We start from the raw sequence: 83,571 nt of genomic DNA on the forward strand, positions 1-83,571 counted from the left end.
CCGGTGAACTTGACGGTCACGCTCTTGCCGGCGAAGGAGGAGAGGTCCAGGGTGCGCTTCACGTAGCCGGCGGCGGCGTTGACGTTGGAGTACGTCGCCAGCGTGGTGCCGTTGGCCTGGACGGTCAGCTTGTCGTACGCGGTGGAGCCGGTCTCCGCGGTGTCGATGTGCAGCCAGAAGGTGAGGCTGGCGGACTTGCAGCCGGCCGGCACCGAGACGGTCTGCGACAGGGTGTCGGTGTGGGCGCTGCCGTAGCCGTCCAGCCAGGCCTTCCAGCTGCCCGAGTGGGCCGCCTGCGAGGAGCTGTTGTCGACCACGCCGCTGGAGGTGGTCCACGGGGCGGCGGTGCCGGTCTCGAAGCCGCCGTTGCCGACCAGCTGGGCCGCGGTGCAGCCGCCGGTGGGCGGGGTGGTGGAGCCGCCGCCGAGCAGGGCGGTGGTCAGGCCGTCGGCGATCGGGGTGCCCCAGCCGGTGACCTGGTCGTAGCCCGTACCGGCCGGGAAGTCCTGGTTGGAGCCGCTGGTCACGTCGTGGAAGGCGCCGGAGTAGTTGCTGCTGTTCGCGACCGCGTACAGCTTCGGGTTCGCCTCGCCCAGGACCGGCTGGCCGGCCGCCTTGGCCTTCTGGTTGAACTGGGCCGCGTAGCCGGCCCACAGCGGCGCCGCCGCGCTGGTGCCGCCGTAGACCTGCCAGGAGCCGGCCGTGTAGATCGCGAAGCCGCTCGCCGGGTCGGCGTTGGAGGAGACGTCCGGGACGGTGCGCATGGTGCCGCTGCCGGTGCCGGTGCCGGTCTGCCAGGTCGGCTTGCCGAACACGGTGGAGACGCCGCCGCCGGCGCTGCTCCAGGCGCTCTCCGAGGAGTACGAGGTGCCGGACACCTGGAGGTTGGTGCCGCCGACGCCGGTCTGGTGCGGGCTGGACGCCGGGAAGTCGACCGCCTTGACCGACGAGCCGCTGGTGGAGCGGGTGCAGTCGCGGGAGCCGTCGTCACCGGAGGCGGAGAAGATCGAGATGCCCTGGGCGGCGGCCTGCTTGAAGGCGTTGTCCACGGCCGTCATCGAGGCGGCGGTGGTGTCCGGCTCGCAGGAGCCCCACGAGATCGAGATGACCGAGACCTGGTTGTCGGCCACGATCTTGTTGGCCATGTCGATCTCGCCCTGGTCGCTGTTGGGCGCCTCGTAGACCAGCTGGGTCGCCTTCGGCGCCGCGCCGCGGACGATCTCGCTGTCCAGCTCGACCTCGCCCTGGCCCCCGCCGGGGGCGGAGTCGTAGTTGGCGCCGTCCACCGAGACCGTGGAGACGGCCGGGCCGGACAGGCCGTACTGCGAGTCGTAGGTGGTCAGGTTGGAGGACGAGTAGCCGTCGAACTCCCAGAGGGCGACCGTCGTGCCGGTGCCGTCGGCGCCGGTCTTGTTCAGGTTGTAGGCGCCGTCGTACTGCGACGGGCCGAAGCCGCTCGGGGTCGAGGAGGCCGTGTGCGGGGTGACCGAGTTCGGCTTGGCCAGGCGGTTCTTGCGGACCGCGTGGTTGTCCAGGCCGCTCACGCCCTGGACCACGTCGGCCAGGTCGGCCGGGACGGAGGCGGCGGCGTCGTTGGCGAAGAAGGCGCGCTGCAGCTGCGGGTCGACGTAGGAGCTCTCGTGGGTGCCGAAGGCCTGCGAGATCTGCGCGTTGGTGCCGTGGGCGCTGACCACCTGGCGGTTGGCGCTCACCTCGGTGACGGTCAGGCCCTGGGCGGCCAGGTAGGTCTTGACCTGGTCGACGGCGGCCTGGGTCGGCCCGAACCGGGCGGTGAACTGCTCCGGCGTCAGGTACTTGCCGAACTCGGGGGTGCCGGGGGTGGCGACCGCGGCGAGGAAGCGGTCGAGGGCGGCGGTGTCACGCAGCTTCAGGCTGACGGCCACCGAGATCTGCTGCTCGGCCGGGACGTCGCCCTTCTTCTCCGAGTGGGCCACCGCCGGGTTGACGGTGTTCGGGAGCGCGACACGGGGAGCGGGGGCGGCCTGCGCGGTGGAGACACCGAGCGAGACGGCGGTCAGCGGCAGCACGGCTATCGCCGCGGCGAGGGCAAGGGAGCGGGGGCGCAACGGATCCTCCTCTGGCCGGCTGTGGGGGCCGGCAAGGGGCCAGAGCGTTCCGGAGTCGAAAACGCTGGCTAGAACATGACAGAACCAGTGCGCAAAGTGGCTCATGGTCAAGCAATTCGTTGCTAAAAAACAGTCAACTGTGGACACCCGGAATGCGGGGATTCCATACAGTGAATAGCCCGGATTCCGGAACCGGCCCCTACCGGTGGGGGGCGGAAGGGACGGACGTGGAACCGGGTGGAGCCGCGCGGGAAGCATGACCGGCGTGGGCCGAACGGCGACGCGCGGGAATCGGGCGCGGGCGGCGCGGAACTATGTGAACGGCACGGCCCGGCGGCTGCTCTGACGGCTGCCCCGACGGTGGACCGGAAGGGGCTGAGGGCGGGCCGGGAGGGCCTGGCGGGTCCGACGGTGGGCCTGGCGGGTGCGCGGGGAGGCCGCGCACCCGCCGGCGGGGGTCAGGGGGTGCCGAGCCAGGCGGTCAGGGCGGTGCGGAGCTCGCCCTGGCCGGGGTCGACGGCGCCCCAGGCGGCGTAGCCGTCCGGGCGGATCAGCAGGACGGTGTCGCGCAGCTTGCCGTGCGGGTCGGCCGGGGCGGCGGTGACCATGCGGTCCGCCCAGGGTTCGGCGGCGGCCAGTTCGTCGTTGCTGACCAGGACGAACTTCCCCTCGCGCAGCGCCTCGTAGAGCCGCTCGGGGGCGGCCGGGGCGCCCTCGACGGGCTTGCGCAGCGCCGTCAGCCGCAGGTCCGGGACGCGCTTGCCGACCTGCGGGTGGGCGTCCTTCGGGGCCGGGTAGGAGATGTCGATGCCGGAGACCATCCGGGCGCCGCGCTCGGTGACCGGGTCGAGGTGGCCGCCGAGCGTGGTGAGCGCCCCGCGCAGGGCGCGGGTGGGGGCGGACTCGGCGAGGGCGAGCCGGATCAGCGCGCCGGAGGTGCGCAGCACCGTCCGGCCGACCGGGTGCCGTTCGCCCTGGTAGGTGTCGAGCAGGGCGTCGGTGGCGTGGCCCCGGAGGGCGGCGGCGAGCTTCCAGGACAGGTTGGCGGCGTCCTGGAGGCCGGTGTTCATGCCCTGGCCGCCGGCCGGGGAGTGGCAGTGCGCGGCGTCGCCGGCCAGGAAGACCCGGCCGGAGCGGTAGTTGGGGGCCTGACGCTCGTCGCTGTGGAAGGTGGAGCTCCAGCGGACGTCGTGCAGGCCGTAGTCCTCGCCGAGGGTGGTCCGGGCGATGGCGGCGAGGCGCTCCGGCGAGGGGGTGGTGCCGTCGGGCTGCCGCTCCTTGCGGTCCCAGGCGATCAGCCGGTACCAGCCGTCGCCGAAGGGGGCGAGGAAGGAGAAGCCGGTCTCGTTGGCGCCGACGGTGATGGTGTCGGCGGGCTCGCGCTCCAGCCGGACGTCGGCGAGCATCACGGAGTCGACCACGGACTCGCCGGGGAACGGGATGCCGAGCAGGTCGCGCACGGTGGAGCGGACGCCGTCGGTGCCGACCGCGTACCGGGCGGTGAAGGCGTTCCCGTCGCGGGTCTCCAGGGTGACGCCCTCGGCGTCCTGGCGCAGGGCGGTGACCTCGGCACCGCGCAGGATGGTCGCGCCGGCCTGCTCGGCGCGGTCCTGGAGCAGCCGTTCGACGTGGTACTGCGGCGTGATCAGGACGAACGGGAAGCGGGTGGGCAGCGAGCTCAGGTCGATGCCGAAGCGGTCGAACATCCTCAGGCCGGTGACCGGGCGGCCGGTGGCGATGAGGTCGTCGGCGAGGCCGCGGGCGTCCAGGAGCTCCAGAGTGCGGGCGTGCACGGCGAAGGCCCGGGTCAGGTTGGACTCGGCGCCGCGCTTCTCCAAGACGGTGACGCCGACCCCGGCCGCGGCGAGGTCGCCGGCCAGTAGCAGTCCGGTCGGTCCGGCACCGACGATCAGGATGTCGGTGGCGGTCGTCGGCTTCGCGGTCATGTGTCAGCTCCCGGTGTTCGGAGGGCGGTTGGACGCCGTGTCCGGCGTTCTCCCAGACTCCATCATCCCGGGCCCGCGGGGAGCTGTGAACCGCCGGGCCCCGGCGGTGGGTGACCGCCGGGGCCCGGAGCGGATCGGACGGGGCCGGGACGGCGCTCAGCCGTGCCGGCGGACCTCCACGGTGCGGAACCGGTTGGCGACGAACGCGCCGTCGCAGTAGGCCGAGTTGGCGGCCGGGTTGGCGCCGGTGCCGTGCAGGTCGGAGAAGGCGGCGGTCTGGTTAGGGTAGACGCCGCCGGTCAGGTTGAGCGAGAGCGAGACGCCGGCGTCGAGCGCGGCCGCCACCAGCAGGCCCTCCACCTCGGGCGAGGTGGTGTAGCCGGAGGCCGTCATGGCGCCCTTGTCGCGGACCGTGGTGCGCAGCAGCTCGACGGCGGCGGGGGTGGACTCGACGGCGACGGCGAAGGAGACCGGGCCGAAGCACTCGGTGCGGAAGACCGCGCGGTCGTCCGGCTTGTCGGCGTCCAGCTTGACCAGCGCGGGGGTGCGGACGGTCGCGCCGGGGAAGTCCGGCGAGGTCACCGCGCGCGGGGCGAGGGCGAGCTCGCCGTACTCGCCGCCGGCCGCGGCGGCCGAGCGCTGCAGCACGCCCGGGTTGACCACGGCGCCGAGGATGGCGGCGGCGCGGGCGTCGTCGGAGAGCAGGCCGTCGATGGCGGCGGCGAGGTCGGCGACGACCTGGTCGTAGGATTTGTCGCCCTGGTCGGTGGCGATGCCGCCGCGCGGGATCAGCAGGTTCTGCGGGGTGGTGCACATCTGGCCGCTGTAGAGCGAGAGGGCGAAGGCCAGGTTGCCGAGCATGCCCTTGTAGTCGTCGGTGGAGTCGATGACGACCGCGTTGACGCCGGCCTTCTCGGTGTACACCTCGGCCTGCTTGGCGTGCTCCTCCAGCCAGTCGCCGAAGGCGGTGGAGCCGGTGTAGTCGATCAGCCGGATCTCGGGGCGGACGGCGAGGGTCTGGGCGACGGTGCCGCCCTCGTGCTCGACGGCCAGGCAGACCAGGTTGGGGTCGTAGCCGGCCTCGGCGAGCACCTCGCGGGCGGTCCGGACGGTCAGCGCGAGCGGCAGCACGGCGCGCGGGTGCGGCTTGACCAGCACCGGGTTGCCGGTGGCCAGCGAGGCGAACAGGCCGGGGTAGCCGTTCCAGGTGGGGAAGGTGTTGCAGCCGACCAGCAGCGCGAGGCCGCGCGGGACGACGGTGAACTCCTTGGTCATCACCAGCGGTTCGCGCTTGCCCTGGGGCTTGGTCCAGCCGGCCCGGCGGGGCAGCCGGGTCTGCTCGGCGTAGGCGTAGGTGACCGCCTCCAGGCCGCGGTCCTGGGCGTGCGGGCCGCCGGCCTGGAAGGCCATGCCGTAGGCCTGGCCGGTGGTGTGCATGACGGCCTGGCCGAACTCGTGGGAGCGGGCGTTGATCCGGTGCAGGATCTCCAGGCAGACGGCGGCGCGCTCCAGCGGGGTGGCGGCGGCCCAGCCGGGCCGGGCGGCGCTCAGCGCGGCGATCAGCGCGTCCGGCTCGGCGTGCGGGTAGCCGATGCCCAGCTCGATGCCGTACGGGGAGGCCTCGCCGCCGACCAGGTCGCCGTCGGCGGGGTGGCCGTCGAGGGTGAACGGCTGGCCGAGCAGGGCGTCGAAGGCGGCCTTGCCGTCCGCCGGGCCGCTCTCGCCGTACGCCTTCGGGAACTCGGGGTAGGGCGACCAGTAGTCGCGCTTGGCGGCGGCGTCGAGGGCGGCGTCCAGGGTGGCCTGGTGGCGCTCGACCAGTTCGCCGACGAGGGGGTGGGTGACCGCTGCGGACATCTGTGCGCTCCTCAGGAGGGAGGACGGGACACGTCACAGGGTAACCGAACGATCGGTCGGCTCACGAGGGTGCGGGGGGCGGAATCCGGGAGGACGCGCGGGGCGGTGGCCGGAAAGCGCGCGGGGGCGCGTCCGTGGCGGACGCGCCCCCGGGGGGCCGGTGCGGGGCAGGGTCTACGGCACGCCCAGCTCGAAGATGACGTACCCCGCGTACCAGCCGGAGGCGACCGCGCCGAAACCCAGCACCGCGGCCAGCACCGGCCAGCTGAGCTTGCGCATCGCCACCGCGAGCGCGATCAGCAGCGGGAACGCCGGCAGCAGGTAGCGCGAGACGTTGCCGAAGATGCCGAGGCTCCCCAGCACCGAGACGATCGTGGCCAGCGTGTAGGCGGTCAGCACCAGCGGCGGGCGCAGCCGGATCAGCAGCACGATCAGCACCGGCAGGGTGAGCACGATCAGGGTGGCGAAGAGGTCCGGCACCGGGAACGCGAACGGGTAGTCGTTGCGGCCGAGCAGCACGCCGCGGATCGCGTGCCAGGTGCCCTGGCCCCAGTCGAAGTAGTGCAGCCAGGCGTCGTGCTGGAGCCGGAAGTAGCCGCCCCACTCGCCCATCCGCCAGCCCACCCAGGCCACGTAGCCGAGCAGGCCGACCGGGGCCAGCAGCATCGCGGTCAGCGGGCGCAGGACGCCGCTCTCGCGCCGGTACAGCTCCACCAGCGCGGCCAGGCCGACCGCGCCTATCAGCGCCGCGGCGGTCGGCCGGTTGAGCCCGGTGACCAGGGTGATCACCCCGGCGGCGACCCACTGCTTGGTCATCACGCAGTAGCAGGCCCAGGCGGCCAGTGCGACGAAGGTGGAGTCCGAGTAGACCGCCCACTCGGCGCCCGAGCCCGGGGCGATCGCCCAGATCCCGGCCGCGATCACGCCCGCCCTGGGGCCGGCCATCCGGTCCACCACGGCGTAGATCCCGGCGGCGGCGAACAGCGAGGCCACCACCGACACCAGCATCCCGGCGCCGTACAGGCCGAGGCCGGTGACGTCCGAGGTCATCCGCATCAGGCCCGGGTAGAGCGGGAAGAACGCGGCGGAGTTCTGCTCGACGGAGAAGCCGACCGGGCCGTTGGGGATCGTGACCAGCGCCGGGTGGTAGCCGAACTGGGCCACCTGCTGGTACCACCAGCCGTCCCAGGTGGCCAGCACGTCCCAGGGGTTGGCGCCGCCGCCGAACCGGGCCGGCTTCTTGAGGTAGTCGCCGGAGAAGGAGAGCAGCTTCATGAAGACGGTGAAGCCGATCAGTTTCAGCACCGCGTAGCACCACACCGCCGGCCCGAACCGGACCACCAGGGCGCGGGCGCCTTCCCGCCAGCCGCCGCCGGGCACGCCCTCCGGATCATCGCTGCGCTGCTCGGGCACGTCGGAGGCGACGGCCGGTATTGCGTTCATTCGGACTGGACCCCACCCTGCTGGACGTGGACGATCGTCCGCCGAGTCTAGGGCCTGCGCATCGGGGCCTGGTGTGGACCAGTGCGCTGCCGCGGACCCGACCGGACCCGATCGCGTACGGCGCGGGGCGGCCGGGGATACTCGGAGGATGGCCGATCACAGCACGCGTACCGCCTACACCGTGGAGTCACTGCTCGCGGTGACCGTCGACGTGTTCAACGAGCGCGGCTACGACGGCACCTCGATGGAGGACCTGTCCCGGGCGGCCGGGATCTCCAAGTCGTCCATCTACCACCACGTCCGCGGCAAGGAGGAGCTGCTGCGGCTGGCCGTCGGGCGGGCGCTGGACGGGCTGTTCGCGATCCTGGCCGAGCCGGCGGCGGTGCGGGGCCCGGCGGTGGAGCGGCTGGAGCACGTGGTGCGCCGCACCGCCGAGGTGCTGCTCGCGGAACTGCCGTACGTGACGCTGCTGCTGCGGGTGCGCGGGAACACGGTGACCGAGCAGTGGGCGCTGGAGCGGCGCCGGGAGTTCGACCACCAGGTCGCCGAGCTGCTGCGGGCGGCGGTCGCGGACGGTGCGCTGCGCGCGGACGTCGAGCCGCGGCTGGCCACCCGGCTGCTGTTCGGGATGATCAACTCGATCGTGGAGTGGTACCGGCCGGGCCTCAAGGGCACCGACGGCGTCGCGGACGCGGTCGTCCACCTGGCCTTCGACGGGCTGCGCGCGCGGTAGCCGCCGCCGGCCGGTGGCCGGGTGGTCAGTCCGGGGGGACCTGGTCGGTCTCCTCGAAGATCAGCATGGTCCGGGTGCCGAGCACCTGGGGGATGGACTGGATGCTGCCCAGCACCAGCTCCCGCAGCGCGTGGTTGTCCGCGGTGTGCACCAGCAGCAGGACGTCGAAGTCTCCGCCGACCAGGGCGATGTGGGCGACCCCGGGGAGCTCCAGCAGCTGCTCCCGGACCGTGCGCCAGGAGTTCTGGACGATCTTCAGGGTGATGTACGCGGACGCGCCCTGACCTGCCCGTTCGTGGTCGACGCGGGCGGTGAAGCCGCGAATGATGCCGTCCTCGACCATCCTGGATATCCGGGCGTAGGCGTTCGCCCGGGACACGTGCACCCGCTCGGCCACCGAGCGGATCGAGGCGCGGCCGTCCTGCTGCAGCAGCCGCAGGATCGAACGGTCGACCCGGTCGAGTCTGGACATCTGTTCAGCCGACATGACCCCCCACCCTCGCCGATTGGACGCACTGCCACCAGTCGACCGCCGCTCAGGCCGAATGTCCACCACCTTGTCACGCTTCTGGTCAAGATGAACAGACGACCGAACAATCGGTAGGGAGCCCCCGCCACCCCAGGAGGTGCCCCGAGATGACCGTTCTCGACCACAGACACCACACGGCGGTGCCCGGCTGGACCCCCGGGGCCACCGCCCCGCGGACCGACCCGGCCCCCCTGCTCCCGGACGCCTCACCGGTCCGGGTGCTCGGCACCCCCGCGCTGGAGAAGTACGACCCCGCACTGCTGCGCGAGCTGTACCGCCGCCTGGTGGTCGGCCGCCGCTTCAACCAGCAGGCCACCACCCTGACCAAGCAGGGCCGGCTGGCCGTCTACCCGGCGTCCACCGGCCAGGAGGCCTGCCAGGTCGCCGCCGCGCTGGTGCTCGGCGAGGCCGACTGGCTGTTCCCCAGCTACCGCGACACCCTCGCGGTGGTCTCCCGGGGCGTCGACCCGCTGGAGGCGCTGACCCTGCTGCGCGGCACCGCCCACACCGGCTACGACCCGCGCGCCACCCGCACCGCCCCGCTCTGCACCCCGCTCGCCACCCAGGCCCCGCACGCCGTCGGGCTGGCGCACGCCGCCCGGCTGGCCGGCGAGCCGGTGGTCGCGCTGGCCATGCTCGGCGACGGCGGCACCAGCGAGGGCGACTTCCACGAGGCGCTGAACTTCGCCGCGGTGCTCCAGGCGCCGGTGGTCTTCCTGGTGCAGAACAACGGCTACGCGATATCCGTCCCGCTCAGCGCGCAGTCCGCCGCGCCCACCCTCGCCCACAAGGCCGTCGGCTACGGCATGCCGGGCCGGCTGGTGGACGGCAACGACGCGCCCGCCGTGCACGGCGTCCTGACCGAGGCGGTCGAGCGGGCCAGGACCGGCGGCGGCCCGACCCTGGTCGAGGCGCTCACCTACCGGGTCGAGGCGCACACCAACGCCGACGACGCCACCCGTTACCGCACCGACCCGGAGGTGGCCGCCTGGCGGGAGTACGACCCGATCCTGCTGATGGACCGCTCGCTGCGCGAACTCGGCGTCCTGGACGACGCGCTGGTGCAGTCGGCGGCCGACGAGGCGGAGGCGCTGGCGGCCCGGATGCGGGCCGAGTTCCACGCCGACCTCGAGCTGGACCCGATGGCCCTGTTCACCCATGTCTTCGCCGAGCCGACCCCGCAACTGCGGGAACAGGCCGCCCAGTTGTCCGCCGAGCTGGCCGCCGAGGCCGAGGTGCAGCACTGATGAACCAGACGGCCACACCGACCCGTACGGCGAGCATGGCGCAGGCGCTCAACGCGGCGCTGCGCGACGCCCTGCGCGAGGACCCCGCGGTGCACGTGCTCGGCGAGGACGTCGGCGCGCTCGGCGGCGTCTTCCGGATCACCGACGGGCTGACCGCCGAGTTCGGCCCCGACCGCTGCCTGGACACCCCGCTGGCCGAGGCCGGCATCCTCGGCACCGCGATCGGCATGGCGATGTACGGGCTGCGCCCGGTCGTCGAGATGCAGTTCGACGCCTTCGCCTACCCGGCGCTGGAGCAGCTGTTCTCGCACGTCGCCAAGATGCGCAACCGCACGGCCGGCCGGCTCCCGCTGCCGATCACCGTCCGCATCCCGTACGGCGGTGGCATCGGCGGGGTCGAGCACCACAGCGACGCCTCCGAGGCGTACTACGCGGCCACCCCCGGCCTGCACGTGGTCACCCCGGCGACGGTCGCCGACGCGTACGGGCTGTTGCGGGCCTCGATCGCCTCCGACGACCCGGTGGTCTTCCTGGAGCCCAAGCGGCTCTACTGGGGCAAGGACGGGTTCGACCCGGCCGCGCCGGTCGAGCCGATCGGCCGGGCCGTGCTGCGGCGGCCCGGCACCTCCGCCGTGCTGATCACCTACGGGCCCTCGCTGCCGGTCTGCCTGGAGGCGGCCGAGACGGCGAAGGCCGAGGGCTGGGACCTCGCGGTGCTGGACCTGCGCACCCTGGTGCCGTTCGACGACGAGACGGTCTGCCGGGTGGTGCGCTCGCTCGGCCGGGCCGTGGTGGTGCACGAGGCGAGCGGCTTCGGCGGCACCGGCGCGGAGATCGCGGCCCGGGTCACCGAGCGCTGCTTCCACCACCTGGCCGCGCCCGTGCTGCGGGTGACCGGCTTCGACATCCCGTACCCGCCGCCGATGCTGGAGCACCACCACCTGCCCGGGGTGGACCGGATCCTGGACGCGGTCGCCCGGTTGCAGTGGGAGGACCGAGGATGATGCCCGTCGTGCGCGAGTTCCGGCTGCCCGACCTCGGTGAGGGACTCACGGGGGCCGAGGTGGTGCGGTGGCTGGTCGAGGTCGGCGAGGTGATCGCGGTCGACCAGCCGGTGGTGGAGGTGGAGACCGCCAAGGCCGTGGTGGAGGTGCCCTGCCCGTACGGCGGGGTGGTCACCGCCCGGTACGGCGAGGAGGGCGAGGAGATCGCCGTGGGCGCGCCGCTGGTGACGGTCGCGGTGGCTCCGGCGGAAGGGGCTTCGCTGCTGGCCGAGACGGCGGCCGGGATGCTGGTCGAGGCGGCGGCGGAGGTGGAGCGGCCGCTGGTCGGGTACGGGGTCGCCGAGCCGGAGAAGGGCGGGCGGCGGCGCCGGGTGGGGGGTGCGGCTGCTGGTCCTGCTGCTGTTGCTGCTGTTGATCCGGCTCCTGTTCCCGCTGACGTTCCGGTTGTTGTTCCGGTTGTTGTTCCGGCTCCCGCGCTGGTGGTGCGGACCGTTCCGGGCGTGGTGCCGGTGATCTCGCCGCTGGTGCGGCGGCTGGCCCGGGAACAGGGGGTCGATCTGGCCGCGCTCTCCGGCAGCGGCCCCGACGGGCTGATCATGCGCGCGGACGTCGAACGGGCGGTCGCGGCGAAGACGGTGGCACCGACGGCTCCGGCACCGACGGCTCCGGCGCCGGTGGCGCGGGAGGGCGTCGTCCCGCTGCGCGGGCTGCGCAAGGCGGTGGCCGAGAAGCTCAGCCGCAGCCACCGGGAGATCCCCGCAGTGACCTGCTGGGTGGACACCGATGCCACCGAACTGATGATGCTGCGGCGGCAGTTGAATGCCGCCCCCGGCCCGAAGGTGAGCGTGCTGGCGCTGCTCGCCCGGATCTGCACGGTCGCGCTGGCCCGTTTCCCGGAGCTCAACTCCAGTATGACGGAGGACGGTTCTGGCATCATCCGACACGCGGCGGTGCACCTGGGCTTCGCCGCGCAGGGCGAGCGAGGCCTGGTCGTCCCGGTGGTGCGGGACGCCCACGCCCGCACTACCGAGCAACTCGGCCAGGAGCTGGGCCGGTTGACCGAGGCGGCGCGCGACGGCTCGCTCACCCCGGCCGAACTGACCGGCGGCACCTTCACGTTGAACAACTACGGGGTGTTCGGCGTGGACGGCTCCACCCCGATCCTGAACCACCCCGAGGCGGCGATGCTCGGGGTCGGCCGGATCGTCGCCAAACCCTGGGTGCACGAGGGGGAGTTGGCGGTGCGCGAGGTCGTGCAGCTGTCGTTCACCTTCGACCACCGGGTCTGCGACGGCGGGACGGCGGGCGGTTTCCTGCGGTTCGTCGCGGACTGCGTGGAGCGGCCGGGGACGCTGCTGCGGCAGCTCTGAGCACGACTCGGTCGCCCTGGGTGGCGCACTCCGCACCCAGGGCGACGGGGCGCGAATCGAGGGAGAGTAGCGCGTCCCGGGCCCGGGTGTCCGGGCTTCGCGTGATTTGTCGGATGAGCAGTTCGGGCGTGCCACGCTGCCTAGGCGTCAGCAGAGACAAGCCAGGTGGTGGCGCAGGGCGGCCGGAGGCGAAACGATTCTCTTGGGTACTCGAAACGTTGCGGTGAAGTCCCGCAGAACACTTCTGGTCCGCACCGGGCACGGCTCGGCGGGCGCCGCCTCCGTTCCGGGCCTGCCGGAGCTCCCGGCGGACGCGGTGGCGGACACGATGGCGCACGTGACGGCGGAGGTGACGGCGGCCGGGATGGCGGCCGGGATGGCAGCCGCGAGGGCGGCCGGGGCGGGGCCCGAACGGCCGCCGATGCCGCTGGACCCGCCGGACCTCCCGCCGCAGATCCCGGCCGAGGCGCCGACAGCCGTCCTCCCGGCGCTGCCGGCCCCGCCGGTGCGGCCGGTGCGCCCGCCGGCCGTCCCCGCGCCCAACTACCCGGAGCCGCCGGCCGAGCCGCCCGCCGTGCCGCCTGCCGCCCCCGCGTTCCGGCCGCTGTTCACCGACGCTCCCGGCCTCAACTGGGCGGGCCCCGGCGACAGTTGGACCAGGGCTTGGGCCGCGCAGGAGCCCGCCGAGGGCCGCCCGGCCCAACTGTCGGCCCCGTTGGCCGTTCCGCTGCCCGCCTCCGACCGCAGCGCCCCCGACCGCAGTGCCCCCGACCGCAGCGCCTCCCCCGTCGAACAGCCGCTCACCGTACGGGACGTCGAGCTGATCCGGGCCAGCCTGGCGGTCGTCGAGCCGGTCGCCGACCGCGCCACCGCGCACTTCTACGCGCTGATCTTCCTGCACCACCCCGAGGTCCGGGCGCTCTTCCCGGCCGCCATGGACGTCCAGCGGGACCGCCTGTTCCGCGCGCTGCTGGCCGCCGCCCGCGCCGCCGACGACCCGGCCGGCCTGCGCGTCCACCTCGGCGCGCTCGGTCGCGGCCACCGCCGGTACGGCACGCTGACCGGCCACTACGGCCCGGTCGGCGAGTGCCTGGTGCAGGCGCTGGCCAGGTACGCGGGCAGCCGGTGGGACGCCGAGACCGAGCTGGCCTGGCGCCGGGTCTACCGGCTGGTCTCCTCGATCATGATCGAGGCCGCCGAGGACGCCGCCCGCACCTCGCCGCCCTGGTGGCAGGGCGAGGTGGTCCGGCACGAGCGCCGCACCCGGGACGTCGCGGTGATCACCGTCCGGCCGGACCAGGCGTACCCGTACCGGGCCGGGCAGTACACCAGTCTGGAGACGCCCTGGTGGCCGCGGGTCTGGCGGCACTTCTCGTTCGCCTCGGCCCCCCGGCCGGACGGGCTGCTGACCTTCCACGTGAAGGCCGTCCAGGCGGGCTGGGTGAGCAACGCGCTCGTCCATCGGGCCGCTCCCGGGGACGTCCTGCGGCTGGGCCCGGCGGCCGGCACGATGACCGCCGACCACGTCGCCGGCGCGGACCTGCTCTGCCTCGGCGGCGGTACCGGCATCGCGCCGATCCGCGCGCTGGTCGAGGAGGTGGCCGAGCGCGGCACGCCGGTCGGCGCCGTCGACGTGTTCTACGGGGCCCGCCGCGCCGGCGACCTGTACGAGCTGGACGGGCTGGACGAGTTGGCTCGGCGGCTGCCGTGGCTCACGGTGCGGCCGGTGCTCTCCGGCACCGGGCCGGCCGAGGGTGCGCTGACCGGCGAACTCCCCGAGGTGGTGGGCCGGTTCGGGCCGTGGGCCGGGCGGGAGGCGTTCCTCAGCGGGCCGCCCGCGATGGTCCGCCGGGGCGTCGGGGTGCTGTTGCGCTCGGGCGTGGCGGCCGAGCGGATCCGGCACGACCTGGTGGGCGACCTCGCGGCGGGGTGATCGGGCGGCGGGGTGATCGGGTGGCCCCGGCGGGAGAGTCAGCCGGGATCGGGAGTGGCCAGCGGGTCGGCGGGTCAGCCGGTCAGCCGAGGTCCGGGGCGAGCAGCGCGCGGACGCCCTCGATGTTGGCCGCCAGGTACGCCCGCAGCCGGGGCGGGACGACGTTGACGGAGGTCACCCCCTCGCGGGTGAACGGCAGCCGGACCACCTGGTACTCGCCGTTGGGCTCGTCCACCTCGGGGCCGTGCCGCCGGCTGAGGTCCATCGAGGCGAGCCGGCAGGCGAAGAAGTGCTGCACCTTGACCCCGTGCGGGTGGAGCAGGGTGCCGTCGTCATGGTGCGTGTGGCTGATGGTGTCGACGAAGGCGGGCACCACGTCGACGATCTTGCCGCCGAGTTCCTCGTCCACCTCGCGGTGCAGCGCCTCGACCACGGTGCGGTCGCCGCGCTCGACCCCGCCGCCGGGAGTGATCCAGTACGGCTGGGGCGCGCCGGGCCGGACCCGCCGGATCAGCACGATCGAGGCCGGGCCGTACGGGTCGTCCGGGTCGAGCTCCAGCAGGATCGCCCGCGCGGTGCGCTTCACCACCGGGCGGGGCGGCGGGGTTCGGTTGTCGGGGCCCATGGCGACCTCCGGGGCTGGAGCGTTGTGCGGGAGTCTCCCGCGGGACGGTCCGGCCGAAACCCGCCCGAACCGGTGCGTCCGTTCGGGGGCGGGGAGTAACTGCGGATAGATCTTGGATAGCGAAGGTGAATCTTGAACTGATCTTCCAAATATCGGTCGATTCTGATTCTTGCCTTCGAATCGAAGGATTTTGCCGAGTGATCGGTGTAAGAGTGATTGCAGGGAGGTCATCCCTGTGCTGCAATGAGCCACTATCGGGCAGATCGGAGGGCTTCGCTCCGGATGCCCTTTCTGTGCATTGACTCGGGCTGGGGGATGGACGTGGCCATGGATCAGATCGCAGAGCCGTCCAGGACGGTCCGCACCGGGCGCGTCGCCAGGTCGCCGACGCCCACCTCGCCGCCCGGCAGCCCGCCGCCGTCCACCTCGCCGTCCACCTCGCCGGGCAAGGGTCGCGGCCCCACCCTGATCGGCTCCGTCCAACGGGCGCTGCGGCTGCTGGAGGCCGTCGGGGGATTCCGGCAGGGCGCCACCGCCAAACAACTGGCCCGCGCCGCCGGACTGCCGCTCGGCACCGCCTACCACCTGCTGCGCACCCTCACCCACGAGGGCTACCTCCGGCGCTCCGACGGCCGGTTCTTCTACGGGGAGTCGGTCAACGGCATAGGCCGGGCCGACGACCGGCAGTCCGACCGGCACGACCTGCGCACGCGGATGCAGCGGTTACGGGACGAACTCGGGGCCCCCGTCTACTTCGCGCTCTACCGGGACGGCGAGATCCACGTGGTGGACGTCGCCGACGACCCCGGCCGCCCCGCCGTCCAGCCCTGGGCCGACCTCCGCGCCACCGGCCACGCGCACGCCATCGGCCAGTGCCTGCTCGGCCAACTGTCCGAGGAGGAGCGCCGTGACCACCTCGCCCGCCACCCGCCGGTCGGGCTCACCCCCTCCACCGTCACCGGCGAGGCCGCCGTCCTGCGCCGGCTCGCCTCCCTGCGACCGACCATGCCCGTCCTGGAACGTCAGGAGTACGCGCTCGGCACCGTCTGCGCGGCCGTCCCCATCACCGTCGGGCCGATGGTCGCCACCATGGCCCTCTCACTGCCCGTCGAACAGGCCGACCGGCTGACCGTCGTCGCCGGCCAACTGCGGCGCAGCGTGGGCGCGATGGGCCCGTCGTTCGTCCTCTGACGCTCCTCGCGCCGTCACGGATCCCGTTCGTTCACCATTTGAAAAAGCACACCTTGTCCACTACGTCCCCAAACATGGACGATGGTGACCTAACACGGATTGGTTGCACAAAACCGTCAGAAAACGCCCCACACCCAGCGATTGACGATCCCGGCACCACGTCCGAAGCCCCCAGCCCTGCCCCCGCCCCCCAACCCTGCCCCCGCTCCTCACCCCACGGCCCACCCGGCCGGCCCCACGAGAGGTACTGGCGCCATGCAGCACAGCACAGTCCAGGGACACCTGGTGATGAACCTCGTGGTCTCGCACGAGCTCTCCTTCCGCATCGTGGTGGACCTGGAGTACGAGCCCGACGACCCGTACGCCGTCCGGTTCACCTTCCACCTGCCCGGCGACGAACCCGTCACCTGGGTGTTCGCGCGCGAGCTGCTGCTCGACGGCATCAGCCGGCCCTCCGGCGAGGGCGACGTGCACATCCACCCGGTCGGCGAGGAGCTCACCGAGGTCTGTATCGTGCTGCACTCCCCCGAGGGGGACGCCCTGCTGCGGGCCTCGGCACCGCCGCTGGTCGCCTTCCTGGCGCGCACCGACCGGCTGGTGCCGATGGGCCAGGAGATCACCGGGCAGGAACTCGACGCCGAGCTCGCGGACATCCTCCGGGGATGTGAGAACGCGGGGTGAGCGGTGGCCGCACCGCCGCCACCGACGAAGGGGCCCGCGCCGGGTGAACCACCCGGGCGCGGGCCCCTCTCGTGTTCGGCCTGATGCTGTCCGGCCGCCTCGTGTCCGGCCGCCTCGTGACCGGCCGGGTCGGGTTCGGTCGGGTCGGGTTCGGCCAGTCGGTGCCCGGCCACGGCGGAGGTCAGTCGTCGTCCAGGGCCAGGTGCAGCCCCCACGAGACCAGGCTGATGATCAGCGAGCCGAGCAACGCCGGCACGAAGCCCGTGACGTTGAAGTCCAGGTGCAGCTTCCCCGCGGCCCAGGAGGTCAGCCACAGCATCAGGGCGTTGATCACGAAGGTGATCAGCCCCAGGGTGAGGATGAACAGCGGGAACGAGAACAGCTTGACCAGCGGCTTGATCAGGAAGTTGACCAGGCCGAAGACCAGGGCGACGGCGACCACCGTCAGGGCCTTGTGGCCCAGGTCGGCCTTGCCGCTCGCGAGTTGGATACCGTTGACGATCCAGGCGGCGACCCAGATGGCCACCGCGTTGATCACTGTCTTGATGAGGAAACCCTTCATGACGCCCAAGCCTGGCAGGCCCCGCCGTCCTGGGGGAAGCTCTCCTCGGACATGTTGGCGCTCCCTCCGGACATCCTGGCGCCCCCGGTCCGGTGCCCGTGGTGTTGAATGCCCGTGGCCCGCACGGTGGATGGACGAAGGAGGGGAGTAGCGGTGAAGCTGTTCCGGTTGGACGAACTGGACGTCGAACGCGCGGCGAACGACGGCGCGTACCTGCGCTTCCTGCGCGAACCGCGGATGTCCGCCGGGCTCTACGCGCTCTCCCCCGGCGACACCGACCCGCAGACCGCGCACGACCAGGACGAGATCTACCAGGTGATCAGCGGTCGCGCCGAACTGACCGTCGGCGCCGAGACCGCCACGGTCGGGCGCGGCACCGTCGTCTACGTCCCGGCCGGCACCCCGCACCGCTTCCACCACGTCACCGAGGAGCTGCGGGTCCTGGTGGTGTTCTCCCCGCCCGAGGGCTGACCGCCCGCGGACCGACCGTCTAGGGTCCTGGGCATGAGCAAGAGCCTGACGGAAGAACTCTGGGCGGCCATCGAGCCGGTGTACGCCGAGATCCTCGCCCACCCCTTCATCGGTGGCCTCACCGACGGCACCCTGCCGCGTGCGGCCTTCCGCCACTTCGTCGTCCAGGACTCGCACTACCTGCGCGACTACGCCCGCGCGCTCGCCGTCTGCGCCGCCAAGGCGCCCGGCGAGGAGGACGTGCGGGCCTTCGCGGACGACGCGGTCGGCGCGCTGGCCGCGGAACAGGGCATGCACGCCGAGTTCCTGACCGCCTTCGGCGGCAGCGCCGAGCAGGCCGCCGCCGAACCGGTGCTGCCCACCACCCGGGCCTACACCAGCTACCTGCTGGCCACCGTCTACGGCGGCTCCTTCGCCGAGGCCGTCGGCGCGGTGCTGCCCTGCTACTGGATCTACGCCCGGGTCGGCGAGGCGCTGCTCGCCCAGGGCTCCCCAGACCCGCTGTACGCCAAGTGGATCGCCACCTACGGCGACGAGGCGTTCCAGTCCGTCGTCCGCCGGGTGCTGGCGCTCACCGACCGCCTCGGCGAGGAGATCTCCCCGGCCGAACGGCGCCGGGTCGTCGAGCACTTCACGACCACCTCGCGCTACGAGTGGATGTTCTGGGACGCCGCCTGGCGCGGCGAGCGCTGGCCGGTCTGACCGCTGGTCGCAGGGGGTGCGGGGCCCTTGTCGGGGGTCGTCCCCGAGGCCCGCACCCGGGTCTCCCCGGGGCCCCGGGTCGGGGTGATCTAGGGGTTCTCTCCGGGCCGACGGGCCTCGTTCCGGCACTCGTGTCCCCGTACGATCGAAGTACCGAAAGCAAGCGGGATGCGGCACCGGACGGCAGCCGACCCCACGGGGAGAGAAGGAACGGTCATGGCTGAGCTCTGGAAGTCGCTGCCCTCCTGGGTGCGGAACATCGTCATCCCGGTGCTGGTCCTGGTGCTGCTCTGGAACATCGTGGGATTCGTCTTCGGCGTCGTCGGCGCCCTGCTGAGCATCATGATCAAGGTGCTGGTCGTCGCCGGCATCGCCGCCGCCGTGGTGGTCCTGGTGAAGAAGGCCGCCAAGGGCTGAGCAACCGTCGAAGGCCCGGCCCCCCCGGACGGGGGGCCGGGCCTTCGACGTTCCTGGCGCGGGGTCCGGCCGGCCGGAGGCGTGCTGGACCTGCGGCGATCGGCTCGCTACGGTGTTGGGCGTCATGTGCAGGCAACACCGCCTGCCGACGCGGGAGCTCGGAGCACCGGGCTGAGAGGGCGCTGACCGGGACGTCGACGGACGGACCGACGGCTGCGTCGACCGCAGGAACCTGACCGGGTAATGCCGGCGTAGGGAGTATGAGGTCAGATGACCACGTTCGAAGCACAGCCGCAGCCTGCCCGCAGCACCGGGAACAGCGGCACCGGGAACAGCGGCACCGAGGCCGCCACCGCCACCGTCACCAGCGCCGGCACCGGCTACCCCACCCCGGCCTGGCGCAAGGCCTACCGCGAAGGCTCCCGGCCCGACCTGCGGGTCCCGTACCGCGAGGTGCAGCTCACCAACGGCAGGACCGTCCCGCTGTACGACACCTCCGGCCCGTACACCGACCAGGCCTACGAACCCGACGTGCGGCGCGGCCTGCCCGCCCTGCGCGACGCCTGGATCCGCCAGCGCGGCGACGTCGAGGAGTACGACGGCCGCGAGGCGCGCCCCGAGGACGACGGGATCAAGCACACCTCGCCGCGCGGCGGAAACCTGCGCAACCTGGACGCCGTCTTCCCGGGCCGCCCGCGTCGCCCGCTGCGCGGCCGCGGCGGTGCCGCCGTCACCCAACTCGCCTACGCCAAGCGGGGCGTGGTCACCCCCGAGATGGAGTTCGTGGCGCTGCGCGAGGGCCTCGCCCCCGAGTACGTGCGGGCCGAGGTGGCCCGCGGCCGGGCCGTCATCCCGGTCAACGTGAACCACCCCGAGGTGGAGCCGGCGATCATCGGCACCAACTTCCTGGTGAAGATCAACGCCAACATCGGCAACTCCGCCGTCACCTCCTCGATCGAGGAGGAGGTGGAGAAGATGACCTGGGCCACCCGTTGGGGCGCCGACACCGTCATGGACCTCTCCACCGGCCGCAACATCCACACCACCCGCGAGTGGATCCTGCGCAACTCCCCCGTGCCGATCGGCACCGTGCCGCTCTACCAGGCCCTGGAGAAGGTCGACGGCAAGGCCGAGGAGCTGAGCTGGGAGGTGTACCGGGACACCGTCATCGAGCAGTGCGAGCAGGGCGTCGACTACATGACCGTCCACGCCGGCGTCCTGCTCCGGTACGTCCCGCTGACCGCCCGCCGCAAGACCGGCATCGTCTCGCGCGGCGGCTCGATCATGGCCGCCTGGTGCCTGGCGCACCACCAGGAGAACTTCCTCTACACCAACTTCGAGGAGCTCTGCGACATCCTCGCGCGCTACGACGTCACCTTCTCGCTCGGCGACGGCCTGCGCCCCGGCTCCATCGCGGACGCCAACGACGAGGCGCAGTTCGCCGAACTGCAGACCCTCGGCGAACTCGGCCGGATCGCCCGCGAGCGCGACGTCCAGGTGATGATCGAGGGCCCGGGCCACGTCCCGATGCACAAGATCAAGGAGAACATGGATCTCCAGAAGGAGATCTGCGACGAGGCGCCGTTCTACACCCTCGGCCCGCTCACCACCGACGTCGCCCCCGGCTACGACCACATCACCTCGGGCATCGGCGCCGCGATGATCGCCTGGTGGGGCACCGCGATGCTCTGCTACGTCACGCCCAAGGAGCACCTGGGTCTGCCCAACCGCGACGACGTCAAGACCGGCGTGATCACCTACAAGATCGCCGCCCACGCCGCCGACCTCGCCAAGGGCCACCCCGGCGCCCAGGACTGGGACGACGCCCTCTCCGACGCCCGCTTCGAGTTCCGCTGGGAGGACCAGTTCAACCTGGCCCTCGACCCGGAGACCGCCCGCGCCTTCCACGACGAGACCCTCCCCGCCGAACCCGCCAAGACGGCCCACTTCTGCTCCATGTGCGGCCCGAAGTTCTGCTCGATGAAGATCAGCAAAAGCATCAATGAGAAGTTCGGCAACGGTGCGGCCTCGCCCGAGTACGACGAGGAAGCCGTCGAGGGCATGAAGGCCATGTCCGAGGAGTTCAAGGCCCAGGGCAACAAGGTCTACCTCCCGCTGGCCGACTGACGAAGGTCTGACGATGGCGCTGTCCCTTGACACCGAAGAGGCTGTCCTGGGGCAGCGTCTCCTCATCAGCCGGTAGCGTGGTGCTGGGCCATACCCCAGGAGGACAGATGAACCCTGAGCACCTCGCCCTGATCGAGGAGTTCCGCAGGTCCGCCCCGGCGAACTTCAAGATCGAGTTCTCTGGTGACATCGTCATCATGCAGGCGTCGCCCTCGGCCATCCACGAGCGGAACCTCTCCGTTGTCCGCCGACAGTTCGAGGCCCGTGCTCCGGCTGGATACCTCTCCACGGGAAACATGGACCTGACCTCTCCTCAGGTGTCGAAGCTGCGAAACCCAGACCTCACGTATCTCCCCGAAGACGCCATGACGACCACGGAGAACAGGGTTCCGGCCGAGCTGGCTCTCATCGCAGTCGAGATCGTCTCGCCGTCGAACCCGGAGAACGACTGGGTCGGCAAGCTCCGTGACTACCCGCTGATGCAGATCCCGCTCTACCTTTTGGTGGACGCCGCGCAGAAGACCGTCACGCTCTTCAGGGAGCCCGAGGCCGGTCGCTATCGGATGAGGGAAGACGCCGATTTCGGGGAGGTCATCCACATCCCCGAGCCGTTCGGCTTCACCCTCGACACCACGGTTCTGCTCCCGTACTGACGGTCTCGTCCGGTCCGGGCGGTGCGCCAGTGTGGTTGGCCAGCGTGAATGTGCTGGTTCTGGGTTGAAGCTCTGCTCGATGAAGATCAGCCAGAAGATCCGCGCCGAGCACGGTGACGGGTCCAGTGCCGTGGAGACCGAGTTCGACGCCGAGGCGCTGGCCGGGATGGCGGAGAAGTCCGCCGAGTTCGCCGCCCAGGGCAACCGGGTCTACCTCCCGCTGGCCGAATGACGTCCAGCTGCACCTCGCTGCCGCCCCGGTGAGCTTCGACGCTTGCCGGGGCGGCACCGTGTCTGCGCACGGAAGGCGGACGGCAACACACTTGTCCGGACTTCGGACGCGGGCACATCCGGCGTACTACGCTGAGCGCCGTTCCAGTCACCCTCGGTGAGGAGCTGGTATGCCGTACTCGCCGCTGCTGATCAAGCCCATGAAAGAGGCGTGATCCGGTCGGATGGAGTTCTGCATTTTGCAGCTAGTGGCGCTAGAGTGCAGATATGACGGCACTCACCATCCGAGATGTCCCGGACGACCAGATCCAGACCCTGAAGGTCCGCGCGGCCCAGGCCGGCAAGTCGCTCCAGGCATTCATGCAGGACCTGATCGCAAGAGAAACGTCCAAGCCCACGATGGCGGAGATGATGGAGCGGCTGAACCGGGAGACCACCGCTCGCGTCAGCGCCGCCGACATCGTTTCTGCCATTGACGAGGGGCGAGCCGGGCGTTGATCGTCATCGACTGCTCCGCTCTGGTTCTGGTCCTCACGGCCCACGGCTCGAACGGAGAGCTCATCCGGAGCCGTGTGGCCGAGGCGGGGGACGTCTACGCCCCCACTCTCCTGGACTACGAGATCCAGTCGGCCCTGCTCGGCATGCAGCGTGGCGGCAAGTTGACCGAGAAGGAGGTGGAAAGAGCGGTCGTCGCCTACCGGATGCTTCCCATCGCCAAACGGGAGACGCTGCCGTTCTGGGACAGGGTGAAGAAGCTGCACGCCAACCTCAGCTCCTACGATGCCCAGTACGTCGCCCTGGCGGAAGCCCTCGGTGCACCGCTGGTCACGAGCGACGCGAGGATCAAACGCAGCGGTGCGGCAAAGTGCGAGGTTGAGGTCTTCGCCGCGAGCCATCCCTGACTGACGCAACTCTTCGTAGTGGCGCGGCGTCCCGGCGTCCGGCGGGGCGGGGCGGGGCGGGTCAGGCGAGGGCGGGGGCAGGGGCGGGTTCGAGGAGGACGGTGGCGCGGTCGGCGGTGAGGATGCCGAGGATGTAGCCGTCGTCGTCGACGACGGGCCAGACCGCCATGCGCTTGACCCGCATCGCGATCGCGGCCAGGGCCAGGCCCAGGCCCGGCCAGGCGAACGGGCCGCGCTGGTGCGCCGTGGCGCTGATCGAGGTCCGCTCGCCTGGCCGGGGGTGTTCCAGGAAGGTGTGGAGCCCGGTGCGGGTGACCAGCCCCTCGCACCGGCCGTCGTGGCCGCGGACGAGCAGGTATTCGACGTGGGCGCCGCGCAGGATGTCGTTGGCCTGGTCGACGGTGCTGTCGTCGGCTATCTGGTACTCGCAGGGCTCCATCGCGTCGGCGACCGTGAGGCCGTGGCCGGTGCGTGCCGCCTGCGGGGTGTGAGTGGTCACGGTGGTCACCGCTTCCCGTCCCCGGGTGTCCGGCCGGAACGGCCCGGACGACCCTTCACCCAGAACGAAGCCGGAACGGGTACCGGGATGCGGAATGCCCTGGATGTCTTCGAGCCTACTCCCGTGACGGCAGGCCCGCCGGAGGGTGCCGCGGAGTACCGTTGGGAGACAACCGAGGACATTCCGTATACCGGTACCGGCGCTGGTGTCGCCCTGGGTCATGACAGGTCCTTGCGGACCGGACGGGCGGCTTCTGATGCTGCCGATCCCCCTCCCCGTTCCCGCCACTCCCGGGCCGTGGTCCGTGCCCGGAGTCCCGCTGCTGCCACGTCTGGTGCTGGAGCCGACGATGGCGCGGGGCGGGGTGTTCGACGGTGCCTGGTGGCCGCGTTCGAACCGGGTGCTGGCCGAACTGCCGGACCTGGTCACCGCGCTCGGCGCCCACCTGGGGCGCATCATCCGGGTGGGCCTGGACACCTCGGCCTGGGACGGCGTGCCCCGTTCCGTCGTGGTGAACGGCCTCCTGATCAGGATCAACTGGCTCACCAGCAGCAGCGCGACGATCAGCGTCACCCGCGGCTTCCAGGACCACTTCCTCCTCCTGGTCGTGCCGCCCCGCACCGACCCGGAGACGGCCTCCACGGCCATGGCGGCGGCGTCGGCGACCGGCAACCGCACCCCGGCGGCCGAACTCCTGCTGGACTGGCCGGGGTTCGGGTGTCAGGTGACGTCGTCGGGGCTGGTGAAGGCGGGGCTGGTGTAGCCGGGGGCGGTGAAGTCGGGGGCCGGGGTGGGGACGGCGCCGGGGCTGGTGAAGTCGGGTGAGGTGTAGTCGGCGGTGGGGACGGGGCCCGGGCTGGTGAAGTCGGGTGAGGTGTACCCCGGGCTGGTGAACTCGGGGGCGCCGGCGGGGACGGCGGGCAGGTGGGTGTGCAGGTAGGGGAGCAGGCCGCGGTCGCGCAGCGCGGTGCGCCATTCGCGGCGGGCGTCGGCGAGTTCGGGGTCGGTGCCGGCCGGGGCGGCGGCGCCGCCGTCGCGTATGGCGGTGAGGACGAGTCCGATGATGCCGATGGCCATCGCGGCGACTCCGGCGGCGAGGGCGACCCAGCCGGCGGTGACGAGGCTGCGGGCGAGGGTGAGGTCGGGGTTGGCGGCGCGCAGCAGGTAGCCGATGAGCAGCAGGACCAGGGCGGCGGTCCAGGCGAGGACCGGGGTGAGCACGGTGAGGACGGGGAAGAGCCCGGCGCCGCCGTTGGCGGAGCGCAGTTGGGTGAGCAGTCCGGGGGCGATGGGTTCGGCGCCCGGGGGCGGCGGGGGTGTGGTGCGCAGGGTCTCGCGCAGCCGGGTGTAGTGCGTGTACTCGGTGGCGGCCGCGGCGGCGATGGCGTCGGCGTCGCGCAGGGCGCGGACGCGCAGCTGGTCGGTGGTGAGCGCGCCGGGGGCGCGCAGGGCGGTGAGGACGGTGTGGTCGCGCAGGGCTTCGGCGAGGAGGCGCTCGTATTCCGGGCGGTCCTCGGCGAGCAGCGGCGGGGGGTTGGTCATGGGGACCCCGTTCATGCGGACCCCGGTTCGCTCCGCCCCAGGGGCCGCGGGACCCTCAGGGGCGCCGAAACGGGCGCGGAGGCGGGCCGCCGGACGGGCGGCCGGGTGTGGTGTGCCTCATGTTAGGGGCGGGCGCGGCCGTGCTGACAGTCGGTTTCCGGAATTTCGCGCCCCGGCCCGCGCGCGTGCGGTGGCCCGGGCGCCGGGAACGCCCGTTCGACCGACCCCGGTCCGCGGGCCTCAGTTGACGGGGAGTCGGGCGACGAGCAGGCGCCCTTCCATGGTGACGCCGCCGTCCATGGCCACCGCGAGGTCGTCGGCGTAGACGTAGGGGCCGGGGATGTGCGGCGGCTGGCCGTCGTCGGCGTGCACCGCGCCGGTGAGGTACGGGATGGGGCTGTGCCCGTGCACGATGCGGGTGCCGCCGTAGGTGTCGAGGAGTTCGTGGACGGCCGTCGGGCCGGCGTCGCCGCGGAAGGCGAAGCGCTTGGTGAAGCGGCGGAAGCAGTCCCACCACTCGTCGACGCCCTCGTCGGCGAGCAGGCTGTGGACGGCGTCGTTGACGTCGGGGATGGACTCGCCGTACTCCAGGTACGCGGTGGTGTCGGAGTGCAGCAGCAGGTGGCCGTCCTCCAGTGCGATGGCGGGCAGCCGGGAGAGCCAGCTGATGTGGTGGCCCTCCAGCCGGTCCAGGTCGTGCTGCTGGCCGCCGTTGAGCCGCCAGGCGGCGAGGAAGGAGGCGGTGCCGGCGGTGGACTGGACGGGTTCGTCGCCGTACCGGGCGGCGCCGAGGAAGAGCAGCTCGTGATTGCCCATCAGGGCGCGGCAGTAGCCGCCGGCGGCGGCGGCTTCGGCGGCGAGCTGCATCACGAGGTCGATGACGCCGATGCCGTCGGGGCCGCGGTCGGTGAAGTCGCCGAGGAACCAGATCCGGGAGCGGCCGGCGGACCAGTGGCCTTCGGCGTCGATCAGGCCCTGGTGGCGCAGCTCGGCGCGCAGCTCCTCCAGGTAGCCGTGCACGTCGCCGACGACGTAGAGCGGGCCGGGGGGCTCGCCGGGGCCGGGGGCGGGGTACGGGTAGCTGGGCGCGGAGGGGTCGGGCAGCGGCGGGCCGAGTTCGATGGTCGGCGGGTCGTCGCGGCCGGGGGCCTGGTGGGCGTGGTCCTGGTGGGCGGGGGACTGCTGGTCGGGCAGGGCCGGCTCGTAGCCGGGGTGGTCCTGGTGGGAACCGGCGTGGTCCTGGTGGGAGAAGAGCGGGGCGTTCTCCGGGGCGTGCACGGTGTGGTCCTGCCCGTCGGCGGGCCAGTGCTGCTCCAGGTAGCGGGCTCCGCCGTAGCCGCTGTAGGTCTCCGCTTCGTACGGCGTGCCGGGGTAGCCGGTGGCGGGCTCCGGTTCGTAGTAGGTGCCGTACGGCAGCACGTCGAGGTCCGGCTGGTGGCGGGGGCCTGAGTCGGGGTGTTCAGGCCCGGGGAAGCGGTCCTCGGGTGTCATTCGCCCATCATAGGAAGACCACTCTCCCGGCGTCGTCACCTGGTGGGTATCCAATCCTCCGGAGCGTCAGCCGGGCCGTCCCGCAAGGTCCGTTTTGTCCCGGCTCGGTATGGTCTAGACCTCGCCCGGGAGTCGGGGAGGGCTGACGGTGGTGCGCGGGCTCCGGCGCTGGGAGGACGCGCGGACGATCAGCTCGGTCGGCATCAGGGTGCCCGGTGGCGGGCCGGTGCCGGCGGTGCGGAAACGCGGCGGGAAGAGCCGGGCGATGTCGACGCCCGTCCCTGAGTCGACGCCCTCGATGGCGTCGATGAGCAGGTTGACCACGGTGGTGCCGATCCGGCGCGGCTTGAGGGAGAGCGTGGTGATCGGCGGTTCGGTGGTGGCGTAGACGTCGCTCTCGCTGCAGCAGACCAGCAGCAGGTCGTCGGGGACCCGCAGGCCGTAGCGGCGGGCGGCGGCGAGCAGGTCGGTGCCGTTGGGGTCGAACAGGCCGTAGACGGCGTCGGGCCGGTCGGGCCGGGCGAGCAGCCGGTCGGCGGCGACGGCGCCGGCGGCCGGGTCGTGCGCGGGGTAGGCCTCGTAGACCGGCTCCTGGCCGACCTTGGTGCACCAGCCGAGGTAGGCCTCGGTGGAGAGCCGGGTGTAGGTGTCGGTGCTGGTGCCGGTGAGCAGGCCGATGCGGCGGGCACCGGCCTCGGAGAGGTGGTCGAGGATGCCGAGCACGGCGGCCTCGTGGTCGTTGTCGACCCAGGCGGTGACCGGGCAGTTGCCGGGCTTGCCGTCGCTGACGACCGGGACGCCGGACCGGTACAGCTCGCTGACCAGGGGGTCCTGGTCGGGCGGGTCGATCACCACGGTGCCGTCCAGGGCGATGTTGCCCCAGACGTCGTGGCGGGAGGAGGCGGGCAGCACCACCAGCGCGTAGCCGCGGCCGAGGGCGGCGCTGGTGGCGGCCCGGGCCATCTCGGCGAAGTACGCGAACTCCGTGAAGGTGAACGGTTCTTCACCGTAGGTCGTGACGGTCAGCCCGATCAGGCCGGACCGTCCGGTGCGCAGGGTGCGGGCGGCCGCGGAGGGCCGGTAGCCGAGGCGCTCGGCGACCTCGCGCACCCGGCTGCGGGTCTCGTCGGGCAGGCGGCCCTTTCCGTTCAGCGCGTCGGAGACGGTGGTGATCGACACTCCGGCGGCTGCTGCCACATCCCGGATGCCGGCCCGCTCCAGACGCCGTGAGGTGGTGGGACGCCGACCGCTCTGGTTGGCTGCTGCTGTCATGGCGGACCGATCGTATGGCTCCTGACAAGGGTCTGTGACCGGCGCATCGGGAGCCCTCGGAGATACGTTTCTCCAAGAGTGAGCCGGGGTGCGCTCCTTCGATACCCGCACGAAACCAGCCGTCTTACCTCTGACATGTGCCAAAGGAACCCGGCAGAATGGCTGATCTGCGCCTGTCACCCGACCGGGCATCTCACCCCTACGGGTGAGCGCGGTCGGTATCGTTCAAGGCACCCGACCGGGGTGCCCCGGACGCGTTCCGAGATCCCGGGCACGGTGGCGATCCCACAGGTGGCGGGGGCGACCGCACCGGAGAACACGCGCAGAACACGCGCCGAACGCGTGCCGAACGCGCGCGGACAGCATCGAGAAGGAGTAGGACCGTGACGAGTACGTCAGCGCAGGGCCCGCGGCTGCGGCCGACCCTGGACGGCATCCCCACCTACAAGCCCGGCAAGCCGGCCGGCGCCGACGCGTACAAGCTGTCCTCCAACGAGAACCCGTACGACCCGCTGCCCGGCGTGCTGGAGGCGGCGGTCGCGGCGGCCGGCTCGCTCAACCGCTACCCCGACATGGCCGTCGGCGAGCTCAGCGAGGTGCTGGCCGAGCGCTTCGGCGTGCCCGTCGAGCACATCGCCACCGGCACCGGCTCGGTCGGCGTCGCCCAGTCGCTGATCCTCGCCACGGCGGGCCCCGGCGACGAGGTGGTCTTCGCCTGGCGCTCCTTCGAGGCGTACCCGATCATCACCCAGGTCGCCGGCGCGACCCCCGTCCCGGTGCCGATCACCGAGGCCGGCGACCACGACCTGGACGCGATGCTCGCCGCGATCACCCCGAAGACCCGGCTGGTGTTCGTCTGCAACCCCAACAACCCCACCGGCAACGTGATCCACCGCGCCGAACTGGAGCGCTTCCTGGACGCCGTCCCGTCCGACGTCCTGGTGGTCGTCGACGAGGCGTACATCGAGTTCATCCGCGACCCCGAGGTGCCCAACGGCATCGACCTCTACCGGGACCGCCCCAACGTCTGCGTGCTGCGCACCTTCTCCAAGGCGTACGGCCTCGCGGGCATGCGGGTCGGCTTCGCGATCGCGCACGAGCCGGTGGCCAACGCGCTGCGCAAGACCGCCGTCCCGTTCGGCGTCAGCCAGCTCGCCCAGAACGCCGCCGTCGCCTCGGTGCGCGCCGAGCAGGCGCTGCTGGAACGGGTGGACGCGCTGGTCGAGGAGCGCACCCGGGTGGTGGCCGGGCTGCGCGCCCAGGGCTGGGAGATCCCGGACTCGCAGGCCAACTTCGTCTGGCTGGGCCTCGGCGAGCGCTCGCAGGAGTTCGCCGTCGCGTGCGCCGAGGCCGGGGTGATCGTCCGGCCGTTCCCGGAGGGCGTCCGGATCTCGATCGGCGAGACCGAGGGCAACTCGATCTTCCTCTCGGTGGCCGAGGCGTTCCGCAAGTCGCTCTGATCCCTCCCTTCTCCGTAGGGGCGCGCCGTTCGCGGTGCGCCCCTACGGCGTTCCCGGGGGTCTGGGGCCGGTCGGCGGTGGGACCCGGGGCGCTGCCGGACGGCTGGAGATCACCGGAACTCACCGGAACTCACTGGGAGCCCGCTGGGAGTTCGGCCAACGACGGCCCACGGCACGGCCAAGGCGCCCGCGCGAACCGGGCGGTGTGACCGGAATGCCCGGATCCGCCCGGTCAGTCTTCTCCCAGCCCGCGCCCAGGGCTCCGCAAGAGCGCCCAGGAAAGCTGTCCGGCATGAAGGTGCTCCCGCGACGGCGAGGCGTCGTCCTCGTCAACTCCGCGCTCGGCGTGGCGCTCCTGGGCGGTGCCGCCCTGGTGTACGCCACAGTGAACAGCGGCACCAGTGCCGCCGCCGGCAAGACCCAGATCCGTACGGCGACCGTGGCCAAGGGAACGGTCCTGGCCACCGTGTCCGGAACCGGCACCCTGGTCTCACCGACCGACGCGGCCCAGGACTTCGCGACCGGCGGCCGGCTCACCTCGGTCAAGGTCGCGGTGGGGGACGCCGTCAAGAAGGGCCAGGTGCTCGCCACCGTCGACACCACGGCCGCCCAGCAGCAGGTGGACGCCGCCCAGGCGTCCCTCACCACGGCCAACGCCAACCTCACCAAGGCGCAGGCCGGTGTCACCACCACGACCACCCAGCCGCTGCCGGGTGCGACCTCCGGCGCCGGCGGCAACGGCGGCGGTGGTGGGGACCGCGGAGCGGGCGCGAACAGCACGCCCGCTCCGCAGACCACCACCATCACCACCACCAAGGTCGACGACGCGGCCGTCGCCCAGGCCCAGCAGCAGGTCGCCACCGCGCAGACCACCCTCGCCAACGCCCAGGCGGCGCTGACCGGCACCACCCTGACCGCCTCGGTGGACGGGACGGTCGCGTCCGTCTCGGCGAAGGTCGGCGACACCGTGGGCGGCGCGGGTTCCGGCGGCTCGTCCGGTTCGTCGGGCTCCACCGGGTCGACCGGGTCGACCGGCAAGTCGTCCACCGGCAGCACCGCCTCGGGCGGCGCGCCGAGCGGCTTCATCGTGCTGACCAACCCGACCGGGATGCAGGTCACCGCCAACTTCTCCGAACTGGACTCGCTCAAGCTCAAGAAGGGCGAGGCGGCCACCGTCACCCTGAACGCGCAGTCCGACACCAAGCTCAACGCCAGTGTCCTGTCCGTCAGTTCGCTGCCCAGCAGCGGCGGCGGCAGCGCCGGCTCGACGGCCGTCCAGTACGCCGCCACGCTCCAGCTCAGCGGTGACACCAGCGCGCTGCGCACCGGCCTGAGCGCCACCGTCCAGGTGATCACCGGCGAGGCGGACAGCGCGCTGTCACTGCCCACCTCCGCGCTCTCCGGCACCGGCGCCAGCCGCACCGCGACCGTGGTGCACCCGGACGGCTCCAGCGAGCGGGTCAGCGTCGGGGTCGGCGTCGAGGGCGACAGCACGGTGCAGGTGGTCTCCGGGCTGAAGGAGGGCGACAAGGTCGAACTCCCCACCACCAGCGGCGGCAACGGCTTCCCGAACGCCTCCTTCCCGGGGATCGGCGGCGGCCAGGGCCGTGGCGGCCAGGGCGGCGGCGCCGGCCTGGCGGGCGTCGGCGGGGGCGGCGGTGCCGCCGGCGGCGGCGGGGCCGGCCGGGGCGGTAAGGGCTGAGCATGCGTCACGTCATCGACAAGCGCGTCCCGGCGGCGCCCCCGCCCGTCATCCAGCTGCGCCGGATCACCAAGGCGTACGGGCACGGCGACGCCGTCGTGCACGCGCTGCACGGCCCGGAGGACCCGGACACCGGCGGCCCGCTCGGCGTCAGCCTGAACATCCACCAGGGCGACTACGTCGCGGTGATGGGCAGCTCCGGCTCCGGCAAGTCCACCATGATGAACATCCTCGGCTGCCTGGACGTCCCGACCGCCGGCCGCTACCTGCTGGACGGCATCGACGTCGGCCACCTCGACGAGGGGCAGCTCGCGCTGGTCCGCAACCGCAAGATCGGCTTCGTCTTCCAGTCCTTCAACCTGATCCCGCGCACCACCGCGCTCGCCCAGGTCGAGCTGCCGCTCGCCTACGCGGGCGTCCGGGCCTCGGAGCGGCGCCGCCGGGCCCTGGCCGCGCTCTCCCTGGTCGGCCTCGCCGAGCGCGCCGGGCACCGGCCCAACCAGCTCTCCGGCGGCCAGCAGCAGCGCGTCGCGGTCGCCCGGGCACTGGTCACCGCACCGGCGATGCTGCTCGCCGACGAGCCCACCGGCAACCTGGACAGCCGCTCCACCGAGGAGGTCCTCGACCTCGTCGACGCGCTCAACGCCACCGGCCGCACCGTCGTCCTGATCACCCACGAGGACGAAGTCGCGCGGCACGCCAAGCGGGTGCTCCGGCTGGTCGACGGCCGGATCGTCAGCGACGTCCGGCAGGCCCCGGTGGACGGGCCGCCGCCGCTGCTGCGCGAGCTGGGGGTGTCGGCGTGATCCTCTGGCAGATGCTCCGCTTCGCGGTCGGCGGCCTGGCCGCCAACAAGGTGCGCTCGGCGCTCACCATGCTCGGGGTGCTGATCGGCGTCGCCTCGGTGATCCTGCTGCTGGCCGTCGGCAACGGCTCGTCGGTCGCGGTGAAGGAGTCGATCACCTCGCTCGGCACCAACTCGCTCACGGTCAGCTCCGGTTCGGCCAGCGGCGGCGCCCGCGCCACCTCCTCGGTGAAGAAGCTGACGGTCGCCGACGCCAAGGCACTGGCCGCCGACACCGACTCGACCGCGATCAGGTCGGTCGCCCCCGTGGTCACCACCAGCGGGACGGCGCTGTACGGGGACATCTCGTACAGCCCCGGCTCGATCGTCGGCACCTACCCGGCGTACTTCGAGACCGCCAACCAGAAGGTCGCGCACGGCGAGTACTTCACCGACGACGACGTGCTCGGCTCGCGCAAGGTCGCGGTGCTCGGCGCCACGACGGCCAAGCAGCTGTTCGACACCGTGGACCCGGTCGGCAAGAAGATCGTCCTCGGCGGCACCCCGTTCACCGTGGTCGGCGTGCTCCAGGCCAAGGGCGGCAGCGGCTTCACCGACCCGGACGACGTGGTGATCGCCCCGCTGCCGACCGTGCAGAACGCCTTCACCGGCTTCGGGGCCGTCAACCAGATCCTGGTGCAGGCCAGTTCGGCCGACAGCACGACCGCGGCCCAGGCCGAGATCACCCGGGTGCTGCTCGGCACCCACGCGATCGCCGACCCGACCAAGGCCGACTTCCGGATCACCAGCCAGTCCTCGCTGCTCACGGCGAGGGAGAGCACCACGAAGACCTTCACCGTGCTGCTCGGCGCGGTGGCGGCGATCTCGCTGCTCGTCGGCGGGATCGGGATCACCAACATCATGCTGGTGACGGTCACCGAGCGGACCAGGGAGATCGGCATCCGCAAGGCGCTCGGCGCCCCGCGCGCGGTGATCCTCGGGCAGTTCCTGACCGAGTCGACCCTGCTCTCGGTGCTCGGCGCCGGCCTAGGGGTGGCCGCCGGGATCGCCGGCTCGCACTTCAGCATCGTCGGCATCAAACCGGTGGTGATCCCCGAATCCGTGATCGGCGCGTTCGGCATCGCCGTCGCCATCGGGCTGTTCTTCGGCAGCTACCCCGCCAACCGGGCCGCCTCGCTGCGGCCGATCGACGCCCTCCGGCACGAGTAGGACTCCCATGAGCAACGAGATCGCCACGGTCAGCAGCAGCACGCCGGCCGAGCAGGTCGCCCTGCTCGCCACCCCGCCGGACGCCCGCGACGTCACCGCCGAGCTCGCCGCCCCGCCGCGGCGCAAGCTGCCCTGGCTCAGCCTGGTGCTGGCGGGGGGCGTCATCGCCAGCGGGGCCTTCGCGGGCGGGGTCTGGTACCAGCAGAACCACGGGACGAAGAGCGGCTCCTCGCACGCGACGGCCTCTGGGGCTGTGCCGCAGCAGCGGGCGGCCGGGGCGGCCGGGGCGAGCGGCGGCGGGTACGGGCAGGGCGGCTCCCGCCGGGGTGGTCAGGGCGGTGGTCAGGGCCAGGGCACTGGTCAGAGCCAGGGCGGGCAGGCCGGGCTCACCCGGGGCACGGTCAAGGCCGTCGACGGCACCACCGTCTACCTGACCGACGCCAACGGCAACACCGTCAAGGTCACCACCGGCGACGCGACGAAGGTCCAGCTCAACAAGGAGGGCAAGGTCGCCGACCTCCAGCCCGGCCAGAGCGTGACCGTCGTCGGCACCCCCGACGCCAACGGCGGCTACGCGGCCAGCCAGCTCGTCGAGGGCGCGGCCGCCGGTGCGGGTGGCGCGGGTGGCTTCGGCGGTGGCGGCTTCGGCGGCGGTGGCTTCGGCGGTGGCGGTGCTCCCAGGAACCCGTCCGGGGGCTGACCCCGTAGCTCCCGGACGCCGCGAGGCCCTCGCCCATCCCTGGGGCGAGGGCCTTCGCATGTGGTCAGTGTTGCTCGTCGCGGTCGTCGCCGGGGTGTGGCGTTTTGAGGGTCGCGATGGCACCGAGGGCCACGATGACGATCGCGGGCGCGAGGAGGAAGACCAGGGCCGCGCCGACGAAGAAGCTCATCACCCCCACGCCTCGTCCCGTTCCACGTCGCGGAGGAGGTGGAGGAGGTTGAGCAGAGTGCTCACGGGGGCGTTGCCGAAGTCGACGAGGATCCGGCCGTCGAGGGTGGTCTCGTGGGGGAAGGCGGAGCCCCAGAGGAGACCGTAGGAGCGTCCGCGCTGGTGCACCTCGCCGAGCAGGGCGACGATCTGGGGCGGGGTGTAGTCGCGCATCCGGGGGTCGTCCGGCGCGACGGGTTCGCGGGCGGCGCTCACACGGCGAAGTCCAGCTCGTACCAGACCGTTTTGCCGCGCTCCTGGGTGTCCACGCCCCAGCGGTGCGTGAGCCCCTCGATGAGCTGGAGCCCCCGGCCGGTCGTGGCCAGGTCGGGGAGCTGGTGTCGCTCGGGGAGGACGTCGCTCTCGTCCGAGACGGAGACCCGGAGGGTGCCGTCGAGGAGCGAGAGGAGGACGACGGGGGAGGCGGTCTTGCCGTGCCGCCAGGCGTTGACGACCAGTTCGGCCAGGGCGAGTTCGGCGAAGAAGATGGTCTCGGCGTCCCACCCGGAGCGGGTCAGGGCGTCCCGCAGGGACTGCCGGGCGAGCGCGAGCGAGGGGGTGTTGAGGGTGCACACGGGAACCTCCGCGAGGCTGCTGGTGTGGAGAGGGGGATGCCTTCAGCGCGTGGGCAGCAGGCGCCTACTGCCCGACGAACAGGCATTTCTGACGATCCATCGGATCGATCTGAAGTTGACGATAGCGCATCGGAACTTAAATTTAGGTAGTTGCGAGGAAGATCCCTCTCCCGGGGGACGGATGGTCCTTGCCGTAGCCGACGCGGCACACTGATCCCACAGGATGTTGAGAGGACGCCATGCCAGGTCGCCACAACCCAACCCTTCGTCAGCGTCGCCTGGGCGCTGAACTGCGAAAGATGAGAGAGCAGGCAGGCCTCGGAGGCAGCCAACTTGCCCGCGTGCTCGGCGTGAGCCCTGCCCAGGTGACGCAGATGGAGAGCGGGAAGACCAGCGTCAGCGTGGACCGGCTCCGGACAGTCGCCGATGCCTGCGAGTGCTACAACCAGCCGCTCATCGACGCCCTCAACGGCATCATCACAGTGCGAGACAAGGGTTGGTGGGAGCAGTACCGCAACCACATCCCCGACGTCTTCCTCGAATCCGCCGAGCACGAGGACTTCGCGGCAACGACGATCAGGGTTTGCGCGTCGACGTTCCTTCCGGGACTTCTGCAGACAGACGACTACACACGAGGAATCTTCAGTCGACGGATCCCTCGACTTCCTGCCGACGAACTCGATCTGCATGTCGCGTTCCGTTCGGAGCGCAGAACGAGGGTCCTTCAGAGCCCTCGGAAGAAGCTCGAAGCCTATCTACATGAGTCCAGTCTGCTCACACGCTTCGGTGGCACCGACGTGCTGCGAGGGCAGCTTCACAGCCTGATCGATGACTCCCTCAGGGATGACATAAGCATCCGCGTCATCCCCTTCACCGCCCACACCTATCCCGGACCGGTCGAGAGCCTCATCTACACCTCCGGGGAGGTGTCCGAGCTTGATACGGCCGAGGTGGAGTCATCGCAGGGCCCGATCTTCTTCGACGCCCCGAGCGAGCTTGAGTCCTATCGTGAAGTCTTCAACCGCATCGAGAAGGCTGCTCTCAATGGCGAGGATTCGCGAGATCTGATCCATCGCACGGCCAAGAACCTGAAAGGCTGAGATGTCTCAAGACCAATGGCAGAAGTCGTCCTTCAGTAGCTCCAGCGACAACTGTGTGGAGGTCCGCGCGGTCGCCGGACTGATCGAACTCCGGGAGTCCGACGAGGGCGAGGTCATCGTCCGCACCACCGCCCTCAAGTTCGCCGCGTTCCTCCGGGGCGCGAAGGCCGGGGAGTTCGACCACTTCACCGGTGACGCCTGAGCGAAACGATCCGGCGGCCCCTTGCTGCTCTCGCAAGGGGCCGCCGGTGTGACTGCTGTCAGTGCTGCGGGCCGGGCGGGGTGGTGGCGGGGGCGCCCGTGCCGGTGCCGGTGTTGTTCGGGTCGGACTTGGGTGCCGGGTCGGGGATGTCGGCCATCGGCAGGGACTTCTTGGGCGTGCCGCGCAGGGCCTGGTTCATGGCGTCCTGCCAGATCGGGCCGGGGCCGTCGGCGCCGAACACCTCGCTGTGGTACTTCCCGTTGATGGTGATGTTGCGCATCTCGACGCCGCCGTTGGGGCCGCCGAGCCAGACGGCGGTGGCGAGCTGCGGGGTGTAGCCGTTGAACCAGGCGGCCCGCTTGCGGTCCGAGGTGCCGGTCTTGCCGGCGATCTGCCGGTTGTCGTCCAGGTTGAGAGCCGCGCCGGTGCCCTTGTTCTCGGTCACGCCGTTCAGGACGGTGTTCATCGCCCGCGCCGTGTCATCGGAGAACGCCTTCTCGCACTGGCCGGCCGGGACGGGGACGTCCTTGCCGTCCACGGTGGTGATCTTGTTGATGGCGATCGGGGCGCAGTGCGTGCCCTGGGCGGCGAAGGTCGCGTAGATGTTGGCCATGGTCAGCGGGCTCATCTCCTCCACTCCCAGCGCCATCGCGGGGACCTCCTCCAGCGGCTTGCCGCTGGCCTTGCCGGTGACGCCCAGCTTGTTGGCCATCTGCTTGACCGCGCAGAGGCCGATCTCCTGCTCCATCTGCACGAAGTAGGTGTTGACCGAGAGCGCCATCGCCTGCTTCAGCTGGTAGGGGCCCTTCTCGTTCTCGCTTTCGTTGGGCACCACCGTCTTGGGCCGGCCCTGGTTCTTCCAGGTGCCCTCGCAGGTCTTCATCGTCGGGTATTCGAGCTTGTTCGGGGCCGAGTACTCCTGGGTCGCCGGCAGGCCCGCCTCCAGGGCGGCGGCCGCGACGACCGGCTTGAACGTGGAGCCGGGCTGGAAGCCGTTGCCGCCGCCCATCGCCGCGTCGACGTTGAGGTTGACGACGGTCTGGTTCTTGTTGGCGTCCAGGCCGTACGGGCGGGTCTGGGCCATGGCGAGGATCTTGCCGGTGCCCGGCTCGACCATGGTGGCGGCGGCCGAGACGCTGTCGGTGATCTTCACGTTGGAGGTCACGGCGTTCTGGGCGGCGGCCTGCTTGTCCGGGTCCAGCGTGGTGTAGATGTTGAGGCCGCCGGTGTCCCAGAACTTCTTGCGGTCGGCGGCGCTCTGGCCGAACGCCGGGTCCTGCTTGACCACGTGCCGGACGTAGTCGCAGAAGAAGCCCATGCCGCCCTGGGCGGTGGCGGTGATGCAACCGTTCTGCGGGTCCTTGAAGTTGAGACCCAGCGGGGCGGCCTTGGCCTCCTTGGCCTGGTCCGCGGTGATGTGCTTGTTCTCCAGCATCTTGTCGATGACCGTGTCCCGGCGCTTCTGCGCGGCCACCGGGTGCAGCTTCGGGTCGTACTGGGAGGGGTTCTGCACCAGCCCGGCCAGCATGGCGGCCTCGGCGATGGTCAGGTCCTTGTTGCTCTTGCTGAAGTAGCGCTGGGAGGCTGCCTCCACGCCGTAGGCGCCGTTCCCGTAGTACGTGATGTTGAGGTAGTTGGTGAGGATCTGGTCCTTCGACAGGTCCTCCTCCAGCTTGATCGCGACCTTGAGCTCCTGGATCTTGCGACCCAGGGTCTTGCGCTGCGCCTCCAGCACCGCGGCCTGGTCCTCGCCCGCCTTCTCGACGTTGACGTTCTTCACGTACTGCTGGGTCAGCGTCGAGGCACCCTGCGAGGCGGTGCCGCTCTCGGCGTTCTTGCTGATCGCGCGGAGCACGCCCTTGAGGTCGACGGCGCCGTGCTCGTAGAACCGGGCGTCCTCGATGTCGACTTGAGCCTGTCGCATGAACGGCGACATCTGCTCAGGAGTGATGACCGTGCGGTCGCGCTCGTACACCTTGGCGATCAGGCCGCCCTTGGCGTCGAAGATCTGCGTCGCCTGGGTGAGCGGCGGGGTCTTGAAGTCACTGGGGATGTCCTCGAAGCCCTCCGCCGTGCCCTTGGCGGTCAGCCCGAAACCGCCGGCGGCGGGCAGGACGAGGCCAGCCAGCAGCACACCGGACACCACGCTCGCCGCCAGGAAGATCGCACCGAAGCGGGCCAGCCGGAGCGGCGTCCTGCGGGGCGGGGGGAGAGCCGCACTGTCGGAGGAATTCAATATCGGAGGGAGATTCGATTCCATCCCGGAATGCTAGTCCTCACACACTCTGCGGATCGAACGTTTTTTCGCTCAAGGCTGTCACGGCTGTGCAACAGATAGCGGAAGTCGACCACGGCGCGTCAAATCGCATACGCACCAAATTGGCGCAATAGAAATACAGCCCGCCTTTAACTAATCCAGCCCCCCCGAGGCATGACCACGGACCATGCCTGCGGCACCCGTGGCTCCCGCCGGCCGCGCCCTCCCCCTCTCGCGGCCCTGACACCACTTAGATGCCGCGAACGGGCCGAAAGGTTGCCTACGCCCGGTGAGCCCCGACGCCGACTCGTGCGATCCGCCCCCACCCAGCCCCACCGACGGCACCCCTGCGCGCCCCGCACCCAGTCGCCGGCGGTACGTCACGGCGCTGCCCGCGCCCCGGCGCAGGAAGTCGGCCGAGCCGACTTCCTGCGCCGAAGCCGCCTCCCCCTCGCGCCCACCCGCGCGAGGGGCTGCCGCCGGACAGGCGTGCGGTCGATGAACTTCTGATCACCTGTTCGAAGTTGGGCGGTTTCCAGTATCGGAAACGCGAACCTCTTGCCGTGTCGTGGTTGCCTCGGGAGCATCGTGGGGGTGGCGAGCGATCGAGGGGGCAATGGTGGAGCTGACAAGGCTTGTGGGTTCCTGTGACGAGGGTGATTGTCCAACTCTGTACCTGACTGATCGGGGCACGCTTGCCGTCCAGGGCGTGCAGGTGACCGAACACGACCTCCGAATCCCGGCTCACGAGATCCTGGTCGAAATTCCCGTCGAACTCATTCGAAAGGCCGTTCGTGACAACCTCATCTAGGACCCTCGGAGACTGGTTCTCGGTGTTCAACCGGGATGCTTTCCGGTTGGAGACGTTGGACGACTACAGCCAGTCGGGCGGAGTGGATGCCTACCGTGCATTCCTCGCCGGCGAGGACCAGCCGGAGGACTTCAAGACCGCCGACTGGGTCAGGACAGTGGCCGACGCCACGTGTGCCGGTAAGCGCATGTATCGGGTTCACATCCTCGCGCGTCCGCTCACCGACTACCTTCGGTTCGAGCTCGGATGGGGATACCAGCGGAACATGGCGGCTGGTGAGGAATTCTTCATTCTCGATACCACCAGCCAGGAGAACCCGGTCCCGGAGGCTCCGGACTTCTGGCTGTTCGATGACGAGACCGTGGCTGCGATGAGCTATGACGGGAACGGCAAGTATCTCGGAAGTGAATTCCTCGACGGCGGTCGGATCGATGAGTTCAGGGCGTACCGTGACACGGTGATGGCGCGGTCCGTGCCGTTCGCGGAATGGTGGGACCAGTACGGCGAGTGAACAGAACACGGCTCGGGTCGGCGCTGCGGGAACTTCGGCAGGCTTCAGGCAAAGAAGCCAAGGCCGTGGCTCGCAGCGCTGTCATGTCTGCGAGCAAGTTGAGCAAGATCGAGACCGGCAAAGTGTCACCCACCGTCGTCGACGTGGACCGCATCCTCACGGCTATAGGCGTGTCCGATGACGTCAAGGCCGAGTACATGGGTGCTGCGCGGGCAGAGGCCACGGAGGCGACAGCGTGGCGTCTGATCCGGCGTCTGGGCTACCACCGCAAGCAGCAGCAGATCAAAGCGTTGGACGACTCGACCAAGCTTCTTCGCCTGTTCCAGCCTTCCCTGGTTCCCGGGCTGCTGCAAACCCCGGAGTACGTGCGTGCCGTGTTCGCGAGAAGGGGCCTCACCGAAGAGCAGTTGTCGAGGGTGGTCGCAGCACGCCTTGCAAGGCAGCAATCCCTCTACGACACCACCAAAACGCTGCGGTTCGTCATCACCGAGCCTGTTCTCCGATGGCGCCTCGTTTCAGCCGCGATGATGGCTGGCCAGCTGGACCGCATCATCTCCGTTTCTCGCCTGCCGCATGTGGATATTCGAATCGTTCCTCTCGCCGCGCCTCAATCCGACGTGCCGGGGCACTCCTTCGTCATCCGGGATGACCGTACAGTCACAGTTGAAACCGTCCATGCGGAGGTAGTGGTCACTGACCCGCGCGACGTTGAGATCTATGTTCGAAAGTTCGACGGATTTGCTGACATGGCTTATTTCGGCGATGAGATGCGCAGTTTGGTCGAGAAAATTCTGGACGAGTTCTTGAGGGAACAGGAAATCGTCTAGGAAATAGGTCTCCCTGCCCATAGCTTGGTGCCCGGTCCAACGGCGCTGAGCGCAGTGTGGCCGAGGTGTGGCAGGCCGCGCGCGGTAGTGCGCGGCCTGCGATTCGATGAGGCGCAACAACAGGGAGGTATAGATGTCCACCATCGTTATGAGCCGGGCGCGGGGAGTCCCGGTTTTCGACCGGGTGGAGTCCCGGCTGCCGATGGGCACGGCCGGGGCGACGCCGCTGCCCGAGTTGGACGGCGAGCGTGGCCCGGAGAGCCCGTTCGCCTTCCGGTTCCTGGTGCCGGTCACCGGGGCCGGGGGCATCCTGTCGGCCGACATCGACTACGACGACGACACGCAGACGTGCACCTACGAGGGACTCCCGCCCGGCGTCTACATGACCAGCACGCCGCCGAAGACGTACGGCCCGACCCAGCCCACTGGGCAGATGGACGCGCCGGACGACCCGGGAAGCAGCGACGACTGAGATGCCGACCGCCGATGCCGTCCTCGTGCTCACGGGGGCGTTCGATCCCACCGCCGACCTCGTGATCGAGGAGCTGAATCGGCGCGGTACCCCCGTCTTCCGGGCGGACACGGCGTGGTTTCCGTCGAGGTTGGCCCTGTCGGCCAGCCTCGACGGGGCGGCCGGCTGGTGCGGGACGCTGGCCACGGAACGACGCACGCTCGACCTCTCGGCGGTACGAGCGGTCTACTACCGTCGGCCGACCGTGCCGGAGTTTCCGGAGTCGATGTCCTCCGAGGCCCGCGGCGTGGCGTCCGCCGAGGCGCGGCGCGGGTTCGGGGGTCTGCTGTCCGCGTTGCGATGCCGCTGGCTGCCGCCGCCAGGCCGTGCTGCTGACGCCGAGTACAAGCCGTTCCAGCTCCGGGTGGCGGCTGAATCGGGGGTGCGAGTCCCCCGGACGTTGATCACCAACGATCCTGAAGCGGCAAGGGAGTTCGCGACCGGCATCGGGAAGCCCGTGGTCTACAAGCCCTTCACGCCAATCCGCGGGACGCTCGATGGCTGCTCGGTCGCCGTGTACGCGAGTGTGCTGCAACCAGGCGACGCCGATCACCCGTCGATTTCCACCACGGCGCACCTGTTCCAGGAATGGGTGCCCAAGGCCCACGAGGTGCGGCTCACCGTTGTCGATGGCCAGTTGTTCGCCGCTGAGATCCACGCCAACTCGGACGCGGCTCGGGTTGATTGGCGCAGCGACTACGACAGCCTGACGTACCGGGTCTGCGAGCCGCCGAGTGAGATCGCGGTCGGGGTTCGGCGGATGCTCGAAAGACTCGCCCTCCCCTACGGCGCATTCGACTTCGTCGTTTCCCCCTCGGGCGAATGGACGTTCCTTGAGGTGAACCCGAATGGGCAGTACGGGTTCATCGAGCAGGCGACCGGCCTGCCCATCACCGCTGCCATCTGTGACTACCTGGAAGGATCGACCGGGCATGACCAGCGTCCTCGATGAGCAACTCCTGCGGATCGGGTTGGCCTCGGAGATCGAGCGGGGGAGCGCGGTACTGGCCTCGCGGGTGGTTGAGGCGTTCCTCAATGTCCCCCGGCATCCGTTCGTGCCGGTGTTCTACCGGGAGGAGGGTGGCGTCTATCGGGCGCGGCGTGCAACGGACAGCTCGTGGTTGCGGGAGGTGTATGCGGACCGGGTGTTGGTGACCGAGGTCGACGGGGTGCAGGCGGAGGACGCGGGACTGGATGGTCGAAAGGGTGTGGCCACCTCCTCGTCCACGGCGCCGAGCCTGATGGCGGACATGCTCGATGCGCTGGATGTCCGGCCTGGGGATCGGGTGCTGGAGATCGGGGCCGGGACGGGCTACAACGCTGCTCTGCTCTGCCACTTGGCCGGCGCGGCCCACGTCACCACGGTGGATCGCACCGAGCAGTTGGTGGCGACCGCCCGGGTGCGGTTGCGCGAGGTCGGGTTCGAGCCGACCGTCGCCCGGGGAGACGGGGCGGAGGGGCACCCCGGCGGAGCGCCGTTCGACCGGATCATCGCCACGTGTTCGGTGCGGCGGATTCCGCAGGCCTGGCTTGACCAATGCGCGCCGGGCGGTCTCATCGTCGCCCCGATCGGTGATGTCCTGGGCGGAGGCGCCCTGGCCCGGCTGACCAAGCTGTCGGACGGGCGCGCGGCAGGGCGGTTCCTGCACCGGCCCGCCGGGTTCATGCCGCTGCGTTCAGGTGCCGAGCCCAGCCCGCCGGCTCGGGAACCGCGAGCCGGCGGGCGAATCACGGAATTCAGCGCCCGAGTTCTGGACGACTACGGGTTCTCTTTTTGGGCGGGTCTCCACCTCGCCCCCACGGTCATTCGGAACGGCCGTACCCTGCACGATCCTGCCGATGGCTCGGCCGCCCGCGTGCAGGACCACCCCGACGGCTTGTCCACGGTCGACGTCAGCGGCCCCCGCGACCTCTGGCAGGCCGTTGAAGCCGCGTACCAGAGCTGGCTCGAAGGCAACCGGCCGCGCCGTGAGTGGTTCACCGTCGAGGCGGGGCCGGAGGGGCAGTACGCGGGTTACGTGGCGCCGGACGGATCCTCGGTTCGGTGGGGGCTTTGAGGTAGCAGACCGATGTCGGAGACCGGGCCGAGGTGGGTGAGCTTGTCGGGGTTGGAGACGGCGTGGACGGCCTGGATGGTGCCGTCGGCGATGTCGAGTTCGAGGACGCTGGCGACGCGGCCGGCGGCGTCGTGGAGGACGGCGCCCGGGCGGCCGTTGACGGTGGCGGGCGTCAGCGTGACGCCGAGTTTGCGGTTGCGGCGGAGGCCGCCTATGAGGAGCTGGGCGACGCGGCGCAGGCCGGTGAGGGCCTTGCCGAGGGCGCGGGCCTTGCCGCCGCCGTCGCCGTGGAAGACGACGTCGGGGGAGAGGAGTCGGAGCAGGGCGTCCAGGTCGCCGCCTTCGGTGGCTTCGAAGAACCTGCGGGCGAGTTCGTCGGCCTCCGCCGTGCGCGCCCGGGTGTCGACGGCTTGGGCCGAGGGGACTAGGCGCTTGCGGGCGCGGGTGAGGATCTGGCGGCAGTTGGCCTCGGACTTGCCGACGGCGTCGGCGATCTCCGGGTAGCCGTACCCGAAGGCCTCGCGGAGCATGAACACCGCCCGCTCGGTCGGGGAGAGGGCCTCCAGCAGGACGAGGAACGCCATCGACAACGCGTCGGCCAGCTCGGCGTGTTCGGCCGGCCCCGGGCGGTCGGCGGTGACCACGACGGGCTCGGGCAGCCACTCGCCGACGTACGTCTCCCGGCGGACCCGGGCCGACGTCAGATGGTTGATGCCCAGCCTGGTCACCGACGTGGTCAGGTACGCCTTGAGGTTGGTGATCGTGGTCCCGGCCTGGTCGGCCCGGGTCAGACCGAGGAAGGCGTCCTGGACGATGTCCTCGGCGTCGCCCACGGAGCCCGTCATCCCGTAGGCGATGGAGAACAGCAGCGGCCGGTATCCGGTCGCGTCCGTGGTGATGGCTGATTCCGGCACTGGAACCCCTCCCTCGGTTCGCCGAGCAGGGTATCCAACGGCGCCCAGGCGGCAGTGGCGCAGATCACATCCTCACCTGTCACGGCCCGCCGGGGTGCCCTGTCTCAGAGGACACCAGCGGACGACGACAAGGGAGCACACGATGGAAGCCCGCCTGAACCCCTTCGCCAGCCAGACCATGTCCAAGTTCCTCAAGCACCTCATCGCGGCCAACAAGGTGATCGTGGAATCGACTCTGCCGTTCGCGACCCAGGAGTTGGTGAAGCTGCGCGCCAGCCAGATCAACGGCTGCGGCTTCTGCGTCGACATGCACTTCAAGGACGCCGTGCACGGCGGGGAGGAGGCGACCCGCCTCAACCTGGTCGCGGCCTGGCGGGAGGCGACGGTGTTCACCGACGCCGAGCGCGCCGCCCTGGAGCTGGCGGAGCAGGGCACCCGCCTGGCCGACGCGGCCGGCGGGGTCACGGACGAGGCCTGGGCGAACGCCGCGAAGCACTACGACGAGGAGCAGCTCGCGGCCCTGGTGGCCCTCATCGCGATCATCAACGCCTTCAACCGCGGCAACGTCATCGCCCGGATGCCCGCCGGCGGCTACCGGCCCGGCCAGCACGCCTGACCGGAGCCCGTTCCGCGGCCGGGGAGCGGTCCCCCCGGCCGCGGGCGTCGGGTTCCCTGCCGTCGGCCTCTCGGCCGTCGGCGCTTCCGGGGCGTTACCGTCCGTGCGCATACCACCCAGCCTGCGCTGGGGGCCTTGTGCTTAAAAAACCGACCGATAAGGTGTTAATCCAACATTCATCGATGCCGCATAGCCTCCGGGGGCTAGCCTCATGCCGAATGCCATCGTCCGACCAGGAGGCGAAAGCCCCGTGCAAGGCACAGTCACCACACCAGGCGGGTCCACGGTGGCCGGCGGCCCTGGCGAGGCCTTCCTCCTCGTCGTCGACGACGAACCCAACATCCGCGAGCTGCTCGCCGCCTCGCTGCGCTTCTCCGGTTTCCGGGTCGCCTCCGCCGCCAGCGGCACCGAGGCCCTCGACCTGATAGCCGTCGAACGCCCCGACCTCGTCGTCCTCGACGTGATGCTCCCGGACCTCGACGGCTTCACCGTCGTCGAGAAGCTGCGCGAGCGGACCAACCGCGGCCAGATCGCCGGGCCCGTGCACGGCCACCCCGGCGACCACCTCCCGGTGCTCTTCCTCACCGCCAAGGACGGCGTCGGCGACAAGGTCCAGGGCCTCGCCGCGGGCGCCGACGACTACGTCACCAAGCCGTTCAGCCTGGAGGAGCTGATCGCCCGGATCCGCGCCATCCTGCGCCGCTCCGGCGGGCCCGCCGAGGACGGCCGGCTCATCGTCGCCGACCTCAGCCTCGACCCGGTCGCCCACGAGGTCACCCGGGCCGGCACCCCCGTCGCGCTCTCCCCGACCGAGTTCAAGCTGCTGCACTACCTGATGGCCAACGTCGGCCGGGTGGTCTCCAAGGCGCAGATCCTCGACCACGTCTGGGCCTACGACTTCGGCGGCGACCTCTCCATCGTCGAGTCGTACATCTCCTACCTGCGCCGCAAGCTCGACTCCGGCCCGGCCCACGGCCCCAAGCTGATCCACACCGTGCGCGGCATCGGCTACGCGCTGCGCCGCCCCCCGCAGGGCTGACCGGTCCGCTCCGTGTCCGCCCGGCTCTCCACCCGGCTGTCGGTGTTCCGGCGGCCGTTCTCCCGGCTGCCCCTGCCCCGGCGGCCGTTCTCCCGGCTGTTCTCCCGGCTGTCGAGGCTGTCCGGGCTGTCCCGGCTGTCCCTGCGCGCCCGGCTGCTGGTGCTCGCGCTGGTGCTGGTCACCACCGGGCTCGCGGTCAGCGACGCCGTCGTGCTCGGCACCGTCCGGGTACAGCTGGTCGACCAACTCGACGAGCAGCTCCAGCGGTACGGGCTGCCGCTGTCCCACAAGGGCCCGGTACGGGTCGGCACCCCGGAGGCCGGGCGCCCCGCCGTCACCGGCAAGCGCAGCACCCTGCCCAGCCAGTACCTGGTCCAGTACCTCTCCTCGGACGGCAAAGTGCAGGCCGTCATGCGCCAGCCCGTCTCCGACAGCGACCCCGCACCCCAACTCGCCGGCCTCGACCCGACCCGCACCGAGCCCGACGTCCCCTTCGACCTGCCCGACCAGCGCGGCCACTACAACTGGCGGGTGCTCGTGCTGCCGATCCAGACCCCCCGGGCCCCGGCCGCCGCCAGCCCCAGCGACTACGCCTCGCCCGCCGTCACCGCGACCTACGTCATGGTGGCCGTCTCCCGCGCGGACATCGACGCCACCGTCGGCAAGCTGCGCAGCTCCTTCCTCGCGATCGGCGGCGCCGTCCTGCTGCTGATCGCCGGGCTCGGCTTCTTCGCCGTCCGGGCCGGGCTGCGGCCACTGCGCCGGATCGAGGCCGGCGCCGCCCGGATCGCCGACGGCGAACTCTCCCACCGGATGCCGGAACTCTCCCCCGGCACCGAGGTCGGGCGGCTCTCCATCGCGCTCAACGGCATGCTCACCCAGATCGAGGCCGCCTTCGCCGCCCGCGCCGAATCCGAGGCCCGGATGCGCCGGTTCGTCGCCGACGCCTCGCACGAACTGCGCACCCCGCTCGCCGGGATCCGCGGCTTCACCGAGCTCTACCGGATGGGCGCGCTGCCCACCGACGGGGACGTCAAGCGGACCATGACCCGGATCGAGAGCGAGGCCGTCCGGATGGGCGCCCTGGTCGAGGACCTGCTGGTGCTCGCCCGGCTCGACGAGGAACGCCCGCTCGACCTCGCCCCGATGGACCTGCGCACCCTCGCCGCGGACGCGCTGCACGACCTCACCGCCCTCGACCCGACCCGGCCCGTCTCCCTCACCGGCCCGTCCGGCACCGGCGCCCCCGGCGCGGCCCCCGTCCTCGGCGACGAGGCCCGGCTGCGCCAGGTGGTCACCAACCTGGTCGGCAACGCGGTCAAGCACACCCCGCCCGGCACCCCCGTGCGGATCGGGGTCGGCGGCGCGGGCGGTGTCTGCCTGCTGGAGGTCGCCGACGCCGGGCCGGGGCTCACCGACGGCCAGGCCCAGCGGGTCTTCGACCGCTTCTACCGGGTCGACGCCTCCCGCAGCCGGCACGGCGGAGGCGGCGCCGGACTCGGCCTCGCCATCGCCACCGCGCTCACCCACGCGCACGGCGGCACCCTCACCCTGGACACCGCCCCCGGCGCCGGCGCCACGTTCCGGGTCGAACTGCCCACCAACGGTGACCGGACTTCCTGACGGCATTGTCGACACGTCAATTCCCTTGCTGACCAAGCAATGGCGGGCCGTTTTCATTGCCGGAATGCGGCATAGAGCGTAAAGAATCCGTGTGCCTATGATCAACGCCGTCGGGTCGTCAAGAACAGCCCGGCACACGGCTTTTGCTTTCTTTCCGACCCGAAAGGGGTCATTGTGAAACTCCGCCGTACGCTGGTCTCGGCCGCCCTCGTCGCCGCCGTGATCTCGCCCGCAGCCATGCTCTCCGCGGCACCCGCCTTCGCGGAGTCGGCTTCGACGGCGCAGACCCGGAACGACACCGGCTCGATCGCGGAGCTGGAGAAGGCCGCCGCCGCCGCGGCCAAGGCCCACCAGGCCGCCGTCGCCGCCGAGGCCGCCGGGCAGGCCGAGACCACGGCCTTCATGAACAACCCGCAGCCCTACCTCGGCAAGCTCCAGGAGGCCCAGGCCGCCGCCAAGACGGCCGCCGCGGCCCACGAGAAGACCTACAACGAAGCCGTGGAGGCCTCGGCCGCGTACCGCTCCGCGAAGCCGGAGGAACTGGAAGCGGCCAGGGTACGGATGCTGGCGGCGTTCGACGCCGCCAACGCCGCCACCGACGCGGACACCAAGGCCAAGGCCGCCGTGACCGCCGCCGGCACGGCGCTGGACGACGCCAAGGTCGCGGCGATGCGCAAGCTCGGCGTGCTGCAGGAGGCCACCAAGACCGCGGCCGCCGCCAAGGCCACCGCGGACAAGGCCCTCGCCGAGGCCAAGGCCGCCGCTGAGAAGCCCGCCGACAAGCCCGCCGACAAGCCGAGCGAGAAGCCGGTCGAGCAGCCCGCCCCGGCCCCGGCGGAGCAGCCGGCCCAGCAGCCCGCCGCCGTCACCCCGGTCTCGGACACCACCGCGACCACCACCAACAACGGCACCGGTGCCGGCACCAAGGCGACCACCGCGAGCAGCCAGGCCAGGTCGACGACCGCCGCCCCGGCCAAGGCGACCACCGGTTCGACCACCGAGCTCGCCGAGACCGGTTCCAACCCGGCCACCCCGTACCTGGCGCTGGGTTCCGGCCTGGCCCTCAGCCTGGGTGCCGCGGCCCTCTACGTCTCCCGCCGCAAGCCGGCCCGCTCCTCCTCCTGATCCACCCGGTTCGCGCCCGCTCGGGAGGAGGGCGCGAACCCCACAGCACCCCCGAACCGCAGGGCAGGCCCCCTCCCGGCCCGCCCTGCGGTCTCGCGTTTCCGGGCCCGAAACGCCCCGATCGGGTGAACCTCGGCCGTTCACCCGACCGGCCCCCCGGTCGTGTGCGACGGTCCACGTGCTCACTCACGCACCGGGAGATCGCTATGGACCCTGATCAGAGGTTATGGAAGGCCTGGAAGGCCATGGCCGTCCCGAAGATCGCGCGCGCAGAGATCGGAGATGACAGCATCACCATCTCGGTCATCGGTGACCTCCGCCATGCGGCGGTGGGAGGTGGCCTCAGGAAGGCGCTGACGAAGCACCTGCGCGGGACGGGGTACACGGCGACGCAGGGCCGGTATGTGATCGCCGGTTTGAAGGCGATGAAACCTGACTTCGCCGTGGCACCGGACGACACGAAGGCGATCGAACACCCGGAGGGTGTGGGGCTTCTGGCGTCCGGGATCCCCCTTGTCGCCGAGGTCGTGTGGCCCGACTGCTACGAACGCCGTGACCAGGAATTCAAGCCGCGCGCCTACGCTTCCGCGGACATTCCGGTGTACGTGGTCATCGATGACTACGATCACGGCGGTACCGTGACCGTACTTTCCCGCCCCGACCCCGAACGCCGTGCGTACGCGTCCTCGACCCGGATCCCGTACGGCGAGGAGGCCGTGATCCCCGAGGGCCCCGCCAAGGGGTTCGTGATCGGGCCGGAGGTCACCGGTGAGCGCCGTGGTTGATCCCGTGGTTGATCCCGGGGTGTCGTTCCGGCGGGACCTGTCCGAGTGGCGGATCGCGCTGGTCGCGTGGCGGCTGCTGGTGCTGCAGGCGGCGGATCCGGTGGTGGGGGCCGGGATGGCCGAGCACTCGACGTACCAGGCGCATCCGTGGCGGCGGGTGGAGCACACGCTGGGGAGCGGGCGGCGGCTGTTCTACCAGGACGGGGAGGCGCTGCGGCGGGAGGTCGCGCGGCTGGACCGGGCGCACAAGCGGATCCGCGGGACGGCGCCGGACGGGCGGGCGTACGACGCCGAGGACGCGTCGACCCGGGCGTGGGTGCTGCTGACGCTGTTCGAGTGCGTGGTCGCGATGCGGCGGCTGGGCGGGGACCCGTACGATGCCGGTCAACTGGAGGCGGCGTACCAGGAGTTCACCGGGTCGGTGGCGGCCTTCGGGCTGCCTGAGGGCGAACTTCCCGGCAGTGCGGCCGAGTTGCCCGCGTACTTCGCCCGGGCGGCGCGCGAGCGGCTGGAGTTCACCGAGGCGGCCCGCTACCTGCTGGAGGACATGCTGCGCGGGGCGCCGCGGCCGCGCCGGCTGTGGTTCCTCGGCGACGCCGGGTGGCGGGTGCTGCGGGCGGTGGTGGCGCGGGCGATCACGGCGCTGACGGTGGCGGATCTGCCGCCGGCGGTGCGGGAGCGGTTCGGGCTGGTGCGGACGCGGCGGGCCGCGCTGCTGTCCTGGCTGCTGCACCGGGGCGCCGGCGCGGTCGTCCCGCGGCTGCCGGACCGGCTGCGCTACCGCTCCCCGGGGCAGGGGGGTGCCCCGTCCCGGTGGCGTCCGCCGCGCCGGGACGCGCGCGGGTCCCGGGTGGACCGGTTCTTCCGCGAGGTGCTGGACCAGACCGGCGACGGCTTCCTCACCGTCCACGACCTGCGGGCGATGGCGCACAACGTGTGCTGGCAGCTGGAGTTGGACGAGGCCGCCGAGGCGCGGGTGTACCAGGCCTTCGACGGCTGGTGGGAGCAGCTGCGCGAGGCGATGGACGCGAACGGCGACGGCAAGGTGAGCCGGGAGGAGTTCGTGGCGGCCACCGTCGCGGGCTGCGACCGGGATCCGGCCTATCTGGAGCAGGGGCTGCTGCCCGCGCTGCGGGCCGTGTTCACCGCCGCCGACACCGACGGCAGCGGCTTCCTGGAGGCGGACGAGTACCGGGCGGTGTTCGGTGGACCGCGCGTCCATCCGGCCGAACTCTCGCACGGGTTCCGCCAGTTGGACGTGGACGGGGACGGCCGGATCACCGTGGAGGAGTTCCTGCACGGTTTCACCGAGTTCTTCACCGCCCGCGCCGACTCCACCCCCGGCACCCAGCTCCTCGGCCGGGCGTAATGGCCGGGCGTAATGGCCGGACGTAGCCGAAGGGCGTAGCGGAAGAACGCGGAAAGGGCCAGGGCCCCCTGGCCCGGTCAGCGCCCACGCCGTCCGCGACGGCGTGGGCGCCGTCGTGTCAAGCGACGGATCGGCCAAGATCGCTCCGCCGGCTGCCCGGCCGTTCGTTGTCAGGGCCGTCGGCGGCTCCGCAGACTGTCCCCACCGCCACTGCGTTCACCACTGCACCGCCGCCGCACGGCCACACACGGCCACACGCGGCCACGCCCCGCTACGTACGGCTACACACCGTTCCGAAGGTGTCAATCCCACCCCGCCTGCGATTCCTTCGTAAGGATGATGGATACTGCTCCTTGTGAACGTGTTCACGTTCACAAGCGGACAAGCTTGCGTGGTTGGGCAGCGGTCTACAGCTATAGATGAAGTTTGTCCGAAACATGCCCTTCAACAGGGCCGGTCGGTTGGAGAGAGGGCGACGTGGAGCTGGCAATCGCTCACGAGACCATCGCGCGATGGCAATTCGGCATCACCACCGTTTACCACTTCCTCTTCGTCCCGCTCACCATCAGCCTCGCCGCCATCGTGGCCGGGCTGGAGACCGCCTGGGTGAGGACGAACAAGGAGAAGTACTTCCACGCCACCAAGTTCTGGGGGAAGCTCTTCCTGATCAACATCGCGATGGGCGTGGTCACCGGCATCGTCCAGGAATTCCAGTTCGGCATGAACTGGTCCGACTACTCCCGCTTCGTCGGCGACGTCTTCGGCGCCCCGCTCGCGATGGAGGCGCTGATCGCCTTCTTCTTCGAGTCCACCTTCATCGGCCTGTGGATCTTCGGCTGGGACAAGCTGCCGAAGAAGATCCACTGCGCCTGCATGTGGATGGTCGCCCTGGGCACCGTGCTCTCCGCCTACTTCATCCTGGCGGCCAACTCCTGGATGCAGCACCCGGTCGGTTACTCGATCGACCCGGCCACCGGCAAGGCCCAGCTCACCGACATCGCCAAGGTGCTGTTCCAGAACACCACCCTCACCGTGGTGGCGCACACCCTGACCGCCGCCTTCCTCACCGGCGCGGCCTTCATGGTCGGCATCGCCTCCTTCCACCTCTGGAAGGCCAAGCGCAAGCCGGAGAGCGCCGACCCCAAGAAGACCGCCGTGATGCGCACTTCGCTGCGGCTCGGCCTGGTCCTCGCCGTGGTCTTCGGCGCCGGCACCGCGCTCAGCGGCGACTCGCTCGCCAAGGTCATGTTCGAGCAGCAGCCGATGAAGATGGCCGCCGCCGAGGCCCTGTGGGACACCCAGTCGCCCGCGCCGTTCTCGATCTTCGCGGTCGGCGACGTCAGCAAGGGGCACAACTCGGTCGAGCTGGAGATCCCCGGGATACTCTCCTTCCTCGCCCACAGCGACTTCAACTCCTCCGTCCCCGGAATCAACGACACCGCGGCCGCCGAGGCCGCCAAGTACGGCGGCGACCCCAAGGACTACATCCCGAGCATCTTCGTCACCTACTGGGGTTTCCGCCTCATGATCGGTTTCGGGATGACCTCCTTCGTGGCCGGCCTGATCGGGCTCTGGACCACCCGGCGCAAGAAGTTCCTGCGCCCCGAGTTCCGCACCGGCGAGACCGAGGTGCCCCGGCTGATGCTCACCCCCGGACGGGAGATGGGTCCGTTCCTCACCAAGTGGAGCTGGCGGATCGGCATCCTGACCATGGGCTTCCCGCTGATCGCCAACAGCTTCGGCTGGATCTTCACCGAGATGGGCCGCCAGCCGTGGGCCGTCTTCGGCCTGATGACCACGGCGAACGCGGTCTCCCCCAACGTGAGCGTCGGCACCCAGATCGGCGCCCTCACCACCTTCACCCTGCTGTACGCGATCCTCGCCGTCGTCGAGGTGCGGCTGCTGGTGAAGTACGCCAAGGCCGGCCCGGTGGTGACCGAGCAGCCCCCCGCCAAGGACCCGACCCTGCGCGGACCGTCCTCGGACGACGACGCCGACAAGCCTCTCGCCTTCGCCTACTGAGGACCACAGGGGATCTGACATGCAACTCCACGACGTCTGGTTCGTACTGATCGCGGTCCTGTGGATCGGCTACTTCTTCCTGGAGGGCTTCGACTTCGGGATCGGCATCCTCACCAAGCCGCTCGCCCGCAACACCGCCGAACGGCGCGTCCTGATCAACACCATCGGCCCGGTCTGGGACGGCAACGAGGTCTGGCTGCTGACCGCCGGCGGCGCCACCTTCGCGGCCTTCCCGGACTGGTACGCGACCCTGTTCAGCGGCTTCTACATCCCGCTGCTGATCATCCTGGTCTGCCTCATCGTGCGCGGCGTGGCCTTCGAGTACCGGGCCAAGCGCGACGACGCGCGCTGGCAGCGCAACTGGGAGGAGGCCATCTTCTGGACCTCGCTGCTCCCGGCCTTCCTGTGGGGCGTGGCCTTCGCCAACATCGTGCGCGGCGTCGACATCGACGCGCAGAAGAACTACGTCGGCACCTTCTGGGACCTGCTCAACCCGTACGCCATCCTCGGCGGACTGGTGACGCTCAGCCTGTTCACCTTCCACGGCGCGGTGTTCGCGGCGCTCAAGACGGTCGGCGAGATCCGCGACCGGGCGCGGGCCACCGCCCTGCGGGTGGGCGTGGTGGCGGCGGTGCTGGCGCTGGCCTTCCTGCTCTGGACGCAGGCCGACAACGGCAACGGCCGCAGCCTGGCCGCCCTGGTCATCGCGGTGCTGGCCCTGGTCGGAGCGCTGGCGGCCAACCAGCTCGGGCGCGAGGGCTGGGCGTTCATCCTCTCCGGGGCGACCATCGTGGCCGCCGTCGCGATGCTCTTCCTGGCGCTCTTCCCGGACGTCATGCCCTCCACCCTCAACGACGGCTGGAGCCTGACCGTCGCCAACGCGGCCTCCTCGCCGTACACGCTGAAGCTGATGACCATCGTGGCCGCGGTGTTCACGCCGCTCGTGCTGCTCTACCAGGGCTGGACGTACTGGGTGTTCCGCAAGCGCATCGGCGTCCAGCACATCCCCGGGCACGACCCGGCCGCCGCGCTCGACCAGGCCTGACGCCGTGAAGCCGGTCGACCCCCGACTCCTCGGGTACGCCCGCACCACCCGTGCCTTCCTCGCCGGATCCGTGCTCCTCGGCGGGGCGGGAGCGGCCCTGGTGGTCGCCCAGGCGAGTCTGATCGCCGAGATCGTCGTCCGCGCCTTCCAGCGCCAGGCGACCCTCGGCGAGCTGACCACGCCGCTGCTGCTGCTCGCCCTGACGGCCGTCGGGCGCGGGCTGGTCGGCTGGCTCACCGAACTCACCGCGCACCGGTCCGTCGCCCGGGTGAAGTCCACCCTGCGGCGCCGGCTGCTCGACCACGCCACCGCGCTCGGCCCGGCCTACCTGGCGGGCCGGCGCACCGGCGAACTCACCACCCTCGCCACCCGCGGCGTCGACGCGCTGGACGACTACTTCGCCCGCTACCTGCCGCAGCTGGCGCTCGCCGTCGTCGTCCCGGTGATCGTGCTGCTGCGGATCGTCGGCGCCGACTTCGCCTCGGCCGCGATCATCGCCGGGACGCTCCCGCTGATCCCGCTGTTCATGGTGCTGATCGGGATGGCCACCCAGAGCCGGATGGACCGGCAGTGGGGCACCCTGGCCCGGCTCTCGCACCACTTCCTCGACGTGGTGGCCGGACTGCCCACCCTCAAGGTGTTCAACCGGGCCCGCGCCCAGGCCGCCACCATCGCCCGGATCACCGCCGACTACCGCCGCGCCACCCTGCGCACCCTGCGGATCGCCTTCATCTCCTCCTTCGCGCTGGAACTGCTCTCCACCCTGTCGGTCGCGCTGGTCGCGGTCACCGTCGGCTTCCGGCTGGTGGACGGCACGCTCGACCTGGAGACCGGGCTGCTGATCCTGATCCTCGCCCCCGAGGTGTACTTCCCGATCCGCCAGGTCGGCGCGCTCTACCACTCCAGCGTGGAGGGCCTGACCGCCGCCGACGAGATCTTCCAGGTGCTGGAGACCCCGCTGCCCGCCGCCGGCACGGTGCCCGCACCCGCCCTCACCGGGGCCGTCGTCGCCGTCTCCGACCTGGTCGTACGCCACCCCGGGCGGGCCGAGCCCGCGCTGGACGGCGCCGCGCTGACCCTGCGCCCGGGCACCACCACCGCCCTCACCGGCCCGAGCGGGGCCGGCAAGTCCACCCTGCTCGCCGTCCTGCTCGGCCTCGTCGCCCCGGACGCCGGCACCGTCCGGATCACCGCCGCCGACGGGCGGACCCACGACCTGGCCGCACTGGAACCGGCGAGCTGGCGGCGGCAGATCGCCTGGGTGCCGCAGCACCCGCACCTGTTCGCCGGGACGGTCGCCGACAACCTGCGGCTCTACCGCCCGGAGGCCACCGACGAGCAGCTGTGGACGGCGCTTCGGGCCGCGCACGCGCTCGACTTCGTGACCAGGCTGGACGCCCCGCTCGGCGAGGACGGCGCCGGGCTCTCCGCCGGGCAGCGCCAGCGGCTCGCGCTCGCCCGCGTCCTGCTCGCCGACGACCGGCCGCTGGTCCTCCTCGACGAGCCGACCGCCAACCTGGACGGCGCCTCCGAGGCCGCCGTCGTGGACGCCGTCCGGACGCTCGCCGAGGACCCGGCGCGCACCGTGCTGATCGTCGCCCACCGGCCGGCGCTGCTGGCCGTCGCCGACCACCGGGTCCGGCTGACGGGGGCACCCGCCCCGGCCGCCGGCCCGGCCGCGGCTGCGGCCTCCGCTGCGTCCTCCGCTGCGGTCGAGCGGCCCGCGCACAGCGGGCGGCCGACGCCCGCCCCCGCCGCGGCACAGGACGAGCCCGAAGCCGCCGCCGCCACCCCGAGACTGGCGCTGTCCGTCCTGCTCGGCGCGCTCGCCCTCGGCTGCGCCGTCGCGCTGATGGCCACCTCCGGCTACCTGATCTCCCGGGCCTCCGAGATGCCGCCGGTGCTCTACCTGATGATGGCCGTCACCTCGGTACGGGCCTTCGGCATCGGCCGCAGCGTCTTCCGCTACGCCGAGCGGCTGGTCTCGCACGACGCCGTGCTGCGCACCCTCGGCACCCTGCGGGCCGCCGTCTACCGGCGGCTCACCGCGCTCGCCCCGGCCGGGCTGCCCGCCTTCCGGCGCGGCGACCTGCTCTCCCGGCTGGTCTCCGACGTCGACGCGATCCAGGACCACCACCTGCGCTGGCGGCTGCCGGCCGCCGTGGCGGGCGTGGTCTCGCTGGCCGCGGCGGCGGCGATGGGCGCCTTCCTGCCCGCCGCCGGGGCCGTGCTCGGGGTCGGGCTGCTGCTCGCGGGCGCGGTGGTGCCCGCCCTGGCCGCCCGCTGGTCGGCCGGCGCCGAACGGCGGCAGGCCCCGGAGCGCGGGCGGCTCGCCACCACCGTCGTCGACGCCTTCACCGGCACCGCCGAACTCACCGTGGCCGGCGCGCTGCCCGGCCGGCTCGCGGCCGTCCACGGCGCCGACGCCGCGCTCACCCGGCTGGCCGCCCGCTCGGCGGCCACCACCGCGCTCGGCACCGGGCTGATCGCGCTGCTCACCGGGCTGACCGTGACCGCCGCGGCGGCCGTCGGCGTCCAGGGGGTGCACGGCGGCGCGCTGGCGCCGGTCTGCCTGGCCGTGGTCGTGCTCACCCCGCTGGCCGCGTTCGAGGCCGTCACCGGGATGCCGCTGGCCGTCCAGGCGCGCCAGCGCAGCCGGGCCGCGCGGGCCCGGCTGGACGAGGTGCTGGAGGCCGAGGCCGCCGTCCCGGAGCCGGCCGCGCCCGCCGCGCTGCCCGAACAGCCGCTGCCGGTCGCCGTGCGCGGACTGACCGTCCGGCACCCCGGGCAGGCCGTGGACGCGCTCACCGGCGTCGACCTCGACCTCGCGGCCGGCCGCCGGATCGCCGTGGTCGGCCCGTCCGGCTCCGGCAAGACCACCCTGGCCCAGGCGCTGCTGCGGTTCCTGGAGCCGAGCGCGGGCGGCGTCACCTTCGCCGACGGCCGTCCACAGGCTGTGGACAGCCGCGCGCTCGCGGGCGAGGACGTCCGCCGGGTGATCGGACTGTGCGCCCAGGACGCCCACGTCTTCGACAGCTCGCTGCGGGAGAACCTGCGGCTGGCCCGGCCGGGCGCCACCGAGGACGACCTGCGTGCCGCGCTCGCCGCCGCCCGGCTGCTGGACTGGACGCTGACCCTGCCCGACGGCCTGGACACCATGGTCGGCGAGCACGGCGCCCGGCTCTCCGGCGGCCAGCGGCAGCGGCTCGCACTGGCCCGGGCCCTGCTCGCCGACTTCCCGGTGCTCGTCCTGGACGAGCCCGCCGAACACCTCGACCTGCCCACCGCCGACGCGCTCACCACCGACCTGCTGGCCGCCACCGAGGGCCGCACCACCGTGCTGATCACCCACCGGCTGGCCGGACTGGACGACACCACCGTCGACGAGGTGTTGGTGCTGGACGGCGGCCGGGTCGCCGAGCGCGGCCGCTGGTCGGAGCTGATCGCGGACCGGGACGGGCGGCTGCACACCATGTGGCGGCGGGAGCGGGAGGCGGACGGGCTGCTGGAACCGGTCGGGGCCACCCGTTAGACCCGGTCGGGGCCGCCCGTTCAGCCTGGTCGGGGCCGCCCGTTCAGCCTGGTCGGGGCCGCTCGTCGGGCCCGGGCAGGGCGCGGTTCCCGAGTCGCGCCGTCCTTCGGATGAAAAGCGTACAAACTAGGCTTTCTGCATGGACCCCACGCCAGAGCCCTCCGCCGCCGCGCCCGAGCCGACACCCCATCGGGTGCCGGAGATCGCCTCGCTCGGGCTGGACACCCTGGTCACCGAGGTCGCGGAGCGCCTGCAGTCGGCCGCCGCGGTCACCGACCGGATGCAGCGGCTGCTGGAGGCGGTGGTCTCCATCGGCGCCGGGCTCGACCTGCACGCCACCCTGCACCGGATCGCCACCGGCGCCGCCGAACTCGTCGACGCCCGGTACGCGGCCCTCGGCGTGATCGCCCCCGGCCGCACCGGCCTGGCCGACTTCATCCACGTCGGCGTCGACGACGAGACCGCCGCCGAGATCGGCGACCTGCCCGCCGGCCGCGGCATCCTCGGCGCGCTGATCGACCGCCCCGAGCCGCTGCGGCTCGCCGACCTCGGCGCCGACCCGCGCTCCTCCGGATTCCCGCCGCACCACCCGGAGATGAAGACCTTCCTCGGCGAGCCGATCCGGGTCCGCGACGAGGTCTTCGGCAACCTCTACCTCACCGAGAAGAAGGGCGGCGGCGCCTTCACCCCCGAGGACGAACAGGTGGTGCACGCGCTCGCCGCGGCGGCCGGCGTCGCCATCGAGAACTCCCGGCTGTACGAGGAGGGGCGGCGCCGGGAACGCTGGATCGCCGGCGCCTCCGCCGTCACCACGGCGCTGCTCTCCACCGACCAGGCCGAGACCGCGCTCACCGTCGCGGCCGAGCAGGTCCGGGAGCTGGCGGACGCCGCGCTCGGCATGATCCTGCTCCCGACCGAACCGACGGAGGACGGCGACGGGCAGATGCGGGTCGCCCACGCCTCCGGCGAGGCCGCCGAGTTCGTCCGGGGCGAGCTGCTGCCCAGGGAGAGCTTCGCGGCCCGGCTGCTCGCCGGGGAGAGCATCCACCTGGACGACATGTCCAGCGACCCGACCGTGGAGATCCGGCTCGCCCGCGCCTTCGGCCCGTCGATGGCCGTCCCGATGGTCGCCGCCGGGCGGGTGCTCGGCGGACTCTGCGTCTGGCGCCCGCGCGGCGCCCTGCCGTTCACCGACACCGAGAAGCAGCTCGCCGAGACCTTCGCCTCGCAGGCCGCGCTGGCCCTGCGGCTCGCCGAGGGCCAGCGCGACCAGCAGCGCCTGGCCGTCTTCCAGGACCGCGACCGGATCGCCCGCGACCTGCACGACCTGGTGATCCAGCGGCTGTTCGCCACCGGGATGATGCTGGAGAGCGCGGCCCGGCGGTCCGTGGTGCCCGAGGTGAAGGTCGGCATCGGCAAGGCGGTGGACGAGCTGGACGCCACCATCCAGGAGGTCCGCACCACCATCTACGCCCTCCAGCACGACAACCACGGCGACGCGCCGGACACCCTGCGCACCCGGGTGCTGCGGGAGGCCAGCCAGGCCGCGGCGGCGCTCGGCTTCAAACCCTCGGTGAGCTTCGTCGGGCCGGTGGAGAGCCTGGTCGAGGAGAAGAACGGCCGTCAACTGCTCGCCGCGCTCAGGGAGATGCTCTCCAACACGGCCCGGCACGCGCGGGCCTCCCGGGTCGGCGTCGAGATCGACGCGACCGCCCACCTGGACGACACCGGCCGGCCGGTGAGCGGCGACCCGGAGTCGCTGGACCGGGGCGGGCGCCCGGGCGTGCTGCTGACGGTGACCGACGACGGCGTCGGCATCCCGGCGGGCGGGCGCCGCAGCGGCCTGCTCAACCTGACCCGGCGGGCCGAGGCGCTCGGCGGCGCCGCCTGGCACGAGACCGGACCGTACGGGAAGGGCACCATGGTCCGCTGGACGGCCCGGCTCTGAGCCCGGCCCGATCCTCCTCGGCGGTTGGCCGGTGAAAGTTAAACGAGGGAGAACTTCCCGACCAACACCGCAAGTTGTGAACGTTCTGGGCTTTCCGTGGGTCCGTGTGCACACATAGCTTTGCACCGGTCTCGGAGGGGTAACCGGACGGGGGGAGCAGTGGACGCGTCTGGCCGCGGGAACACCGCAGCAGGGGCAAGTCGAGGCGGGTTCAGGACGGAGCGCGCCCCGGACGGGCGGTACCGCTGGCAGCTGAAGGCGCCGAACGGCCGGGTGGTGGCCATCACCGCCGCCATGTTCGAGACGCCCGGCGAGGCCGAGCGCGGCTTCGACGGATTACGCGTCGGGGCCGCCGAACTCACCGCGCGGATCACCCACGTCCGGGACGGCATCGGCTGGATCTGGGTTGTCCCCGGGTCGCGCAGCCTGCCCGAGGTGCGCTCCAGCCGCGCGTACGAGCGGTACGCGACCTGCCAGAACGCCTTCCGGCGCTTCGTCGTGCTGCTGGCCAAACAGCCCGCGCGGGACCTGCCCGTGCGGGAGCTGCCCGCGCGTGACCGGCCCGTTCGCGACCAAGCCGTTCGCGACCAAGCCGTTCGTGAGCGGCCTGCCAGGGAGCGGCCGGTTCGTGATCTTCCGGGCCGTGAACTTCCCCGGAACACCGTCTCGTTGAGACGCCCCGATGGCCGCTGAGGGGCGCGGCCCCCGTCTGCTGATCGTCCCCGCACCCGAACGCTGCCTGGGCTGGGCGCTGCGCGCCGCCAACGGGCGGCCGCTCGGCGTGGGCGTGCGCACCTACCGCAGCGAGGAGGAACTCGCCGAGGCGGTCCGGGTGTTGCTGATCGAGCGGGCGGCCCTTCGATGTTCGGTGGCCCAGTCCGAGGGCCGGCAGTGGGTGTGGTCCGCCTACCTGCCGGCGCGCAGCACCCGGCGGGCGGCGGTCGAGCCCGCGCCGGTGGCACGCAGCGCCCGCGGCTACCTGCGGCGCGACCAGTGCCAGGCCGGCGCCGAGGGCTTCCTGTCCGGACTCCAGTGGGTGGGGCAGGAGTTGCGGCGGGGCGGTCGGGACGGCCGCTGGCCGCTGTGAGGCGGCCGGGGCCCACGTGCAGTTCCGGTGAAGCGCAGGTTTCCGGCAACACCCCGAGTCGCCACCTGGAGAAGAACGTCACCGGCCTCCGACCACCCCCTTTCCCCTCCGCCGCGCCCGTGCTGACCAGTCGCTAAACCTCGTCGAACCGATGAGTCGACAATCCCGACCCGCCCTCGACCTCCCTTCCGGCGGAACCTCCGGGCCGGACAGGATCTGCACTGCCGGAGCGGCCGCAGCGGACGCGGCCACCGGCCCCGGGCTCCCAACCAGAGCACGGGTTCACGCGATGGACGTCTCTCCCACCGGAGGAAGAGAAACATGCGTAAGACCGCTGCCAAGCTGCTCACCGTTGCCGCCCTGGCGACCTCCCTCGCCACCGTCGCCTCGGGCTCGGCCATCGCCGACCCGGCCGCCGGTGTCACCCCGGCCGCCCAGGACATCGTGGGTGTCGGCTCGGACACCATCCAGGTCCTGCTGAACCAGTTCTCGGCCGACTACAACGCCTCCCTGGGCGCCGGTTCCACCGCGCCGCGCCTGTACAGCTGGGACGCGACCGGCACCTCGCCGATCACCACCAAGACCGGCGCCACCTCGATCGCCCGCCCGAACGGCTCCGGCGCCGGCATCAAGGCCCTGGTCGCCAACACCAGCGCGACCGTGGACTTCGCCCGCTCCTCGCGCGGCCCGGCGGCCACCGACGCCCACGGCCTGGACTTCGTCGCGCTCGCCAAGGACGCCGTCACCTGGTCCGCCCCGAGCAACGGCAACGCCCCGGCGCAGCTGACCTCCGCGCAGCTGACCGCGATCTACAACTGCACCACCACCAACTGGAACCAGATCAGCGCGAGCCTGCCGAACGCCACCATCAAGCCGTTCCTGCCGCAGGCCGACTCCGGCACGCGCTCCTTCTTCCTGGGTGCGATCGGCGTGACCACCCCCGGCGCCTGCGTCACCACCGGCCCGGAGGAGAACGAGGGCACCGACGCCAACCTGACCGACCCGAACGTCGTCTTCCCCTACTCCGTCGCCCACTACCTCGGCCAGACCGTCGGCGGCCACGGCACGGCGACCGACGCCCCCGGCAGCCTGACCCTGCGCAACATCGTGGTCAACGGCGCCACCCTGACCCCGGTCACCAACAACGTGATCAACACCAAGTTCGCCAACTCCTCCTTCGGCCGCGTGGTCTACAACGTGATCCGCGACACCGAGTGGACGGCGACCGACGCGCACGGCCAGGCGCTCCAGGCGATCTTCGGCTCCAACGGCTGGATCTGCAACGACCCGGTCGCCGCCGCCGACCTGGCGAGCTACGGCTTCCTGGCCACCCCGGCCTGCGGTGTCGCCACCCTCACCTGATCCACCCTCACCTGACTCACCCCGCACCTGATCCATCCCGCACCTGATCCACCCCGCACCATCCGGCGGCCACGGGCTTCGCGCCCGTGGTCGCCGGCCCACCGGCGGGACGTCTCGAAGGGAACGGGCCGGCTCCGGTCGGACCCGTCGGCCGGTCCTCGGACCGGTTCTCCACCCTCAGCGCGAAACCTTCCTCTCCCAAGGAGCCCAGCATGTCCCGTACCACCGGTCGGTTCCTCGCCGGCGGCGTCGCGGTCGTCCTCGCCGTCACCGCCTTCGGCGGCGTGGCCGCGGCCGACACCGCTCCCGTCCCCACCGGCAGCGCCGTGGTGACCGAGAACAACACCTTCCTCCAGGCCGCGGCGAGAAACGGTGTGTTCATCGTTCCGCTGCCGAACGCCAGCGTCTCCTACAACACCACCGCGGGCCTGGCGACGAGCCTCCCGGTGACCGGCGGCAGCGTGAACCTGCGCGGCTACTACGGCAACGCGACGCTCGGCGGCAGCCTGCTGTTCGTCGACGTCTTCACCGGCAAGAGCGTGCTCTTCAAGCAGCTCGCGTTCAGCGCCGACGACTGGCGCCTCACCGGTGTGCCGGACGGCGCCACCGACCCGGTCCTGCTGTTCAAGCCGGCCGGCCTCCAGCGGACCGAGCAGAGCGGTACCACGCAGTCGCTGACCGCCTCCGCCCTCACCGTGGACGCCGCGGGTGCGCAGTTCCTCGACAGCAAGCTGAACACCTCCTTCTTCACGAACGGTCAGGCGATCGGTTCCTTCGCGCTGACCTTCAACGGCTGAGCACCGCCCGCAGGTTGGTCCAGGCCCGTGCCGACAGGCGCGGGCCTGTTTTTCCGTGAAGGCGTCAACTCCGCTAGCGAGGTGCCGCGTTGTGGTCTCGTACACGCGGGCGACCGGATCCGGCCATCTGCGGCTGGCCGAATGGACGGGTACCGGAATCGTCGGCCGCTCGATGCCCGATCCCCTGCGCCGCGTCTCCCGGCGGCGCGCAATCGCACGGAGGTGCCCGCCATGAGAGTCCGACCGCCCGACCGGAGACCCTTGGGCCGTTGGCGCCGCCGACTGCCCGCTCTCGCGATGGTGTGGTCGTCGGTGGTCGCTGTCGGCGTGCTGCCGATCGGCCTGGGGGCGCTGCCGCAGGCCGTGGCGGAGGACTCCGCCGTCACGGTGCCGGGGCCCAAGGTGTGGCAGCCGAACGAGGGCGTGTACGGCCCCGAGGGCAGTGTGAGCGTCGTGCAGACCAAGAACCTGGTCAACCAGGTGGTCCACGTCGGCTGGAAGGGGTTCACCCCGACCTCGGACGCCAACGGCGATCCCTGGCTGAACGGGCCGGCACCGCGCAGCGAGCAGCCCTTCTACCAGGTGCGGGTGTACCAGTGCCGGGGCACCGACCCCAAGGTCACCGACTGCTACGACAGCACCCTGTACAACGCCGACGCGGCGGCGGGCTTCCAGCAGAAGACGCCCGCACCGGGGACGACCTTCCCCGACTACCCGTCGAACATGGTCGTCTCGGTCACGGGCCCGGACGGTTCGGGCTTCGCGGACATCGAGCTCTACACGGCCGACCAGAGCCCCACCCTGGGCTGTGACGACAAGCACCCGTGTTCGCTGGTCGTCGAGCCCAACTACGGTGGCGACTCGATCGCCTGGGCGGACAAGACCCGCAAGGGCGTCCTCGGCTGCGACAACCACAGCCTGGACCTGGACTTCGGCATGGCGTCCGACCTGAAGCTCAACGGCACCATCAACCGCTACACGAACATGAAGACGTCCGAGCAGTGCTCCTGGGAGCGCCGCACGGTGGTGCCGTTGGAGTTCGCCCCCACGGCGGCGGCCTGTCCGGACCAGCACGCGGCCTTCAGGGTGGCCGGACTCGAACCGGCCAAGCGGGCGATGGCGCAGTGGCAGGCCGGGCTGTGCCAGGGCACCGAGCCGATGTCGCTCACGTACGGCTTCGCGAACGGCGACGCCCAGGCCCGCACGGACTTCCTGTCGGGCGGCGGCGACATGGCGCTGGCGTCCCGGCCGGACACCCAGGCGCCGCCACCGCGCCCGTACGTGTACGCGCCGATCGCGACCTCGGGGATCTCCGTGGTGTTCGTCGTGGACGACCCGAACACCGGTCGGCAGATCAGGAGCATGAAGCTCAACGCGCGGTTGCTGGCCAAGCTGCTCACGCAGTCCTACGCCTCGCCCGGCGCCGCGATCCCGTCGGTGAAGGGCAACCCGATCTGCATCTTCGACGACCCGGAGTTCCAGAAGCTGAACCCGCTGCCCTCGGACGGCACGGTCTCCTGGCCCACGGGGTGCCTCTCGAACAACACCACCCCGACGGTGTTCGGCGGGACGGCGGACATGACGTACCAGCTGACGTCGTGGATCGCCTCCGACCCCGACGCGGTGCGCTTCCTGGACGGCGAGTCCGACCCGTGGGGCATGCACGTGGACAGCTTCTACCTGCGCCCGGCCTTCTCCGGCTACCCGACCGACTCCCTCGTCCGGCAGGACTCCTCGGGGATCCCGGACGCGAAGGAGGACGCCAAGCGCAACTGGAAGCAGTTCGAGTGGAACCCGATCTCGACCGGGCTGAACGACGTGGTGCGCAAGGTGCTGTGGAACCAGCCCAACTGCGTCAACGGGGACACGAAGTCGGACGGCTCGCACGACCTGTGCCCGCCGCTCAAGATCGGGAAGCGGACGCTGTTCGCGATCATGGACACCGGTGAGGCGAAGGCCTACTCGCTGCCCGAGGCCCAACTGCTCAACCCGGCCGGCGGTTTCGTCTCACCGGACGGCCCGGGCTTCCAGGCGGCCGTCGCCGACATGACCGTCGACCAGGCCACCGGCGTGCAGTCCCTGCCGTACGGCGCGTCCGACTCGGCCCTCGCGCGTGACCAGAAGGCCTACCCGCTGACCGCCGTGCAGTACGCGATGCTCCCGACCAAGGACGTCGCGGCCGGCAAGGTGGCCGCGATGACCAAGTTCATGCGCGCGGTGACCACCACCGGCCAGGTCTACGGGTACGAGCCCGGCCACCTCGCCCCCGGCTTCCTCGCCCTGACCGCCGCCCAGCGGACCCAGGCCGGGGACGCGATCGGCCACCTGGAGGCGCAGGACGCCAAGCTGCCCGGCAACCAGGCCGCGCCGCCGAACCCGCCCGCGACCGGCGGCGACGGTTCGACGCCGGCCTCCGGTACGGGGGGTGGGCAGGGCGTCGCCCCGGTCACCCAGGTCGGCGAGGGCGGAGCGTCCGGCGGGAGCGGGGCCGCGGCGTCTGGCGAGACCGGGGACCAGGCGTCCGGCGGGTCCGGCGGGTCCTCCACCGGTGGCCTGTCCGGCACCGGTGCGGGCTCCGCGTCCGGTGGAGCGGGAACGGCGGCCGGTGGAACTGCGGCGGGCGGAGCGGTGGCGGGTGCCGGTGCCGGTGCCAAGCCCGGCGCGACGCCCAGCACGCCCGGCAAGCCGCTGTCCGCCGCGCCCGTCGCGGCCGGTACTCCGGCGCCCGACCGTTCCGGCGCCGCGCGGCTGCTGCTGCCCGTCGCGCTGATCGGCGGCCTGGTGCTGCTGGTCGGCGGTCCGGCGGTCCTCTTCCTGGGCGGGACGCCCGCCGGGGCGCGGGCGCTGGCGGAGGTGCGGAAGGGCTGGTCGCGGTTGCGCCGCCGCCCGTGACGGTCTGACGCGGGGACACAACAGAATCACCGAAGCACGACTCGGCGGGGCCGCCGTTTCGGCCCCGCCGAGTCGTTTTCGCATGGCTGAAGTCGCTTGGAGTCAACGCGCGTTGCGTCTGGGGTGGAATCGGCCAATGCTTCGGCCGCGCGTGATCGAAGGCAAATACCTTTCACATCAAAGGACTTGGGTGAGAAGCCCCAGCACGGACATGTCATTCGCCGGTCCGGTCCGGCCATTCGGAGTTCCCAACTCCGCCACCGAGTTGCCGCGTTGGGCCCTCGTACACACGCACGACCCGATCCGGCCACCTGTGGCTGGCCGAATGGGTACGCACCGGATCCGTCCCCCGCACCCGAGCACGGAGAGCAGACCATGACATCCGCCGCCGAGCCCGCGGCACCGTACGCCGGGGTGCCAGGCCAACCCGGCCACGGGCCCGACCGGGACGTCCCGCGCACCATCACCGCCCCCGCGACCCCGGGCGACCGGGTGTTCCGCGGGGTGCTGCGGGTCGCCGGGCTCTCAGTCTTCGCGATCATGGGGATGATCGCGTTCTTCCTGATCCTGCGGGGCACGGACGCGCTGCGCGCGGTCGGCTGGTCCTTCCTGACCGAGCAGAAGTGGCAGACCGCCGCGCACAACTTCGGCATCGCGGCCGTCCTGCCGAACGGCCTGCTGATCGCCGTCATCGCCCTGGTGATCGCCGTCCCGGTCGCCCTCTTCACCGCGATCTTCATCTCCGAGTACGCGCCGGTCCGGTTGCGGGCGGCGCTGATCTCGCTGATCGACCTGATGGCGGCGATCCCCAGCATCATCTACGGCCTGTGGGGGCTGTTCTTCCTCCAGCCGCGCATCATCGGCTTCGTCCGCTGGCTGACCAACCACCTCGGCGACACGATCCCCTTCCTCAAGGTGCGCACCGGCGACATCGGCACCTCCTACACCTCCTCCACCTTCATCGCGGGCGTGGTCGTCGCGTTGATGATCATCCCGATCGTGACCTCGCTCAGCCGGGAGGTGTTCTCCCAGGCCCCGCAGGGCGAGCGGGAGGGCGCGTACGCGCTGGGCTCGACCCGTTGGGGGATGGTGCGCGCGGTGGTCCTGCCGTTCGGCAAGGGCGGGGTGATCGGCGCGATCATGCTGGGCTTCGGCCGGGCGATGGGGGAGACGATCGCGGTCGCGCTGATCGTCTCGCCGAGCTTCAAGACCATCACGCACATCCTGGAGAACGGCGCCAACTCGATCTCGGCGCTCATCGCGCTGCGCTTCGGCGAGTCGGACGCGCTCTCGCTCTCCGCGCTGATGGCAGCCGGCCTGGTGCTGTTCGCGCTGACCCTGCTGGTCAACGTGGCGGCCGGCTTCGTGATCAACCGGTCCCGCTCCGGGGCCTCCACCGCGGACTGAGGCGGCGTACCGACATGACCCACCGCGTCGAAGGGACGACCCGATGACCACGCTCGACCTGCCACCGGTCGCCGCGTCCGGGCCCGGAGGTCCGACGCCCTCCGGCTCCGCCGAGGCACCCGCCGAGGCCGCGCCACCGCGCTCCCAGACCAAGGTGCGGCTCGGCGGGGTGACCCGCGAGGACGTGTTCACCGTGGCCGGCTCACTGGTCGGCTCGCTGGCGCTGAACTGGGCGCTGTACGAGCGGGTGCTGCCGTTCAGCGGCGCGTTCGGCTTCCTGGTCTGCTGGTACCTCCTGTTCCTGGCGGGCTACTTCGCGCTCGGCCGGCTCCAGTGGGGCAGGCTGATGGTGCGCGACCGGCTGGTGTCGGTGGCCTCCTGGAGCTCCGGGCTGCTGGTGGTCGCGCTGATCGTCGACCAGATCGGCTACGTGGCCAGCCGCGGCTTCGAGGCGGCCCAGCACCTCAACTTCTTCACCGAGTCGATGGAGCGGACCGCCGCGCTCTCCCCGATCACCTCCGGCGGCGCGCTCAACGCGATCGTCGGCTCGCTCGAACAGCTGGGCCTGGCAACGCTGTTCGCGGTGCCACTGGGCATCGCGGCGGCGATCTTCATGTCCGAGGTCGGCGGCCGGCTGGCGCGCCCGGTGCGGACGCTGGTCGAGGCGATGACCGCGCTGCCCTCCATCGTGGCCGGCCTGTTCATCCTCGGCGTCTTCATCATCACCTTCGGCTTCGAGAAGAGCGGCTTCGCGGCCTCGCTGGCGCTGACCGTGATGATGATGCCGATCGTCACCCGGGCCGCCGAGGTGGTCATCCGGCTGGTGCCCGGCACCCTGCGGGAGGCCTCGTACGCGCTCGGCGGCAGCCAGTGGCGCACGGTGTGGAACGTGGTCCTTCCCACCGCCCGGCCCGGTCTGGTGACGGCGGTGGTGCTCGGCATGGCGCGCGGCGTCGGCGAGACCTCGCCGGTCCTGCTGACCTCGGGCTTCACCTCGCAGTTCAACGCCGACCCGCTCCACGAGCACCAGGTGTCGCTGCCGCTGTACATCTGGAACTACGTCAAGCAGCCCTACCCCGAGATGGTCGCCCGCGCCTTCGCGGCCGGACTGACCCTGATGGTCCTGGTGCTGATCCTCTTCGTCACCGCGCGCGTGCTCGGCGGTCGCAAGCCGGGCGAGCTGACCAGGCGGCAGAAGCGCCGGATCGACCTGGAGGCGCGGCGCGCCGAGGCCGCCGCACGAGCCGCCCGGCCGTCCGACACCGTCCGTCCGGCGCTGGCGCGGACCGCGTCCGCCCATGCGCCGGCCACCGCCGTCCCACTCCCCGGGAACAGCTGATGACCCACCCAACCACCCTCCGTCCCAGAGGAGTCCCCATGTCGTGGGAGGCTGCCGGCCGCCCCGTGGCCCGCGCGCTCGCCCTGCTGATGTCCCTGTTGCTGCTCGCGGCCGCGCCGATGCTGGGGCCGGGCTCCCGGGCCTTCGCGGCGAGCGTCGCGCTGAGCGCGGACGGGTCCAGCTGGGCCGGTCCGGCCATCGACCAGTGGCGCCAGGACGTCGGGTCGCAGGGCATCCAGATCAGCTTCAACCCGGTCGGCTCGGCGGCCGGCCGCAACTCCTGGACCCTCGGGCAGAACGACTTCACCGCCTCCGACGTGCCGTTCCGCACCACGCCCGACGCCGGCGTGAACGACGCGGGCCGCCGCAACGGCCAGGGCAGCGCGGAGCAGCCGACCTACGGCTTCTCGTACGTGCCGATCACCGCCGGCGGCACCACCTTCATGTACAACCTGGTGGTCGGTGGCAAGCAGGTCCGCGACCTGCGGCTCTCGCCGCAGACCGTCGTCGACATCTTCACCAACAAGATCACCAACTGGAACGACCCGAAGATCACCGCCGACTACGGCAAGACGCTGCCCAACCTGCCGATCACCCCGGTGGTCCGCTCGGACGGCTCCGGCGCCACCGCGCAGTTCACCCGCTGGATGGAGCACACCCACAAGGACCAGTGGGACGCGTACTGCTCCTCCGTCAACGGCGTCTCCTGCGGCGACTACACCGAGTTCTTCCCGCCGTCCGGTCGGATGGTCGCCCAGAACGGCTCGGACGTCGTCGCCGGCTACATCAAGGCCTCCTCCGGCCTCGGCACCATCGGCTACGACGAGTACGCCTTCGCCAAGCGCAGCAACTGGCCGGTCGTGAAGGTGCTCAACCAGGCCGGCTACTACTCGCTGCCGACCGCCTCCAACGTCGCCGTGGCGCTCACCGCGGCGAAGATCCGCGGCGTCGACGACAACACCCCGGTGTCCGACCCGAACTACCTGCAGCAGAACCTCGACGGCGTCTACACCATGGACGACCCGCGCTCCTACCCGATCTCCAGCTACAGCTACGTGATCGTGCCGCGCTCCGGGGCCGCGCTGCCCCCGCCGCCCCGCTTCAACAACGACAAGGGCAGTGCCCTCAGCCGCTTCCTCGCCTACGTGCTGTGCGAGGGCCAGGGCGAGGCGGACGGCCTCGGCTACTCGCCGATCCCGCGCGGCCTGGTCAAGGGCGGCCTGCTGCAGACCAGGAGCATCCCCGGCAACGCCAGCCCGGTCGACCCGGACACCCTGTCCAACTGCGCCAACCCGACCTTCAACTCCACCGGTGAGCTGACCGTCCTCAAGAACGCGCCGCAGCCCAGCCCCTGCGACAAGCAGGGCGCTCCGCTGGACTGCACCGTACAGGGCGGCCAGGCGGTCAAGACCGGTTCGGGCGCCGGCGGTTCCAGCAGCGGCGGCAGTGCCGGCGGCGCGGCCGGCGGTACCGGTGGCGGCGGCGGTACGGGTGGCACGGGCGGCGGCAGCGGCGGCGGTACGGGCCGGACCGGGAGCGGAACGAGCGGTGGTGCGGCCGGCGGCGCCGGCGGCACGGGCGGTGGCGCCGCGGGCACCGGCGGCACCGGGGACGGCGCCGCGGCGGCCGACGGCGCGGCCGGCACGGACCCGAACGCGGCCGGCGCCGCACCGGGCGACCCGGGCACCGAGGACGTGGTCGACCCGCAGACCGGCCAGGTGGTCGCCCGCGGCCGCGGTGGCAGCACCGAGGTCGCGGCGAACGTGGTCGAGGTGGCCGGCAAGCCCGAGGACTGGACGCTGAGCACGCTCACCGCCCTCGAACTGCTCGCCGTGGTGCTCGTCCCGCCGCTGCTCGGCCGGCGGCTGCTGCGCCGGCGCAAGTCCTCGGACGGCGCCTCGTGACCGCCCCGGTGCTGGAGAAGCCGGCCGCCCCCGCGCGGCCGGCCACGCCCGCGGTCCCGCCCGTCGCGACCCCCGCGGCCGGGCCCGGCGCCGCCCCCGCGCGGCGCCGCCTCCTCCAGGGCGCCCGGGTGGCCAGCCTGCTGGCCGCGCTGGTGCTGGGCTTCGTCGGCTACCTGTTCACGCTCTCGCACGTCCAGGAACGGCACTTCCAGTCCACCGCGTACAAGACCTTCCGGGACCAGCTCGCCCGGGCCGTCGCCCCCACCGGGGCCGCCGCCGACGGCGCCCCGGTGGCCCTGCTGGACATCCCGGCGATCGGCCTGCACCAGGCCGTCGTGGTCGAGGGCACCACCGGCCGGGACCTCATGCGCGGGCCCGGCCACCGCCGGGACACCGCCCTGCCCGGCCAGGGCGGCGTCGCGGTGCTGTTCGGCCGCGGCGCCACCTTCGGCGCGCCCTTCGCCGAACTGTCCGGGCTCCGGGTGGGCGACAAGATCGAGGCCACCACCGGGCAGGGCAAGTTCACCTACACCGTCAACGTGTACGGCGACGGCGACCACCCGATCACCGACCCGGCCCGCAACCGGCTCGTCCTGGTCACCGGGGACTCGGACTGGATCCCCGGCTCGACCGTGATGGTCGGCGCCCGGCTGGACGGCGACCCCGAGCAGAACCCCGGCGGCCGGCCCAGGACCGTCCCGTACGACAAGGCGCTGGCCGCCGACAAGGGCGCGCTGGCCACGCTGCAGCTGTGGTCGCTCGGGCTGCTGGGCGCGGTGCTCGGCGCGCTCGTGCTGGCCCGGTACTGGCGGGCCTCGGCGGCCTACCTGAGCCTCGCGCCGGTGCTCGGCGCGCTGCTCTGGGCGGTCTACGAGAACGCCGCGGCCCTGCTGCCCAACCTCTACTGAAGCGCGCCCGGAAGGCCGTACCGATGACGGATGCACCGATGACCGACACCCCGACCACCGGCCTGGGCACGGCGGACGCCCCGGCGACCGACCCGGCCGCCGACACCCTCACCCTCCCGCCGCTGCCGCCGGCCCCGCACCCCGGCGGCGAGCCGCTGGCCGGGCTGGAGACCAGGGAGGTCTCCGCGTGGTTCGGCGCCCGCAAGGTGCTGGAGCGGGTCTCGCTGGCGATGCCGGCCGGCGAGGTCACCGCGCTGATCGGCCCGTCCGGCTGCGGCAAGTCCACCTACCTGCGGATCCTCAACCGGATGCACGAGATGGTGCGCGGCGCCGCGCTCGCCGGCGAGGTGCTGCTGGAGGGCGACGACGTCTACCGTCCCGGCCGGCGCCCCGCCGAGGTGCGGCGCCGGATCGGCATGGTGTTCCAGCGGCCCAACCCGTTCCCGGCGATGTCCATCCAGGACAACGTCGCCAGCGGCCTGAAGCTGGCCGGGATCAAGGTCTCCAAGGAGGAGCGCCGGGACCTGGTGGAGACCAGCCTGCGCCGCGCCGGGCTCTGGGACGAGGTCTCCACCCGGCTGCACACCCCGGGCGGTGCGCTCTCCGGCGGGCAGCAGCAACGCCTGTGCATCGCACGGTCGTTGGCGGTCTCGCCGGACATCCTGCTGATGGACGAGCCGTGCTCCGCGCTCGACCCGACCTCCACCCGGAGGGTCGAGGAGACCATCGCCGAACTGCGCGGGCGGCTCACCATCGTGATCGTCACCCACAACATGCAGCAGGCCCAGCGCGTCTCGCAGACCTGCGCCTTCTTCCTGGCCACCCACGACACCCCGGGCCGGATCGTGGAGGCCGGGCCGACCGCTCAGGTCTTCGGCAACCCGCGCGACCAGCGGACCTCCGACTACGTGAACGGCCGCTTCGGCTAGGCCCTGTCCAGGGCCCGGGCGGCACGCCTTCAGGGGAGCCGCAGCAGCTCCTCCAGCACCGCCGCGACGCCGTCCTGCTCGTTGCTCACGGTGTGCAGCGGCACCGCCGCCAGCACCTGCGGGTGCGCGTTGGCGACGGCGTACGCGGTGCCGGCCCAGTCCAGCATCTCCAGGTCGTTCGGCATGTCGCCGAAGGCCACCACCTCGCTCCGGTCGATCCCGTGCCCGGCGCACCAACGGGCCAGCGTGCTGGCCTTGGTGACGCCGGGCGCGCTGATCTCCAGCAGCGGGATCGGCGCCGAGCGGGTGATCTCGGCCAGGTGCCCGGCCGCCTCCCGGGCCTGGGTGAGGAACGCGTCCGGGGCGAGGTCGGGGTGCTTGGCCAGCAGCTTGAACAGGCCCCGGACCGGCCCGCCGGCGCCCAGCAGCTTCTCCGCCGGGCCGACCGCGTGCTCCAGGTCGTCGCCCCACATCGGCACCGCGTACTCGGGCTCGCGGGCCCACCCGTCCGGGTACTCGAAGGCGAACGCGGTGCCGGGCAGCTTGGCGCGCAGCACCTCGACCACCGCCAGGGTGGTCTCCACCGGCAGCGGGAACGACTCCAGCAGCTCGCCGCGCCGCACGTCCACCACCGCGCCGCCGTTCGAGCAGATCGCCACCCCGTGGCCGCCGATGTGCGCGCTCACCTGCTGCATCCAGCGCGGCGGACGCCCGGTGACGAACACCACCTGCACCCCGGCCGCCTCCGCGGCCGCCAGGGCCGCGGCGGTGCGTTCGCTGACGGTGCCGCCGGCGCACAGCAGGGTGCCGTCCAGGTCGGTGGCGATGAGGCGGGGGGCGGTACGGGCTTCGGTCACCGGTCCATCTTCGCCCATCGGTGCCGCACCGGTCACCGGCGAGGACGGACCTCGTCGCGGACCCGCAGGACGGCGCCGCCGACCCGCCGGACCTGTGGCTTTCGGCCCCCTTTTCGGCCCCCTTTCGGCCCCCGGGGCTCCGTTTCCGGCCTATTCGCCCGCCGGCCGGGGTGTCCCCGGGGCGCGACGGGCAGGAGTGTGCACGGCCACCCCGTCGGCAGGAAGAGCCATGCCCACTCGCCAGCTCCGAGACGAGCCTCCCCCGACCATCCCGCCCGCCGCCTCCCCGGACGCCTCCCGGGACGTCTCCCGGGACGTCTCCTCGGGCGCTTCCCCGGACGCCTCCCGCGAGCCGGTCCTGCTCGGCGACGTCCTCTTCCACACCCTCGCCGAGATCGCCCGCCGCGCCCCCGAGCCCCGCCTCCCGGCCCAGCGCACCCGCCCGCACCCGTAGCTGCGGCACCGCCCTTTCGGGGCAAGGAATTTGATGCCGCCTCACCCCTGGTCGAGGCTTGTTCGATTCCCTAAACTGCACTCCCCACCCGCCGGCACCGGAGCACGTCATCGGGGCGTGCTCGGCCGCGCCGGCCGGCCCCACCAGGAGGTCTTGACATGGTCAAGCACTACTTCAAGTACGCCCTGAGCACCCTCACCGCCGCCATGTTCGCCCACATGGCCTGACCGAGTCGTCCCGGCCTGGGCCGGGGTGAGCATCCCCGGCCCAGGTTCCAGGAGGTCTCGTGTTCGGCACTGCGGTGAGTCAACTCCGGTACGGCGCATCGATCCTGCTCAACCGCAGGATCCGGCCCCAGGACCTCGGGCGGATCGCCGACGACATGGTCCGCACGCTCGCCGAGTTCGGCGAACCGGGCGCGGACTCGGCGCTGCTGCCGGGGCAGGCCGGTCAGGTCGACCCGGAGGTGCGGCGCACGGTCACCCGGCGGAGCCTGCGGGCCACCGCGCGCGCCGCCGTCCGCCACACGGCCTACTACCGGCGGACCTTCGACGACCTCGGGATCGACCCCGAGACGCTCGACACGGAGACCTGGTCGCGGGTGCCCGTCACCCCGAAGGCGGCCCTCCGCGGCCTGCCCGCCGCGTTCGTCTCCGCCGCCGCCACGCCCGCCCTGATGGCGCTGACCACCGGCACCAGCGGCACCCCGACCGCGGTCTGGTACTCCCGGGCCGAGTTGGAGACCACGATCGCCCTCAGCACCATCTCGGCGGCCCTGACCCTCGGGCTGCGCCCCCGGCACACCGTGGCCTACGCGGGCTGCTCCAGGGCCACCCTGCCGCTGGTCGTCGCCGAGGAGTCCACCACCCGGGTCGGCGCCTCGTTCGTCCAGTTCGGGACGATCGACCCCGCGCTCGCCCTGGAACGCCTCGCCGCACCGCTCGGCCTGCCCGGCAAGGCCCCGCAGATCACCCACCTCACCGCCTCCGCGTCGTACCTCTCCGCGCTCGTGCAGGAGGCCGAACAGGCCGGGTGGCGGTCCGCGGACTTCGGGCTGGAGAGCATCGGGGTGGGCGGCGAGGTGCTGTCGGCCCCCCTGCGGGAGCGGGCCGAAGCGGCGTTCGGGGCACCGGTGTCCACGTCCTACCTGATGACGGAGACGCTCCCCTCGGGCGGCACGCCGTGCTCCCAGGGGCATCTGCACCACACCACCGAGTTCGGGCACCTGGAGGTGCTCGACCCGCAGACCTGGGAGCCGACCGCGCCGGGGGAGGTCGGGATGCTGGTGCACACCCCCTTCGTGCCCTACCGGGAGTGCACCCTGCTGCTGCGGTACGCCACCGGCGACCTGGTCCGGCTGCCCGTCGGCGGGACGGGGTGCGAGTGGGCGCACCTGCCGGCCACGTCCGCCGTCCTGGGCCGCTGGTCGGGGCCGCTCAGCGCCTCCGTGCCGACCAGGGACGTCCTCGACCTGGTCGAGGGGGAGCCGGACGTGCCGCTGCCGGCCAGGTACACGCTGACCGAGGAGCCGGACGGCGGTGCGCTGCTGCACCTCCTGGTCCGGGCGCTGCCCGCGGCGACACTGCACCGCAGGCTGGAGGAGCGGGCGTCGGCGGCGGGGCTGCCGCTGGCCGGCATCGTGCTCCACGACGACCGGTCGAAACTGCCGCCGTCCAGTCCGGTCCGCGCGGACCTGCGGGAACACACCTTCGAGTCGGCCCGTCCGGTCGGCGTCCGGGCCGGGAGCGGCGCATGAACGCGATCCCCCTCATCGCCCTGAGCTGCTGCGTGGCCCTGCTGATGGCCGTGGCCGGGGGGTACCTGGTCCGCGTGCGGATGCCCAGGCCTCCGGTGGGCGTCTACACCTCCGGCGACATCGCCGTCCTGTGCGTCGGCGTCGTGCTGGCCCCGCTGCTCTACCTCGAGCTGCCGGGCGTGGTCGTCTCGGCGCTGTTCGGCCTGGTGCTCTGCCTGGCGGTGCAGTTCACCCTGGCGCCGGTCTGCTCCGGCCGCTGGGCCTGGGGCCTCGCGCTCGTGGCCGCCGGAGCCACGGCGGCGTGCAGCGGCCACCCCGTCGCGGTGCGCGCCTGCACCGACGTGATGCTCGCCGTCGCGGTGGTGGGCGTGGCCAACCTGTGGACGCAGAGCGGAATGCGGTCGGCGCACGCGGCCGGGCTGGCCGCCGTCCTGTCCTGCTACGACCTGGTCGCGACCACCCTGACGCAGGTCACCGCGAACTTCGTCACCCAGGTCCAGGGAAGGCCGTTCGCCCCGATGCTCGTCCTGACGGGCGGCAGCCCGCCGGTCGCCGTGGGCCTCGGGGACCTGCTGCTCCTCGTGCTGTTCCCGCTGGTCGCCGCCAAGGCGTTCGGGCGGACGGCCGCGTTGCTGGCGGCGGTCGTCGGAGTGGTCGTGACCAGCGCGGTCAGCGCGCTGTTCGCCCTGGGCGCGCTGACGGCGGGCTTCCCCCTGCTGACCGTGCTCGGCCCCCTGATCGTGGTGCAGCACGTGGTGTGGTCGCGCCGGCTGGGCGGCGAGCGGACGACGGCCCGCTGGCGCGCCGGCACCGCGTCGCCGGCCCCACGCCCCGACCGCCTCCAGCCGGACCACGCCGTGACGTCGGCGCTGTCCCTCACCCCGCCCACCGGGCTGGCACCGGGCACCTGGATCGCGATCGCCGACGGTCGGATCCTCGGCACCGGCAACTCCCCCGGCCTCGCCCGCCGCGACGCCCGCGAGCGCGGCACGGCCACCCTCCCCGTCGTGCGCCAGCTCTGACCGGGCGGCGGCTTTCTGACGGTGGCGGCCACGGCGGCCACGGCGTTCTCGGCGTTCTCGGCTACGGGCGATGGGGTTGGCCCGGCACGCGCCGTGCGCTGGTGAACCGCTGCCGCCGCCCGCCGGCCGCCAGTTCGCCGAGGCGCTCGCCGACGACGGAGACGCCGGGCCGGGGCTCCTGCGCGTAGTACCAGGGCTTGCGTCGGCGCAACAGCTCCTCGCCGTGCTCGCTCCAGGCGAACCCGGGTTTCCGCAGCAGCTTCCGGAACACCGAGTCGGCGGTCTCCGGGTGGGCGGCGGCCAGTCGCCGGATCGGCAGTGGCGTGATCGACCGCTCGCGCAGGTACGTGCGCAGCAGGTCCTGGTGCGGTTTGCGACCCGTGAGGGAGGGGTCGGCGAAGAGGTCCCGCAACAGCCCGTAGTCCGCGTAGAAGTTGAGCCCGTCGACCTCGTCGTAGATGACTCCGATGGTGTCCGCGTCCGCGAGGTCCGGCGGCAGCTCGAAAGCCGGAAAGTCGAGGCCCGGGAGCCGCCTGCCCCGGGCGCGGTCGGGACGCCCGGCGGCGGTGTCCTCCTGCCGGTGCCGGTAGTAGGCGTTGAGCCGTTCCTCGGTTTCGGCGGGCGGAAGGACCAGTTCGTCGCCGCCGAAGAACTCGACGAACGCGTCCCGGTCCGCCCGCATCGACTCCCATCCCTGCTCGATCTTCTCGGGGTTGCGGAAGACCAGTTCGGGGTGGCTGGTGGCCAGTTGGAGTGCGGCCCGGGCGATCTCGGTGGCGCTGGACCTGGGGTAGAACGACATCGCCCCGGAGACCAGCCACGTCCCGTCGGCCGAGAAGACCGGCACCAGGCAGGTGTGGAGGAACCCTCCCTTAGTCACTCCCCGGAAAGCGGCCCGTCCGGCGTTCGAGTACGTGCGGTACTCCAGGTCGTCGATCAGGTTCAGCAGGACGAGGGCATCCCCGTCCTTGCGGCGGACCTCGAAGATCCCCTCGACCGGGTCCCGCCAGCCGAGCAGCATCTCCCGGTCGATCCCGTCCAGGTCCCGCCGCCCACCGACGAACCGGTCCACCACCGTCGAACCGTCCGGCAGGCGGAAGCGCAGGATGAAGTGGTCGGTGATCCGGACCGCCTCACCCTCGTCCAGCAGCCGTTCGGGCCCGGCCGCCTCCAGCAGGAGGGGAGTCAACCACCGGTCGAAGCGCGCACTCTGCGCGAAGGCGACCAGCTCCCCCTTCAACTCGGCACAGCGCTCGATCAGGTCGGTGAGCGAGCGCTCGCCGTGATCCGCGCCTCGAACGGCGATCGCCATGTCCTGCTCTCCCCACAAGCCGGTTCCGAAGTAGTGATGTGCGAGTTGCTCGGCTCCCGCCGTGGGCATCGACGGTGGCCCTCATCCAGCACGGCCAAAAGCTCGGCCCGCCCTGCCCGCTGCACCCATGGCGCCACGGTAGCGGTCGTGAGGGCGCCGTCGCCGAGGGTCCCTCGAAACCTCACCTGCCGGAGTGAACACGCAGGGTCGACGGCACGCGTCTGGGTGCCGCGATCCCGGCAACAAGAAGGACGACCGAGTGGGCCGAGCCGGGCGTCGGCGCGACGCCCGACGGAACGGAGTTCGTGGTCACCCAGGGCCGAGACGGCTGAGTGCCGCCGCTAGTCCGCCAACGGCCCGTCGGCCGCCGGCGGACTGGTTGCTTCGCGTGGGTCGGCGGCGCGAACCACGGGGAGCGAATCCTTGATCAGGCCAGCTGGGCGAGGCCCTCGGTGGCGATCCTCTCGAAGACGGCGAGGTCGTTCTCGAAGATCGAGTCCGGGACGGGCCAGTGGATCACCAACTCGGTGATGCCCAGGTCGCGGTAGGTGCCGGCCCAGTCCACGAAGGCGTCCAGCGACTGCAGAGGCTTCTCGGCGGTCGAGCCCTGGAGCAGCACCTTCTCCAGCTCGCCGGCGTCCCGGCCCTGTGCCTCGCAGGCGGCCGTCAGCTTCGCGATCTGCGCGGCGATCACGCCGGGCGCCTGCTCGACCGGCACGTCCGCGGGGCCCTTCGGGTCGCCGTACGTCACCCAGCCCTGCCCGTACTCGGCCGCCAGCCGCAGCCCGCGCGGGCCGGCGGCAGCCACGTAGAACGGCACCCGCGGGGTCTGCACGCAGCCGGGGATGTTCCGGGCCTCGACCGCCGAGTAGTAGGTGCCCTCGCGGGTGGTGGCGTCCTCGCGCAGCAGCTCGTCCAGCAGCGGCAGGAACTCGCCGAACCGGTCCGCCCGCTCCTTCGGCGACCACGCCTCCTGCCCCATCGCCGTCGCGTCGAAGCCCGTCCCGCCGGCCCCGATCCCCAGTGTCAGCCGCCCGCCGGACACGTCGTCCAGCGTGATCAGCTCCTTCGCCAGTGTCACGGGGTGGCGGAAGTTCGGCGATGTCACGAGCGTCCCGAGCCGCAGGCGCTCGGTCGCGGTGGCCGCCGCGGTCAGTGTCGGGATCGATCCGAACCACGGCTCGTCGCGGAACGAGCGCCACGACAGGTGGTCATACGTGTACGCGGCATGGAACCCGAGCTCCTCGGCCCGCCGCCAGATCTTCTGCCCCTCGCTCCACCGGTGGATGGGGAGGATCACGGTACTCAAGCGCATACCGGCGACCCTACGTCCGTCGGGAAGATCGGGCGGATCCCTGTTTCACAGCCGGTCGGGCGATACGGTCACCAGGGTGGCGTGGGGGCGCCATTTTGCCACCGTGGCTCCAGGAACTCCTCGCCGGCTTGGGCGAGCGGGAGTTCCGCCACATCATCGTCTACCACCCCGACCGGCTGATGCGGCAGCCCAGGAACCTCGAAGAACTGCTCACCATCTCTGACGAGCACCAGATCCTCCTCCACGGGGAGACGAACCGGCGGAACCTATCGGACCCCGACGACCGTTCATCCTCCGCATCGAGGTGGCCCACGCCTGCCGGTCGTCCGACGACACGTCGCGGCGGCTGAAGGACACGCTCGCGGACCGGGCCAACGCAGGCAATCCCCACACCGGCAAGCACCGTGTCCTCAGCCGCCCCGTAGCTGTGCCCCGGCCGGGTCCAGTCGACGGAGTCAAGTCCTTCCTACATGCGCGGGACAATTACCGCCGTCCCGCCTATGTGCTCCTGAGGGCCTTCAGCGGGTCGGTGCGGGCGGCGCGGAGGGCCGGGTAGAGGCCGGCCAGGAGGCCGACGACGGTGCCGATGAGCGGGGCGGGCAGGGTGGTGGCGGGCTGCAGGACGGCGGTCCAGTCGCGGGCGGCGGCGACGGAGACCACCGTCACCACGCCGAGGCCGGTGCCGATCAGCCCGCCGAGGGTCCCGAGGGCCGTCGACTCGGTGAGGAACTGGGCGGCGATGTGACCGGTGCGGGCGCCCAGCGAGCGGCGCAGACCGATCTCCGCGGTCCGTTCCAGGACGGCGACCAGCGTGGTGTTGGCGATCCCGACGGCGCCGACCAGCAGGCAGATCCCGGCCAGTGCCAGGAAGAGTCCGGTGAGGTCGGAGGTCACCGTGTCCTGGAGGCTGTGCGGGTCCGGCGGCGGGACCACGGTGAACGCGTGCGGGGCGTCCGGCCGTAGCGCGAGCGGGAGTTGGGCCGCCACCACGGGCGCCGCGCCGACCCTGGTGGCGACCAGCCCCTGGGCGCCGCGGTCCGGCTGCGGGGCGGGGTTGCCGAAGTGCTCCAGCGCCGTGCTGGCCGGGATGATCAGGCTGAGCAGGGCGCCCGGCTGGCGCTGGACGTCCGCGTAGACGCCGACGACGGTGTACGGGACGCGGTCGATGAAGACGGCCGGCTGGGCATCCAGCCGACTCACCCCGAGCCGTTTGGCGGCCGCCTCGCTGAGCAGCACCACTGGCTGGGCCGTCCGCTGGACGAACTCGTCCAGGGTGACCCCGGCGGTCAGGGTCGGCTCCATCGCGGCCACCGCGCCCGGGGTGGCGGCGAGGACGGACAGGCCCGTGCCCTCGTCGGGGCCGTCCGGGCGGCGGGAGACCGTCGGGGCGCCGGGTACCGGCCACCAGATGCCGCCGGCCCGGACGCCGTCGATCGCGGCCATCCGGTGGTCGACGTCGGTGGGGAAGTCGTTCGGCGGGTTGGCGCCGGGGGCGACGCCGTCGGTGCGCGGCTGGTCGGTGACGGTGACAGTGGTGGCCTTGGTGAGGCTGAACCGCTCGCCGATCTGGCCGGTGGCGGTTGCGGTGAGGCCGAGGACGGCGACGAAGGCGCCGATGCCGAGCACCGTGCCGAGCATGGTGAGCACCGAGCGGCCCGGGCGCTGGAGGATGCCGGACAGGGCCTCGGAGAGCAGGTCGCGCACGCTCAGGTGGGAGGGTGGCTCGGGGAGCACGGCTCCGCCGCGTCGTCGGATGCGGATCACCGGACGGGTGCTCCCGCCTCGCTGAGCACGCCGTCGTGGATGCTCACCCGGCGTTGGGCGCGGGCGGCCACGGCAGGGTCGTGGGTGATGACGACCAGGGTGTAGCCCTGCTCGTGCAGTGCGTCGAACTGGACGAGCACCGCCCCGGCGTTGGCCGAGTCCAGGTTGCCGGTCGGCTCGTCGCAGAGCAGCAGGCTCGGCCGGTTCACCAGGGCGCGGGCGATCGCCACCCGCTGGCGCTCGCCGCCGGACATGGTGCCGGGTAGGGCGTCCGTCCGGTGGCCGAGGCCGACCAGGCGCAGCGCGTCCACAGCGGCGGCGCTGCGGGCGCGGCGCGGGGTGCGGTTGTAGACCTGGGCGAGGGCGACGTTCTCCTCGGCAGTGCGGTGCGACAGCAGGTGGAAGGACTGGAAGACGAAGCCGATCCGGCGCCCGCGCAGCGTCGAGCGGTCCTTGTCGCGCAGGCCGCCGGTGTCGATGCCGTCCAGTTCGTAGCGGCCGGTGGTGGGGGTGTCGAGCAGGCCGAGCAGGTGCAGCAGGGTGGACTTGCCGGAGCCGGACGGGCCGGTGACGGCCAGGTACTCGCCGCGGCGGACGGTCAGGTCGGTGGGGCGCAGCGCGACCACGGGCGGGCGGCCGAGGTGGGTGCGGCCGACGCCGTACAGGGCGATCACGGGCTTGTCGCCGGCCTCGGTGGCGGGTTCGGTCACTTGCCGACCACCACCTGGTCGCCGGCTTTGAGGTTCGCGCCCTGTGCCGGGGTGACGGCCACGAGGCCGTCCGCGGTGACGCCGGTGGTCACCGGGACGGTGGTGCGGTTCCCGGCCGCGTCCACCGTGGTGACGGATGTCCGGCCGGCCGCGTTGGTGGAGACCGCGGCGATCGGCACGGCGGTGACGGGGGCGCCCGCCTTGGCCTTCAGGACGGTGAGCCGAACGTTCTTGCCGCTCATCGCGGCGGGCAGCGGGGTGTTCGGGGTGATCGTCACCGGGACGTAGCTCTGTCCGCCGGGTTGGCCGTTGGGCTGGCCGGGCTGGCCGTTGGGGGCTCCGCCGCTGTCGGGGCCGCCCTTGCCGCCGCCCGCCGCGCCGCCGAGGGTGATGACCTTGCCCGCCGGGGGAGTGCTGGTTGGGGCGCCGACCTCGGCGACGGTGCCGGGGACGGTGATGTTGGTGTCCTCGGCGAGCAGTTCGACGGCCATGCCCGGTTGCACGCCCGCCGCCTGGGACGGGGTGACCTGCCCGGTGGCGGCCAGGCCGCCGCTGGTGAGCGAGAGCAGGGTGCCCGAGACCGGCGAGCCGACCGCGCCGTTGACGGCGGTGACGGTCGCGGGGAGGGCAGGCAGGAACAGTACGTGGGCGGCCGGGACCATCGGGCCGTTGGCGGCCCTGGCCCTGGCGAGGGTGGCCTGGTCGGTGACCAACTGCTTCTTCGCGTTGGCGAGTTGCTGGTCGAGATCGCCGGACGGGGGCGGCTGCTGGGCCTGCGGCTGAGTGGTCGCCGTCGGCGGCTGGGCGGAGCCCGCTTTCTTCCTCTCCGCGAGGCCGTCCACCGTCTGCTTGTCCGTGTCCACCGCCTTCTGCGCGGTGTCCACGGCCTGCTGGGTGGTGGCGCCGGTGGCCGGCACCGGGTAGCCGAGCTCGCGGTAGAAGGCCGACACCGCGGCGGCCGTACCCGGCCCGTACGTCCCCTTGTCGTCCCCGTCGATGCCGTGTCCCAATCCGGCCAGAGCGTCCTGGAGTTCGGCCACGTCGGGGCCGGTGCTGCCCGGCTTCAGGTCACGGAACGCGGGCACCGCCCCGGGCAGGGCGAACAGCGGCTGCCCGGACACCTCGGCGAGCAGCTTCCCGGCCGCGACGGCGTCCCCCTGCTTCACGGCCAGCTTGGAGACGAACAGTTGGGTGACCTCCGCCGAGGCGGCGACAGGGACGACGTTGTACTGCGCGGGCGGGTACACCACCGCGCGGGCCGTGATCGAGGGCGTCAGCACCTGGCTGACAACCGGCACGGTGAGCAGACTGTTCGGCGGCGGCGCGGTCTGCGCGGCCCGCTCCGCCGGGGACTTCACCAGCGTCGCCGCCCCCACCCCGCCCACTGCCACCAGCGCGGCGGCCAGCGCCACCCCCAGCAGCACCCGCCTGCGCCGCGCCGCCCGCGAACGGGCGGGCGGGGGCGACGGAAGAGGCTGGGCTACGTCGTCGTCAGCGCCCATCGTCGTCATGGTCAACGGTGCCTCCTCCTTGATGGTGTCCTTGGGAAGAGCATGACCTATCGGATGTCGTTGAGACGTAAGGGGGGTGGAGACGATCGGCCGACAACGAACCCAAGTTGGTACCGCAGCATCACGGGAGCCACCCCTGGTCTACCTTCAGCACTCCGACAGCACCTCGCTCCGTGTCACCATCCAGCGACCATCCCTGGGCGCGAAGGTGTAACTCGCCAGTTGTTTCGGACGGTTCGTCAATTGGCCGGGCTGAACTCTTCCGCTCCGCGCCTCGTACTGGATCCACTTGCCAACGTCGACGCAGTCCACCAGGGTTGCCAACTTCCTGTCCACCGTGATGCTGCGGATCCGGTGATCGACGGACCCTTTGGCAACGAGCCCAGCGCTAGTCAGGGCGCTCAGGTTCGCACGCAGGATCTCCAGTTGCTCACCCGCCGCGTGGTCGGCTAGTGCCGAGCCGTCACCGGACTCATTGGCCACCAGCATCGCCTTCCAGTAGTCACTGTAGTCCTGCTGGACGCGTAGTCGTTCACCTGTGAATGCCTCACCGCTCTCGGTACTCGACCGGTTCGCGGCGAGCGTGCCAACGAATCCGACGACGGCGAGGAGGGCCAGGACGAGCAGCAGGAGCCAACCACGGCGACGGCCGCCTGCTACCGCCGTCATGCCTGGCCCAGCAGCTTCTTGGCTGCGGCGATCCGCTGCTGGGAGATTTCCCTGTCTGCTTGGAGGGCCTGCTCGTTCCTGCCGATGTACACCTGCTGGTAGGCGGTCAGCACGGCATTCCAGGTGGCCAGCAGCTTCACCTGCTCTTTGCAGTTCATGTCGGCGACCGCCGTGTCCCGTTCCTCCTGTGACACCTGCTCCGGCCAGGCCGCCGAACTCGCCTGTACCGGATTCGCGTAGTTGTAACCCAGCTTGGTCATGCAGTTCTGCCAGTCCGCGAGCGAGGCGCGGACTCGGCTGTCGACGGCGGCGTGGTCGTACGCCTTGGCACGGAGGGTGCCGACCAAGTCAGAGGCGGTGTTCTTGATGCCCTCCGCCTGGAGCCGCCGTTCGAACTCTCCCATACAGCCCCGGTCTGCCTTGGGATCGGCGGCACCGGCCTTGGTCCCGCGATCTCCCATCAGGGCCTTCTGGTATTCGGGGCCCTGCCCGGACGGATTCCCCGTACCGGAGGTGCCGTTGCCTGCTGGCCTGGGCGGCCGGTGGTACCCGGTCTGCTGCGCAGCGGAGACGGAGAGCAGGCCCAGAAGCGAGGTGTCGATGGGAGTCGGCGGGGGAGGTGTCGACGCCGGCCCGGGGTCGTAGTCGAACCCCTTGGCGGTCATGCAGGTCCGGGTGGCCTGGCCCATGGCCCGGAAGATCAGCGCGGACTCCTCGGCCCCTACCGAGTAGCCGTCCAGCGGATGGGTTACCGGCGAGCCGTCTGCCGGGTCCGCGCCGATCTGCGGGACCGCGGGCTCGCCCACGATGTCGGAATCACCGCCCGCCTTCGTGTCTTTGCTGCAGCCTGCGGCGAGCACCGCTAAAGCCACTACAGAGATGACCACTTGAGCCCTGTTCATCCGCATTCAGCACGCCACCTTCATGTCCGACGTCGCCTGTCGACGCAAGCCTCGCACCGTCGTGGGGGGGGGGGGGGGGGGGGGGGGGCGCGCCCCCACCCCCCCCCCCCCCCCCCCGGCCCCCGCGCCCCGCCCCCCCCCCGCCACGAGGTGTGGGGGTGGTTCAAGGGGGAGAGGGTGACCGAC

The 83,571-nt window shown here is 71.9% G+C and carries 76 protein-coding genes, 1 pseudogene and 1 riboswitch (1 of these 78 cut by a window edge); of the genes and pseudogenes, 53 read left to right on the forward strand and 24 right to left on the reverse strand.

Going from position 1 to position 83,571, the window contains the following annotated elements; translation table 11 throughout:
- The 4 genes from ACIO9K_RS05875 to ACIO9K_RS05890 all read right to left on the reverse strand — a co-directional run.
- Positions 1–2,087, reverse strand: partial view of a protease pro-enzyme activation domain-containing protein gene (locus tag ACIO9K_RS05875; protein WP_400327299.1) — the 5' portion only. Its footprint begins 64 nt before the window's first position; only the first 2,087 of its 2,151 coding nucleotides appear in the window; its start codon is at positions 2,085–2,087; its stop codon lies off the left edge, out of view.
- A 458-nt stretch (positions 2,088–2,545) separates the two neighbouring features.
- The gene (locus tag ACIO9K_RS05880; protein WP_363626231.1) at positions 2,546–4,033 is read right to left on the reverse strand and encodes an FAD-dependent monooxygenase; all 1,488 of its coding nucleotides are present in this window, start codon (positions 4,031–4,033) and stop codon (positions 2,546–2,548) included.
- 156 nt (positions 4,034–4,189) lie between these two features.
- Positions 4,190–5,890 carry a phenylacetic acid degradation protein PaaN gene (paaN, locus tag ACIO9K_RS05885; RefSeq protein WP_363626233.1) on the reverse strand — a complete coding sequence of 567 codons (1,701 nt, stop codon included), beginning with the start codon at positions 5,888–5,890 and terminating at the stop codon, positions 4,190–4,192.
- Positions 5,891–6,064: 174 nt separating this feature from the next.
- Positions 6,065–7,333, reverse strand: coding sequence for a hypothetical protein (locus tag ACIO9K_RS05890; RefSeq protein ID WP_363581610.1), 1,269 nt, complete (start codon positions 7,331–7,333; stop codon positions 6,065–6,067).
- A 148-nt stretch (positions 7,334–7,481) separates the two neighbouring features.
- Between ACIO9K_RS05890 and ACIO9K_RS05895 the strand changes: the two genes are divergently transcribed.
- Positions 7,482–8,066 carry a TetR/AcrR family transcriptional regulator gene (locus ACIO9K_RS05895; RefSeq protein WP_063348430.1) on the forward strand — a complete coding sequence of 195 codons (585 nt, stop codon included), beginning with the start codon at positions 7,482–7,484 and terminating at the stop codon, positions 8,064–8,066.
- A gap of 25 nt (positions 8,067–8,091) precedes the next feature.
- Here ACIO9K_RS05895 and ACIO9K_RS05900 read toward each other — a convergent pair whose 3' ends face one another.
- Complete coding sequence (locus ACIO9K_RS05900; protein WP_363581606.1) at positions 8,092–8,538, reverse strand: Lrp/AsnC family transcriptional regulator; 447 nt, start codon at positions 8,536–8,538, stop codon at positions 8,092–8,094.
- 164 nt (positions 8,539–8,702) lie between these two features.
- Between ACIO9K_RS05900 and ACIO9K_RS05905 the strand changes: the two genes are divergently transcribed.
- From ACIO9K_RS05905 to ACIO9K_RS05920, 4 genes are all read left to right on the forward strand, one after another.
- Positions 8,703–9,842, forward strand: a complete 1,140-nt coding sequence (locus tag ACIO9K_RS05905; RefSeq protein ID WP_400327303.1) for a thiamine pyrophosphate-dependent dehydrogenase E1 component subunit alpha — start codon at positions 8,703–8,705, stop codon at positions 9,840–9,842.
- A complete protein-coding gene (locus ACIO9K_RS05910; protein WP_350876812.1) occupies positions 9,842–10,846 on the forward strand; it encodes an alpha-ketoacid dehydrogenase subunit beta in 1,005 nt (334 codons plus the stop codon). The genes ACIO9K_RS05905 and ACIO9K_RS05910 overlap by 1 nt, the downstream gene beginning before the upstream one ends.
- Positions 10,846–12,216, forward strand: a complete 1,371-nt coding sequence (locus ACIO9K_RS05915; RefSeq protein WP_400327305.1) for a dihydrolipoamide acetyltransferase family protein — start codon at positions 10,846–10,848, stop codon at positions 12,214–12,216. The genes ACIO9K_RS05910 and ACIO9K_RS05915 overlap by 1 nt, the downstream gene beginning before the upstream one ends.
- 223 nt (positions 12,217–12,439) lie before the next feature.
- On the forward strand, positions 12,440–14,149 hold the full coding sequence (locus ACIO9K_RS05920) for a globin domain-containing protein (protein ID WP_400327307.1): 1,710 nt from the start codon (positions 12,440–12,442) through the stop codon (positions 14,147–14,149).
- An 82-nt stretch (positions 14,150–14,231) separates the two neighbouring features.
- Here the strand turns inward: ACIO9K_RS05920 and ACIO9K_RS05925 are convergent, their stop codons facing one another.
- Complete coding sequence (locus ACIO9K_RS05925; protein ID WP_363581602.1) at positions 14,232–14,774, reverse strand: NUDIX domain-containing protein; 543 nt, start codon at positions 14,772–14,774, stop codon at positions 14,232–14,234.
- Positions 14,775–15,101: 327 nt separating this feature from the next.
- On the opposite strand from ACIO9K_RS05925, the gene ACIO9K_RS05930 reads away from it, so the two are divergent.
- The gene (locus ACIO9K_RS05930; protein WP_363626243.1) at positions 15,102–15,965 is read left to right on the forward strand and encodes a helix-turn-helix domain-containing protein; all 864 of its coding nucleotides are present in this window, start codon (positions 15,102–15,104) and stop codon (positions 15,963–15,965) included.
- Positions 15,966–16,220: 255 nt separating this feature from the next.
- The gene (locus ACIO9K_RS05935) at positions 16,221–16,646 is read left to right on the forward strand and encodes an SsgA family sporulation/cell division regulator (protein ID WP_363581598.1); all 426 of its coding nucleotides are present in this window, start codon (positions 16,221–16,223) and stop codon (positions 16,644–16,646) included.
- Between the two features lie 181 nt (positions 16,647–16,827).
- Here the strand turns inward: ACIO9K_RS05935 and ACIO9K_RS05940 are convergent, their stop codons facing one another.
- Positions 16,828–17,208: a phage holin family protein gene (locus tag ACIO9K_RS05940; protein WP_363581596.1), complete on the reverse strand. Its 381-nt coding sequence runs from the start codon at positions 17,206–17,208 to the stop codon at positions 16,828–16,830.
- A 153-nt stretch (positions 17,209–17,361) separates the two neighbouring features.
- Between ACIO9K_RS05940 and ACIO9K_RS05945 the strand changes: the two genes are divergently transcribed.
- From ACIO9K_RS05945 to ACIO9K_RS05980, 8 genes and pseudogenes are all read left to right on the forward strand, one after another.
- On the forward strand, positions 17,362–17,679 hold the full coding sequence (locus ACIO9K_RS05945; RefSeq protein ID WP_363626245.1) for a cupin domain-containing protein: 318 nt from the start codon (positions 17,362–17,364) through the stop codon (positions 17,677–17,679).
- Positions 17,680–17,712: 33 nt separating this feature from the next.
- Complete coding sequence (tenA, locus tag ACIO9K_RS05950) at positions 17,713–18,381, forward strand: thiaminase II (protein ID WP_063348422.1); 669 nt, start codon at positions 17,713–17,715, stop codon at positions 18,379–18,381.
- A gap of 216 nt (positions 18,382–18,597) precedes the next feature.
- Positions 18,598–18,798, forward strand: coding sequence for a DUF5326 family protein (locus tag ACIO9K_RS05955; protein WP_063348421.1), 201 nt, complete (start codon positions 18,598–18,600; stop codon positions 18,796–18,798).
- Between the two features lie 140 nt (positions 18,799–18,938).
- A riboswitch (TPP riboswitch) is annotated at positions 18,939–19,073 on the forward strand.
- Positions 19,069–20,925, forward strand: coding sequence for a phosphomethylpyrimidine synthase ThiC (thiC, locus tag ACIO9K_RS05960; RefSeq protein ID WP_400327312.1), 1,857 nt, complete (start codon positions 19,069–19,071; stop codon positions 20,923–20,925). Its footprint overlaps the riboswitch before it by 5 nt.
- Before the next feature lie 107 nt (positions 20,926–21,032).
- Positions 21,033–21,578, forward strand: coding sequence for a Uma2 family endonuclease (locus ACIO9K_RS05965; RefSeq protein WP_363581590.1), 546 nt, complete (start codon positions 21,033–21,035; stop codon positions 21,576–21,578).
- Positions 21,579–21,627: 49 nt separating this feature from the next.
- Positions 21,628–21,810, forward strand: a pseudogene (locus tag ACIO9K_RS05970) (phosphomethylpyrimidine synthase ThiC); the annotation flags it as partial.
- A 266-nt stretch (positions 21,811–22,076) separates the two neighbouring features.
- Positions 22,077–22,307 (forward strand): FitA-like ribbon-helix-helix domain-containing protein, encoded by a 231-nt coding sequence (locus tag ACIO9K_RS05975; RefSeq protein ID WP_363581588.1) that lies wholly within the window; start codon positions 22,077–22,079, stop codon positions 22,305–22,307.
- The gene (locus tag ACIO9K_RS05980) at positions 22,304–22,711 is read left to right on the forward strand and encodes a type II toxin-antitoxin system VapC family toxin (RefSeq protein WP_400327315.1); all 408 of its coding nucleotides are present in this window, start codon (positions 22,304–22,306) and stop codon (positions 22,709–22,711) included. The genes ACIO9K_RS05975 and ACIO9K_RS05980 overlap by 4 nt, the downstream gene beginning before the upstream one ends.
- A 61-nt stretch (positions 22,712–22,772) precedes the next feature.
- Here the strand turns inward: ACIO9K_RS05980 and ACIO9K_RS05985 are convergent, their stop codons facing one another.
- Positions 22,773–23,210, reverse strand: coding sequence for a CBS domain-containing protein (locus ACIO9K_RS05985; RefSeq protein ID WP_363626267.1), 438 nt, complete (start codon positions 23,208–23,210; stop codon positions 22,773–22,775).
- Between the two features lie 256 nt (positions 23,211–23,466).
- Here ACIO9K_RS05985 and ACIO9K_RS05990 point away from each other — a divergent pair, with 256 nt between their 5' ends.
- Positions 23,467–23,973 (forward strand): DUF5994 family protein, encoded by a 507-nt coding sequence (locus ACIO9K_RS05990; protein ID WP_363626269.1) that lies wholly within the window; start codon positions 23,467–23,469, stop codon positions 23,971–23,973.
- On the opposite strand, the gene ACIO9K_RS05995 is transcribed toward ACIO9K_RS05990, so the two are convergent.
- The 3 genes from ACIO9K_RS05995 to ACIO9K_RS06005 form a co-directional block, all read right to left on the reverse strand.
- Complete coding sequence (locus ACIO9K_RS05995; RefSeq protein WP_400327318.1) at positions 23,931–24,752, reverse strand: hypothetical protein; 822 nt, start codon at positions 24,750–24,752, stop codon at positions 23,931–23,933. The genes ACIO9K_RS05990 and ACIO9K_RS05995 overlap by 43 nt on opposite strands.
- Before the next feature lie 240 nt (positions 24,753–24,992).
- Positions 24,993–26,243, reverse strand: coding sequence for a metallophosphoesterase (locus ACIO9K_RS06000; protein WP_363626273.1), 1,251 nt, complete (start codon positions 26,241–26,243; stop codon positions 24,993–24,995).
- 114 nt (positions 26,244–26,357) lie between these two features.
- Positions 26,358–27,515, reverse strand: coding sequence for a LacI family DNA-binding transcriptional regulator (locus ACIO9K_RS06005; protein WP_363581576.1), 1,158 nt, complete (start codon positions 27,513–27,515; stop codon positions 26,358–26,360).
- A 383-nt stretch (positions 27,516–27,898) separates the two neighbouring features.
- Here ACIO9K_RS06005 and hisC point away from each other — a divergent pair, with 383 nt between their 5' ends.
- The 5 genes from hisC (at position 27,899) to ACIO9K_RS06030 (ending at position 33,391) form a co-directional block, all read left to right on the forward strand.
- Positions 27,899–28,975, forward strand: coding sequence for a histidinol-phosphate transaminase (hisC, locus tag ACIO9K_RS06010; protein WP_363581574.1), 1,077 nt, complete (start codon positions 27,899–27,901; stop codon positions 28,973–28,975).
- Positions 28,976–29,267: 292 nt separating this feature from the next.
- Complete coding sequence (locus tag ACIO9K_RS06015) at positions 29,268–30,677, forward strand: efflux RND transporter periplasmic adaptor subunit (protein ID WP_400327321.1); 1,410 nt, start codon at positions 29,268–29,270, stop codon at positions 30,675–30,677.
- A gap of 2 nt (positions 30,678–30,679) precedes the next feature.
- On the forward strand, positions 30,680–31,483 hold the full coding sequence (locus ACIO9K_RS06020; protein ID WP_350876857.1) for an ABC transporter ATP-binding protein: 804 nt from the start codon (positions 30,680–30,682) through the stop codon (positions 31,481–31,483).
- Entirely contained in the window at positions 31,480–32,691 is a 1,212-nt protein-coding gene (locus ACIO9K_RS06025) for an ABC transporter permease (RefSeq protein ID WP_363581570.1), read from the forward strand. Before ACIO9K_RS06020 ends, ACIO9K_RS06025 begins: the two co-directional genes overlap by 4 nt.
- 7 nt (positions 32,692–32,698) lie before the next feature.
- On the forward strand, positions 32,699–33,391 hold the full coding sequence (locus ACIO9K_RS06030; RefSeq protein WP_363626281.1) for a hypothetical protein: 693 nt from the start codon (positions 32,699–32,701) through the stop codon (positions 33,389–33,391).
- A 64-nt stretch (positions 33,392–33,455) separates the two neighbouring features.
- Here the strand turns inward: ACIO9K_RS06030 and ACIO9K_RS06035 are convergent, their stop codons facing one another.
- The 3 genes from ACIO9K_RS06035 to ACIO9K_RS06045 are packed head-to-tail and all read right to left on the reverse strand — an operon-like array spanning position 33,456 to position 34,194.
- On the reverse strand, positions 33,456–33,581 hold the full coding sequence (locus ACIO9K_RS06035; protein ID WP_363621076.1) for a hypothetical protein: 126 nt from the start codon (positions 33,579–33,581) through the stop codon (positions 33,456–33,458).
- Positions 33,581–33,835, reverse strand: coding sequence for a hypothetical protein (locus tag ACIO9K_RS06040; RefSeq protein ID WP_363581564.1), 255 nt, complete (start codon positions 33,833–33,835; stop codon positions 33,581–33,583). Before ACIO9K_RS06040 ends, ACIO9K_RS06035 begins: the two co-directional genes overlap by 1 nt.
- Positions 33,832–34,194, reverse strand: a complete 363-nt coding sequence (locus ACIO9K_RS06045) for an ATP-binding protein (protein WP_400327325.1) — start codon at positions 34,192–34,194, stop codon at positions 33,832–33,834. Before ACIO9K_RS06045 ends, ACIO9K_RS06040 begins: the two co-directional genes overlap by 4 nt.
- A 239-nt stretch (positions 34,195–34,433) precedes the next feature.
- On the opposite strand from ACIO9K_RS06045, the gene ACIO9K_RS06050 reads away from it, so the two are divergent.
- Positions 34,434–35,294 carry a helix-turn-helix domain-containing protein gene (locus tag ACIO9K_RS06050; protein ID WP_400327327.1) on the forward strand — a complete coding sequence of 287 codons (861 nt, stop codon included), beginning with the start codon at positions 34,434–34,436 and terminating at the stop codon, positions 35,292–35,294.
- A 1-nt stretch (position 35,295) separates the two neighbouring features.
- Positions 35,296–35,496: a DUF397 domain-containing protein gene (locus tag ACIO9K_RS06055; protein WP_363581558.1), complete on the forward strand. Its 201-nt coding sequence runs from the start codon at positions 35,296–35,298 to the stop codon at positions 35,494–35,496.
- Positions 35,497–35,554: 58 nt separating this feature from the next.
- On the opposite strand, the gene ACIO9K_RS06060 is transcribed toward ACIO9K_RS06055, so the two are convergent.
- Entirely contained in the window at positions 35,555–37,756 is a 2,202-nt protein-coding gene (locus ACIO9K_RS06060) for a transglycosylase domain-containing protein (protein ID WP_400327329.1), read from the reverse strand.
- Between the two features lie 616 nt (positions 37,757–38,372).
- On the opposite strand from ACIO9K_RS06060, the gene ACIO9K_RS06065 reads away from it, so the two are divergent.
- The 6 genes from ACIO9K_RS06065 (at position 38,373) to ACIO9K_RS06090 (ending at position 42,470) form a co-directional block, all read left to right on the forward strand.
- Positions 38,373–38,564 carry a hypothetical protein gene (locus ACIO9K_RS06065; protein WP_400327511.1) on the forward strand — a complete coding sequence of 64 codons (192 nt, stop codon included), beginning with the start codon at positions 38,373–38,375 and terminating at the stop codon, positions 38,562–38,564.
- A complete protein-coding gene (locus ACIO9K_RS06070) occupies positions 38,548–39,075 on the forward strand; it encodes a DUF6879 family protein (RefSeq protein ID WP_400327331.1) in 528 nt (175 codons plus the stop codon). Before ACIO9K_RS06065 ends, ACIO9K_RS06070 begins: the two co-directional genes overlap by 17 nt.
- Complete coding sequence (locus ACIO9K_RS06075; protein WP_400327333.1) at positions 39,072–39,902, forward strand: helix-turn-helix domain-containing protein; 831 nt, start codon at positions 39,072–39,074, stop codon at positions 39,900–39,902. Before ACIO9K_RS06070 ends, ACIO9K_RS06075 begins: the two co-directional genes overlap by 4 nt.
- A gap of 133 nt (positions 39,903–40,035) precedes the next feature.
- A complete protein-coding gene (locus tag ACIO9K_RS06080; protein ID WP_400327335.1) occupies positions 40,036–40,374 on the forward strand; it encodes a hypothetical protein in 339 nt (112 codons plus the stop codon).
- Position 40,375: 1 nt separating this feature from the next.
- Positions 40,376–41,365 carry an ATP-grasp ribosomal peptide maturase gene (tgmB, locus tag ACIO9K_RS06085; RefSeq protein WP_400327337.1) on the forward strand — a complete coding sequence of 330 codons (990 nt, stop codon included), beginning with the start codon at positions 40,376–40,378 and terminating at the stop codon, positions 41,363–41,365.
- Positions 41,346–42,470 (forward strand): methyltransferase domain-containing protein, encoded by a 1,125-nt coding sequence (locus tag ACIO9K_RS06090; RefSeq protein WP_400327339.1) that lies wholly within the window; start codon positions 41,346–41,348, stop codon positions 42,468–42,470. The genes tgmB and ACIO9K_RS06090 overlap by 20 nt, the downstream gene beginning before the upstream one ends.
- On the opposite strand, the gene ACIO9K_RS06095 is transcribed toward ACIO9K_RS06090, so the two are convergent.
- Positions 42,428–43,384, reverse strand: coding sequence for an RNA polymerase sigma-70 factor (locus tag ACIO9K_RS06095; RefSeq protein WP_363621087.1), 957 nt, complete (start codon positions 43,382–43,384; stop codon positions 42,428–42,430). The two genes, ACIO9K_RS06090 and ACIO9K_RS06095, sit on opposite strands and share 43 nt — an antisense overlap.
- Before the next feature lie 142 nt (positions 43,385–43,526).
- On the opposite strand from ACIO9K_RS06095, the gene ACIO9K_RS06100 reads away from it, so the two are divergent.
- The 20 genes from ACIO9K_RS06100 to ACIO9K_RS06195 all read left to right on the forward strand — a co-directional run bounded on the left by ACIO9K_RS06100 (position 43,527) and on the right by ACIO9K_RS06195 (position 71,113).
- The gene (locus ACIO9K_RS06100; RefSeq protein WP_400327341.1) at positions 43,527–44,000 is read left to right on the forward strand and encodes a carboxymuconolactone decarboxylase family protein; all 474 of its coding nucleotides are present in this window, start codon (positions 43,527–43,529) and stop codon (positions 43,998–44,000) included.
- Between the two features lie 250 nt (positions 44,001–44,250).
- Positions 44,251–45,039 (forward strand): response regulator transcription factor, encoded by a 789-nt coding sequence (locus tag ACIO9K_RS06105; protein WP_400327343.1) that lies wholly within the window; start codon positions 44,251–44,253, stop codon positions 45,037–45,039.
- Positions 45,040–45,051: 12 nt separating this feature from the next.
- A complete protein-coding gene (locus tag ACIO9K_RS06110) occupies positions 45,052–46,662 on the forward strand; it encodes a sensor histidine kinase (RefSeq protein ID WP_400327345.1) in 1,611 nt (536 codons plus the stop codon).
- Between the two features lie 174 nt (positions 46,663–46,836).
- Positions 46,837–47,787: an LAETG motif-containing sortase-dependent surface protein gene (locus ACIO9K_RS06115; RefSeq protein ID WP_363621093.1), complete on the forward strand. Its 951-nt coding sequence runs from the start codon at positions 46,837–46,839 to the stop codon at positions 47,785–47,787.
- Positions 47,788–47,993: 206 nt separating this feature from the next.
- Positions 47,994–48,572: a Uma2 family endonuclease gene (locus tag ACIO9K_RS06120; protein WP_400327348.1), complete on the forward strand. Its 579-nt coding sequence runs from the start codon at positions 47,994–47,996 to the stop codon at positions 48,570–48,572.
- A 4-nt stretch (positions 48,573–48,576) separates the two neighbouring features.
- Positions 48,577–49,941, forward strand: a complete 1,365-nt coding sequence (locus tag ACIO9K_RS06125) for an oxygenase MpaB family protein (protein ID WP_400327350.1) — start codon at positions 48,577–48,579, stop codon at positions 49,939–49,941.
- 477 nt (positions 49,942–50,418) lie between these two features.
- Entirely contained in the window at positions 50,419–51,963 is a 1,545-nt protein-coding gene (locus ACIO9K_RS06130; protein ID WP_363581536.1) for a cytochrome ubiquinol oxidase subunit I, read from the forward strand.
- Positions 51,964–51,982: 19 nt separating this feature from the next.
- Positions 51,983–53,008: a cytochrome d ubiquinol oxidase subunit II gene (gene cydB, locus ACIO9K_RS06135; protein ID WP_363621097.1), complete on the forward strand. Its 1,026-nt coding sequence runs from the start codon at positions 51,983–51,985 to the stop codon at positions 53,006–53,008.
- 4 nt (positions 53,009–53,012) lie between these two features.
- The gene (gene cydD, locus ACIO9K_RS06140; protein ID WP_400327353.1) at positions 53,013–56,540 is read left to right on the forward strand and encodes a thiol reductant ABC exporter subunit CydD; all 3,528 of its coding nucleotides are present in this window, start codon (positions 53,013–53,015) and stop codon (positions 56,538–56,540) included.
- Positions 56,541–56,679: 139 nt separating this feature from the next.
- Complete coding sequence (locus ACIO9K_RS06145; RefSeq protein WP_400327355.1) at positions 56,680–58,488, forward strand: GAF domain-containing protein; 1,809 nt, start codon at positions 56,680–56,682, stop codon at positions 58,486–58,488.
- 276 nt (positions 58,489–58,764) lie between these two features.
- The gene (locus tag ACIO9K_RS06150; RefSeq protein WP_400327357.1) at positions 58,765–59,181 is read left to right on the forward strand and encodes a hypothetical protein; all 417 of its coding nucleotides are present in this window, start codon (positions 58,765–58,767) and stop codon (positions 59,179–59,181) included.
- Complete coding sequence (locus tag ACIO9K_RS06155; protein ID WP_363581528.1) at positions 59,171–59,575, forward strand: hypothetical protein; 405 nt, start codon at positions 59,171–59,173, stop codon at positions 59,573–59,575. The genes ACIO9K_RS06150 and ACIO9K_RS06155 overlap by 11 nt, the downstream gene beginning before the upstream one ends.
- A 321-nt stretch (positions 59,576–59,896) precedes the next feature.
- A complete protein-coding gene (locus tag ACIO9K_RS06160; RefSeq protein WP_363621103.1) occupies positions 59,897–60,937 on the forward strand; it encodes a substrate-binding domain-containing protein in 1,041 nt (346 codons plus the stop codon).
- A gap of 212 nt (positions 60,938–61,149) precedes the next feature.
- Positions 61,150–61,734, forward strand: coding sequence for a hypothetical protein (locus ACIO9K_RS06165; protein ID WP_350876906.1), 585 nt, complete (start codon positions 61,150–61,152; stop codon positions 61,732–61,734).
- Positions 61,735–62,046: 312 nt separating this feature from the next.
- On the forward strand, positions 62,047–64,626 hold the full coding sequence (locus tag ACIO9K_RS06170) for a hypothetical protein (protein ID WP_400327360.1): 2,580 nt from the start codon (positions 62,047–62,049) through the stop codon (positions 64,624–64,626).
- 375 nt (positions 64,627–65,001) lie between these two features.
- Positions 65,002–66,033, forward strand: a complete 1,032-nt coding sequence (gene pstC / locus ACIO9K_RS06175) for a phosphate ABC transporter permease subunit PstC (RefSeq protein WP_350876910.1) — start codon at positions 65,002–65,004, stop codon at positions 66,031–66,033.
- A gap of 43 nt (positions 66,034–66,076) precedes the next feature.
- Positions 66,077–67,372 (forward strand): phosphate ABC transporter permease PstA, encoded by a 1,296-nt coding sequence (pstA, locus tag ACIO9K_RS06180; RefSeq protein ID WP_363581522.1) that lies wholly within the window; start codon positions 66,077–66,079, stop codon positions 67,370–67,372.
- A gap of 38 nt (positions 67,373–67,410) precedes the next feature.
- Positions 67,411–69,276: a substrate-binding domain-containing protein gene (locus ACIO9K_RS06185; protein WP_363621106.1), complete on the forward strand. Its 1,866-nt coding sequence runs from the start codon at positions 67,411–67,413 to the stop codon at positions 69,274–69,276.
- Positions 69,273–70,184: a class E sortase gene (locus ACIO9K_RS06190; protein ID WP_400327363.1), complete on the forward strand. Its 912-nt coding sequence runs from the start codon at positions 69,273–69,275 to the stop codon at positions 70,182–70,184. Before ACIO9K_RS06185 ends, ACIO9K_RS06190 begins: the two co-directional genes overlap by 4 nt.
- 38 nt (positions 70,185–70,222) lie before the next feature.
- Positions 70,223–71,113, forward strand: coding sequence for a phosphate ABC transporter ATP-binding protein (locus ACIO9K_RS06195; protein WP_363581516.1), 891 nt, complete (start codon positions 70,223–70,225; stop codon positions 71,111–71,113).
- Between the two features lie 29 nt (positions 71,114–71,142).
- On the opposite strand, the gene ACIO9K_RS06200 is transcribed toward ACIO9K_RS06195, so the two are convergent.
- Positions 71,143–71,988, reverse strand: coding sequence for an HAD family hydrolase (locus ACIO9K_RS06200; protein ID WP_400327365.1), 846 nt, complete (start codon positions 71,986–71,988; stop codon positions 71,143–71,145).
- Positions 71,989–72,199: 211 nt separating this feature from the next.
- Between ACIO9K_RS06200 and ACIO9K_RS06205 the strand changes: the two genes are divergently transcribed.
- The 3 genes from ACIO9K_RS06205 to ACIO9K_RS06215 all read left to right on the forward strand — a co-directional run bounded on the left by ACIO9K_RS06205 (position 72,200) and on the right by ACIO9K_RS06215 (position 75,202).
- Positions 72,200–72,424 carry a hypothetical protein gene (locus ACIO9K_RS06205; RefSeq protein ID WP_400327367.1) on the forward strand — a complete coding sequence of 75 codons (225 nt, stop codon included), beginning with the start codon at positions 72,200–72,202 and terminating at the stop codon, positions 72,422–72,424.
- A 286-nt stretch (positions 72,425–72,710) separates the two neighbouring features.
- On the forward strand, positions 72,711–74,180 hold the full coding sequence (locus ACIO9K_RS06210; protein ID WP_400327369.1) for a phenylacetate--CoA ligase family protein: 1,470 nt from the start codon (positions 72,711–72,713) through the stop codon (positions 74,178–74,180).
- Positions 74,177–75,202, forward strand: a complete 1,026-nt coding sequence (locus tag ACIO9K_RS06215; protein ID WP_400327371.1) for a hypothetical protein — start codon at positions 74,177–74,179, stop codon at positions 75,200–75,202. Before ACIO9K_RS06210 ends, ACIO9K_RS06215 begins: the two co-directional genes overlap by 4 nt.
- Before the next feature lie 61 nt (positions 75,203–75,263).
- Here ACIO9K_RS06215 and ACIO9K_RS06220 read toward each other — a convergent pair whose 3' ends face one another.
- Both ACIO9K_RS06220 and ACIO9K_RS06225 read right to left on the reverse strand, forming a co-directional pair.
- Positions 75,264–76,514, reverse strand: coding sequence for a hypothetical protein (locus ACIO9K_RS06220; protein ID WP_400327373.1), 1,251 nt, complete (start codon positions 76,512–76,514; stop codon positions 75,264–75,266).
- Between the two features lie 427 nt (positions 76,515–76,941).
- Positions 76,942–77,829 carry an LLM class flavin-dependent oxidoreductase gene (locus tag ACIO9K_RS06225; protein ID WP_363621116.1) on the reverse strand — a complete coding sequence of 296 codons (888 nt, stop codon included), beginning with the start codon at positions 77,827–77,829 and terminating at the stop codon, positions 76,942–76,944.
- A gap of 128 nt (positions 77,830–77,957) precedes the next feature.
- Here ACIO9K_RS06225 and ACIO9K_RS06230 point away from each other — a divergent pair, with 128 nt between their 5' ends.
- The gene (locus ACIO9K_RS06230; RefSeq protein WP_400327375.1) at positions 77,958–78,179 is read left to right on the forward strand and encodes a hypothetical protein; all 222 of its coding nucleotides are present in this window, start codon (positions 77,958–77,960) and stop codon (positions 78,177–78,179) included.
- A gap of 148 nt (positions 78,180–78,327) precedes the next feature.
- Here the strand turns inward: ACIO9K_RS06230 and ACIO9K_RS06235 are convergent, their stop codons facing one another.
- The 5 genes from ACIO9K_RS06235 to ACIO9K_RS06255 all read right to left on the reverse strand — a co-directional run bounded on the left by ACIO9K_RS06235 (position 78,328) and on the right by ACIO9K_RS06255 (position 83,391).
- Entirely contained in the window at positions 78,328–79,563 is a 1,236-nt protein-coding gene (locus tag ACIO9K_RS06235) for an ABC transporter permease (RefSeq protein WP_400327377.1), read from the reverse strand.
- Between the two features lie 26 nt (positions 79,564–79,589).
- A complete protein-coding gene (locus ACIO9K_RS06240; RefSeq protein ID WP_400327379.1) occupies positions 79,590–80,303 on the reverse strand; it encodes an ABC transporter ATP-binding protein in 714 nt (237 codons plus the stop codon).
- Entirely contained in the window at positions 80,300–81,814 is a 1,515-nt protein-coding gene (locus ACIO9K_RS06245) for a peptidoglycan-binding protein (protein ID WP_400327513.1), read from the reverse strand. The genes ACIO9K_RS06240 and ACIO9K_RS06245 overlap by 4 nt, the downstream gene beginning before the upstream one ends.
- Positions 81,815–81,961: 147 nt before the next feature.
- The gene (locus tag ACIO9K_RS06250; protein ID WP_400327381.1) at positions 81,962–82,483 is read right to left on the reverse strand and encodes a hypothetical protein; all 522 of its coding nucleotides are present in this window, start codon (positions 82,481–82,483) and stop codon (positions 81,962–81,964) included.
- Positions 82,480–83,391 carry a hypothetical protein gene (locus tag ACIO9K_RS06255; protein WP_400327383.1) on the reverse strand — a complete coding sequence of 304 codons (912 nt, stop codon included), beginning with the start codon at positions 83,389–83,391 and terminating at the stop codon, positions 82,480–82,482. The genes ACIO9K_RS06250 and ACIO9K_RS06255 overlap by 4 nt, the downstream gene beginning before the upstream one ends.
- Positions 83,392–83,571: the final 180 nt, after the last annotated feature.

Origin of the sequence: Kitasatospora sp. NPDC087271 (genome assembly GCF_044744605.1) — a bacterium.
Taxonomy (GTDB): domain Bacteria; phylum Actinomycetota; class Actinomycetes; order Streptomycetales; family Streptomycetaceae; genus Kitasatospora.

Coding starts and splice junctions, on each gene's coding strand:
- ACIO9K_RS05880 (WP_363626231.1), bottom strand. CDS start 4,033: ATGACCGCGAAGCCGACGACCGCCACCGACATCCTGATCGTCGGTGCC.
- paaN (WP_363626233.1), bottom strand. CDS start 5,890: ATGTCCGCAGCGGTCACCCACCCCCTCGTCGGCGAACTGGTCGAGCGC.
- ACIO9K_RS05890 (WP_363581610.1), bottom strand. CDS start 7,333: ATGAACGCAATACCGGCCGTCGCCTCCGACGTGCCCGAGCAGCGCAGC.
- ACIO9K_RS05895 (WP_063348430.1), top strand. CDS start 7,482: ATGGCCGATCACAGCACGCGTACCGCCTACACCGTGGAGTCACTGCTC.
- ACIO9K_RS05900 (WP_363581606.1), bottom strand. CDS start 8,538: ATGTCCAGACTCGACCGGGTCGACCGTTCGATCCTGCGGCTGCTGCAG.
- ACIO9K_RS05905 (WP_400327303.1), top strand. CDS start 8,703: ATGACCGTTCTCGACCACAGACACCACACGGCGGTGCCCGGCTGGACC.
- ACIO9K_RS05910 (WP_350876812.1), top strand. CDS start 9,842: ATGAACCAGACGGCCACACCGACCCGTACGGCGAGCATGGCGCAGGCG.
- ACIO9K_RS05915 (WP_400327305.1), top strand. CDS start 10,846: ATGCCCGTCGTGCGCGAGTTCCGGCTGCCCGACCTCGGTGAGGGACTC.
- ACIO9K_RS05925 (WP_363581602.1), bottom strand. CDS start 14,774: ATGGGCCCCGACAACCGAACCCCGCCGCCCCGCCCGGTGGTGAAGCGC.
- ACIO9K_RS05930 (WP_363626243.1), top strand. CDS start 15,102: ATGGATCAGATCGCAGAGCCGTCCAGGACGGTCCGCACCGGGCGCGTC.
- ACIO9K_RS05935 (WP_363581598.1), top strand. CDS start 16,221: ATGCAGCACAGCACAGTCCAGGGACACCTGGTGATGAACCTCGTGGTC.
- ACIO9K_RS05940 (WP_363581596.1), bottom strand. CDS start 17,208: ATGAAGGGTTTCCTCATCAAGACAGTGATCAACGCGGTGGCCATCTGG.
- tenA (WP_063348422.1), top strand. CDS start 17,713: ATGAGCAAGAGCCTGACGGAAGAACTCTGGGCGGCCATCGAGCCGGTG.
- ACIO9K_RS05955 (WP_063348421.1), top strand. CDS start 18,598: ATGGCTGAGCTCTGGAAGTCGCTGCCCTCCTGGGTGCGGAACATCGTC.
- thiC (WP_400327312.1), top strand. CDS start 19,069: ATGACCACGTTCGAAGCACAGCCGCAGCCTGCCCGCAGCACCGGGAAC.
- ACIO9K_RS05965 (WP_363581590.1), top strand. CDS start 21,033: ATGAACCCTGAGCACCTCGCCCTGATCGAGGAGTTCCGCAGGTCCGCC.
- ACIO9K_RS05975 (WP_363581588.1), top strand. CDS start 22,077: ATGACGGCACTCACCATCCGAGATGTCCCGGACGACCAGATCCAGACC.
- ACIO9K_RS05990 (WP_363626269.1), top strand. CDS start 23,467: ATGCTGCCGATCCCCCTCCCCGTTCCCGCCACTCCCGGGCCGTGGTCC.
- ACIO9K_RS05995 (WP_400327318.1), bottom strand. CDS start 24,752: ATGACCAACCCCCCGCCGCTGCTCGCCGAGGACCGCCCGGAATACGAG.
- ACIO9K_RS06000 (WP_363626273.1), bottom strand. CDS start 26,243: ATGACACCCGAGGACCGCTTCCCCGGGCCTGAACACCCCGACTCAGGC.
- ACIO9K_RS06005 (WP_363581576.1), bottom strand. CDS start 27,515: ATGACAGCAGCAGCCAACCAGAGCGGTCGGCGTCCCACCACCTCACGG.
- ACIO9K_RS06015 (WP_400327321.1), top strand. CDS start 29,268: ATGAAGGTGCTCCCGCGACGGCGAGGCGTCGTCCTCGTCAACTCCGCG.
- ACIO9K_RS06020 (WP_350876857.1), top strand. CDS start 30,680: ATGCGTCACGTCATCGACAAGCGCGTCCCGGCGGCGCCCCCGCCCGTC.
- ACIO9K_RS06030 (WP_363626281.1), top strand. CDS start 32,699: ATGAGCAACGAGATCGCCACGGTCAGCAGCAGCACGCCGGCCGAGCAG.
- ACIO9K_RS06035 (WP_363621076.1), bottom strand. CDS start 33,581: ATGAGCTTCTTCGTCGGCGCGGCCCTGGTCTTCCTCCTCGCGCCCGCG.
- ACIO9K_RS06050 (WP_400327327.1), top strand. CDS start 34,434: ATGCCAGGTCGCCACAACCCAACCCTTCGTCAGCGTCGCCTGGGCGCT.
- ACIO9K_RS06055 (WP_363581558.1), top strand. CDS start 35,296: ATGTCTCAAGACCAATGGCAGAAGTCGTCCTTCAGTAGCTCCAGCGAC.
- ACIO9K_RS06060 (WP_400327329.1), bottom strand. CDS start 37,756: ATGGAATCGAATCTCCCTCCGATATTGAATTCCTCCGACAGTGCGGCT.
- ACIO9K_RS06080 (WP_400327335.1), top strand. CDS start 40,036: ATGTCCACCATCGTTATGAGCCGGGCGCGGGGAGTCCCGGTTTTCGAC.
- tgmB (WP_400327337.1), top strand. CDS start 40,376: ATGCCGACCGCCGATGCCGTCCTCGTGCTCACGGGGGCGTTCGATCCC.
- ACIO9K_RS06090 (WP_400327339.1), top strand. CDS start 41,346: ATGACCAGCGTCCTCGATGAGCAACTCCTGCGGATCGGGTTGGCCTCG.
- ACIO9K_RS06100 (WP_400327341.1), top strand. CDS start 43,527: ATGGAAGCCCGCCTGAACCCCTTCGCCAGCCAGACCATGTCCAAGTTC.
- ACIO9K_RS06120 (WP_400327348.1), top strand. CDS start 47,994: ATGGACCCTGATCAGAGGTTATGGAAGGCCTGGAAGGCCATGGCCGTC.
- cydB (WP_363621097.1), top strand. CDS start 51,983: ATGCAACTCCACGACGTCTGGTTCGTACTGATCGCGGTCCTGTGGATC.
- ACIO9K_RS06145 (WP_400327355.1), top strand. CDS start 56,680: ATGGACCCCACGCCAGAGCCCTCCGCCGCCGCGCCCGAGCCGACACCC.
- ACIO9K_RS06155 (WP_363581528.1), top strand. CDS start 59,171: ATGGCCGCTGAGGGGCGCGGCCCCCGTCTGCTGATCGTCCCCGCACCC.
- ACIO9K_RS06160 (WP_363621103.1), top strand. CDS start 59,897: ATGCGTAAGACCGCTGCCAAGCTGCTCACCGTTGCCGCCCTGGCGACC.
- ACIO9K_RS06165 (WP_350876906.1), top strand. CDS start 61,150: ATGTCCCGTACCACCGGTCGGTTCCTCGCCGGCGGCGTCGCGGTCGTC.
- pstC (WP_350876910.1), top strand. CDS start 65,002: ATGACATCCGCCGCCGAGCCCGCGGCACCGTACGCCGGGGTGCCAGGC.
- pstA (WP_363581522.1), top strand. CDS start 66,077: ATGACCACGCTCGACCTGCCACCGGTCGCCGCGTCCGGGCCCGGAGGT.
- ACIO9K_RS06185 (WP_363621106.1), top strand. CDS start 67,411: ATGTCGTGGGAGGCTGCCGGCCGCCCCGTGGCCCGCGCGCTCGCCCTG.
- ACIO9K_RS06195 (WP_363581516.1), top strand. CDS start 70,223: ATGACCGACACCCCGACCACCGGCCTGGGCACGGCGGACGCCCCGGCG.
- ACIO9K_RS06200 (WP_400327365.1), bottom strand. CDS start 71,988: ATGGGCGAAGATGGACCGGTGACCGAAGCCCGTACCGCCCCCCGCCTC.
- ACIO9K_RS06205 (WP_400327367.1), top strand. CDS start 72,200: ATGCCCACTCGCCAGCTCCGAGACGAGCCTCCCCCGACCATCCCGCCC.
- ACIO9K_RS06215 (WP_400327371.1), top strand. CDS start 74,177: ATGAACGCGATCCCCCTCATCGCCCTGAGCTGCTGCGTGGCCCTGCTG.
- ACIO9K_RS06220 (WP_400327373.1), bottom strand. CDS start 76,514: ATGGCGATCGCCGTTCGAGGCGCGGATCACGGCGAGCGCTCGCTCACC.
- ACIO9K_RS06225 (WP_363621116.1), bottom strand. CDS start 77,829: ATGCGCTTGAGTACCGTGATCCTCCCCATCCACCGGTGGAGCGAGGGG.
- ACIO9K_RS06245 (WP_400327513.1), bottom strand. CDS start 81,814: ATGACGACGATGGGCGCTGACGACGACGTAGCCCAGCCTCTTCCGTCG.
- ACIO9K_RS06250 (WP_400327381.1), bottom strand. CDS start 82,483: ATGACGGCGGTAGCAGGCGGCCGTCGCCGTGGTTGGCTCCTGCTGCTC.
- ACIO9K_RS06255 (WP_400327383.1), bottom strand. CDS start 83,391: ATGCGGATGAACAGGGCTCAAGTGGTCATCTCTGTAGTGGCTTTAGCG.